Source organism: Photobacterium kagoshimensis (assembly GCF_050337045.1).
GTDB lineage: Bacteria > Pseudomonadota > Gammaproteobacteria > Enterobacterales > Vibrionaceae > Photobacterium > Photobacterium kagoshimensis.
The window spans coordinates 57,672-159,903 of sequence record NZ_JAKJSO010000017.1 but is presented as its reverse complement, the minus strand read 5'-3'; the positions used below and the strand labels follow the sequence as shown (position 1 = coordinate 159,903).

Genomic DNA, 102,232 nt, shown 5'->3' with positions numbered 1-102,232 from the left:
GCGCTCCGTTGCCTCGATAGCTCAGTCGGTAGAGCAGAGGATTGAAAATCCTCGTGTCGGTGGTTCGATTCCGCCTCGAGGCACCATTACTTCTCTTTAGTAGTTAAAAATGGTGCAAGCAACGATAGCAATTCCCCTTTAGTTCAGTTGGTAGAACGGCGGACTGTTAATCCGTATGTCGCAAGTTCAAGTCTTGCAAGGGGAGCCAAATTTAGTTGTTAAGCAATAGCTTGATGACAAACAAGAATTCGTGTGCCGACTTAGCTCAGTAGGTAGAGCAACTGACTTGTAATCAGTAGGTCACCAGTTCGACTCCGGTAGTCGGCACCATTCTTTAGCAAGACTGCTTTTAGCAGATTTGCAAGAGTTAACGCTTCGGCGTGACTTTTGCCTCGATAGCTCAGTCGGTAGAGCAGAGGATTGAAAATCCTCGTGTCGGTGGTTCGATTCCGCCTCGAGGCACCATACAATTCCCCCTTAGTTCAGTTGGTAGAACGGCGGACTGTTAATCCGTATGTCGCAAGTTCAAGTCTTGCAGGGGGAGCCAATTTCGTTACCAAGCATTAGCTTGATAACAAACTAGAATTCGTGTGCCGACTTAGCTCAGTAGGTAGAGCAACTGACTTGTAATCAGTAGGTCACCAGTTCGACTCCGGTAGTCGGCACCATTCTTTAGCAAGTTCTGCTTCGGCAGGGTTGCAAAAGTTAACGCTTCGGCGTGACTTTTGCCTCGATAGCTCAGTCGGTAGAGCAGAGGATTGAAAATCCTCGTGTCGGTGGTTCGATTCCGCCTCGAGGCACCATACAATTCCCCCTTAGTTCAGTTGGTAGAACGGCGGACTGTTAATCCGTATGTCGCAAGTTCAAGTCTTGCAGGGGGAGCCAAACAACTTTGAGTTGAAATTCGACTTAAAGCCAAAAATTTAGTGTGCCGACTTAGCTCAGTAGGTAGAGCAACTGACTTGTAATCAGTAGGTCACCAGTTCGACTCCGGTAGTCGGCACCATTTTTTGAAAACCTCATCTTCGGATGAGGTTTTTTTTTACCAGTCAAAAATGACTCCCCTTCCGCACTTCATACAAAGCTTTATCATCAAATATTTGTTCGGCTGGCTATTATTGATATGATGAGCAATTACGCCATAACGCATTGACCAATTGTGTGATATCGCTAAACCATTACAGTGATATTAGCGACAGATAAACCCCATAGCTCGATTGGTCAGCGCCAGTAACGCACAGCAGTGTGAAACAAGACGCTAGCAACATGGTGATGAGTAATACCAATAATAATTATGATGACTTAAAAAGCGAAACCAGCACGGTTAGCGCTAACATTAACTGGTTGTTCTATTTAACTCATGGCAAACATTAAACTTGCAGTAGATCGTTTGACTACTGGCTTATACGTCAAGCTCCCTTTGCAGTGGACCGATCACCCATTTCTGCTTAACCATTTCAAGATCAAAGATCAGCAGCAGTTACGTCTGATAAAAAACTTGAACCTCAAGTATGTCTATCTGATCCCAGAAAAAAGTGATAACCCACCACTCGAGCCAGACGCTAAGCCTGAAGCCATTTCAGAGCAAGAGAGCCAGTTTTTAGATAAGCAGGCAGAAAAGCTATGGAAAGAGAAGCAGCGTCGTATTGAGCACCTAAAGAACTACAAGCTTCGCGTACAACGCTGTGAAAAGAACTTTTCACGCTCACTCGCGCAATTACGTTCTATTGTCAGCAAAATTAAAAGCCGTCCTGTGACTGCCATCGATGAGGCTAATGACTTAGTCTGTACCATGGTGGATGCTTTGATGGAGTCCGAGAACGTCGCTCTACATTTAATGAATGACAAAAAAGAGCATGAAGATATTTATTTTCATTCGCTCAATGTCGCCATTATTTCCATGATGCTGGCCAAAGCCAATGGCATGTCCGCAGAAGCGATCAAACATATCGCACTGGGTGCTTTATTCCATGATATGGGCAAGTTAAAAGTACCGACCGCGATTTTACGCAAAACAACACCATTAACGCCCCCAGAAGAGAACTACCTGCGTTTGCACACCAAATACAGCCTTGAGCTAGCAAACCTTGCAGATACCTTCCCAGAGGCTGCTAAGCCTATCTTAGAGCAGCATCACGAGCTTATTGATGGCTCGGGTTACCCTAAGGGGCTGAAAGGCGATCAAATTACGGCCAATGCCCAGCTCATTGCTTTGGTTAATGCGTATGACTCACTGTGTCACCCACAAGATGCTTCCAAAGCACGGATCCCTTACAGTGCATTGTCGTATTTATTTAAAAATAAAAAAGCCCAGTACAACAATGAATACATGGCGCTATTGGTAAAACTAATGGGGGTGTATCCACCGGGCAGTGTGGTGCAGCTATCTAACCAGCAACTTGGCTTGGTGATTTCAGTCAATACCAATAGCTTACTCTTTCCCAACGTGTTGCTTTATGACCCATCGGTGCCCTCGAATGAAGCGCCCATCATTGATTTGGAAGAGAGTGATTTAAAAATTGAACGTGCGATTGCGCCCGATAAATTGCCCGAACAAGTCTATGATTACTTAAACCCGAGGGTACGGATCTCGTTCTATTTTGACCCGAACGATTAATACCAATCGCTACTCGTTAAACAAAAAAACGGCTCGTTGATTTTCACAACGAGCCGTTTCATTTCTATGCTAATGCCTAGCAGTTCATAATCGCTTTATGACGATAAACAACTTACCAAGCAAACAGGTCTTTGACCCAGCCCCCCGCGCCAGCTTCACAACGTGCTTTTAACTGACCTTTGTCGTCCCAAACCGGTAGCGACTGCTCACCTTGGCAATCAAAGCCGAGCGTACCGTTAGGCTGACGATGGTATTTCGCAGTCGACACTTTACTCGGCCACGCCAAGCGCAATGGCTCAGGTTGGCGTGATTTCAAGTAATGGCTGTACATACGCAGCGCACCCGATGAGCCCGTTAGGTTCACCGGTTTATTATCATCACGTCCCACCCAAATCGTCACGACTTCGCGACCATCTGCGCCGACAAACCAGCTATCGCGGTTTTTATCCGTTGTGCCTGTTTTCCCTGCTAGTGCAGCCCAGCCAAACTGCGGCTGAAGAAAACGCGCCGTACCTTGGCTGACCACATTCTTCATCCCGTAGGTGGTTAACCATGCAGCTTGCTGTGGGACAGCCTGCCTTGCCTTCGGGTAATTTTGATACAACAGGATACCTTGCTGATCCACCACCGAGCGTAGCGCGGTTAATTCAGCTCTGCGCCCACCATTGGTGATACTCTGAAACATCTGAGTCACTTCAAACGGGGTGAGCGTAAACGACCCTAATAGAATCGATGGTAATTTCGGAATTTCATTACGATCAACCCCCAGCTGCTCCATGGTCTTGATCACATCATTCAAGCCAACAGCCATACCTAGGTTCACTGTCGGTACGTTTAACGATTTAGCTAGCGCGTAATACAGCGGGACTTGCCCGCGGAATTTGCGATCATAGTTACGCGGCTTCCAATTATTACCTTTGCTGCCCTTTAGCATGATGGGCTTATCATCTATGGTACTGGCCAAAGTGAAACGTTCTGGCTGGCGCAGTGCCGCTAAATATACGGCGGGTTTCACTAAAGAGCCAATCTGACGACTGGCATCCAATGCACGATTAAAACCCGCATAACCAGGGCGACTGCCACCAATCATGGCACGCACTTCACCGCTGACACGATCAACCGCCACCATCGCCGTTTCAACCTTAACGCCCGCTTTTTTATTCAGCTGTGGCACCATCACGCCCACCATTTTTTCCGCTTCTTGCTGTGATAGCGGATCCAAGGTGCTAAAGACGCGTAAGCCAACACCTGGGGTAAATTTATCGCCCACTTTGTCTTTTAACTCACGTTGGAGTTGCTGAAAATACGCGGGCTGACGTGTTGAGATCCTCGGCTTCGCTTGCACATCCAGCGAACGTGATGCTGCTAGCTCATATTGCTTGCCGTCTAAAATGCCATTGTCCATCATCAAACGCAGTACCAGGTCGCGTCGCTGACGAGCACGCTCTGGGTTACGCCACGGATTGTAATACGACGGCCCTTTCACCAAGCCAACCAGTAAGGCTTGCTGATCGATCCTCAGTTCTTGCAGTGGACGACCAAAGTACAAACGGGCACCTAAGGCAAAACCATGGACTTCTTTGCCGCCATTTTGACCCAAGTAAATTTCATTTAAATAGGCTTCTAAGATCCGATCTTTGTTGTAACGATAATCCAAGATCAACGCGATATAGGCCTCGCGCAACTTACGCCACAAGGTTTTCTCTTGGGATAGAAACAAGTTTTTGGCTAACTGCTGAGTCAAGGTGCTTCCACCCTGTACCGTGCGCCCTGCTTTCAAGTTAGCGAACAAGGCCCGCACAATCGCCAGTGGGGAAACGCCATCATGCTGATAGAAATCACGATCTTCCGTTACCAATAAAGCATCAACCAAGACCTCAGGAAATTGCTCTCGTGGTAGGAACATCCGTTGCTCACGCCCAGTTGCCCCTATCATGCCCAGCATTTTTGGCTCAATACGCAAGTAACCTAATTGACGTTTAGACCCCACTTCATGGATGCTTTGCAGTTGATTACCATCGAAAGTCAGCATCACATGACGCTTACCTTCCATGCCATTATCAAACTCAAACGGGCGACGGATCATTTCAATCCGGGTCGACGATGAAGAATACTCACCCACTCGCTGAGGCGAGCGCACTTTATGGTATTGCAGTAAATCAAGCTCACGGCGCACTTCATCAATCGTGATGGTTTGGCCAGGCTCAAGGTTTAGCACTCTGCCATATACCACTGCAGGTAAATTCCACAGCTGGCCATCAAATTTATTTTGCACCACGGTATCGAGATAGATCCCGACCATCAGCACCACAGCAAACACCACGATCGCTAACTTAACCCCAAAACCCAGCAACTTACGCCACCAGCTTGATTGAGCCTTACGCTTCTTACGCGTCGTTTTCTTTCGCGGAGTACGCTTGCTAGTCGCCGCCTTTTTCGCGGGGGCTTTTTTCGCATCAGATTTCGCAGGCGCTTTGCGTTTGGGGCCACTTCGAGGGGCTTGTGCAGCCTCACGAATCGGTAACTTCATCATGTTATTTCAACTTTGGTTGGTGCATTACAACTCGGTAGGCATCTTAGCCTAATCCTTACCGTTACTTCACAAGTGTCGTTTCGTTTTTTTGGTCGGCTCATGGTTTGCAGGATCATCCGGCCAAGGGTGCTTAGGGTATCGCCCCCTCATTTCTTTTTTCACCTCGCTGTATGAGCCTTGCCAAAAAGCGGCTAAGTCTTGAGTAATTTGTAATGGTCGTTGCGCAGGCGATAACAGCTCTAACACCACAGACACTTTGCCATTGGCTATTTGTGGTGAGCATTTTTCACCAAACATCTCTTGCAACTTAACCGCTAAGACAGGCTGCTGGCCGAGCTGATAGCGAATAGGGTAACGCGATCCCGTTGGTACTTGGTAATGGGTGGGTAAAGCAGTATCAAGCGCTTGGGCTTTATCCCAGCCTAATCGTGCAACTAAGGCCTGAGCGACATCTAACTTTGCCAAGGCTTTCAGTGTTTTCATGCCATTCATATAAGGTAAAAGCCAAGATTGCGCATCTGCTAACAAACTTTGCTCATCCATCGTAGGCAGATCGAGTTCAGGTAGCCATAGTGCTGCACAGCGAGCACGTACTAACACACTCTCAGCTTTATCGCTCCAATGTAAAACACTCAGCCCTTTGCGCATGACGGCATTCAATAGCGCCTCACTGGCTTTGGCGGCATCAGGTTCACCTTGGGATTGGCGTTTCAATATCAACTTCCCACAACACCAATGGGTTTCTGCGGTTAAACGCCCTTTCTTATCATCCCAATCTAGCCATTCACGCTCACAGAATAAATGAGGCAATAACGAATGTAAGTGATCACTGTCAGCAGACACAGCAGAAAATATACGGCTATCCCCCTGACGGGTTTTCACGACATCAACCACCACCAGCAAATCGCTATCGGCCAGTGGTTCATCCGGCGATAGCATCGCACCTTGTCCATTCGATAATTGATAGCGACCATCTCCGCTGCGTGATAAAGCAATACGGTCCGGAAAACCCGCCGCTAACAAGGGCGCAAGCCAATCACGGCTCAGCTGCCAACGGGCCACTTTTTTGTTATCGAGCTTGGCGTAATGTTGCTGAGCGCGTTGTATATATTGTGAGGAACGCGCCAACTTGCCACTTTCTAGCAAGCTTAATTGGAAATGCAGATCGGGGTTTTGATTGCCACGCGGTGGCTCTTCCAATAACGCGACCAGCATGGCGGCGGTGATCATCGCTGCGTGATCATGCTGTTTGGCAAACGCTAATATTGCAGCATGGCGAGGGTCAGCCCCGAGTTGCTGGATCTGTATACCACGTTCGGTAAGTTGCAGCCGCTCATCAAACGCCCCCAGTTGTTGTAATAAAAGCTGCGATTGACGCAAATTAATCGCCGGCGGAATATCAAGCCAATGAAGATCCGTGGCATCTTGGCAACCCCATTGAGCGAGTTCCATCGCTAATGCGGTTAAGTCTGCCCGTAAGATCTCAGGCTGAGGCGTGGCAGGTTGACGATAGAGTGCTTCTTCACTGTACAAGCGTAAACAGACCCCAGGCTCCAAGCGCCCCGCCCGCCCCGCGCGTTGTTCAGCAGACGACTGCGCGATCCTGACCTTTTCTAAGCGGCTGATGCCTGTTTTGGGATCCCAATGGGCAATGCGCTCTAAACCAGCATCCACGACCAAGCGAACACCTTCGATGGTTAAACTGGTTTCAGCGATATTGGTCGCAAGCACAACTTTACGTTGGCCTTTTAAGGCTGGCTGAATGGCTTGCTGCTGCTGTTTCGGATTGAGTTGACCGAAGAGTGGGCAAATAATAGTATCTGCCGTCACAGAGCTTGTGAGTCGCTCTGCTAAGCGTTTAATTTCACCCGCACCAGGCAAAAAGACCAACATCGAGCCCGTTTCCTGCTGTAATAAGCGGGAGACCTCTCGCTCGACTCCCCCCAACCAATCTCGATCATCGGCAATGGCCTGATAACGGTATTCCACAGGAAAGCAGCGACCCAACGATTCGGTGTAGCTCGCTTGCGGCAATAATGTAGTCAGCGCCTGCTCATCAAGCGTGGCCGACATCACCAATAGCTGTAAGTCATCACGCAAAGCTTCTTGAACTTCAAGCGCTAACGCCAACGCGGTATCTGCATGAATGCTGCGCTCATGGAATTCATCAAAAATCAGTAAGCTGATGCCATTCAGCTCAGGATCGTGCTGCAACATGCGCGTCATGACCCCTTCGGTCACGATTTCTAACCGTGTTGCTGCACTGACATTGGTTTCACCACGCACCCGTAAGCCGATGGTTTGCCCCACTTTTTCGCCGAGCTGTCCAGCTAAAAAACTCGCAATATTACGTGCTGCTAATCGACGTGGTTCTAACATCACAATTTTGCCATCAACAGCGGCTTCTTTAAGCAGCATCAATGGCAAGCGGGTTGATTTACCGGCCCCTGGTGGCGCTTTTAAGATCAATTGTGAATGCGTGGTCAACTGACGAAGAAGATCGGGAATAACGGCGTCGATAGGCAGCTGTGACAATGTAAAAACCTTGTGTCATGATTGAATTACGGGGCATGAACCATCATTGTATGGCACCGACTACAGAGGTCAAATGCACAAACCAACAGAACGGCTCTTTTTTGCACTTGGTATTGATCATGCTCTCGCCGATCCTACCTGCGCGCAAGACAGCGATAAGCAAACGCCTTTTCATCGACTCTGTCACTTCAATCAGACACTCAACCAACAATATCCCTCCACGGAAAGTAGCAACGGCTTGACGCTAGAGTTAGGCCACTGTGTCCCCGAGGCTAACCTCCATGTCACCCTGGCCTTTTTAGGCGCTATCACACCACAACAAAAAACCGTTTTGATCGCGCAAGCAAGTCGCATCACCATGCCAGCGTTTTCGCTTAATTTTGATCATCTCGGCTACTGGCCATCGAGCCGTGTGTTGTGGCTAGGTACTCACCAACCGCCACAACAATTGCTGACGTTAGCGCAGCAACTACAACAAATGGCGAAATCCGTAGGCGTTTATCAGCTTGAGCGAACTTATATTCCTCACATAACCTTACGCAAGCAAGTGCCACCGTCATCAACCGTCACACAGGCTCGTCCATTAGATCAACGTGGATTCTCCTTTCACTTTCAACACTTCGGTCTGTATATTTCAGAGCAGCTTCAAGCTAAGCAGCCTCGACCTGATCAGCAAGGATCAAACCATCCACCTCAGGTGCAATACCGCTGCTTACATCAATGGCCATTACAAATAAAAAAGACAAAGCAGGACGCCTAATGAAATTTGCTCAACCACTGCAATCAGCACAACTCATCAAGCGCTATAAACGTTTTTTAGCCGATATAAAGTTGCCTGATGGTGAAATCCGTACTATCCATTGTGCCAACACAGGTGCAATGACAGGCTGTGCCGAACCGGGCAGTACCGTATGGTTTTCGACCTCGGATAACCCTAAGCGGAAATACCCCAATAGCTGGGAACTGACCCACACACTGGCGGGCGACTGGATATGCGTGAATACCGCGCAAGCCAATAAGTTAGTCACCGAAGCTATAAACAAGGGCACTATCACAGAATTACGCGGTTATTCATCACTTAAAACTGAAGTTAAGTATGGTAGTGAAAACAGCAGGATAGATATTCTGTTAGAGGATGATTCTAAACCAGCCTGCTATATTGAAGTAAAGAGCGTGACGCTACTGGAAAATGGCCAAGGTTATTTCCCTGATGCTGTCACCACGCGTGGCCAGAAACACCTAAGAGAATTGATGGAAGTCGCGCAGAACGGGCAACGTGCCGTACTTTTTTTCGCTATTTTGCACTCAGGGATTGAAAATGTGGCAGCAGCACACCATATAGACCCGAACTATCATCAATTGATAAAAGAAGCAGAAAAGGCAGGCGTCGAAATCATCAGCTATAAAGCTCATTTAAGCCAGCATGATATCGAATTGCATACTTGTATAGAATTTAGTCATCCGTCGTGAAAAATGATGCTTTCTTCACAATGGTATAAAATTGAATATATGCAGCAATTGCCACCAATACCCCTTTCTGCTATAGATACCGCCCAAAATTAACCAGTGACGGTTATTAGGTATATTAGGAGACGCTATATGCCAGAGAGCAACGTTAAAAAATCGCTAGGCATCCTGGCTATTGCTGGGGTTGAGCCATACCAGGAAAAAGCTGGTGAAGAATACATGGGTGAAGCGCAACTAAAGCACTTCACAGTCATTCTTGAGTCGTGGCGTAACCAGCTTCGTGAAGAAGTTGATCGTACTGTGAACCACATGCAGGATGAAGCAGCAAACTTCCCGGATCCTGTTGACCGCGCAGCTCAAGAAGAAGAGTTCAGTCTTGAGCTTCGTAACCGTGACCGCGAACGTAAACTGATCAAAAAGATCGAGAAAACGCTTCAACGCATCGAAGATGATGATTTTGGTTTCTGTGATTCTTGCGGCATCGAGATCGGCATCCGTCGTCTTGAAGCTCGCCCAACAGCCGATCTTTGTATCGACTGTAAGACACTGGCAGAGATCAAAGAAAAACAGATGGCTGGCTAATACGTAACGTATTTCAACCACTGTGAAGAGGGAGCATTAGCTCCCTCTTTCATTTATAACCATTCGAACATTCAATACCGTTTATACCAATCTGAATAAGTATGTGATTGATTTTCTTTGCTTCTTATTACAATCCGTACAAAGCTGCAGGGAAAATGATCAGATAGTTGTTCATTTAGGTATAACTACTTTGGTAATACCAAGCAACGCATGATAAGTACAACACAAGGCTATGTAGGACGCTTTGCGCCCTCTCCATCCGGACCTTTGCATTTTGGCTCGCTCGTCGCTGCCCTTGGTAGCTATTTACAAGCAAAATCTCAGCAAGGAAAATGGTTAGTACGCATGGAGGATCTTGATCCACCACGTGAAATGCCCGGTGCTGCTGATGATATTCTCCGAACCTTAGAAGCTTACGGCTTACACTGGGACGGCGGCATTATGTATCAAAGCAAGCGCCATGATGCTTATCAAGCCCAGATAGATCAGTGGTTAAGCGAACAACACGCTTATTACTGCCAATGTACGCGCAAGCAAATCAAGGCCGCGGGTGGTTTTTACCCCGGCACCTGCCGCGATTTACAATTATCAGCCCAAGGGTGCGCTGTCCGCTTAAAAGTCGATCAGCCCATTACCGAATTTGATGATTTATTACATGGCCGTATCGAGATCCCACTGTCGCTGGCGCAAGAAGATTTCATTATCCACCGTCGCGATGGGCTATTTGCTTATAATCTCGCCGTGGTACTTGATGATATTGAGCAAGGTGTCACCGAAATTGTTCGCGGTGCCGATTTAATTGAACCGACTGGCCGCCAAATCGGCTTATACCGTCAATTGAATCAGCCAGAAGTGCGCTACTTACACTTACCACTGGCCGTCACCGAGAATGGCAACAAGCTGTCGAAACAAAATCATGCGCCCGCCATTGATAAACAACAGCCCACGCCAACGTTATTGGCTGCGATGCGGTTTTTAGCCATGACGCCACCAGCCGAACTCAGCCAAGCGAGCTTAGCTGAAATTCTCCAATGGGGTGTCCAGAACTGGCAACATAATAGGTTGCCAAAATCGACCGCTATCACTCTAGCATTCAAAAATGATGAGCTGTGATATATGATATGCGGCTGTTTGTTGAATCCGATGCACGAAAATGGGGTGTATTATCTTTAATCGAGTCGCCAGCTTTTGCCGTAAGGTATTGAATATTGAGAACAGTACTCGCACTACCGAGGACCTAACCTTGCAAATTATTCCACGCCAAGAGCACGGCATTTCACGTCGAGACATCAGCGAAAATGCGCTGAAAGTACTTTATCGCTTAAATAAGGCAGGCTTTGACGCTTATCTTGTTGGCGGTGGTGTACGTGATATTCTACTTGGCAAGCAACCCAAAGATTTCGATATCGCGACCAACGCGACCCCGGAAGAGATCAAGCATCTGTTCCGTAACTGCCGCCTAATTGGCCGCCGTTTCCGCTTGGCGCATATTTTATTTGGTCGTGATGTTATCGAAGTGGCGACTTTCCGTGGTCACCACTCAGATGCAAAACCCGCCCCACAAACAGGCAATAAAAAGCAACAACCCGTTTCTGCACAAAATCAGGAAGGGATGTTACTGCGCGATAATGTGTACGGTTCAATTGATGAAGATGCCGAGCGCCGTGATTTCACGGTCAACGCGCTTTACTACAACATTGATGATTACTCGATCAGTGATTACACCAATGGTGTACAAGATCTTGAAGACCGTATTATCCGCTTAATTGGCGACCCAGAAACACGCTACCGTGAAGATCCTGTACGTATGCTACGTGCAGCACGCTTCGCCGCGAAACTGGATATGACCATTGAAGAGCGTACAGCAGCACCCATTAAAGAGCTGTCGACATTATTACGTGATATTCCTGCGGCACGCCTGTTTGAAGAGAGCTTAAAGCTACTGCAATCAGGCCAAGGTTACGCCACTTACGAAATACTGCGTGAATACAATCTATTCCAGCAGCTGTTCCCTATCCAGAGTGAGCATTTCACCGAAGATAAGAGCAGCGACACAGAGAAAATGATTGCATTCATTTTAAAGGCTACCGACAAGCGTATCGCGAAAGATATGCGTGTTAACCCAGCCTTTATGTATGCGGCTATGCTGTGGTATCCAATGACAACACGCGCAGAAGAGATTGCCATTACCAGTGGCCTATCGTATTACGATGCCTTCATGGTAGCGGCAAACGACATCTTGGATGAGCAAGTAAAAACCATTGCGATTCCACGTCGTCACACAACGACAGTGCGTGATATTTGGCAGCAACAACTGCGCTTTACCCGTCGTACGGGCAAACGTGCCTTTAAAGCCATGGAACATCCAAAATTCCGTGCGGCTTACGATTTCCTTGAAATGCGTAGCAACTTTGAAGGCGATGACGTACGTGAATTGGCACAGTGGTGGAATGATTTCCAACACGCTGACAACACCAACCGTAATAAGATGGTGCAGCAAATTAACGATGGTAGCGGTAGCCGCCGTCCACGCCGCCGTAAACCACAGCAGCGTCGTCGTAAACCACAAGCTAAATCATCATGATTCGAGCTTACATTGCGATCGGCAGCAACCTCAGTGAGCCTGTTGCCCAAGCAAAAAGTGCGATTGAAATCTTAAAGCAACAACCTGACATTCAGGTTGTTGCCGCTTCATCGCTATACAGCAGCACCCCGATGGGGCCACAGAACCAGCCTGATTACATCAATGCGGTTGTTGCTGTCGATACCACTTTATCACCATTAGCACTACTCGATCGCACCCAAGCCATCGAGCTAGAGCATGGCCGTGTGCGCAAAGAAGAACGTTGGGGACCCAGAACCTTGGACCTCGACATCATCTTGTACGGTGATCTTATCCATCACTGTGAACGATTAACCGTTCCACACTATGGAATGAAAGTGCGTGAATTCGTGCTTTATCCACTAGCTGAAATAGCCCCTGATTTGGTACTACCCGATCACACAGCATTACACACCTTGCTGAGTGACGTAGACCGCAATGGTTTGGCCATCTGGGCAGACTAACCCTCAGGGGAAAGAGGGAGATACAATGAAGAAAGTAACAATTAACGACCTGATGAAATGGAAGCAAGAAGGTCGTAAGTTTGCATCTGTTACTGCGTACGATGCGAGTTTTGCTCAATTATTTGAGCAACAAGAAATGCCAGTCATGCTTGTTGGTGACTCTTTAGGCATGGTGTTACAAGGCAAACCCGATACGCTACCTGTCAGCGTTGCTGATATTGCTTACCACACACGCTGTGTGCGCGCTGGTAGTCCCAACGCTCTATTAATGGCTGATATGCCATTTATGAGTTATAGCACCCCAGAACAAGCTTGTGAGAGCGCAGCAGAGTTAATGCGTGCTGGCGCTAACATGGTCAAGCTTGAGGGTGGTGCTTGGCTTGCTGAAACCGTCACGAAATTAACGGAACGCGCTGTTCCCGTTTGTGCCCACCTTGGTCTGACACCACAGTCAGTCAATATTTTTGGTGGTTATAAAGTGCAAGGACGTGACTCCGACCACGCTGAGCAGATGGTAAAAGATGCTATTCTGCTGAAAAATGCCGGTGCTCAAATCATCTTACTTGAGTGCGTACCTGCAAGCCTTGCCGAGCGCATTACCAAAGCGGTAGAAGTACCTGTGATTGGTATTGGTGCTGGTAACGTAACGGATGGTCAAATCTTGGTAATGCACGACATGTTCGGCATTTCCGCTAATTACATTCCGCGTTTCTCAAAGAATTATCTAACAGAAACCGGTGAAATGCGTGCAGCTGTAACCCGCTATATTGAAGAGGTTGCAGCAGGGACCTTCCCTGGTCCTGAGCATACTTTTGAGTAAGGAATAACAATGCAGACATTCGATGAGATTAGTCCAATTAGAGAACAAGTACGTACATGGCGTCGTGAAGGTCGTCGTATTGCGTTTGTTCCCACTATGGGCAATCTGCATGAAGGCCACCTGACTCTAGTTCGCAAAGCACGTGAACATGCTGATGTGGTTGTGGTAAGCATTTTTGTTAACCCAATGCAATTTGATAAAGCAGACGACCTTAACAACTACCCACGCACTTTAGATGAGGATCTCACTAAACTGAATGGTGAAGGGGTTGATCTGGTTTTCACACCAACACCGGATGTTATGTACCCACAAGGCTTGGATCGCCAAACGTCTGTGGATGTACCTGGATTATCACAAATACTTGAAGGCGCACTACGCCCAGGACACTTCCGCGGTGTATCGACGGTAGTGACTAAGCTCTTTAACATCGTACAGCCTGACGTTGCTTGCTTTGGTGAAAAAGATTACCAACAGCTAGCTCTGATCCGTCAAATGGTTGAAGACATGGCGATGGATATCGAAGTCATTGGTGTGGCGACTGTCCGTGAAATGGATGGTTTAGCCATGAGTTCTCGCAATGGTTACTTAACCGTTGACGAGCGTCAGCGCGCACCAGTACTAGCTCGTACTATGCGCTGGATCAGCAGCCAAATGCGTGGTGGTCGTACCGATTACTCTGAGCTAGTGGTTGATGCGAACGACCAACTTCGCGCAGCAGGTCTACAGCCAGATGAGAGCTACATCCGTGATGCAGCAACATTACTGCCGGTTGGTGAAGAAACCAAACAAGCGGTGATCTTGATGTCTGCACACCTAGGTAAAGCCCGCCTGATCGATAACCAAGTGGTTGAGTTAACACCAACGCCTGCTGCAACAGCACCAGAAGCGACGGAATAACACCCACTCAAGCCAATAAAAAGCCCGCTTATCCTTGCCTTTACGAAGGTGGATAAGCGGGCTTTTTTTATGGTGATATCTCGGCATACAAGCTAATGAACACAAACGATCTCGTTAAGATCGTAGGCCAATACCACGAGAGATCAGATAGTAAGCAAAACCGTATAAACCAAGAATGAACCCCGCTAATACCGCAAATGATGTACCGATGCCCACATCCGACACCCCGAGAAACCCGTAGCGGAAGGCATTAACCATGTAAACAATAGGGTTTAGTTTCGACACACCTTGCCAGAACTCAGGTAACAAACTGATCGAGTAAAACACACCGCCTAAATAGGTTAATGGCGTCAGGATAAAAGTTGGAATAATGCTGATATCATCAAAAGTACGGGCGTACACCGCATTAATCAAACCACCTAATGAAAACACAATTGAGGTCAGTAGTACCGTTGCGATAATCACCCCTAAGTGAGCAATTTGCAGGTCCACAAAAAACAGAGAAACCACGGTAACAATGAAGCCAACCCCTAACCCACGCAAGACACCGCCACCAACATACCCAGCAATAATGATGTAGTTAGGCACAGGCGCAACAAGCAACTCTTCAATGTTATGCTGGAATTTAGCGCTAAAAAACGATGAGGCAACGTTCGAATAGGAGTTGGTGATCACCGACATCATGATCAAGCCAGGCACTATGTATTCCATGTAACTAAAGCCATTCATTTCACCGATACGGCTGCCTATCAGGCTCCCAAAGATGATGAAATACAACGTCATGGTGATCGCAGGTGGCACTAAGGTTTGTACCCAAATACGCGCAAAACGATTGACCTCTTTGCTGATCAAGCTTTTAAAAGCGATCCAATATTGGTATCTCATGATTGCGCTCCTTGGGTTTCACTTTGTGCCACCAGCGTGACAAAGAGCTCTTCTAAACGGTTGGCTTTATTACGCATCGAAAGCACGTCAATGCCTTGGGTCGTTAATTGAGTAAAGATGCGGTTCAAACCCATTCCTTTTTGAATATCGATCTCTAAGGTGTGGTTATCTGGCATCCGCCACTTCGCCTCACCCAATTCGGGCTTATTGCCATTTAAGTTAACATCTAAAATGAAGGTCTCAACTTCCAGCTTACTTAGCAGATCTTTCATGCTGGTATGTTCGACCAACTCACCATGATTAATGATGCCGATATTACGACACAGCATTTCCGCTTCTTCTAAATAGTGCGTCGTTAGGATAATAGTGACCCCTTCTTCGTTTATTTTACGAAGAAATGCCCACATAGAACGGCGTAATTCAATATCAACCCCTGCGGTTGGCTCATCAAGGATCAATAACTTAGGTTCATGCACTAACGCGCGTGCGATCATCAAACGGCGCTTCATGCCACCTGAAAGGTTACGCGCCCGCTCATGGCGCTTTTCCCATAAATCCAGTTGAGTGAGATACTTTTTGGTGCGCTCTTTTGCTAATGCACGCTCGACACCGTAGAAACCCGCCTGATTAATGATGATCTGCTCAACCGTCTCAAACTGGTTAAAATTGAACTCTTGCGGCACTAAACCGAGGTGATTTTTCGCTTCCACCACCTCACGATCTAAGTCATAACCAAAGACCTTCACGTCACCTGAAGTCTTATTCACCAATGAACTAATAATGCCTATCGTTGTCGATTTACCAGCACCATTGGGACCAAGCAAAGCGAAAAAATCGCCTGCTTCGACATTAAGGCTCATATTTTTCAATGCCTTAACGCCACCCTTGTAAGTTTTATTTACATTTTTTATTTCTAAAGCGTTCATCTAATGCGCTCTTTGTGTTAAAAAATTACAACATTTGCTCGTCGCAGCAGCTGATAGAATTATAAATAAAAAACTAACGGCTTTAGCTAACTACTCCGATTTGCTAACAGTCAAGTACGTGTATAGTAGGGAATGTATCAAAGAAGGCACAGTCATGGCAGATATTAAGCAATTATTCGCAAACAACCTCTCTTGGTCTGAAAATATCAAGGATGAAACCCCCGAGTTTTTTACTCACTTAGCAAAAGCACAACATCCAGAATACCTTTGGATTGGCTGTTCTGATAGCCGTGTTCCTGCTGAGCGTCTTACTGGTCTCGATTCTGGTGAATTATTCGTTCACCGTAATGTGGCCAACCAAGTTATCCATACCGACTTAAATTGTCTTTCTGTGGTGCAATACGCAGTCGACGTTCTTAAAGTCCGTCATATCATTATATGTGGTCACTACGGTTGTGGTGGTGTCACTGCTGCGATTGAAAACCCACAATTAGGTCTTATCAATAACTGGCTCCTACACATTCGTGATCTTTACTTGAAGCACCGCTCTGATATCGGCGCCTTGCCACGAGAAGAGCGTGACAATAAATTATGTGAGATCAACGTGGCGTCACAGGTGTACAACCTTGGCAACTCCACCATCATGCAACAAGCCTGGGAACGTGGCCAAAAAGTGAAGATTCACGGTTGGATCTACGGTATTAATAATGGTGTTCTACGCGATTTAGGCATGACATCCACCAGCCGCGAATCACTCGAAGTCAATTACCAAGCCGCGATGTCTTCTATCCTGCCTGGTGGTGATGATTAAGTCGACAACCTGACATTAGAATAAGATATTCGAGCACACATCCCTCTGTAATGAGCAAAAAAAAGCGACCTAAGGTCGCTTTTTTATCACTAGTTGACGGTATTAACCTTCTAGCGGGATCACTTTACCGATGAACGGCAAGTGGCGATATTTTTGTGCGTAATCGATACCCACACCTACTACAAACTCATCTGGAATAGTAAAGCCAAACCAATCTACGTTCACATGCACTTCACGGCGCTCTGGCTTATCAAGCAGAGTACAAATACGGATTGAGTTAGGTTCGCGGATAGATAGGATTTCGCAAACTTTGCTTAAGGTGTTACCGGTATCGATAATATCTTCAACCAGTAAAACATCCTTACCTTTAATATCATCGTCTAAATCTTTCAGGATACGAACATCACGGGTGCTTTCCATCGCATTGCCGTAACTAGAAGCAGTCATGAAGTCAACTTCGTGTGGTAGCTCGATAGCACGCGCTAAGTCAGCCATAAAAACAAATGAGCCACGTAGTAAACCTACCATAACCAAATTGTCGGAATCTTTGTAATGCTCGGTAATTTGCTTTCCTAGCTCTTTAACACGCGCCTGAACATCCTGCTCAGAAATCATCACTTCAACTGTATGCTTCATCTTTCTCTCCATCAGTACGACTGCAAGCAAAGCCGCCTGTAGGTAACCATAACAAAGGAACGCATTGTACCACTCCTTCGACGCAAACGTTATTTTATCAATAGTGTCAATTATACGACACACTTAGACAAAAACTCGTTTGAACCCCATAAGTTGCTCCTGTACAGTAATTGAACAATACAAATAAATATATTTTATAAATACTTAGGCTAGGGATTTAAGCTAATATGGATACAATTACTAAAAAAACGCGTACACGCCTGTCACCAGAAAAGCGTAAACAACAGCTGCTCGACTACGCACTCGATGTTTTCGCACGACGCGGTATTGGTCGTGCTGGCCATGCCGATATCGCAGAAATGGCCAATGTTTCTGTCGCAACCGTTTTTAATTACTTCCCCACTCGAGAAGCGCTTGTTGAAGAAGTGCTTTCGCAAGTCGAAAACCAATTTAATCAACTTCTTAATCACTGCTTGGGCGAGTCCGATAAAACCTTATCAGCACGACTAACCTGCATTTCTCATAATCTGATCGATGCCGTTATTGATCAAAAAGATTGGATTAAAGTCTGGTTCGAATGGAGCACCTCGGTTCGTGACGATATTTGGCCGCACTTCATTACTGGTAATAAGCAAAGTTTGAAGCAAATCACTGAAATGTTTGCAGAAGCGATTGAGAGTGGTGAAATCACTGCAGAGCGCGATCCAAAACAACTGGGGGGTCTGCTACACGGTATCTGCTATGTGCTTTACCTTCATACCAACCTGCATCCCGATCAAGCACAAATGCGTGAACAAGCTGAGCAATACCTCGCTAACATTTACCACAAAGCATAGGCTGCTAAGTGACTTCGCTAAAATGCAAAAAGCCGATACATAGTCGTATCGGCTTTTTTCTATCGTTACACAGTGAACATCATCTTGTTTTATGCCGTCGCAGCAAACAAAACAGGCTCGTGAGGCTCAACCATCACCGAAACCCTTTCCCCGACTTGCAACAATAAGTTTGAGTTCACCACCAGACGGTGACCTTGTAGATCCACCGTATAACGACAGCTGTCCCCCATAAATTGCTGCTCAACGATCACGCTTTCGCCACTGCCATCAGGCTTGACCTTCAAGTTTTGTGGCCGCAGTAACCACTCAACTTGGCTGTCGTTGCCATAAGGGTGGCTAGCCGCTAACGCTACCTCTCCCAATGGAGTGGCTAAACTATCTTGCTGTACTTTGGCGGGTAAATACGAACTACTCCCTAAGAACTCAGCCACAAAGCGGCTACTCGGACGGTAATACAACTCAGTAGACGTACCAAACTGCTCAATCACACCGTTATTCATCACCGCCATACGATCCGCAAATGCAAAGGCTTCTTCACGACTGTGGGTAACAAATATCGCTGTCACCCCCTGTTTTTTAAAGATACGGCGAATGTCTTTTATCAAGCCATGACGCACTTGGGTATCAATGTTTGAGAACGGTTCATCCAACAAAATTAAATCCGGCTCACACGCCAATGCACGGGCTATCGCCACGCGCTGCTGCTGACCGCCTGATAGCTGGTGCGGATAACGGGCATCGAGCCCCATTAAGTGCACTAACTCCAACATCTCATTGATCTTATTTTCCGTACGGGTGTTATCCCAATCACGAAGACCAAAGGCAATGTTCTCGGCCACCGTTAGGTGCGGAAACAGTGCATAATCTTGAAAAATCATCCCGATATTACGCTTTTCTGGCGGCAGCCAAGTGGTGCTATCAGCAACAGTGCGCCCTTGGATGTGCATAATGCCACTATCTAAAGGTAATAAACCCGCAATGGCCTTTAACAGAGTGGTTTTACCACAGCCACTCGCCCCCAAGAGACAGACAATTTCGTTCTGCTCGACAGGCAAAGAAAGATTCTTCAAAACAGCCTGGCCGTTATAACGACAGGTCAGGCCTTCAACAGATAATGCATAGCTCATCAGTGCTTTTGCTCCAAAGAACGGTTAACCATCACCAAGGGGATCAAGCCAACAACAACCAATAAAATTGCCGGTAATGCCGCTAGTTCAAGCTGCTCATCTGAGGCAAAATTAAAGACATAGGTTGCTAAGGTTTCAAAATTAAACGGACGTAATAACAAGGCGGCGTTAAGCTCTTTCATCGATTCAATGAACACCAGCAACCCCGCAATCAAACAACCACGACGGATCAAAGGTAAATGCACTCGGCGTAGCATGGCTGTCGAGGCATAGCCCATGGTTTTTGATGCCATATCTAACGACGGTGGGATCTTCGCTAAACTACTTTCAATACTGCCAATGGCCACCGCTGCAAAACGGACCACAAACGCAAAAATAATCGCGACCATGGTGCCAGAGAAAATTAACCCCGGACGACCTAGCCCCCAATCACGGGCAAAGTCATTCACCAAATGATCCGCTGATGTCAGTGGGATCATCACGCCAATCGCCAATACCGTACCAGGCACAGCATAACCAAGGGAAGATAAGCGCAATGGAATCGCGGTCTTTGAGCGTCCATCTAAACGACTGTAAAAGTTCACTACTAACGCGACACAGACCGCGATCACCGCAGCCACAATCGACACAAATAGGCTATTGATGCTGTATTGTTGAAACTCTGTGGTCCAGCTTTCTGCAAAATAATGGAACGCGTAGTAGCCCAGCTGAAGAATTGGGAAAATAAAGGCTAAGCTGACTAACCCCCAACACCATACCATTGCCAACCACTTTTTTGCGCCAGTTAAGGTATAGCGAACATCATCACCATGCTCGAACTGCTGCTGAAACAACTTCTGCTTTCGGCGACTAAAACGCTCAGCGCTGATCAATAAAAAGATCACCACCAGCATAATGGCTGAAATTTTGGCTGCGGCATTTAAGTTGGAATACCCCAACCAAGTGTCATACACCGCCGTGGTTAGGGTGTTAACTGCAAAGTAACTCACGGTTCCAAAGTCACCCAAAGTTTCCATCGCGACCAGCGACATACCCACCGCTATCGAAGGGCGCGCTAACGGCAGTGAGATACGGCGAAAACTTTCCCATGGTGAACAGCGTAACAGACGAGCTGACTGCAATAAGCTGACGCTTTGCTCCATGAATGCAGCACGGGCTAACAGGTATATATACGGATAAAGCACAAGGGCAAGCACAAAGCAGGCGCCGCCTAAACTGCGAATATCAGGAAACCAATAGTCGTGAACAGACTGCCAACCAAAAGTATCACGCAGGAAAATTTGAATAGGGCCTGCATAGTCAAACCAATCGGTATAAATATAACCAACAATATAACCGGGCATGGCCAATGGCAGTACTAACGACCATTGCAGTACTTTCTCCCCAGGAATACGGCACATCGCCATGATCCAAGCAGAAGGAAGTCCAAATAATAAGGCAAGCAATAGCGTGCCTATCACCAACCAAAAAGTATTGGCGGTATAGGTACCCATTACCGTATTCAACAGGTGAGCGAACACATCATCGCTTTCACCCATAGCGGTCACAAAGATCGCCAAAATAGGCAAAACCAGCAGCAGGGAAAGCCCCCAACTACTGGTTCGCCATAATATAAATTTATCTTTCATTGCCAACTACTTAGCACATCTCTATCAGACAGTTTAATGAACTCACTTGGTTTAACGTATGATTCCTCATTCGTCTATGTAGCACGCTACCATAGCTGATTAGAAATAAACTTGGCGTAAAACAAAAATGGGGCCTTACGCCCCATTTCGTGAATAACAATTACAGGTCAAATTTTACTTCATCAAGCAATTTGATTGCTGCATTGTGGTATTCAGCCACTTTCTCTAATGAAAGTTTATCCGCATCGAAATCCCCCCACGATGCCACCAACTCAGAACGCTTAACGCCCTCTTTTACTGGGTATTCATAGTTAACTTCTGCGTACATTTGCTGGGCTTTATCATCCGTTAGGAATTCCATCAGCTTCTGGGCGCTTTCTTTGTTTGGTGCATACTTCGCCATTGCCATGCCACTCACATTAACGTGAGTACCACTCGCTTTTTGACCTGGGAAGTTAATGTATACCGCTTCAGCCCACGCTTTTTGTTTTTCGTCGTTAACCATTTTGCCTAGGTAGTAGCTGTTACCGATGGCGATATCACATAAACCTTCTTTAACCGCTTTCACTTGTGCGCGGTCATTACCTTGTGGCTTACGTGCAAGGTTCGCTTTTACGCCTTCGAGCCATGTTTTTGCTTCTGCTTCACCATGGTGAGCGATCATCGAAGACACTAAAGAAACGTTGTATGGGTGCTTACCTGAACGGGTACAAATTTTGCCTTTCCACTCTGGATCTGCAAGGTTGGCGTAATCAAAATCAGCAGGCAGACGACCAACACGGTCGCGAGATGAATACACGTTACGAGCACGCAGCGTTAACGCAAACCATTCGTCATCATTATCGCGGTACTGTGCAGGTACATTGCTTTCAATTACTTTGCTATCAACAGGTTGAACCAAATCTTTGTTTACCAGCTCGACAAGACGACTGATATCCGTTGTTAGAATAACGTCTGCAGGGCTGTATTCACCTTCTTGTTGCAGCTTTTCTGATAAGCCTTTCTTTGCAAACTTAACGTTTACTTTAATGCCCGTTTCTTTCGTAAATTCATTGAACATAGGCTCAACAAGGAAAGGTTGACGGTAAGAATATACATTCACTTCTTCAGCAGCAGTTGCCACTTGTGGTGCTGCCAAAGCACAGAAAATTGCCGAAGCTAACAGCTTTTTCATTCATTCATCCCTTTAACGCAAAGTAAAATGATAACAGTTATCAATGCGATTAATTATACGACAACACTTCAGCAACACAACTCAGTAGAAACAATTAAACACAAAAAAAACGCTACCAAATGGGCAGCGTTTTAAAAGATGTGAACTGAATATATGTTATTGGTTTCCTAGTTAGCCCACATTTTAGTCGTATATTATTTAACGCTAACAAATTCTGGGTAAGCATCAACGCCACAATCATGGGTATCCATACCTTCCAACTCTTCCTCTTCGGTAACTCGAATTCCCATCGTGGCTTTTAGTACTGCCCATACCGCTAAACTCGCACCAAACACCCAACCAAAGATAACCACCGCACCTAACAGCTGTGCACCAAACGACGCGTCGGCATTACTAAATGGCACCACCATCAAGCCAAAGAAGCCACACACACCGTGAACTGAAATTGCCCCAACAGGATCATCAATCTTGATTTTATCTAAGCCAATAATACTAAAGACAACCAAGGCGCCAGCCGCAACACCAATGGCTACCGCTGCCAACGGCGATGGTGACAATGGATCTGCGGTAATCGCAACAAGCCCTGCTAATGCACCATTTAACACCATGGTTAAGTCTGCTTTACCCCAGGTAGTTTTACACACAGCCAGTGCAGCAATAGCACCTGCGGCCGCCGCAGCATTGGTATTTAAGAAGATTTGCCCTACCGCGGTCGCATTTTCAAAATCCGATACCATCAGTTGCGAACCGCCATTAAAGCCAAACCAACCAAACCATAAGATGAAAGTCCCCAGTGTAGCCAATGGCATGTTTGAACCCGGAATTGGGTAAACTTCACCGTTTTTACCGTACTTGCCTTTACGCGCTCCCAGTAAGATAACCCCTGCAAGTGCTGCTGCCGCACCAGCCATGTGCACGATGCCAGAGCCTGCGAAATCACTGAAACCCGCTTCCGATAAGAAGCCGCCACCCCACGTCCAATAACCTTCCATTGGGTAAATAAAGGCCGTCAAAATGATTGAGAAAATGAGGAACGACCATAATTTCATACGCTCAGCCACAGCACCCGATACCACTGACATCGCAGTTGCCACGAATACCACTTGGAAGAAGAAATCGGATTCTAATGAGTGATCCGCGCCTTCTGCTTGGCTGCCAATCAGCATCCCAATAGACGGTAACCAACCCCCTTCACCATTGTCGACATACATGATGTTATAACCAACAATCAGATACATGGTGCACGCAATAGCGTATAGACAGATATTTTTGGTTAAAATTTCGGTGGTATTTTTAGAGCGAACTAAGCCCGCTTCTAACATGGCAAATCCCGCTGCCATCCACATCACTAATGCCCCTGACATTAGAAAGAAAAAAGTATCGAGCGCATAACGCAACTCAGTTACTGTGGTTGATAATTCCATGGTTCTATCCCCTAATCACCGCTAACTTAAATGCTTAAAGCGCTTCAATATCTGTTTCACCGGTACGAATACGCACGGCATGATTTAAGTCGTAAACAAAGATTTTGCCGTCACCGATTTTGCCGGTTTGCGCCGCATTGGCTATCGCCTCAACAATCGCATCCAAGTTCTCAGCTTGCGTCGCTATCTCTAGCTTCACTTTTGGCAAGAAATCCACCTGATACTCTGCGCCACGATACAGCTCGGTGTGCCCTTTCTGGCGACCAAACCCTTTGACTTCCGATACGGTCATTCCTTCGACCCCCACATCGGCGAGCGCTTCTCGGACATCGTCGAGCTTAAACGGCTTAATAATCGCATTAATTAGTTTCATTGCTTGCTCCTTAAACATTGAATGCTGCTAGGTACACCCAGATACAAACAATCAACGTGCCAACTTTTTTACATTTAACATTCAATAACTTAATTAAACTTAACGAAAAGGCATAAAAAAACCGCACCAAAAAGGTGCGGCTTATTCACTAAAACCATGCAATTATGCTGCGGACATTTTTCTGCTCAAAAACGGATCACAAACGCTCGCCAAGCATCCAGTACTAAAGTGAAATCTTCAAAGCCACATAGCGACATGCTCTCTTCATCGTACAGGTGTAGATCTTCTTCGTATTCATCATCATCATCTGAAAACAAGAAGTTAGCTTGAATCAGCGCTTCGTTATCTTGCAGGCTCAACGTTAGCTCATCGCCAATCAAGCGCCATTCTTGAGTGCTATTTTTCAGTGCACTAATTTGCGCCAAGATAGTATCCATTTTGGTAAAGTCTTTACCAATCTCTTCCACTAACCAACGTCCAAGGGCTTCATGGCCCATGGAAAATACCGCATGATAGCTACCATCTAAGGTATTTTTTTTAAATTCGTAATCCATAGCTATCCTCATTTTGAACCATGCGTACAATATGGCTTATTGCGACCCATCAAGAGTACTGCTCAATGGGCGCTGCCGAAGGCACATTTTCAGGAAATCAGACAAGAATGCAACTCAATGCCACTATTGCTCGACAAATTGTTGAGCGTACCATGAAGATCATTCGCTATTCCGTGAATGTGATGGATGAACAAGGCCGCATTATTGGCTCTGGCGATCCAGCCCGTATCAACCAACGCCATGAAGGTGCGATCTTGGCGATCACCGACAATCGTATTGTTGAAATTGATCAAGCGACCGCCAATCAGCTCAAAGGGGTTAAACCGGGGATCAACCTGCCGATCTTATTTCATCATAACGTGATTGGCGTTATTGGTATTTCAGGCATCCCAGATGAGGTAAAAAATTACGGTGAGCTGGTAAAAATGACGGCAGAACTTATCGTTGAGCAAGCCGCGTTAATGGCACAAATTCAGTGGGATAAGCGCCATAGAGAAGAGCTAGTATTACAACTTATCAAAGGTAGCGAGCTGAATGAAAACCAACTCACCGCCATGGCTGAGCGTTTGAATGTCGATTTAACTCAGCCGCGAATTGCAGCCATCGTCAAAGTCTTTCCGGCCAAAGGCCAGCAACTGTCGTTGGAACATTTACAGCAAGTCGTCCACCTATTAGAACACCCTGAGCGCGATAATCTAGTTGGGATCGTGTCGGTTTCACTCAATGAAGTCGTAGTACTTAAACCGATTACACTTGAAGGCGATGATTGGTCAAAAAAAGTAGAATTACAACGCGCCAAAAAGTTGATGAAGCGGGTCGCCCAGACGAATGGGTTTTCGATTAAAATTGCGTTGGGCGGTTATTTCCCCACCCTACAGGGATTAGCGAAATCGTACCTCACCGCCCAAGCAACGCTAGATGCAGATATCGCCGATAACAATATTTTGTTTTATCACGATTACATGTTGCCCGTATTACTCAGTGGATTAAAAAATGATCCTTGGCGACACGAGCAATTATGCGCCCCATTGCAAAAGCTGCAAGCCAGTGATCCACGTGGCGTGCTACTAAAAACGCTGAAGACATTTTTTATCCAAAATTGTGATTTGGCTCAAACCTGCCAACAACTCCATATTCACCGCAATACACTTCGATATCGACTGGAAAAAATAGAACAAGAAACATCATTAAATATCAACAACATACAAGACAAAACCCACCTTTACCTTGCAGTGTTAAATCATCGCTAAAAAATCGCATTTTGTGCAAATGCACAAAATGCGAGGTTTTTCCTGCTAGATAATTTGGTCGCCTGCCCAAAGCTAATTAACTGCAGACTGATTAGAGTAGCCTCCAACAAAACCTCCCCCTATTTATTAAAATTTGCGATAGGCATGTACCTCATCGCCTCTGTATGGACACATCATTATGGTAGAAGTCTCCACCCTTGGCGCACTCGCTGCGCTCATTGTCGCCATCACCCTTATTTTACGTAAAGTCCCGCCTGCATACGGCATGATCATTGGTGCACTTGTCGGTGGTATCGTCGGTGGTGTCTCTCTAACCGATACGGTTGGCTTAATGATTGGCGGTGCCCAAGGTATTGTCACTGCGGTACTGCGTATTTTGGCCGCAGGTGTCTTGGCGGGCGTACTGATTGAATCAGGTGCAGCAACCTCGATTGCAGAAACGATTGTCAAAAAAGTCGGTGAAACCCGTGCATTACTGGCATTAGCCGTAGCGACAATGATCTTAACGGCGGTCGGTGTGTTCGTCGATGTCGCAGTGATCACCGTTGCGCCTATCGCACTGGCCATTGCTCGTCGTGCAGATCTCTCAAAAATGGCTATTTTGCTCGCGATGGTCGGTGGTGGTAAAGCCGGTAACGTGATGTCTCCTAATCCAAATGCGATTGCCGCTTCCGATGCGTTCAACGTACCACTGACCTCAGTGATGGCAGCAGGTGTCATTCCTGGCCTATGCGGTATGATCTTCGCTTACTTCATCGCGAAAAAGTTAGTGAATAAAGGCAGCAAGGTTCAAGAGCACGAAGTGGTCGCAGTTGATCACAGTCGCTTGCCTAAATTCAGTGCGGCCATTGTGGCACCGCTGGTTGCCATTGCACTGCTAGCGCTACGCCCAATCGCGGGCATTAACGTCGATCCACTGATTGCACTACCGCTTGGCGGCCTGATTGGCGCTGTAGTGATGGGACGCTTGCGTGATACCAATCACTTTGCTGTTTCTGGCCTAAATCGCATGGCACCTGTTGCTGTGATGCTATTAGGTACAGGTACGCTAGCTGGCATTATCGCCAACTCTGGCTTGAAAGCGGGTTTAATCGATGTACTCACCGCTTCTGGTCTACCGTCTTACTTACTGGCTCCAATTTCGGGTGCCATGATGTCACTGGCGACAGCATCAACCACCGCGGGTACTGCTGTGGCGGCGAGTGTCTTTAGTCACACTATATTAGAACTGGGTGTACCAGCATTAGCAGGTGCAGCCATGATTCATGCCGGCGCAACCGTAATGGACCACATGCCACATGGTAGCTTCTTCCATGCCACAGGCGGTGCCGTTCACATGGATATTAAAGAACGTTTAAAACTGATTCCTTATGAGTCAGCAGTAGGTTTGATGATTGCTGTTGTTTCAACGCTCATCTTCGGTGTATTTGGCTTCTTCGTTTAAAGGCTTATAGATTATGAAAATTGTTATCGCTCCCGACTCATACAAAGAAAGCCTATCGGCAATGGAAGTAGCAATCGCGGTTGAAGCAGGCTTCCGCCAAGTGTTACCAGACGCTGAGTACCACAAACTACCAATGGCAGACGGCGGTGAAGGCACAGTGCAATCACTGGTTGATGCCACCCAAGGCTCGATTGTTGAGTGTCGCGTCACAGGGCCTTTAGGCGAACAAGTTGATGCGTTTTACGGCCTGATGGGCGATGGCAAAACCGCAATTATCGAGATGGCGGCGGCATCTGGCTTGCACTTAGTTCCTACAGAGCAGCGAAACCCTCTGCAAACAACGACCTACGGCACGGGTGAATTGATCACTGCGGCGTTAGATAAAGGGGTTGAGCATATCATCGTGGGGATTGGCGGCAGTGCAACCAATGATGGTGGTATCGGCATGGCGCAAGCCCTTGGTATCCAACTGCTTGATGCTTCTGGCAAAGAGATTGGCTATGGCGGTGGTGCACTCGCCCGCCTTGCAACCATCAAGATGGATAACGTCGACCCGCGTTTAGCCCATATCAATCTAGAAGTGGCTTGTGATGTGGATAACCCACTGTGTGGTCCTAAAGGTGCTTCACATATTTTTGGCCCTCAAAAAGGGGCAACCCCAGCCATGGTTGAGCAACTCGATGCCAACCTTGCCCACTATGCGGAGATCATCAAAACCCAACTCGGTAATGATGTGAAAGATAGCGCAGGTGCGGGTGCAGCAGGTGGACTTGGCGCAGCATTAATTGGTCTGTTATCGGCAAGCCTACGCCCAGGTATCGAAATTGTGATGGACGCAGTTGATCTAAAAGCACAGTTAGCAGATGCGGATCTGGTGATCACTGGAGAAGGCCGAATTGATAGCCAAACCATTCACGGCAAGACACCGATTGGTGTGGCTCGCAGCGCAAAAGCATTTGATATTCCAGTAATTGGGATTGCGGGTTGTTTATCTAATGACTGCCATGTGGTGCACGATCACGGTATCGACGCAGTCTTTAGCGTGGTACCTCGCTCAGTATCCCTTGAAGAAGCACTGCGCGATGCGGCGGTCAATGTTGAGCTGACATCAGCCAATGTGGCACGCGTTTTAAAATTAGGGTTACTCAATAAATAATCCAAAGTGCCTGTACGACCAGTACTGACACCTTATAACAACACCAACACTGACGTGTAAAAGAGAGATAGAGAAGACAAAGATCTTCCAATGTAAAAAAGCCCTCATTTATGAGGGCTTTGCTTTATCTCTGACCTAGACTGGCGAACTGCCTAGTACTCGATACTCACTCACGTACTACACCGCGGTTTGGACAATCACATCGTCCGCTTTTTTGGTGTAAGCATCCATACGGTGGAAATTAAGATAACGGTAAGTATCGGCTGCAGTTGCATCGATTTGCTTCGCGTACTCTAGGTACTCTTCTTTGGTCGGAATACGACCGAGAATAGCACCGACAGCTGCCAATTCCGCAGATGATAAGTACACGTTCGCACCAGTCCCTAAACGGTTCGGGAAGTTACGCGTCGAGGTCGACATCACGGTCGCTTTATCTGCAACACGGGCTTGGTTACCCATACATAATGAACACCCAGGGGTTTCAATACGCACCCCAGCACGACCAAAGATACCGTAGTAGCCCTCTTCGGTTAGCTGATCTTTATCCATCTTAGTTGGCGGAGCAATCCACAAACGCGTATCGAGTTGACCACCGAATTTTTCAAGTAACTTACCTGCGGCACGGAAGTGACCGATATTCGTCATACAAGAACCAATGAAGACTTCATCGATTTGTGTACCTTGAACATCCGATAGTAAACGCGCGTCATCAGGATCGTTTGGTGCACAGAGGATCGGTTGCGTGATCTCCGCTAAATCAATTTCAATGACATGCGCATACTCTGCATCTTTGTCCGCTTCCATCAATTCAGGATTCGCCACCCAAGCTTCCATGGCCGAAATTCGGCGTTCAATCGTGCGACGATCGCCATAGCCTTCGGCGATCATCCACTTGAGCATCACGATGTTAGAGTTCAAGTATTCAGTGATCGATTCTGGCGATAGCTTAACCGTACAGCCGGCAGCACTACGCTCTGCCGATGCATCTGACAGTTCAAATGCCTGCTCAACCGTTAAGTGCTCAACACCTTCAATTTCTAACACTCGACCAGAGAATTCATTGATCTTGCCTGCTTTCTCAACCGTCAGTAGACCTTGCTGGATCGCGTAATAAGGAATGGCATGAACCAGATCTCGTAGCGTGATCCCTTCTTGCATCTCACCTTTGAAGCGCACCAAAATAGATTCAGGCATATCCAATGGCATAACACCCGTTGCTGCGGCAAATGCCACCAAGCCAGAACCCGCAGGGAAAGAAATACCCAACGGGAAACGTGTATGAGAGTCACCGCCCGTACCAACAGTATCAGGCAGTAGCATTCGGTTTAACCATGAGTGAATCACACCATCACCCGGACGGAGTGATACCCCACCACGATTCATAATAAAATCAGGTAAGGTATGATGCGTATTTACATCGATCGGTTTTGGATAAGCCGATGTATGACAGAACGACTGCATGGTCAGCTCAGCAGAGAAACCAAGACAGGCTAAATCTTTCAGTTCATCTCGGGTCATAGGGCCCGTGGTATCTTGCGAACCAACGGTTGTCATCTTAGGCTCACAGTAAGTACCAGGGCGAATACCTTCAACGCCACACGCTTTACCCACCATTTTTTGCGCTAAGCTGTAGCCTTTATCTGACTCAGCAACGGCAACAGGACGACGGAAAATATCCGATGATGGAAGACCAAGTGACTGACGCGCACGATCGGTAAGACCACGACCGATGATCAGTGGAATACGGCCTCCCGCTCGCACTTCATCAATCAAGACATCTGTTTTCAACGAAAAGGTCGATACGACATCGTCACTACCATGCAGGCGCACTTCACCTTTGAATGGGTAAACATCAATAACATCGCCCATATTGAGCGCAGTCACATCGACTTCAATTGGCAATGCACCCGCATCTTCCATGGTATTAAAGAAGATAGGCGCAATCTTACCACCCAGCACATAGCCACCAGCGCGCTTGTTAGGCACATTCGGGATATCGTCGCCCATGAACCACAACACAGAGTTGGTTGCCGACTTACGTGACGAGCCCGTCCCGACTACATCGCCTACATAAACCAGTTGATGACCTTTTTGCTGCAGCGCTTCAATTTGCTTGATCGGGCCAATAGCGCCATGTTGATCAGGCTCAATCCCTTCGCGTTCATTTTTCAGCATCGCAAGGGCATGAAGTGGGATGTCAGGTCGTGACCAAGCATCGGGAGCAGGTGATAGGTCATCGGTATTAGTCTCACCGGTGACTTTAAAAACAGTTAACGTGATTTTTTCTGCTAATTCAGGTTTAGATAAGAACCACTCAGCATCGGCCCAGGATTGAAGTACTTGCTGTGCAAAGGCATTACCCGCTTGCGCTTTTTCTTCAACATCATAAAACGCATCAAACATCAGTAGGGTATGCGAAAGCGCCTTAACGGCAATCGGAGCCAATTGCTCATTATCGAGTAATGCAATAAGCGGCTCAATGTTATAGCCCCCTTGCATTGTACCCAGCAGCTCAGCCGCTTTTCCTGCAGAAACGATTGGCGAAGACACATCACCTTTGGTCAACGCAGCTAAGAAACCCGCTTTGACATACGCGGCTTCATCGACACCAGGGGGAATACGGTTTTCGAGTAAATCTAACAGAAAGGCTTCTTCGCTCGCGGGTGGATTTTTGAGTAATTCAACCAGAGCGGCAACTTGCTCAGCATCGAGAGGCTTAGGAACAACTCCTTCTGCAGCACGTTCTTCGACGTGTTTACGGTAGGCTTCAAGCACGACATATTCCTCTTATTTCGGTTTAACCTTTGCGGTTAAACATCCTTGGAAGTGATTGGTCTCCCTGCCAGAACCTTGCATTTTCATGAATACTATCAGATTCAAATGCACCCAGAAGAGACCAAAACCGTTATTCCAGCATATCACCTTTAACGTAAATTTAAAATCTACCAACCTTTTACAACATTCACACTTCTGTATATTAATACCGACACATAACGCTAGAATGAACCACCAAATTGAACGTAAAATGAAGAGTAATTATGCTCGGTTTTACCATATGCAAAAATTAACGGCCCCGCAGGAGTGCCAATCCCAGTGAAAATACTACCAGCAAAATAGGTCGGGATATCTGAGAGCGATAGTTTGGTACTGTTATATACCCCTCCCCACTCCGCCGAACCGCCGATATAAACAGGCGACTGGAATAAGCCGAAGTCATTATCCATAATGCGATAACGATAGATCGCCGCTGTAAATATTTTGTTCTTAGCTGCAATAATACCTTTCGGTGCACCAGATAGATTCAAGAAGCCCCCCAGCTCTTTAGGGTCAAGCGGATAAGGCGAATCGGAATCAATTCTTCCATATTCACCTTTGCCCACAAAAGTATGGCGGTCTATGGTGTAGGCGCCTCGCCAGACAAAATCGATACTTGTCGACACATCTTTAGACGAGCTATTGTCATCAAATTCCAAGTCATCGCTCGATAAAGCCAACTCTAACTTCAACAAATTGCCTTGTGTGGGCATGGCTATATCATCAAGGGTGTCATAATTAAATCGGGTATACCCTTGTAAGCTTCGACGTTTTAATCGACCAGACTCAGGGAAATTAACAAATTCTGTTGTCCCTAAAATATAGCGATAACCTAAATTCAACTCTTGCCATAGCTGGGGTTGCCAGCCAACTGATGCATCCAAAATTAACCTGTTATAGTTAACAGGATCAATAAAACGCTCATCGGGAAGTTCAGGTGAAGCAAAAGAAGATGGGATGTTACGGCGCTCTACACTGTAATCAGCCCCCAGCAAACCAAACCACTCTTGCTCATCGACAAAAGGCAGGTAAAGCTCGGTACTCACCCGCTTATCCGAGCCAAATTCAAGCTCTGTTCGCCATTCTGCACCAGACTCGCTCAGCCCTGTGACATTAAAGCCAACCCCTAATGAATACTTGGTGACGTTATTAAAATCATCTTCGAGCGCAAAACGTAAATCGATATAATTCGGCCCCCAGCTTTTCTCTCTGACATCGACCCGAACGATATTTTGGTCACCTTCTTGGAGTAGGTGATAATCAATACGCTCAAATCGGTCCAACGCATAAAGGCTACTAATACCGGCTTCTAGCTGCTCAGTATTCAGTTCTTGACCTTCTTGCAGGTTAAGACGATTTAATAACACTTGATCCGAATAGTGACTTTCATTGACCAATTCAATTTTATGAACATAGACATCATCAACACGTTCAAGCTGGCGACGTAGACGCTGTTTTTTTTCAATATAGTTTTGAAACGCAATACTATTGCCCAGTTTGGCGAGTTGCGGTGCCAATGCTTTTGCGGCTTTATACCCACGCTCACTGGCTTCAGGCATCTTCGCCATATCTGTTGTTGATATCCCTTTAACATCGGGCTTGAGTAGTACGTCACTATCAGTAAGCAAACTCAGTTGGTGCTCGGTGTTTTTTCGGATCATAAAATCCGTCAGCTGATCCATCACCGCAAAATAACTTTTTAATTCATCACGCCCTTTAAAGTCATTACTGATATCAACGGCGATAACAATATCCGCCCCCATCGCTTTCACGACAGACACAGGCAAGTTATTGGTGATCCCCCCATCAACCAGCAGCTGATTATCTAACGCTAGCGGCGGCAAAATAGCTGGGATCGACATACTCGCTTGCATCGCCAGCACTAAATCGCCATCTTTCAGCTCAACCGAGGTGAGATTTTCGATATCCGTTGCCATTGCTCGGAAAGGAATAGGCAATAAATCAAAACTGTCTTTTGCTGCAATATTTCCTGAGGTTTCACGCAGAATTTTCGCCATGTTTTGTCCCTGAACAAAACCTTTGGGTACCTTAAACTGCCAGAAGCCAAACCCAATATCTGTCCCGATTTGAAAGCGATCTTCTTTTTGCTTATCCCGTACTCGTCGGTCACTGCGTTCAACTCGGTCTTTGTAACCATTTTGCCAATCAACCGTCTCTAAAAAAGCTTCGATTTCATCCGCGCTCATCCCCGTTGCGTACAGGCCACCAACATAGGCCCCCATACTGGTCCCCGCGATATAATCAATAGGAATATTCATTTCTTCAAGCGCCCGTAAAACACCGATATGAGCCGCGCCTTTAGCCCCGCCGCCACCGAGTACGACGCCAATTTTTGGACGCTCTTGCGCCAATACATTGGAGGAATAAATAAAACTGCAAAATAGTGCAAATAAAGCTAAAGAAATACGCTTTAGCGGCAGATAATAACTGGGCTGTAGAGCCTGAATAGCTGCTGGGAAAAGTCTCGTCATCATCTTCGTGTTCTACTCTTCTACTAATTCCTATAAAAGACACAGCCAAGCCTTATGAAATTCAATCATTTAACCATAAAACAAAAGCTAATCTTTGCGATGGTACTTGCCGTACTGGCTTCTACAGCTTTAGTTGGGTTCATTAGTCAAAATCAAGCGCGTAACGTTGTTGAAAGCAGATTGCTCAACTCAGAACTGCCAGCAACCTTGATGCAAATCCGTAACGCCATTGATAAAGAAGTTTCGCTGCTTCAATCAGCGGCTGAGCAAGTTGCTACCAACCGCTTTATTCTTGAGTTCTACAACTCAGACCAAAGTGATGCTCAAGAACAAAATTTAATTCAAGTACTGAATGATACCAAAAATCAGTATCAACTCTTTGATGCATCTGTCGCTGATCGTTCGACAGGTGATTACTGGAACCAAGACGGCTTCCTTCGCCGTCTGAACCAACAACAAGATGCTTGGTTCTATGGTTTCACTTCTGGCAACCAAGCACGCATGCTCAATGTCTTCCGTGAAGACAATGGCGACGTCAAGCTATTCATTAATTACCAGCAACTCAATGGTAAAGGGATGGCTGGCTTATCTAAGTCACTTGATGACATGGTTCGCTTGATCAATCAGTTCAAACTAGAACAAACAGGTTTTGTGTACCTTGTTGATGCAAAAGGTCAAATTCGGTTACACAAAGATACCACTAAAATGGGTAAAACCAGTTTAGACCAGCTTTATGGGGCTAATGTCTCTCGTAAAATCCTTAATAAACACGATATAAATATCACTGAAGCGGATATCAATGGCACCACAACTTTAGTGGCCACCAGCTACATCCCGTCAATGGACTGGTACGTTGTTGCCGAACTACCCAAACATGAAGCTTTTTCTGAATTAGATAAAGCGACCAGCCAAATCATGCTTTGGACATTCGGGATCGCGGCCTTGTTCATTTTTGTTGCGATTATTTTAGCAAGCTCAGTCACTCGCCCTATCGCTAACCTTGCGGCAGTATTTAAAGACCTTGGCGAAGGTGAAGGTGATTTACGTCACCGTATCGAGGTTGAAGGCAAAGATGAAATCGCGCAACTCTCTCAAGGCTTTAATAGCTTCATCAGCAAGATCCATAGTTCGGTACGTGAAGTCGCTGAAACAGGTAACGCATTACGTAGCGCAGCAGAAGCGGTGGCTTCACAAGCTCAGCTAACACTCGACAATAGTCATAGCCAACGCGATCGTACCATTCAAGTCGTAACTGCGATTAACGAAATGGGCGCAACGGTTAATGAGATTGCGGGGAATGCCGCCCAAGCTGCAGATGCCGCTCACAATGCTGAAAGTGAAACACAGAACGGCCAAGATGTTGTTGGTCAAGCACGTAACAGCATTAACCAACTGTCTAACGACGTTGCTCAAGTGAGTGATGTGATAGGCTCACTGGCCAACAATACCCAAGCGATTGGCAGCATCCTAGATACCATTCGTGGCATTTCAGAGCAGACCAACTTGCTAGCACTTAATGCTGCGATTGAAGCGGCGCGCGCTGGTGAACAAGGTCGTGGCTTTGCCGTGGTTGCCGATGAAGTGCGTAGTCTAGCAAGTCGTACGTCTGATTCGACTAACGAAATTCAAACGATGATTAATCGTCTGCAAGAAGAAGCAAGCAACGCGGTCAATGCAATGCAGCAAAGTCGTCAGCTAACCTCAGATGGCGTATCTGCGGCAGATGAAGCATCTGGTGCACTGGTTTCAATCGCTGATCGCATCACCTTGATTTCCGATATGAATACTCAGGTGGCAACCGCAACCGAAGAGCAATCGACGGTAGTGAACGACATCAACTGCAATATCGAAGAAATTAATGAAACAACCCAACGTACCGCTGAGACAGCCGCAGAGTTGGCAGATTCCAGCCAAGAGCTACGCGCATTATCTCAGCGCCTAGATTCGATGGTCGGTACGTTTAAGCTGTAAATAATAACAATAAAGTAATACACAAAGGGAAGGCTTCGGCTTTCCCTTTTTAGCCTCTGGCAAACCAAAAAGCAATAAACTGCAAGTAACCAAAACTCAGTCAAAGCAGGAAGCACCTCATTCAACAAGGGTAAAGGTCGATACATGATGTATGACAATTGCTCACTATCCTAATAACATACCTAATGAATATTAAGCAGTTAACCATCAAGCAAAAGTTAGCCTTTAGCTTTATTTTTGCCATCTTAATCTCGACCTCTTTAGTGGGTTTTGTCAGCCAACGCCAAGCACATCATGTGATTGAACAGCGATTGCTTAAATCCGAGCTTCCAGCCACCTTGATGCAGTTTAATCGCAGCATAGATAAAGAAATTTCAATCTTACTCGCGGCAGCAGAACAGCTCGGCAACAGTCGTCTATTAACGGAACAAATCCAGCCTCCTCCTATCACAAGCCAAGAGCATACCGCAGCTCAAGACAAGGCTATTCTTGATGAGCTTAAAGCCGTTAAGCAGCAATACCAGCTGATTGACGCCTCAATTGCGAACCGCCAAACCGGCACTTACTGGATGGACAGTTTTACCGCCTCTCGCCAACACCGCCAAAATGGCTGGTTCACTAAGTTGGTGACGAGTGGTCAGGAAAAATCATTGAGTGTGTACCGAGAAGACAGCGGTGAAGTGAAACTGTTCCTCAACTACCAACGCCCTCACGGAAGTAGCCTCGCGGGGTTATCAAAATCCATGAATGGGATGGTGAGCTTCATCAACCAATTCACCCTTGAGCAAACGGGTTTTATCTACCTTGTTGATAATCAAGGTAAGCTTCGTCTACATAAAAACACTCAGAAGTTAGGTAAAGCGACGCTTCAGTCTGAGTACTCAGCAGCAGCGAGCCAACAGCTTCTTAATAAAGCAGACTTTAACTTTACAACTGTGGAGCGTAATGGCGACCAGATCCTTGTGGCAACCAGCTACATCCCATCCATGGATTGGTATGTGGTTGCCGAAGTGCCACAAGATGAAATATTCGCTGAGCTCAATAAAGCATCCCATCAAATCATGGTGTGGACCTTAGTGATCGCGGCGCTGTTTGCCCTTGCCGCGCTTTGGCTAGCGAATTCGATTACTCGCCCTATTGCTAACCTTGCTGCGGTATTTAAAGACTTGGGCGAAGGTGAAGGTGATTTACGCCACCGCATCGAGATCAAAGGTAAAGATGAAATCGCGCAGCTGTCACAAGGCTTTAATAGTTTTATCAGCAAGATCCACAGTTCGGTGCAAGATGTCGCTGAAACAGGCAACGCATTACGCAGTGCCGCAGAAGCTGTTGCCTCTCAAGCACAACTCACCCTAGATAATAGCCATAGCCAACGCGACCGCACCATTCAGGTGGTGACAGCCATTAATCAAATGGGCGCGACGGTCAATGAAATCGCCGGCAATGCCGCCCAAGCCGCTGATGCCGCTCAAAATGCCGAAGGGGAAACTCAAAATGGCCAAAATGTTGTGGGTCAGGCGCGCAATACCATCAATCAGCTATCTAACGATGTGGCACAAGTGAGTGATGTGATTGGTTCATTGGCTAACAATACCCAAGCCATCGGTAGCATCCTCGATACGATCCGTGGCATCTCTGAGCAAACCAACCTACTGGCGCTTAATGCGGCCATAGAAGCGGCACGGGCGGGCGAGCAAGGTCGTGGTTTTGCTGTAGTTGCCGATGAAGTGCGAAACTTAGCCAGCCGCACCTCAGATTCAACCAATGAAATTCAGTCGATGATTAACCGCCTGCAAGAAGAGGCAAGTGATGCCGTTAGCGCGATGCAACAAAGTCGCCAGCTGACCTCTGACGGTGTGTCTGCGGCCGATGAGGCATCGGCGGCATTGGTGTCCATCGCTGACCGTATCACCTTAATTTCAGATATGAACACCCAAGTGGCAACCGCAACGGAAGAACAATCAACTGTGGTTAACGACATTAACTGCAATATTGAAGAAATTAATGAAACGACCCAACGTACGGCTGATACTGCCGCGCAATTGGCCGACTCAAGCCAAGAGCTGCGTGCCCTATCCCAGCGCCTAGACAGCATGGTAGGCACCTTTAAGCTATAACATTTGCTTGAACACTTCAGCATCACAGCCAACAACAAATTGGAGAGCTTCGGCTCTCCTTTTTTATGGTTAGAAATTGATAAATACGACCTTCACTACGTAATAAAGGCTGTCAATGACTGAAAATCGTAAAATAACATTATGCTACGTGGTTGGTATTTTGTGACTCTCGCTAGATTTAAATGTGTCACAGAGGGGTACTTTTACACCTCAATTTGATCAATAACTAAAAAACAAAACAATGAAACTCACTACAATTGCCGTCTCTTCCCTATTAGCTTGTGCTTTCGCATCAGGTTCAGCCTTTGCCGACCCTAAACTTCCTGGAACAGAAACAGGCTTTAGCTCTGTGGAAATCATGCAGCAGGGTGAACCCGCACAACTACACTGGGTATCCGTTGATGATATCGCTAAGAGCCTCGAAGGTAAGCCACCAATGGCGGTCGGTTTTGATATTGATGATACGGTTCTTTTTAGCTCACCGGGCTTTTACCGTGGTCAGCAACAGTTCTCGCCAAATGGTTATAGCTACCTAAAATCTCAGCAATTTTGGGATAAAATGAACTGTGAATGGGAAAAGTTCAGCCTACCTAAACAAGTGGGCCAGAAGCTGATCACCATGCACCAAAAACGCGGTGATAGCATTTTCTTCATCACTGGCCGTACGGGCTCTAAGTGTGAAATTTCAACGCAATACCTCAAAGATACCTTTGGCATTGAGAAAATGAACAAGGTAATTTTTGCGGGCTCAAGCAAAACTGAATACACCAAGACCAAGTACATTAAAGCCAACAACATCAAGCTGTACTACGGCGATTCAGACGGTGACGTGATTTCAGCACGTAATGCGGGCGCGGAAGGGATCCGCATCATGCGTAACTCGGCTTCTAGCTACAAACCAGTACCGCAAAACGGCATCTATGGTGAGAAGATCGTTAAAGACTCACAGTACTAATATCTATCTAAGTAACTGAATATTTTTGCTGGTTAAAGCATATTTAGGACGAAGCATCAGATACAAAAAAAGCGCCCTCTTCATTAAAGGGGCGCTTTTTTCTTATTCAATAAACAGCCAGGTAATTACTTACGCTTTACTGCTTTTGCATTTGGCAGGTCAGTGATTGAGCCTTCAAATACTTCAGCCGCTAGACCGATTGATTCGTGTAGCGTTGGGTGCGCGTGGATTGTTAGTGCGATATCTTCTGCATCACAACCCATCTCGATCGCTAGACCGATTTCACCTAGTAGCTCACCACCGTTAGTACCAACGATAGCACCACCGATAACACGGTGCGTGTCTTTGTCGAAGATCATCTTCGTCATACCGTCAGCACAATCAGATGCGATTGCACGACCAGAAGCAGCCCAAGGGAAAGTCGCCACTTCGTAGTTTAGACCTTCAGCTTTCGCTTCTTTCTCAGTCTTACCAACCCACGCAACTTCTGGCTCAGTGTAGGCAATTGAAGGAATAACTTTAGGATCGAAGTAGTGCTTCTTACCAGAAATAACTTCAGCCGCTACGTGACCTTCATGCACACCTTTGTGAGCAAGCATTGGTTGACCAACGATATCACCGATAGCATGAATGTGCGGTACGTTAGTACGCATTTGCTTATCAACGTTGATGAAGCCACGCTCGTCAACTTCAAGGCCTGCTTTTTCAGCGTCTAGAAGTTTACCGTTTGGCACACGACCGATAGCAACAAGAACGGCATCGTAACGTACAGGCTCAGCAGGTGCTTTTTTGCCTTCCATTGAAACGTAGATACCATCTTCTTTCGCTTCAACAGCGGTTACTTTCGTCTCTAGCATCAGGTTGAATTTCTTCTTGATGCGCTTAGTGAAGACTTTGATGATGTCTTTATCTGCAGCAGGGATCACTTGATCAAACATTTCAACAACGTCGATCTGAGAACCCAGCGAGTGGTAAACCGTACCCATTTCTAGGCCGATGATACCGCCACCCATAACAAGTAGCTTCTCTGGTACTTCTTTCAGTTCAAGCGCGTCAGTTGAATCCCAGATGCGTGGATCTTCGTGCGGAATGAACGGAAGTTCGATAGGACGAGAACCAGCAGCGATGATTGCGTTGTCGAAGTTTACAGTCGTTTGACCTTCTGCGCCTTCCACAACAATCGTATTAGGACCCGTAAATTTACCGTAACCGTTAACGATGTTAACTTTACGCATCTTAGCCATACCGCCAAGACCGCCAGTTAGTTGGGTAATTACTTTGTCTTTCCAAAGGCGGATTTTGTTGATATCAGTCTGAGGCTCACCGAAAACAACACCGTGTTCAGCCATTGCTTTAGCTTCTTCGATAACTTTCGCTACGTGAAGTAGAGCTTTAGATGGGATACAACCCACGTTCAGACATACACCACCTAGGGTGTTGAATTTTTCGATTAGAACAGTATCCAGACCTAAGTCTGCGCAACGGAACGCTGCAGAATAACCAGCAGGGCCTGAACCCAATACCACTACCTGAGCTTTAATTTCTTTACTCATCATGACCTCGTTGTAAGTCTTATATCCCTAACAGGCGATGTTCTTTTATGTTCTACTTTTTCTTTCAGTTAGCTAACAAGTTTACAGAGGTGTTAACAAACTGAAAAGTAAATTGCCATAGCCTGTGAGCTGCACAACAATTCCATGCCTGTTATTACAGGCATGGACGTTGCGATTGAAACCTTAAAGCACTAAACGGCGAATGTCTGATAGACAACCATTTAGGTAAGTGATGAAACGTGCACCTTCAGCACCATCGATCACACGGTGATCGTAAGATAGTGATAGAGGAAGCATTAGGCGAGGTTCGAAGTCCTTGCCGTTCCATACTGGTTTCATTTCAGACTTAGATACACCTAGGATACCTACTTCTGGTGCATTCACGATTGGTGTGAACGCAGTACCACCTAAGCCACCAAGGCTAGAGATAGTGAAACAGCCACCTTGCATGTCAGATGCAGTTAGCTTACCAGCACGTGCTTTCTTAGAAATAGCCATTAGCTCTTCAGAAAGCTCGTAAATGCCTTTTTTGTTCACGTCTTTAAATACAGGAACAACTAGGCCATTTGGCGTATCAACTGCGATACCTACGTTAACGTACTTCTTAAGAATTAGGTTTTCACCGTCTTCAGAAAGCGAAGAGTTAAACGCTGGGAATGCTTCTAGTGCTTTCGCAACTGCTTTCATGATGAACACAAGTGGTGTGATCTTCATGCCTGTATCTTTCTTCGCTTCGATTGCATTCTGTTCTTTACGGAATGCTTCTAGCGCTGTGATATCTGCATTATCCCACTGTGTAACGTGCGGGATCATTACCCAGTTACGGTGCAGGTTAGCGCCAGAGATCTTCTTGATACGAGACAGTTTCTGAAGCTCAGTTTCACCAAACTTGCTGAAATCAACTTTTGGCCATGGTAGTAGACCAAGCGCAGAACCGTCGCCATTGCCTGCTGCTGCCGCACCAGACTCAAGACGCTTAAGTGCATCTTTAACGAAGTTTTGAACATCTTCTTTTTGGATGCGGTTCTTACGGCCAGTACCTTTCACTTTCGCAAGGTTTACACCGAACTCACGTGCAAGACGACGAACAACTGGAGAGGCGTGAGCGTACTCGTTGTTTGCTTCGAACTCGCCTGTTACTGCTGGTGCCGCTGCTTTAGCAGGTGCCGCCGCAGGAGCTGGTGCTGCTGCCGGAGCAGGTGCCGCTGCAACTGGTGCAGGTGCTGCGCCCGCAACTTCAAAGACCATGATTAGTGAGCCAGTTGACACTTTGTCGCCAGCTGCAATCTTGATTTCTTTAATTGTACCTGCGAACGGTGCTGGAACTTCCATAGAAGCTTTGTCACCTTCAACAGTGATAAGAGATTGCTCTTCTTCCACTGTATCGCCAACAGCAACCATGATTTCAGTAACTTCTACTTCATCACCGCCGATGTCTGGTACGTTAACTTCTTTTGCTGCAGACGCTGCTGCCGCTACTGGCGCTACTGGCGCTTCAACTGCTGCTGGAGCAACTGGTGCACCAGAACCCGCAACTTCAAAGATCATGACTAGAGAACCAGTAGATACTTTGTCGCCCGCTGCAATTTTAATTTCTTTTAGAACACCAGCAAAAGGTGCTGGTACTTCCATTGATGCTTTATCGCCTTCAACCGTAAGAAGAGATTGCTCTTCTTCGATACTGTCGCCGATAGCTACCATGATTTCAGTCACTTCTACTTCGTCGCCACCGATATCCGGTACGTGAACTTCTTTCAGTTCAGCTGCTGCCGCCGCTACTGGAGCTGCAACAGGTGCCGCCGCTTCAGCTACAGGAGCTGGAGTCGCTGCGCCTTCAGCTTCAAAGATCATGATAAGAGAGCCAGTAGAAACCGAGTCGCCTTCTGCGATTTTGATTTCTTTAACGATACCCGCCTGAGAAGCTGGTACTTCCATAGAAGCCTTGTCGCCTTCTACAGTGATCAGAGATTGCTCTTCTTCAACCTTGTCGCCAACGCTAACAAGAATCTCAGTTACTTCAACCTCGTCCGCACCAATGTCAGGTACATTAATTTCGATTGCCATGTTTTATTGCCTCTTACGCGTATAGCGGGTTGATCTTGTCAGCGTCGATGTTGAATTTAGCAATTGCTTCTGCAACTACAGATTTCGCAACATCACCACGGTTAGCCAGTTCAGTTAGAGCAGCAACTACCACGTAGCCTGCGTTAACTTCGAAGTGACGACGTAGGTTCTCACGGCTGTCAGAACGACCGAAACCATCAGTACCAAGAACTTTGAAAGATTCAGACGGCATGAATGCACGTACTTGCTCTGCGTAGTTCTTCATGTAATCCGTCGCAGCGATTGCTGGCTCAGTACCCATCGCAGTTGTGATGTAAGGTACTTTTTGCTCTGCTTCTGGGTGTAGCATGTTGTAACGCTCAGCATCTTGACCGTCACGAGTAAGTTCATTGAATGAAGTTACTGAGTAAACGTCAGATGCAACACCGTAGTCGTCGCTTAGGATTTGAGCTGCTTTACGTACTTCATTCATGATAGTACCAGAGCTCATTAGCTGAACTTTCTTATCGCCTGCGTAAGATTCTAGCTTGTAGATACCCTTACGGATGCCTTCTTCAGCGCCTTCTGGCATTGCTGGCATTGCGTAGTTTTCGTTCATTACTGTTAGGTAGTAGTAAACGTTCTCTTGGTTCTCACCGTACATGCGACGGATACCGTCTTGCATGATAACCGCTAGCTCGTAAGCAAACGTTGGGTCGTAAGAGATACAGTTAGGCACTGTGTTCGCCATGATGTGTGAGTGGCCATCTTCGTGCTGAAGACCTTCACCATTTAGCGTTGTACGACCAGCAGTAGCACCTAATAGGAAGCCACGTGCTTGTTGGTCACCTGCTAGCCATGCCATGTCACCAATACGTTGGAAACCGAACATTGAGTAGTAGATGTAGAATGGGATCATTGGTAGATCGTTGGTGCTGTAAGATGTTGCAGCAGCAACCCAAGATGCCATTGAACCTAGTTCGTTGATACCTTCTTGCAGTACCTGACCTGAAGTCGCTTCTTTGTAGTAAGACACTACACCGCGGTCTTCTGGCGTGTATTCTTGACCGTGTGGGTTGTAAATACCAACCTGACGGAATAGACCTTCCATACCAAAGGTACGCGCTTCATCACAGATAATAGGAACAATGTTCTTACCGATGTTCTTATCTTTAAGCAGGATGTTAAGCGTACGTACGTAAGCCATAGTGGTAGAGATATCACGCTTTTGCTCGCCCAGTAGCGGAGCAAAGTCTTCTAGCTCAGGTACTTTGAACTCTTGCGTGAAGTTAGGTAGACGCTTAGGCGTGTAACCGTGTAGTGCGTTACGACGAGCGTGCAGGTAGTTGTACTCTGCAGAACCTTCTTCCAGTTTCAGGTAAGGTAGTTCGCTTACTTTTTCATCTGAAAGGATATCTTCAAGGCCTAGACGATCACGTAGGTGAAGAACATGAGTCATGTCCATTTTCTTCACGCCGTGCGCGATGTTTTTACCTTCAGCTGCATCACCCATGCCGTAACCTTTAACGGTTTTAGCTAGGATTACAGTTGGTTTACCGTCTGTTTCTTTTGCGTTGTTGAACGCAGCGAACAGCTTAGATGACTCGTGACCACCACGCTTAAGCGCGAAGATTTCGTCATCAGTCATGTCAGCAACTAGTGCCGCTGTTTCTGGGTACTTACCAAAGAAGTGCTCACGTACATAAGCGCCATCTTTAGATTTGAATGTCTGGTAGTCACCATCGATAGTTTCGTTCATTAGTTGAAGAAGCTTACCGGTAGTGTCTTTCGCTAGTAGCGCGTCCCAGTTGTTACCCCAAACCACTTTAACCACATTCCAGCCAGCACCTTTGAATAGGCCTTCTAGCTCTTGAATGATCTTGCCGTTACCCATTACAGGGCCGTCAAGACGTTGTAGGTTACAGTTGATTAGGAAACATAGGTTGTCTAGTTTCTCACGCGCAGCGAAAGAAATAGCACCACGTGATTCTGGCTCATCCATCTCACCATCGCCCAAGAACGCGTAAACACGTTGAGCAGAAGTATCTTTCAAGCCACGACCGTTAAGGTACTTAAGGAAACGTGCTTGGTAGATAGCAGAGATAGGACCTAGACCCATAGAAACAGTTGGGAACTGCCAGAATTCAGGCATTAGTTTAGGGTGCGGGTATGAAGGGATACCTTTACCATCAACTTCTTGACGGAAGTTATCTAGCTGCTCTTCAGTTAGGCGGCCTTCAACAAATGCGCGAGAATAGATACCTGGAGAGATGTGGCCCTGGTAGTAAACTAAATCGCCACCATCTACTTCGTTTGGCGCACGGAAGAAGTGGTTGAAACATACTTCGTAGAATGCAGAAGCAGACTGGTAAGAAGCCATGTGGCCACCTAGGTCTAAATCTTTCTTAGAAGCACGTAGTACGATCATGATTGCGTTCCAACGGATAATGGAACGAATACGACGCTCAAGTGTTGTGTCACCTGGGTAAGCAGGTTCTTGTGCTGCTGGAATCGTATTGATGTAATTGGTAGTAATGCCCGTAGCCATATCTACACCGTCTAAACGCGCTTTATCTAGTACTTGCTCTAGCAGGTACTGGGCACGTTCTACACCTTCTTCACGAACGACTGATTCAAGAGCTTCTAGCCACTCTTGAGTTTCAAGTGCGTCAACGTCATTCTTCATGACTTCAGACATGCGATCTATCCTTTCGTTGATAATCTACAAAACTTAATACCAATCATCATAACTATCGACTCTTGTGAGATCAGATAGTTATGACGACTGATATATTGTCGCGACTGGTCAATACCCTTCGTTATAGTTATGAAGGCACTAATCCAGCCCATCCTTGCGTTGTTGAATCCGACGAAGAGAGCGTTCACGTCTGCTATCTTCACGCGATAAATCCAACAATGTTTCCTCGATGTAAGCCAAATGTGCGTGCGATGCTTCACGAGCCTTAATCGGCTCACCAGAAACAATCGCCTGCACAATATCGGCTCGATGTTTGCTCACCTTCATGACCACCTCTGGGCGGCGATTTAGGAGTTCAAAGTTTTGTAATACGTTTTGCTCTAGCATAGGGGCAAGGCTGCGGATGATATGAAGCAATACCACGTTATGTGCCGATTCAGTAACGGCAATCAGGTATTGCATAACCGCGGCAGCTTCTGCTGGTAAATCACCTTGCTGCTGAGCGTCTTGTATCCGTGCATGGCAGTCACGAATACGAGTAAAATCTTGTTCATTACCCCGCAGTGCTGCGTAGTAAGCTGCTAGTCCTTCCAGCGCATGACGCGCTTCCAGTAAATCTAGCTGAGTTTCAGGGTGCGCCGCTAACAAATCTAACAGGGGTTCAGAAAAGCTCTGCCATAGCTTTTCTGTAACAAATGTGCCGCCACCTTGACGGCGAGTCAGTAGATTTTTCGCTTCTAAGCGCTGAATTGCTTCGCGAACAGACGGGCGTGATACATCAAACTGCTTAGCTAATTCACGTTCAGGTGGCAATTGCTGCCCTGGGGATAAGGTACCCTCCAGGATCAATCGCTCTATTTCCTGCTCGATAGCATCAGAGAGCTTAGGTTGACGAATGCGTTTATAAGTCATTTTATCTTTATCGTTCTTATACTTAACCGCGTTTCAGGCCAGTCCGCTATGCGGGTAATTGGTATTACCAATTTACGAATTAGTTGAAAGTTTACAGAATTTTTTTTAGATGTCCACCAGCGACTTGACTGAAATCATAGAACAAAGGGGGATTTAACAAAAATTTCAACTTGTGAAAACTTATTAAAACAAATTAATTCACAGCTCGAAACAATTGAGAAAGCTTTTTGTTACTATCGTTTAGTAAATGGTCAGACCAATTAAGCTTGGCCCTTTTCATCAACTAATTAACGTCACTTCCAATCAATGCAGTTTTAAACGCATACCAATCAAACGCCAATCCCGGATCAGTTTTACGCCCAGGGGCAATAAATTCATGACCGGTGATCCGTGAGGTATCAATATGTGGGTAGTAGTCCATCAGCACCCGGGATAACTCAGTGAGTGATGCATACTGAGCTTGGGTATAAGGGAGGGTATCCGTGCCTTCCAGTTCGATGCCTATCGAAAAATCGTTGCATCGCTCACGCTTCGCGAATTGGGAAATACCCGCATGCCAAGCACGACAATCTAGTGGTACAAACTGAATGATATCGCCATTTCGTCTAATTAAACAGTGAGCAGACACGCGAAATGCTGAAATTAACTCAAAATAGGGATGTTCGTCAGGGTTAAGCGTGCCCGTAAACAATTGCTCTATATAAGGACCACCAAACTGCCCTGGCGGCAAACTGATATTGTGCACCACCAGCAGCGAAACCATTTCGCCTTGTGGCCGTGCATCATAAAAAGGAGATGGTACATGCTTTACACCGCTCAGCCAGTGATCGGCTTGAATAGCTAACGTCTTCATTACAGGGATTCTCGCTCAGTTATAACAAGGCTATTTTAGTCACAACCGCAACAAATCACACCTTGCACTGAAATTGCTGCAACAAAGAACCAGTCGCGGTATGATCCATCATTGTAAAAGAGCAGTGACTCTTTCACCCGCTCAGCCTACAGACTCAACCCATAGTGACGGATACAGCATGACCAAGATGGAACAAAATCACGATAGCCAAGCGCGTTTAGCCTACCTAAAACAACAACTCCCGCAAGAAATTACTCGTGCAGTCACAGAAACGTTGCGTGAAGATTTGGGCGGCGAAGTTGGTGAGCCAATCAATCCCGAACATGATATTACTGCAAGCTTGATCCCAGCAGATAGCCAAGGCGTGGCTACGATTATTACTCGTGAACATGGTGTGTTTTGCGGTCAGTTATGGGCAGAAGAAGTGTTTAGGCAACTTGGTAGCCAAGTGACCATTGAATGGCATGTCCAAGATGGCGATACCGTCGAACCAAACCAAACCTTGTGTACTCTATCTGGCCCATCACGCATTCTGTTAACGGGTGAGCGTAATGCGATGAACTTCATCCAAACCCTGTCAGGCTGTGCAACAACGGTGGCAACCTACGCCAAACAGCTTGAAGGCACCCATACTCGCCTACTCGATACCCGTAAAACCATTCCGGGTCTGCGCAGCGCCCTTAAATATGCGGTGACCTGTGGTGGCGGTTACAACCACCGCATCGGGGTGTTCGATGCCTACTTAATCAAAGAAAACCACATTATTGCCTGTGGCGGTATTAATGAAGCGATCAGCACTGCCAAGCAGTTAAACCCTGGCAAGCCAGTCGAAGTAGAAACCGAAAGCTTAGCTGAGCTGCAACAAGCCATTGACGCGGGCGCTGATATTATCATGCTCGATAATTTCACCACCGCGATGATGCGTGAAGCCGTTAAAATTAACGCAGGTCGCGCAGCCTTAGAAAACTCAGGCAACGTAACGCTTGAGACCATTCGTGAATTTGCTGAAACGGGGGTGGACTACATTTCGGTTGGTGCACTCACTAAGCACTTAAAAGCCATGGATTTGTCGATGCGTTTTCAATAAGCCCTTAGGCGATTTAGCGAGATAATCTAAATACTGATTTTTTATCGCTATGACATATATTCATAAGCATCAAAATATCTAAAGGAGAGCCTCTGCTCTCCTTTTCTCTATTTATCAATAAGTTCTACTCTCATCAGGTATAACCAATCGCTCCAACACACCTCAAAGCACATTATGCAATAAATGTAATATCCCAACTATTTATTCAAACTGCACCGCGCAAAGTATTCCTTTCGATTCCGTCACTTGTAGCCAACTTTTAATCTGACTAAACACATTACGAGGCCCTCGGGCATACAAGGATAGAAACATGAAAAAGATGCAAAAAGGTTTTACGCTGATTGAATTGATGATTGTAGTGGCGATCATTGGTGTGTTATCGGCGATTGCCGTTCCAGCTTACAAAAGTTATGTCAAAAAATCTGAAGCTGCTGCTGGTGTAAGTACCGTCCGCTCATTACTCACAAATATTGATATGTTCGAACAAGAAAAAGGGGCATTCCCTTCTGATACAGAAATTGGCGATATTGGCGGAGCTAAAGACATGAGCGCTTTAGGAACTATTACTCTCACACCTAAAGGTACAGCTCAAGCTCCAGCTCCTGGTGGTACAGCTGTATTTAAATTTAGTGCTGATGCTACATTGAAAAATACACTTGTAACATTTACCAAGACCGCTGCTGGATGGAAATGTACCCATACAACTGGTGAGACACTCAAAAGCTGCGCAGCACCAAAAGCATAGTATAAATGCAAACTACCCTCACTTCAGTACTGCATCAGGCGGGTTTACTTAACCTGATGCAGCAACAGGAAGTCAGTAGTTACGCCCACGCCGAGGGGGTTTCTATCCCCTCGGCGTTGGTCGATCTTAATATACTGACCAGTGACGATTTAGCCCGCCAGCTTGAATCTATTTTCAGCATCGCTTTAACCGATATCCACCAATACGATTACCAAAGCTGTTGCGACAATTTACGCCAGCGCGAAACAATCCTTCGCCATCGCGTTATCCCGCTAAAGCTAACTGAAACCACCCTGTTTTTAGGCACCAGCGATCCAACCAATGTTGCCGCCCAAGATGAATTTCGTTTCGCTACGGGCAAACAAATCGAGCCGCTGCTACTTGATAATAAACAATTAGAAAGTGCTATTCGCCGAATTTATGGCAGTGATGTCGGTGAGACCTCTCATCAACGTGGGATCAGCGAAGATGACTTGGATCAGTTGGTCGATCTGAGCGAGGGTGAAATTGAACAAGAGAATGACCTAAGCCAAGACACCGCGCCTGTTACCCGCTATATCAACCAAGTGCTACTTGATGCGGTGCGTAAGAAAGCCTCTGATATTCACTTTGAACCGTACGAAAAATTCTTTCGTATCCGCTTTCGTTGTGATGGTTTGCTACACCAATACTCCAGTCCACCAGCCCACCTGTCACGGCGGTTATCAACCCGCTTGAAAGTGATGTCTAAGCTCAACATTGCCGAGCGCCGCCAACCGCAAGACGGGCGGATCAAACTCAAATTAAGTCCGAGTGTGACGGTTGATTTACGGGTCTCCACCCTGCCGACGCTGTGGGGCGAAAAGGTAGTACTGCGAATATTAGACAGCACCAGTGCCAGCTTGAACATAGATATTCTTGGCTATAACCAACAACAAAAAGCCGCTTACCTTGCAGCATTACAACAACCGCAAGGCATGATTTTAATGACAGGGCCAACCGGCAGCGGCAAAACCGTCTCGCTTTATACTGGCCTTAAGATCCTCAATACCGATGAGCGTAATATTTCCACTGCCGAAGATCCGGTCGAAATAAACTTACCCGGTATTAATCAGGTTCATATCAACAACCAAGCAGGGCTAGGCTTTGCCGATGCACTGCGATCGTTTTTACGCCAAGATCCTGATGTGGTGATGGTCGGTGAGATCCGTGATATCGAAACCGCCGCCATTGCGGTCAAAGCCGCCCAAACAGGCCACCTTGTTTTATCGACACTACACACAAACTCTGCCGCCGAAACCCTGACCCGTTTGACTAATATGGGGGTAGAAGATTTTAACTTGGCCTCATCGCTTAGCTTGATCATCGCCCAACGACTGGCGCGGCGCTTATGTAACGCTTGTAAACAGCCCCACCCTTTATCACATATGCATAGGGAGCGACTCGCCATCCCTACCGATGCAGAGCTTTATCAAGCCAATGAACAAGGCTGTGATGATTGCAACAAAGGCTATCTAGGCCGAGTCGGTATTTATGAAGTGATGACCTTTAGCCGTGAACTGGCGGAAGCCTTAATGGCCAAAGCAACGACGTTGCAACTAGAGGAAATTGCCTGTCAGCAAGGGATGCAAACCCTCAATCAAGCAGGAATAGAAAAGCTGTGCCAAGGCACCACCAGCTTAACGGAATTGCAGCGCGTCCTGCATTTTTAGCCTAACTATAACCTTGACCATCACCCAGACCATAATAAATACGATTACTTAGGACACAGCATGAAGCAAGTGAGCAAATTACGGTATTACCATTGGCGAGGGATCAACAGCGCGGGGCGAAAAGTCTCTGGCGTGATTGTCGGCTTTCAAGAACAAGAAGCCCGTGAAAAACTGCTGGAACAACGCATCCAAATAAAAAAAATCAAACACCGTAATCCATCGACGTTTGTCCGCATGAAAAACAAGATGGAAGCCACCGATGTCACGGCTGTTACCCGCCAATTAGCCACCATGATTCAATCGGGTGTTCCTGTGGTTCAATCTCTACAATTAATCGCCGATAGCCATCAAAAAAGTGAAGTTCGCGCGACCTTAAGCCAAATAAATAAGCAAGTAGAAGCGGGGGCGTCCTTGTCTAAAGCACTGCGCACTAGCTCGCCCCTGTTCGACAACTTTTATTGTGATTTAGTGGCAACCGGTGAAGAGACCGGCCACTTAGGCCAAATCTTTGAACGCCTTGCTACATACCGAGAAAAACACGAGGCGATGCGCAAGAAAGTCATCAAAGCCATGATTTACCCAGGTATGGTGACGCTTACCGCCATTATCGTCACCGTGATGATGCTGGTGTTTGTGATCCCACAATTTGCCGATATTTTCCAAAGCTTTGGCGCACAATTACCTTGGTTTACTCGTCAGGTCATTAAAGCATCCGACCTACTGACCGCTAATGGGCCGCTCATTTCACTGTCATTACTCACCGCCATCGCGCTTTTTATCATGAGTTATAGAAAATCCCCTCGCCTTCAGCTTGCCGTTAGCCGTTGGAGTTTACGCTTTCCTATACTTGGCACCGTGTTTATGAAAGCCACCATTGCACGATTTTCTCGTACCCTCGCCACCACCTTTACCGCGGGGATTCCGTTACTATCAGGGCTGCAATCAGCAGGCAAAACGGCGGGCAATCTCCATATTCAGCTCGCTGTCGAGCAAGCCCACACAGCCGCAGCGGCGGGGATGCCCTTGTACCTGTCTTTGCGTCAGTGCAATGAGTTTCCCGAGCTCATGCTACAGATGGTGATGATAGGTGAAGAGTCAGGGTCACTTGATGACATGCTCAATAAAATTGCCAATTTGTATGAGAACGATGTCGATAATACAGTCGATAACTTAGGGAAAATCATCGAACCTTTGATCATTATTATTCTCGGCGGCCTTATCGGTGGACTCTTGGTTGCTATGTATATGCCAATATTCACCCTGATGAGTGTGATAGGCTAACGCTAAGGCAAAGATTCACCACGCATAGTGCGAGTATCATGGCGCTAACACCTTGAATACTCGCGCTCCTCCCACGGTTCACGTTACAATAACCGCACAGATTGATTAGAGACTTCATCATGGAACTGCTGACTTATTACCCTTGGCTTTACCCTGCTTTCGCCGCCCTGTTCGGCTTATTAATTGGCAGCTTCTTAAACGTGGTGATTTACCGTTTACCTATCATGATGGAGCGTGAGTGGAAGCGCGATTGCATCGACTGCTTTCCCGAGTTTCAGCAAGGTAAAACAACAGAAGAACAACCGCCTTTCAACCTCAGCGTACCGCGCTCTCGTTGCCCTAATTGTAATGAACTCATTACCGCCAAAGATAATATTCCAGTATTGAGCTGGCTGTGGCTAAAAGGTCGCTGCCGTCACTGCCAACACCCTATCAGTGCGCGCTACCCTTTGGTTGAACTACTGACGGCTGCGATGACAGCCACTGTCGCATTACTGCTCCCCTTCTCTGAGTGGTCGGTGGCGGTGATCTTTTTTAGCTTCACCTTGATCGCGTTAACCTTTATCGATATCGATAAAATGCTATTACCCGATCAACTCACTTTGCCATTAATGTGGGCAGGCTTAATGCTCGCCGTGTTAGGGATCAGTCCTGTCTCGATTGAAGATGCGCTCATTGGTGCCATGTTTGGCTATCTATCGCTATGGAGCCTGTATTGGTGCTTTAAGTTACTGACAGGCAAAGAAGGTATGGGATACGGTGATTTCAAGCTGTTAGCTGCGCTTGGGGCATGGCTAGGCTGGCAATCATTGCCGTTTGTGATCCTACTATCTTCGTTAATTGGTGCAATCTGTGGCATTATCTTAATGAGAATTCAAAAATCAGATACCCAAGCACCTTTCTCCTTTGGCCCTTACCTTGCGCTGGCTGGCTGGGTAAGCATGCTATGGGGAACGCAAATTATTGATTGGTATCTGACTAGCTACTTAGGACTGTAATTATGACAATGGTGGTTGGCCTGACAGGCGGCATTGGCAGTGGAAAAACCACAGTAGCAAACTTATTTGCTAGCTATGGTATTGATATTATTGATGCTGACATTATTGCTCGTGACGTTGTTGCACCTGGCAGTGAAGGGCTAAAAGCTATTGAACTAAAGCTTGGTGCTGACATCTTACTGACAGACGGCCAATTAAATCGTAGTAAATTAAGAGAGTTAATCTTCTCTCAACCGCAATTAAAAAGCTGGTTAGATGACTTGCTACACCCATTAATTCGTCAGCGAATGCTGGTACAAATCGGTGATAGCCAATCGGCGTACTGCTTACTCGTGATCCCATTGATGGTTGAGAATGGCTTGCAGTCTTTAACCCACCGCTTATTGGTGGTGGATGTCGAAGAGTCAGTACAAATTGCGCGCACATTACAGCGCGACAATGTTAGCGAACAGCAAGTAAAAAACATCCTCGCTGCGCAAGCCTCACGGACAGAGCGCAATGCAGCAGCCGATGACATTATTAGTAATAATGGCGATAGCAGTGCTTTGCCTGAAAAAGTAGCGCACCTGCATCACCACTATCTCGAATTGAGCCAACGCTACCTATAACGCTTTCACGGTTATGGGTAACTCAGCAGATGACAGACCTTATGCAGACAACTAACTTTGAACATCCGCTCAACGAAAAAGTGCGAATTTACCTGCGACTGGAATACCTTATTCGCCAGATGCAGTCTTCTTGCCAAAAAACGGATCACTGGCAGCACCAAATTTTCTTTCGTGCTCTGTTTGATTTACTAGAAATATTGGAACAGATCCAACTCAAAGCCGAGTTAGCCAAAGATCTGACCCACCAAGCTGGTCAGCTTAAACGCTGGCTGGATGTACCTGGGGTTGATCAGCAAGCCTTATTGGATTTATTAGATAAACTCGAGCTGATGCAGCGCCAGTTAATGACAGCATCACGCCTTGGCCAAGCGCTACGTAACGATCGCTTTCTGTGTGGGATCAAACAACGCTTTTCGATCCCAGGAGGAAGTTGTTGCTTTGATTTACCCGCGCTACACCACTGGCTACATTTACCCTTGATGCACAAGCAAAGTGACATGACCAACTGGCTCGAAGCGATCTCGGAGATCACGAATGCCTTACAACTTTGGTTACGCTTAATACGTGAACAAGGCCAGTTTCAGCCGCAAGTCGCGCGTGGTGGATTTTTCCAACACGATGCCGATGATGCGTGCTTATTACGCATTCAAATTTGCCCGAGCTATGGGGTATACCCTATGATATCAGGGCATCGTAATCGTTTTTCGATCCGCTTTATTCCTTTTGAAGACGGCGCACCGATTGCCGATACCATTGAATTTAAACTAGCTATTTGCTGAGGTCAGCCCGTGTCACAACCAAGCGCACCGACAATTGTAAAATGTCCAACTTGCAAAACAGATGTCGAGTGGAACGAAAAAAGCACTTACCGTCCATTTTGCTCAAAGCGCTGCCAATTAATTGATTTGGGCGAATGGGCAGAAGAAGAAAAAGCCATTCCTGGCGCACCCGATTTATCTGACTCCGATGGTTGGTCAGAAGATATGAACTACTAGGCTTACCCTGAGTTCATAATGTAAATAACAAGAAGGCGCATCATGCGCCTTTTCTTTTTACTAAAATTCACGCTAAGCGGTATTAGCCAATAACGCGTTGCTGAAGCTTATCGAGTACCGCAATATTCGCCTCGGGGAAATCAGCAGGGTTCAAGGCACCAATATCAACCCACTTACCCGGCTGTCCTTCTTTGCCGTACGCTTCACCTTCAAATAAGGTCACCAAGAAAAAATCAAACTTCAGTGATTTTTCAGGGTAATCATGGGCCAGAGACAGAAAGTGTTCTAGCTCAGTGACATCAATCCCGACCTCCTCATGAAGCTCGCGGATCACCGCCTGCTCAGCCGTTTCATTTTGCTCAACTTTACCGCCAGCAAATTCCCAAAAGCCGCCTTTGTGCGCTTTAGCCGCGCGCTGAGTTATAAAAACTTGGTCTTGCTGCACATTAAGGATGATCCCCGCCGAGATCCACAATTGTTTCTTATCCATTCTGACTTCTCTTTCACGGTTTTCTTGCCCAAACCAAGATCACCACTTTTTATTTATAAAAAAGGCCGCATCAGCGACCTTTTCTTTTTGTTATCACAGGGGATCAATTAATTGATTTTACCGTGACACTGTTTGTATTTCTTACCAGAACCACATGGGCAAGGTTCGTTACGGCCAACTTTACGCTCTTCGCGTTGGAAAGTGCCCGCTCCTTCTTCATCGCTTGTATCTTCATCGGCAATTTGGTTTTCCGCATTTTGATGCTGGAACTGCTGACGACGAGCAAGCTCTTCAGCCTGTTTACGGCGTTCTTCTTCGATACGGTCAACATCTTCTTGTTGTTGAACTCGAACACGGCTAAGAATCGCAATCACGTCTGATTTAAGGCTCTCAAGCATCTCTTCGAATAGCTCAAAAGACTCACGCTTGTATTCTTGTTTCGGGTTCTTCTGTGCGTAACCACGTAAGTGGATACCTTGACGTAAGTGGTCCATCGCCGCTAAGTGCTCTTTCCACAACATATCAAGGTTTTGCAGCATCACTGTTTTTTCAAAGTTACGTAGCACAGGTGCGCCAACAACTTCTTCTTTTTGCTGATAAATCGCAACAGCTTGCTCGATGATACGCTCACGTAGCGCTTCTTCGTACAGCTTCTCTTCGCTATCTAGCCATTCCTGAATCGGAAGTGCCAGATCGAAGTCTGCTTTTAGACGCTCTTCAAGACCTTGAATATCCCACATTTCTTCCAGCGACTGAGCAGGTACATATTGCTCAAATACTGCAGTCAGTACATCGTGGTGGTTTTGTGAAATCATGTCGCTGATATCTTCAGCGTTCATTAGTTCGTCACGTAGTTCATAAACCACTTTACGTTGGTCATTGGCTACGTCATCAAATTCAAGCAATTGCTTACGAATATCGAAGTTACGGCCTTCAACTTTACGTTGTGCGTTCTCAATCGCCTTAGTTACCCAAGGGTGCTCAATCGCTTCGCCTTCTTCCATACCCAGTTTTTTCATCATGCCTGAAACACGGTCTGAAGCGAAAATGCGCATCAAGCCATCTTCCATCGACAAGTAGAAACGCGATGAACCCGCATCACCTTGACGACCTGAACGACCACGAAGCTGATTATCGATACGGCGAGATTCATGGCGCTCTGTACCAATGATGTGTAGACCACCAGCGGCAAGAACAGCATCGTGACGTACTTTCCACTTCGCTTTAATATCAGCGATTTGCGCGTCAGTAGGTTCTGCTATTTGTGCCAGTTCACTCTGCCAGTGACCACCAAGTACGATATCGGTACCACGGCCTGCCATGTTAGTTGCGATAGTTACCGCACCTGACTGACCAGCGTTAGCAACAATGTCGGCTTCTTTTTCGTGGAATTTAGCATTAAGTACTTCGTGCTTAATACCTTGTTGTTTCAGTGCATTAGATAACAGTTCTGATTTTTCAATCGACACAGTACCCACAAGCACAGGCTGACCTTTCTCGACACGTTCTTTGATGTCTTCAGCAATCGCACCAAATTTTTCTAGCTCAGTCATGTAAACCAAGTCACCCATATCCTCACGGATCATTGGCTTGTTGGTTGGCATGACTACCGTTTCAAGGTTGTAGATTGACTGGAATTCGAACGCTTCAGTATCGGCAGTACCTGTCATGCCTGACAGTTTTTCGTATAGTCGGAAGAAGTTCTGGAACGTGATAGAAGCCAGGGTTTGGTTCTCGTTCTGAATTTTTGCACCTTCTTTCGCTTCTACAGCTTGGTGTAAACCTTCAGACCAACGACGACCAGGCATAGTACGGCCAGTGTGCTCATCGACAATAATCACTTCATCATCTTTGACGATGTAATCCACATCACGCTCAAACAACACGTGAGCACGCAGTGCTGCGTTTACGTGGTGTAGCAAGCTAATGTTGGCAGGTGAGTAAAGCGTATCGCCTTCTTCCATCAAGCCATTTTTTTGTAGTAATTCTTCTACAAACTCTTGACCCGTTTCTGTTAAGTGCGCTTGTTTCGCTTTTTCATCAACCGTGTAGTGACCGTCACCGCGGTACTCTTCACTGTCTTCTTTATCTTGCTTCACTAACTGCGGGATCAAAGTATTGATCTTAGTGTAAAGCTCAGAGCTATCTTCAGCAGGGCCAGAGATAATCAATGGGGTACGCGCTTCATCGATTAAGATGGAATCCACTTCATCGACTACGGCAAAGAAACGCTCACGTTGCACACGATCTTCCGGACGGAAAGCCATGTTGTCACGTAGGTAATCGAAACCAAACTCATTGTTCGTACCGTAAAGTACATCCGCTTGGTATGCTTCTTTCTTCGCTTGAGGCGGCATGTTTGGTACGTTAACGCCAACGGTCATACCTAGGAATTCAAATAGAGCACGGTTTGTTTCGGCATCACGCGCAGCTAGGTAGTCATTCACTGTAACAATGTGAACGCCCTTACCCGTTAGTGCGTTAAGGTAAGCAGGCAGTGTTGCTGTTAGCGTTTTACCTTCACCTGTACGCATTTCTGCGATTTGGCAGTTGTTTAGTACCATGCCACCAATCAGCTGAACATCAAAGTGACGCATACCGAATACACGTTTTGATGCTTCGCGAACAGTTGCGAAAGCTTCTGGTAGTAATTGGTCTAGGTTTTCACCTTGTTCGATACGCTCACGGAACTCGACCGTCTTGGCCTTAAGCTCTTCATCTAACAGGCTTTCAAATTGAGGTTCTAATTTATTGATTTGATCGACGATTTTGCGCAAACGACGCAGAGTGCGGTCGTTACGGCTACCGATAATTTTTGTCAGTAGTTTTGATAACATGGTGATGCCGTTTCTCTAAGTTATGTAGATTCAGCGCAATAGGCTTCTGAATCAATGAATCAGGTTGTCACAGGAGTATCCTACCCCTACTCAACAGAGCCGTGCACAGTGTGCAGAAAATAAGGCCAAGTTAATGCTTACTATTGGATATTGTGGCACTTTATTTCAGTTTCAAGGGGCACAGTTAAACAAAGTCATTCTATAGGTTAAACACCAAAGTAGATATCCCTATAAAACGAAAACCTCAACTGAGTAAAGCCTTAAACAAGGCATCCCCGCCAACCCACTTGGATGGTATAATAAGCCATAATACTTAAGTCGACTACGGTTAAAGGTGGAGTCTAGTTTTTCATATGCGAAAATTAGGTGTCAGCCCACAATAGTGGCATTTATTTTATGATTAATGACGGATGCGAAAGCGAGAGTTATGAGAGATCATCGCCCACAAACCCCAGCTCACCTGTTGGATGACTCCACACTTGGTAATATCCAGCAGCGTGCGGTCGCACTGGCCAAATTAAATGAAGCCGTTAAACAGCACTTAAACTGTGCTGAACATTGTCGAGTCAGTAATTACCGTCAACAGACGCTGATCATTGAGGTCTCATCGGCTAACTGGTCAATGCGCTTGAATTTCGAAAGAAATACGCTGATGAATAAATTACGTGAGCAGTTACTGCCACAACTCAAGCAGATAGATATCAAAGTTAATCCCAGCCTTGCTGCCGATTTTGAGCGTAAGCAACATAAAGCCCCAGATATCATTCGCAAACCCATCACGGAAAAGGCAGCAGGATATTTACTCTATACGGCGCAGCATGCCCCCGACAAAGTAAAAGCGCGTTTAGAGCGTATTGCAGCATTAGCCAAACGACGCCAGTCGGAATAATCGCAATCGGCCTCAGCCAACAATCGCACAAATAGCAGATACAAAAACGCCAGACAGTGTCTGGCGCTTTTAAATTCGGTGGATGAAAAGAATTAACGGATTACGCTAATACCATGCCTGGCTGAGCCAAAGTCACTGGCGAATCTTGTTCATCTTGGTACGTTGTCCATTCGTAAGCTTCTTGATCAGCTAACACGGCACGCAATAGTTTATTGTTAAGTGCATGGCCTGACTTGTATGCCGCCATTTCACCCACAATATTATGACCGCACATATAAAGGTCACCAATGGCATCCAATACTTTGTGTGTCACTAATTCGTTATCAAAACGCAGACCATCTTCATTAAGAATACGGTACTGGTCGAGTACGATTGCGTTATCGAAACTACCACCTAAACATAAGTTTTGTGATTGTAGGTATTCGATATCGTGCATGAAACCAAAAGTACGTGCACGACTAATGTCTTTTACGAATGATTGGCTAGAAAAGTCTAGCAATAAACGCTGCTGTTCTGAATCAATCGCAGGGTGATTAAATTCAATAGCGAAGTCTAAACGGAAACCGTTATATGGACGAAGTTCTGCCCATTTATCGCCATCTTCAACGCGAACAGTTTTCTTGATGCGTAAAAAGCGTTTTGGCGCATTTAACGTATCGATACCTGCAGACTGTAGCAAGTAAATAAATGGGCTCGCACTGCCATCCATAATCGGGATTTCAGGCGCATCAACTTCGATAATCACGTTATCGATACCCATACCTGCAAGCGCAGCGTTTAAGTGCTCTACCGTTGAGATGCGTACGCCTTCATCATTAACAAGGGCGGTACACAACATAGTATCGCGCACTGAATCTGCATTCGCAGGAAAATCCACAGGTGGATTAAGGTCAGTACGACGATAGATCACACCCGTATTCGCCGCAGCTGGGCGTAGAATAAGCGTGACTTTACGACCAGAGTGGAGACCCACACCAGTAGTTTGGACAATGCTCTTCAAGGTACGTTGTCTGATCATCTAATTTCTCTCAACATTTGAAAGCCAAAAACACCCATTACCCTGTCACATAATAGATAATGGGGGCTAATCTTACCACTCATCTGGTCATATCCCAAACAATTTACGCTGCTTAATCAGCCTGCTGACGTAAAAATGCTGGAATATCAAGGTAGTCATGTTCACTTTGCGGTGACGCTTTTGGCGCTGTAGCCGCAGAAGATGACGACGATGCTGGTGACTCAACTGAGTTGCTCTGCGTTAGAGGCGCAGCTTTTGGCTGTTCTTCAATCGCAGAAACCGCTGGCTTCTCTTGTACAGAGGCAACCGCAGGCGTTGGCTTAGAGCTTGTCACCAAAGTGATATCTGGCTTACTTTCTTTACCAATGCCTGTTGCAACAACAGTCACACGTAGCTCATCAGTCATTTCAGGGTCAAGTGACGTACCGATAACAACCGTTGCATTGTCTGATGCAAATGCTTTCACTGTGTTACCCACAGTTTCAAACTCATCAAGACGCATGTCCATACCCGCAGTGATGTTAACAAGTACACCACGTGCGCCAGCAAGATCGATATCTTCAAGTAGCGGGCTAGAAATAGCCATTTCAGCCGCTTCTTCAGCACGGTCATCACCAACAGCCATACCGCTACCCATCATTGCATGACCCATTTCAGACATCACTGTACGTACGTCAGCGAAATCGACATTGATCATACCAGGGCGTGTAATTAGCTCGGCAATACCTTGAACCGCGTTCTTAAGCACGTCGTTTGCTTTCGCAAATGCGTCCAATAGCGTGATACCACGACCAAGAACTTTCAGTAGTTTTTCGTTTGGAATCGTGATCAGGGAGTCAACGTGCTTAGATAGCTCTTCGATACCCTGTTCAGCAAATGCCATACGCTTCTTACCTTCAAAGCTAAATGGTTTTGTTACCACCGCTACTGTAAGAATACCTAATTCTTTTGCCACTTCAGCAATGATTGGAGCAGCACCTGTACCAGTACCACCACCCATACCAGCCGCAATGAAGATCATGTCTGAACCTTGCAGTTCATTCTTGATAGCTTCACGGTCTTCTAGCGCCGAATCACGACCTACTTGTGGGTTTGCACCCGCACCTAGACCTTTAGTGATATCGCCACCGATTTGAATCACAGTGCTTACACTCGATTTACGCAGTGCTTGTGCATCGGTATTAACGGTGATGAACTCAACACCTTCAATTGATTCACGAACCATGTGATCGACAGCATTACCGCCGCCGCCGCCAACGCCAATGACCTTGATTACCGCTTCGTCAGAGATTTCCATCATCGGTTCAAACATTTGTTCTCTCCGTTATTCCTGTTCGCATCAGGTTTTAAAATTCTTTTTTAAACCAACCGCTAACTTTAGAAAACAGCCCCGAAACTGAACGTTTTGGCTCTACTTCGCTATCGTCAAACGACTGATTATCCTTACCGTAGTGCAGCAAACCCACTGCTGTCGCATAATGCGGTGCTTGCACATAATCTGTTAATCCACTTAGCTCTAATGGCTGGCCAATCCGGACTTGGTTTTGGAACACACGTTCCGCACACTCATTTAGCCCTTCAATTTGTGCCGCGCCACCAGTTAAAACAATGCCTGCTGCTAAGTGGTGTTTTACGCCCGCATTACGCAATTGTTCTTGGATCTCAACTAGCCTCTTGTTAACCAAACCTAATAATTCGCTATAGCGAGGTTCAATCACTTCCGCTAGGGTCTGGCTCTGCAAACTACGCGATGGTCGGCCACCAACACTAGGTACATCGACCTTGGCGTCTTTGCTAACTAACTCGCTTAGTGCACAGCCATATTTAACTTTAATTTCTTCGGCATCCCCAGGAGGTGTACCGAAAGCATAAGCAATGTCGCTGGTCACAACATTACCTGCATAAGGGATCACTTCTGCATGGCGTAAAGCACCGCCAGTCCAGAAGGCGATATCCATGGTGCCGCCGCCAATATCGACTACGCACACACCCAACTCACGCTCATCTGCGGTTAATACTGCATGACTTGCCGCTAAGCCAGAGAAGATCAACTGATCCACTTTCAAACCACAACGCTCTACCGCTTTAACGATGTTTCGCGCCATATCGTTGTGACATGTAATCAAATGAACACTCGCTTCCATTCGAACGCCAGATAAACCAACAGGATTTTTAATTCCCTCTTGATAATCAATAGCAAATTCTTGAGGAATTACATGTAAAGTTCGGTGTTCATCGCTAATTTTTACTGATTTCGCCGTATGAATAACACTATCGACGTCATCTTGCGTTACCTCTTTGTCAGAAATGGGCACCATGCCTTTTTCTGTTTGGCAACGAATATGTTTGCCTGATAGCGACAGGTAGACTGAATCAATTTCACAATCTGCCATCAATGCCGCTTTATCGACAGCGCGCTGGACAGACTTAACAACGGACTCAAGATCATTGACTCCGCCTTTGTCCATACCGCGAGACGGGCTACTACCAACACCAATAACGTTAACATTACTGTCTGGCAGTACTTCCCCAACCAAAGCACATACTTTGGAAGTACCGATATCAAGGCCAACTATGAGTTTTTTATCTGTTGCCTTCGTCATTCGCGCACGCTCTTATTCTTTAGGTATCGTTTTCCAGCCTACAGCCGCACCAATATCGTAACGTAAATCTACGTACTCTATTGCTTTACCCTGCATTTCTAATTCAGGGTATAAGCTGATGAAGCGCTCTAAACGCTCCATTCGAGTTTTTCGCCCTAGCTCTAGCCGAATACCATTGGTTAACTCAACACGCCAAGCTCGACGTTCATTTAAGGTAAGCGTATCAATTTCAAAGCCCGCAAGCTGTAATCTTGGTTGCATTTCATCCAATGCTGCCAATACTTGCTGGCTACTGCCATCGGGGCCTGCTAAGTGTACCAAGGCTAAATCAGCCACTTGCTTGGCGTCTGCATAAAAGACCTCGCCGTCCATATTCACCAGGTGTTCCTGATTCCAAATGGCTGCGGGTTGATGCTCAAGCAAATAGACCTTTACCGTTTCTGGCCACTGCTTTCGCACTGACGCATGGGCAACCCAAGGTAAAGACTCTAACGCGCTTTGCAGGCTCTCAATATCTTGGGTCATAAAAGTCCCCAAGTGATCGAGTTGCAAAATGGCTTGCCGAACATCGTTGGTGGTCAAATGCTTTAACTCACCTTGGATGACAAGTTGCGACAGCGGAAGACGATTTGCATCTGTCATCCAGCTCAGTGCCGCACTCAGTAGCCATGCAATAAAAATAATAACGGCAATAAAAAAAGCGACGCCCCCTAAATGCTTAGTGGGTAGCGGCGAAGCTAAAAATACGCTTTTTTTGACTACGTCCGTCATTTCGCCAAAAACCTTACCTATCTAATGTATAGAGCAACGCTCGACACGCTAATTTAACTCGAATAAATGATTTTTGAGCAAAGTTGACCGATTATACCGACCAAGCCCTAACTCTCCAACATTTGTTGGCTAATTTAATGCTGACTCTGAGTTCATATCTATTTCAATGATGAAAACCCTGCAATAAAAAAGCCCATATACTCAGCCACATGCGCAGAAATACTAAGCTTCACGCATTGTTGCAATATTTAGCTTCATTTCTGCTAATTGACGGGCTACTTTACCTACATCGCCTGCACCTTGCGTCAACACCAAGTCATCTTCACCAATAATATTGGCCAAAGCCGCAGGTAATGCTTCGATATTTGGAACAAAAATTGGGTCTATTTTACCACGGCCACGGATTGTTCTACAAAGCGCCCGACCATCCGCCCCAGCGATAGGCATTTCTCCTGCAGAGTAAACGTCTAGCATCACCAAAACATCAACCTGCTCAAGCACATTAGCGAAATCTTCGTAAAGGTCACGCGTTCGGCTATAGCGGTGCGGTTGGAAGATCATGACTAAACGCTTATCTTCCCAGCCAGCACGTGCCGCTTGGATAGTCACATCCACCTCACTTGGGTGATGGCCGTAATCATCCACTAACATCACTTTACCGTTACCACTATCGAACTCACCTAAGTGATCAAAACGACGACCAGTACCTTGGAATTCAGCGAGTGCGCGAATAATTGCACTATCATCCACACCTTCCTCGGTTGCAACAGCCACTGCCGCCGTTGCATTTAAGGCATTGTGTTTACCCGGTACATTGAGGGTAATCTCCAGGCTTGGCTTGTCTTGACGAGCAATGGTGAAATGCCCTTGCTGACCTGTTTGACGGTAATTAAGCAAACGGACATCGGCATCTTCTGCAAAACCGTAAGTGATCACTTGGCGACCAATGCGCGGTAATAACTCACGAACCACAGGATCATCAATGCACACCACAGCCAAACCATAAAACGGCAAGTTATGAAGGAAATCGATAAAGGTTTGTTTTAATACTTCAAAGTCGCCGCCATAGGTTTCCATATGATCAGCTTCAATATTGGTGACAACACTCACCATTGGCTGCAGGTGCAAGAAAGAGGCATCGCTCTCATCCGCTTCTGCAATCAAGTAACGGCTGCAACCTAGACGGGCATTAGTGCCAGCACTCTTCACTAAGCCACCGTTAACAAACGTTGGATCTAAGCCCGCTTCTGAATATATTTGGGTAACAAGTGCTGTAGTGGTGGTTTTACCGTGTGTTCCCGCAATGGCAATACCATGGCGGTAACGCATTAACTCAGCGAGCATTTCAGCACGACGTACAACAGGAATACGTGATTCACGCGCCGCAACCATTTCTGGGTTTTCAGGTGAGATTGCCGTTGAAACAACAACAACACTCGCACCCTGAACGTTCTCTTGGCTATGACCAAAGAAAATTTCCGCACCTTTACTTGCTAAGCTGTTTGTCACAGCGTTAGGCGCAATATCAGAGCCACTAATACGATAGCCTTCATTAACCAATACTTCCGCAATCCCGCTCATACCCGCTCCGCCGATTCCGACGAAGTGAATACGCTCAACACGGCGCATCTCTGGCACCATGGTTCTAATTTTGGCTAATTGCTGGTTATCCAATTTGTTGTTCATCACTTTTCTCGTTCTAATTTTTGGCTAGCGATTTAATGACATCAGCCACTCGAACATCGGCGTCGAGGATCGCTGCATCTCGTGCTGCTTGTGCCATAGATAGCAAAGCAGGACGATCAAGTTTTTGAAGCTGTTGTGCTAATTTCACGGCCGTGAGTTCAGGCTGTTCTATCATGAACGCGGCACCAGCTTGTACCAAGTGATCGGCGTTAAGTGCTTGCTGACGATCTTTGTGCATAAAAGGAACAAAAATCGCCGCTACACCAGCTGCGGATAGTTCAGATACGGTTAACGCACCTGAACGGCACACAACGATATCAGCCCAATCATACGCTGCGGCGACATCATCAATAAATTCAGTGACTTTCACCTCTGTCGCTGCATCAATTTGCGCTTGATATGCTTGCTGGGTTTCAACTTGTGCACCTTTGCCAGCTTGATGCCACACCGTAATTGCATCACCTAGCAAGCCCGCAACTTCAGGCATGGTCTGATTCAAAATACGTGCGCCTTGACTGCCACCCATTACAAGGACACGCATTGGACCACTGCGCTGGGCGAAACGTTCACTCGGCATCGCAAGTTGGATCACATCTTGACGCACAGGGTTGCCCACGACTTCCTGCTTGGCAAACGCCCCCGGAAAGGCTTGTAGTACACGGCGCGCAATTTTAGATAACCATTGGTTGGTTAAACCTGCCACCGCATTTTGTTCGTGCAACACCACAGGAATACCGCTCAGCCATGCAGCTACGCCACCAGGACCACTGACATAGCCCCCCATGCCAAGGACAACATCAGGTTGCCACGCTTTAATATGCACACGCGCTTGTTTGATTGCGCCTAAAATTTTAAATGGTGCTGCCAAAAGGCGCATAATACCTTGACCACGTAGCCCTTTGACTTTAATAAAGTCAATCTCGATACCATGCTTTGGCACTAAGTCCGCTTCCATTCGGTCTGCGGTACCCAGCCAGCGGATTTCCCACCCCTGCTGCTGTAATTGTTTCGCTACCGCAAGCCCAGGGAACACATGCCCCCCCGTACCGCCCGCCATAACGAGTAAGCGTTTATTTTTTGTCATCAATCTTTTTCAACACTAGTTTCTTCAGGTTCTTGTTCGACTGGATGATATTTAGCATGAAGCCGCTGCTCATGATCAATGCGAATCAAGATTGCGACTGCTGTCGCCATAATAAATAAACTGGAACCACCGTAACTGATCAGGGGCAAAGTCAACCCCTTGGTTGGCACTATTCCCGCCGCCGCACCGACATTCACGAGGGTTTGGAAAGCAAACCAAATGCCAATACCAAAGGCGAGGAAACCACCGAACAATTGTTCGCTTTGCAATGACTTGCGACCAATCAACAGGGCTTTAAATACCAAAGCAAAAATTAAGGCTAAGACAGCGACGACGCCAACCAAACCCAGCTCTTCTGCGAGTACCGCAAATACAAAGTCGGTATGTGCCTCGGGCAAATATTCGAGTTTTTGAATTGAATTACCTAGCCCTTGACCTAACCAGTCACCGCGACCAAATGCCATTAATGACTGAGTTAACTGGTAACCACTACCAAAAGGGTCATCCCACGGATCCAAAAATGAGGTTACCCGACGCATTCGATAAGGCTCGAACACAATCAATATCACGATGCCAAATATCGCGACCGCTATCATAGCGAGGAATTGCCACAATTGGGCACCGGCAATAAATAACATGCCTACTGTGGTCACAAACATCACAACAAATGACCCTAAATCGGGCTGTTGTAGCAATAAAAAAGCCAAAACGCATAGCACCGCTAACGGTTTTGCAAACCCCAAGAAGCTCGCACGTACTTGGGTGTACTGACGAACCAGGTAGCCAGAAAGGAAAATAAAGAGAGAAAGCTTGGCGACTTCCGCCGGTTGCAAGTTAAAGATCCCGAGTGGGATCCAGCGCGCGGCGCCATTTACCGAGCGACCAATACCGAGTACCACAACCAGTAAAAACATCGATACCAGTAACATGGGCACACTTAATTGCTGCCAGCGTGACAAGGGGACTTGCACCATAATGCCAATAATAAGAAGCGAGCAGCCGAGGAAAAAAGCATGACGCAGTGCAAAGTAAAACGGGATCCCCGTTAGGCGTGTTGCAATTGGCACCGAGGCAGATGTCACGATCACCAAGCCGATCACCATCAAAGCGAGTGCAATCCACACTAACTGGCGATCGTATAACGACGGGCTGGATGGTTTAGTAAACCAATCGCCCATCGACGTCATACCTTCCTTGGTCTGTCTTAGCATTCATTCGCTCCTGCGACTTGATGCTGCAACTCTTGCGCCAACGCGACAAACGTGTCGCCGCGTGTCATAAAATTAGGAAACTGATCAAAGCTGGCACAGGCAGGGGATAGCATGATCATATCACCACTATGTGCTGTATTAGCCGCTTGGGTCATCGCTTGTGCCATGGTTTCGACGCAAATTGGACTCTCAACCAGTGGCGCAAACTGATCGCCATCGCGGCCATAACAGTACAGCTGAACATTTAATGCGGCCAATACTGGCTGCAATTCAGCAAAGTCCGCCCCTTTGCCATCACCACCCACCAGCAGGTGAAGTCGACCTTCAAGGTTCAGCCCTTTTAATGCGGCAAGAGTACTAGCGACATTGGTTGCTTTTGAATCATTAACCCATTTAACACCGTGTTGTTGCACGACAAGCTGGCAACGGTGTACCAACCCTGTATAACGGCGCAAAGCGCGACACGCTGAGGCATGATCAATACCGACAGCATCCGCCAATGCCAATGCCGCAAGGCTGTTCGCCACATTATGGCGCCCAACCAATGCGATGTCGTTAGCAACCATTAGTGGTTGTTGATTGACAGCAAGGAACTCTTGGCCATCTAGCTCAATCAAGCCATAGTCTTGATCGTCAAAACCAAAGCTGGTTTCAGCCACATCCGCTGAATTCTTCGGGCGCGTCGCCAAATCATCACGGTTATAAACCACTAATTCAGCATGATCGAAAATACGCATTTTCGCTGCGCTGTAGTCCGCGAGCCCATCATAGCGATCCATATGATCTTCAGACAGGTTTAAGTAAGTCGCCGCCTTCAGCTTCAATGATGAGGTCGTTTCTAACTGAAAACTCGATAATTCAAGTACGTACAGGTCATGATCATTGGCGAGCATGTCTAATGCTGCAAACCCAATGTTTCCGCCAACACCAACATTGATATTGGCCTCTTTCGCCATCTCACCGACAAGGCTGGTCACGGTACTTTTACCATTCGAGCCTGTAATAGCGACAACGGGCTTTGTCACAGCACGGGCAAACAGTTCAATATCGCCCACAATCTCAATGCCCGCTTCGGCGGCTTGCTGAAGTTCAGGGGTTGCCAGGGCAATGCCAGGGCTGGCAACGATCATATCAGCGGCTAGTAACCACGCCATGTTCCATTCGCCGCAGCACAGTTCAACACTGCTCGGAAGCGACTCTTGGCCAGGTGGCGTAGCGCGCGTATCTATGACTTTAATCTCTAAATCCAGAGCATAAGCCATCGACTGTCGCACGAGGTGGTGAACAACAGACAAGCCTGTCATTCCTAGACCAATCACTACAACGCGTTTTACTCCACCTAAGCCATTCATTTAGCGTACCTTTAATGTCGCCAGTGCAATTAGCACTAGCATCATAGTGATGATCCAAAAACGCACAATCACTCGTGGTTCAGGCCAGCCTTTTAATTCGTAGTGGTGATGAATCGGTGCCATACGGAAAATACGTTGGCCACGCAGTTTGTACGACCCCACTTGCAAGATCACCGATACGGTTTCCATCACAAACACACCGCCCATGATCACTAGTAGTAGTTCTTGACGAACCAATACCGCGATAGTGCCAAGTGCGCCGCCTAATGCTAATGAGCCCACATCACCCATAAACACTTGTGCTGGGTAGGTATTAAACCAAAGGAAGCCAAGGCCAGCCCCGACAATGGCGCTACAGACAATGACCAGCTCACTGGCATTACTTAAATAAGGAATATGCAGATAATTAGCAAAATTCACATTGCCTGTTGCCCACGCAATAAATGCCATACCCGATGCCACCATCACTGTAGGCATGATAGCTAAGCCATCAAGGCCATCGGTCAAGTTCACCGCGTTACTGGTACCCACAATCACGAAGTAAGTGAAGACAATATAGAATAGGCCAAGCTGTGGCATCACATCTTTGAAGAAAGGCACCACCAGCTGAGTGGCTGCGGTATCTTTACCATGCATGTACAGTGCAAACGCAACACCCAGCGCGATCACTGATTGCCAGAAGTACTTCCAGCGCGCAATCAAGCCATCGGTATTTTTGTGTACGACCTTGCGGTAATCGTCAACAAAACCGACCACACCATAGCCCAGCATGACAACCAATACCGCCCACACATAAGGGTTAGATAAGTCAGACCACAGTAAAACAGTGATCGTAATCGCTGCCAAAATCATGATGCCGCCCATTGTTGGCGTACCACGTTTACTAAAGTGAGATTCGGGGCCTTCGTTACGTACAACCTGGCCAATTTGCAGCATTTGCAAACGCGCGATCAGGCGAGGACCCATCCATAGTGAGAGAACTAAAGCAGTAAGAACACTAACAATAGCGCGGAACGTCAAATATTCGAATAGACGAAAAAATGGGAACGTAGACTGAAGTACGTCAGCTAACCAGTAAATCATTATTTATTTTCCTGCAGTGCGACAATCACATCTTCCATGCGGGAGCTACGCGCTCCTTTTGCCAACACTGTTACCTCTTGGTGTTGTTTAAATTCTTGGTCTAACTGCGCCGTTAATGTCGCAATCAGCGCCTGCTTATTATCAAAGTGCTGACCTTGGTTCAGCTCACTCACAATCGCGCTCGCACGACCAAAGGTGAAAACTGCATCGAGGGATTTTTCTTTTGCGTATTCGCCCACTTCACGGTGGAGCTGGTCGCTCTCTTCGCCAAGTTCGGCCATATCACCCAATACAAACCAACGCTGATCCTTGAACGACGCGAGCAAATCAATCGCCGCCTTCACGGATGCCACACTGGCGTTATAGGTATCATCAATCAGACGAAGCCCTGCTTGAGGTTGAGTAATATCAACGCGCCCTTTGACATTCACCACTTGGCCTAGGCCTCGGGTTATATCCTCTAAAGATGCACCCAAGGTATAACTTAATGCCGCTGCCGCTAAGGCGTTCGATACATTATGCACACCCGCTAGCGTCAAAATGACTGATGCCATCCCATCGGGGGTACGCATTGTAAAGCAAGCGCGACCGTCAGAGTTAACAATTATGTCATTTGCAAAGAAATCAGCCTCAGAATTTGACGTAGAAAAGGTCAAAAGCCGTTGTTCAGTCAAATTCTCACGCCAATTCGGCAAATCATGTGAATCAAGGTTAACAATCGCCATACCGCCAGCCGGCAGTCCTTCAAAGATCTCACCTTTGGCCTTGGCTACACCGGCCAGTGAACCAAATCCTTCCAGATGCGCTGCTGCTAAATTATTGACTAGCGCAGCCTGCGGTTTAACAAGGTTGGTGGTATAAGCAATTTCGTTTTGATGATTAGCACCAAGCTCAATCACCGCATAGTCATGTTCTGCCGTTAATCGCAATAACGTAAGTGGTACACCAATATCATTATTAAAATTGCCCGCTGTTGCGAGCACCTTGCCTTTTAAGCCAAGGATCTCAGCAACCATCTCTTTCACTGTGGTCTTGCCACAACTACCTGTTAAGGCAACAGTTTTAAGGCCTTGTGTTTGCGTCAGTGTTTTGGCAACCCAAGCACCAATATGACCCAGCGCTAACCGAGTATCGGCGACCACAAGTTGTGGGATATCGAGAGGTAAGTGACGACTAACCAATAAAGCTTTTGTGCCGTTATCAATCGCGCTCTGACAAAAGTCATGCGCATCAAATCGTTCGCCTTTGAGCGCAATGAATAATGCATCTTGCTCGATCTGACGCGTATCGGTTGATACCGAGGCGATCTGAATATCATCGCCCATTAATGTGGCACCCAGCTCATTGGCCAGATGAGACAATTGCACGTTAATCATGCATGCGTCTCCAATAAAGTTTGAACCGTTTCACGGTCGGAATAGTGGATCGTGCGATCTGCTAAAATTTGGTAATCTTCATGCCCTTTTCCAGCCACCAAGACGATATCTTGTGGAGCAGCATGAGTCAGTGCATATTGGCAAGCACTGAATCTATCGTGGATCACTCGCGCTTGGTCAGCACTCACTAACCCCGCCTTCATATCATTCATGATGGACTCAGGGTTTTCACTGCGCGGATTATCATCGGTTAAGATAATTTGATCGGCATGCTGTTCTGCAATTGCCGCCATCATCGGGCGTTTACCCGTATCACGATCGCCACCACAGCCGAAAATACACCAAAGCTTACCGTCACAGTGTACTTGCAAGGCTTGCAAGGCCTTTTCTAGCGCATCTGGTGTATGAGCATAATCCACCACCATCAAAGGTTTGTCAGCCTTTTGAAAAACTTCCATGCGGCCAATTACTGCTTTTAGCTGTGGCGCAGTCGCAATGAGTTGCTCAATATCATGTCCTGTTGCCAGCAAAGTGGCTAATGCCAACATAATATTCATCACATTAAACGAGCCAACTAAGGGCGCTGTAAATGAGCCTGCGCCCCATGATGAATCAAAACTTAGCGTAACCCCTTGAGTACTGTACGCCACATCCGTCAGCCATAGTCTCGGCCCCTGATGTTTCGCAGCAACGCCAGCTTGTGTTGTTACCGCTACGGCATCGGGTAATGTTTTAAGCCACTGGCAGCCGACTTCGTCATCCATATTAATGACAGCAACACCAGCGTGATGCTCGGTAAACAGGGTTTGTTTGGCCGCTGCATAGCTGGCCATATCGCCATGGTAATCAAGGTGATCACGGCTCAAATTAGTAAAAATACTGGCTGCGAAATGCAGGGCTTTGACACGCCCTTGCACCAAGCCATGCGACGACACTTCCATCGCTGCAAAAGACGCACCTTGCTGGTATAAATCAGCCAGTACGTGTTGAATTTCAATCGCACTGCCAGTGGTATTCGCCGCGGGAACCAAGTTACTCAGTAACCCGTTACCTGTGGTGCCCATGACACCCGAGCGGTAGCCCACCAATTCGGCCCACTGTGCCAAGATCTGGCTGATGGTTGTTTTGCCATTGGTACCGGTGACAGCAACCAATTTTAGCTGCTCGTCAGGCTGTTGATAGAACACCTTCGCGATGGCGGACAAGTGCAAATTCAACTGCGAAAAATAGATAACAGGCACATCTTGCTGTACCCGCACTTCGCCGTGCTCTGCTTCCCCTTCCGCCTCAGCGAGTACCGCAAGGGCACCTTGTGCTATCGCTTTATCAATAAAACGACGGCCATCAACTTGGTGACCTTTGACAGCGGCAAATAAACTGCCATTCACCACTGCGCGGCTGTCTAAGGTAAATGACGAAGGCACTAATGCGCTGATGTCATCCCCCAATGTTGCTGTTGTTGGCAACCATGATGCCAGCAAGCATCCGATAGTATTGTTTTGGTTAGGTATCGGCATTTGAGGCGCCTCTGTTATGTACAACTTTTAACTTATCGCCAGAACCTGCGTCTGGCGGCACATTCAAAATTTGCAGCGCATTACCCATGACATCTGCAAATATCGGCGCCGCAATTGCACCACCATAATATTGATCGCCTTGTGGTTCATTCACCACCACCACCATTGCAATACGTGGATTGCTGATCGGGGCAAGACCTGCTGTCATCGCTATATATTCATCGCTGTAGCCACCCGCAGCGGCAACTTTTGCCGTACCTGTCTTGGCACCCACGCGGTAGCCAGGTACCGCAGCACGTTTGGCACTGCCTTCTTTACCTGTCACCATTTCAAGCATATTGAGTAGCTTACGCGTATTCTCAACCGACACGACTTGGCGGCCAGGCATAACTTCATCGGTTTTTAAAATCGAGAGTGGACGGCTGACCCCAAGTGCGCCTAAAGTAGCGTAAGCGCGTACTAACTGGATCGGTGTCACCGAAATACCGTACCCAAATGACAAGGTAGCACGTTCAAAATCAGACCAACGGCGACGATCAGGGAAGAAACCCTGTGATTCGCCAATCAAGTTAATACCTGATGGGTCGCCCATACCAACACTGCTGTACATGCCAAGCAGCGCTTCAACTGGCATCGCCAACGACAGCTTACTGACACCGATGTTACTGGATTTTTGTAAGATACGCGCTAAGTTCGCTTTGCCGACTTTAGAAACATCACGCACTCGGCTACCGCCGACCTGCATGATGCCATTGCCGGTATCTATAATGGTATTTTCATCAGCCACGCCATTTTCTAGCGCCGTTAGCACCACAAAAGGTTTGATGGTAGAACCTGGCTCCATCGCATCGGTAATCACGCGGTTACGCATGCGAAAACTTTGTAAGCTATCGCGGTTATTCGGGTTATAAGACGGGGCATTGACCATTGCCAGCACTTCACCCGTTCTTACATCGACCATCACCACACTGGCAGAGGTCGCACGGTAATCCACCACCGCTTGCTTCACAGCTCGGTACGCCATGGCTTGCAAACGCTGATCGATACTTAATTCCAACGGTTTACCTGGCTCACGCTGTTTGAGCGAGATATTTTCAACCACGCGACCATAGCGATCTTTACGCACGGTTTTACGGCCAGGTTCACCGGTTAACCAACCATCGTAGGTGCGTTCCACCCCTTCTAAACCATGGCTATCAATCCCCGTCATCCCGATTAAGTGCGCACTGACTTCACCAGCAGGGTAAAAGCGGCGAGATTCATCTTTCAGGCCAACACCGGGCAATTTTAGCTTGCCGACATAGGCCGCCATCGCAGGGCTCACTTGGCGCGCTAAATAAATAAAACGTCGCTTTTGGTTCTTTTCGATTCGCTTAACGAGCTTCTGACGGTCAAGACCCAGTACATCCGCCAGCGCATGCCAGCGAGCCTGCTCGATCATGCCGCCATGTTTATAGATTTGAACGGGATCAGCCCATACGGCTTGTACCGGTACACTCACAGCAAGTTGCTCACCGTTACGGTCAGAAATAATGCCGCGGGCAGAAGGTAAGGCTTTGACGCGTAATGAGCGCAAATCACCTTCTTGGATAAGTTTGCCCGGCTCTAAGACTTGAATATAAGCCGCACGCCCGATCAGTAGCCCGAGCGCTAAAATAACGAAGCCACAAATAATATTAAAACGCCACGGAATAAAAACCGGTGGCGCTTTAACGCGGCGTTGGTTGGTTGTTTTGGTTCGTTTGAAGATTTTTATCATCACTGGACAACTATTTCATTCGCCGCGGTTGGACGCTTCATCTCAAGTTGTGTTTCCGCTAGGCGTTCCACACGACTGTGCTCGGCCAGAGAATTCTCTTCCAATATTTGATTTCGCCACTCAATATCGAGCTGATCGCGCTCGATAAGGAGTTGCTCTTGCTGAACGATCAGTTGACGTGACTGGTGGGTGATATACACCACGGCTAACGCCGATCCTAAGATCAAAACCAATAACAATAGCGGTAACCGCCCAATCGAAAAAAGATCCTTAACGATCAGGCGTGTTAAGTTTACTGACGGTTCAGCGGTTGGCTTCATAATTTCTCGGCTAAACGCAACACTGAACTACGCGCACGGGTATTGTGGCCTAGTTCATTATTTGAAGGCTTAATCGCTTTACTTGCCAATTTCAGATCCGCACTGCCTAGCGCTTTAATCTGCTCTTCGGTTAATGGTAAACCCGCAGGCACTTCAGGCCCTTTACTGTGCTTACGCATAAAACGTTTGACCATACGATCTTCCAACGAGTGGAAACTGATGATAGAGAGGCGACCTTGCGGCGCTAGCACTTTAAGCGCACCGTTAAGCGCGGTATCAATTTCTTCCAGCTCACTGTTGATGTAAATGCGGATCGCTTGGAAACTGCGAGTCGCCGGGTGCTTATGCTTATCACGGAAAGGTGATACGGCAGCAATCAAGCTCGCTAACTGGGTTGTGCGCGTTAGTGGCTCTTTTTCTGGGTTTTCGCGGTGCTCAACAATGCCACGGGCAATACGCTTCGCAAAACGTTCTTCACCAAACTCTTTCAATACCCATGCAATATCATCAGCATCGGCTTCAGCTAGCCATTCAGCCGCAGACAGACCTGTGGTTGGGTCCATACGCATATCCAGCGGGCCGTCACGCATAAAGCTAAAACCGCGCTCTGCATCATCAAGTTGTGGTGATGACACGCCGAGATCAAGCAGTACACCATCAACCTGGCCTAGTAGCTCACGTGTTTCCATGTAGCTAGCCATGCCAGAAAATGGACCATGGATAATCGAAAAACGCGGGTCATCAATCGTCTGAGCTTCCGCAATCGCTTGAGGATCACGGTCGATACCGTACAGACGACCGTTTTCGCCTAGCTTAGAGAGAATCAGGCGACTATGGCCACCACGACCAAACGTGCCATCGATATAAATACCATCGGGTTTAATATCGAGACCGTCTACTGATTCATGAAGTAAGACGGAGATGTGCTCAAATTGTTCTGACATAAAATTATATAGTTTCAACTAAAGTGAAAGCTCACTAAGGCGTACTGACAAAGCAGTAGGATCCTCAGCCTGAAATTGTGTATCTGTGACGATCTGCTGCTGCCAGTGCGGCTCATGCCAGATCTCAAATTTATTGTATTGCCCGACTAACATCACCTTGCTCTCTAGCACTGCGTATTGACGTAGCGAAGGGGCAATCAACAGGCGACCTTGGTTATCCATTTCACATTCACTTGCATGCCCTAATAATAAGCGCTGTAAACGACGCTCAGCAGGCTGAAAGCTGGATAAGCGGGAAAGCTTTTGCTCAATGCGTTCCCATTCCTGAAGGGGGTATAGTAGCAGACAGGGGTATTGATGATCGATGGTGCACACAAATAAGCCATCACACGCTGCGTGTAATAGCTCTCGGTAACGTTTGGGGATAGCCAAACGCCCTTTTCCGTCCATTGAAACGGCCGTGACACCTCGAAGCATAAAATGTGCTCTGTAATATCCCTATTATCAATCAAACACTTATATAAAGTGTTTATTGTTAATAGTCGCATTGCAGCTAGCATTCCCACTTTTTACCACAATAAACCACTTTGAAGTGTACGTATGAGTCAAAAAAGAAGTCAAGAAAGCCGAGAATAATTAGCAGAAAAATCACACTTCTTTTCACTAATGCGTGATCATAAGGCGCTAAAACGAAAAAAGGTGATGCTGCAGTTCATATGAACACAGCACCACCTTTATTCTTTGTAGGGTGAGTTGGCCGATGAGCCGGGTTCTGTCCCGCTTACGCGGTGGTAACCATTCATCTAGGCCTGCAATCGCTCACAGGCTCAAGCAACCTACCCGTCCCCAACGCGAGCCGCGCCAATAGGGACCTATTTGGTCTTGCTCCGGGTGGAGTTTACCGTGCCACGGACTATTACTAGCCGCGCGGTGCGCTCTTACCGCACCCTTTCACCCTTACCTGTTCTCGCAAGCGAGTCATCGGCGGTTTACTCTCTGCTGCACTGGTCGTGGGCTCACGCCCCCCAGACGTTATCTGGCACCCTGCTCTGTGGAGCCCGGACTTTCCTCCCCTCCGTCAGTATCCCTAGGGACATCAACGAAGCAGCGGTTACCTTGGCCAACTCAGGCGGCGGATTGTATAAGACTCCCGCCGCCGTTACCAGTGAAATCAGCCCTGATGCTGTAGCTTGGTCAAAAAAAGCGCACAATGTTGTGCAACCAAGACCGCACAACCTTCGCCCTCCACTGACTCACACCGCTAACGCTCACCTTTGCCGTTTACTCTAGGTTTTCTAAACCCCACTTATAGAGTGCATTCTTTTTCGAACTATGAATTTCCGCCGCTAACGCCGCGGCTTTTTTCAGCGGTAGCTCTTTGGCTAGCAAAGCCACAGTGCGGCACGCTTCAGGGGATAATTCGGTTTTATCTGCGCGATGACCAGCAACCAGTACCACCATCTCACCACGTAAGCGGTTCGTGTCTTCATTCAACCATGGGATCAACTCACCCAAGGGTGCACCGTGAATGGTTTCATAAGTTTTAGTAAGCTCACGCGCCAGCACAACCTGACGTTCAGGGCCAAGTACTGCCAACATATCAGCTAAAGAGTCTAAAATACGATGAGGTGATTCATAAAAGATTAAAGTACGCTCATCATTTTCAAGGGCAGTGAAGGTATCACGACGCCCTTTGCTTTTGGGCGGTAAAAAGCCTTCAAAGCTAAAACGGTCAGAAGGTAAACCCGCGCCACTTAACGCCGTAATGACTGCGCAAGGCCCTGGTAATGGAACAACTTTAACACCCGCCTGACGACAACGGTTGACTAAGTGGTATCCTGGATCACTGATAAGTGGCGTACCTGCATCAGACACTAATGCGATACTGGTACCCGCTTGAAGTTTTTCGATCAAAAAGTCCGCTTTCTGCTGTTCATTATGATCGTGAAGCGCAAAGGTGCGGGTTGAGATAGAAAAATGGGACAGCAAACGGGATGTATGGCGGGTATCTTCGGCCGCAATTAGGTCGACATTTGCCAATACATCCAATGCGCGCTGTGTAATGTCTGCTAAATTACCGATTGGTGTCGGGACGATGTACAAAGTTGCGACATCTACCGCGCATGAATTGGTCTCACTCATTTGTCTAAGATCTCATCTGCAATTAATATAGAGAGTAATTTGTCACAGTTGAAAGAATTCAATGCTTAATTTTACCCAGAAGCGTAAAAGTGTATCACGACTACTCGCGCCTGTAGCCCTTGCTGTGATTTTGGCAGGCTGTAGCTCATCGCCACAACAGCAAGCAAATGTCGCTGATATTACCGCTGTCGCGCAACAAAGCTCAGCATCCTATCTTATCAAAGCCGAGTCGTCCGAAGGTGCGGAAAGCATCAACTGGCACATTTTGGCATTAAAAGCCCTCATCAAAGAAGGCAGTTGGCCACAAGCTGATAAACAAGCAATGCGTTTGTCTCGTATGTCTCTCACGCCAGTACAACTGGCAGAGTGGCAATTAGCACGCGCAACCCTGCGTTATCAGCAAGGACAGCCACTACAAGCGCTAGAGACGCTAAATTTTCAGCCTTGGTGGCAACTATCACCTAGCCAATACAGTCGCTATCACCAGTTTAGGGCGGAACTGTTTGCCCAAACAAGCCAACCGTTTAAGGCAGCTCAAGCGCGAACAGCCCTTGACCAATACCTTGATAACAGCCAAAAAGCTGACAACTGGCAAGCACTGTGGGCAGATTTATCACACTACAGTAATAACCAGCTGCAAAATGTAACGCTGGCTGATAACGAGACCGTATTACGCGGCTGGGTTCAGCTAACCATTTTAAAAAACACCTACTTACAGCGTCCAACACAGTTAAAAGGTGCTATCGAAGAGTGGCTCGCAAAAAATCCGTATCACCCTGCAAATCAGTATTTACCTGCTGATTTACAAGCCATCATGGATTTAGAGATCGCACAACTGGACAAAGTCGCCCTCTTACTGCCGATGAGTGGCCGTTACGAAACCCAAGGTAAAGCCGTCCGTGATGGCTTTATCAATGCCATGCTGGATGACAGTGGCCGTGATATCAACACCGAACTCAATGTGTTTGATACCGAAGGCGAGCCAATGCCTGCGATTTTGGACAAACTCGCTCAAGACGGTGTTCAGTTTGTGATTGGTCCTTTGCGTAAAAATAAAGTGACTGAGTTCCAGCAACTTAACACCACTCAAATTACCCAGCTGGCACTCAATGAACCCGCGCAACTCGATCTGCGCCAAGCCAATGCGTGTTATTTCTCGCTTTCGCCGGAACAAGAAGCCGAGCAGGCCGCACAACACTTGTTTGCAAAAGGGCATCAGTTCCCACTCGTACTGGCACCCAACAGTAAATTTGGTCAACGCGTGAGTGCCGCCTTTACCGAGCAATGGCAACAACTCACAGGCAAGTCACCTGATGTTGAATCATTTGGCTCTCGTAAACAAATTCAACAGCAAATTGCGACTATCTTTGGCCTAACCGAAAGCCAAACCCGCATTAACCAAATGCAGAAAGTGGTTGGACGTTCGTTAGAATCCCAACAACGTAGTCGTCGCGATACTGATGCAGTGTATTTAATTGCCAACAAAGCAGAACTCACCCTGCTAAAACCTTTTATTGATGTGGCAATCAACCCGGATCAAAAGCCACCTAAACTGTATGCAAGTTCACGTGGTAATCCTGATAAAAACAGCGATACCAGCGAGCTACGTGGTATTGAGTTCAGCGACATCCCACTACTGGTCGAACCAAACCAGAACTTTATGACGCGTTTTGATACACTGTGGCCAAACAAAAATAACAGTGCGATTCGCTTACATGCCTTTGGCATGGATGCGTACAAGATGATCACTGAGTTACCACAAATGCGCGTAGTAGAAAGCTACAGCACACCGGGTAAGACAGGCATCTTAAGCATTGATGAACAGTGTGTTGTTCAACGCCAGATCAGCTGGGCTGAATTCACCAATACGGGTATTGAATCTGTTCAATAGACGCCAAGTAGGCCAACAATTTGAAGCCCTTGCTGAGCGCTATCTCAGCAAGCAAGGGCTCATACCAGTGACGCGCAATTTCCACTGTCGGAGTGGTGAGATTGATTTAGTCATGCGTGAGAACAATTGCTGGGTATTTGTTGAAGTAAAATACCGCAAACAAGTTCGCTATGGCTCCGCCATCGAAGCGGTAACTTGGCAAAAACAACAAAAAATCAAACGAGCCGCGCTGTTCTGGCTCAAAAAACAAGGTTTATCGGCCGAGCATACTGCATTTCGGTTTGATATCGTCGCAATCCAAGGTTCTGACCACCATATTGAATGGTTGACGAATACCTTAGTGGAAGGTTAATTCATGCTAGAAAGCATTAGAGAAAGTTTTACCGAGAGCATCCAAACGCAAATAGCAGCCGCAGAAGCCCTGCCTGATGCCATCTCACAAGCAGCACAAGTCATGGTGCAAAGCCTACTAAACGGCAATAAAATTCTATGTTGTGGTAATGGCGGTTCTGCAGCCAACGCCCAACACTTTGCATCATGCATGATCAACCGCTTTGAAACTGAGCGCCCTAGCCTTCCAGCACTCGCATTAACCGCAGATACCACCACATTAACGGCCGTAGCCAACGACTATCACCATGATGAGGTATTTTCGAAGCAAGTGCGTGCCCTTGGTCAGAAAGGCGATATTCTTTTTGTCTTGTCCACCAGCGGCAACAGTAAAAATATCATCAAATCGATGGAGGCTGCGCTTACTCGCGATATGACGATTATCGCCCTAACCGGCAAAGATGGTGGCGAAATGGCAGGCTTACTCGGCATTCAAGATGTTGAGATCCGCATTCCTTCTATGCGCACTTGTCGTATTCAGGAAGGTCACCTTTTGACGGTTCACTGCTTATGTGACCTGATTGACCAAGTTTTATTTCCCCACCACGAGGGCTAAGCAATGACAGCATGGCGTATATGTTTACTGGCAGTGAGCCTCTGGTTTATTCAAGGCTGTGCTGGCATTACCGATGCCGACCCACGTGGCGCTAAGCAACAGTGGTTTGATAAAGAGATTGAGATGGAAGTGGCTGGCACGGTAAATAAGCCACCATTTCGTCAGCAAGCGCGGATCAATGCAGTCTCTTACGATGGCAATGTATTGCTTATTGGCCAAGCAACCAGTCAAGACATTGCCAACCAGCTAGCATACAAAATAAAACAGCTCAGTAACGTTAATGCGGTATACAACCAAGTCAGAGTACGTGCGTTACCTGATTTAGGTGAAGTCAGTAAAGACAGCTGGCTAACCACCAAGGTGAAATCCATGATGGTCGGTAGCAAAAAACTTCAAGATACGTCGATCAAAGTGATCACCGAAAACCAAGAAGTCTTCTTACTGGGTTATGTTACCCAAGAGCAAGCCGATATCGCGACGGATATTGCCCGTAATGTCGATGGCGTAAAACAAGTGATCAAAGTGTTTGAGTACCCAGATCAATAAGACGGTCGCACTCATGACAGACGCATATAAAAAAACGCAGCCAGAGGCTGCGTTTTTTATTATGCATTGATGAAATGTGTTATTTCACAACACGCAAACTTGGACGACCACGAGGACGTGGTGGTTCATCGTCTGGTGTTTCATCGCTCGTTTCAGCCACTGTTACCAATGGAGAGACTTTTTCTTCTGGTGCTTCAACAATCGCTTCAAATTCAGCATCGTTGTCTTGCGCCATCGCTTGCTCATCAATTTCATAAGCAGCTTCTGGTTCAAACATAGTACCAGCACCGTTTTCACGCGCATAAATAGCAACAGCGGCGTAAAGCGGCACAATCACCGTATGAGGACGGCCACTAAAGCGCGCACTGAAGCTAACCGCTTCATTACCCAGCTCTAGGTTACCGACCGCACGCGGAGCGATATTCAACACAATCTGACCGTCAGTCACAAATTCCATTGGCACCTTCACACCAGGTAGGGTTGCATCAACCACTAGGTGAGGTGTCAAATCGTTATCGACTAACCAATCATAAAACGCACGCACCAAATAAGGACGGCGCGGCGTCATATTTTCCATATCCATTACTGACCAGCCAAGCGCATTTCACGCTCTGCTTCTGTCAGTGATGCTAGGAATGAATCACGTTCAAATACGCGAGTCATGTAAGCTTTAACTTCTTTTGAACCCGCGCCGCTTAGCTCAATACCCATTTCAGGTAAGCGCCATAGCAGTGGTGCTAGGTAACAATCAACCAAGCTGAACTCATCGCTCATGAAGTATGAGAACTCAGCAAACACTGGCGCAAGAGCAAGTAACTCTTCACGTAGTTGTTTACGAGCTTTATCAGCTTCATCTGCTGTGCCTTTTGTTACTTTTTCAGCTAGTGTGTACCAGTTACGCTCAATGCGGTACATCATTAGACGGCTATTACCACGAGCAACAGGGTAAACAGGCATTAGAGGTGGGTGAGGGAAACGCTCATCCAAGTACTCCATAATGATGCCCGCTTGGTACAATGCCAACTCACGATCAACCAAAGTTGGTACAGAGTTGTACGGGTTCAAATCTAGCAAATCTTCTGGCAGGTTAGTTGGATCAACCAGCTCGATCTCAACACTCACACCCTTTTCTGCTAGTACGATACGCACCTGATGGCTGTAGATATCCGAAGCATCAGAATACAGAGTCATCACAGAGCGTTTATTGGCAGCTACAGCCATCAACCCCTCCAGTATAATCAAGACACAAAAAACAATGGAGGCGAAGTGCCCCCATTGCGAGATTCTTAACCCATTAGATTACCTGATCAGTGGACATCACGCCAATACTCTTTCTTCAATAGCAGCGTAAGCACAAAGAATATTACGATAAAGCCCATTACCCAAAGGCCAAGGTTCTGGCGTTCAAGCTTCATTGGCTCACCGGCATACTCCAAGAAGTTCACTAAATCACGTACCACTTCGTCATATTCTTCGGTGTTAAGCTCACCGGTACCGTCTGACTGAATGCCTACGTATTCTTGGACTTCTTCACCGTCAACAAGGCGTGTTTCATACACCTTGCTTGGCACACCTTGCAGCTCTTCCAATACATGGGGCATACCCACACTAGGGAAAACCACATTATTCACCCCAAACGGACGACTAGGGTCTGCGTAGAATGAACGTAAGTAAGTGTAGATCCAATCTGTGCCACGTACACGCGACACTAAGGTTAAATCTGGCGCGGGTGCGCCAAATGAATTAGCTGCGTATTCGGTAGGAATCGCATTCACCATCAGATCACCGATCTTAGCGTCACGATCAAAGATCATGTTTTCACGCATAATATCGAGTGGAATAGATAAATCCGTTGCAACACGTTCATAGCGTTGGTACTGCGTGGCATGACAACCAAAGCAGTAGTTCATAAAGGTTTTCGCGCCACGTTGGAGCGATGCTTTATCCGATAAATCATTATTCGCTGCATCAAGGTGGACATTACCACCTGCCGCCATAACCATGGTAGGTAACAGAGTCAGCAGCATCACAATCAATTTTTTCATTTGAATGTCACCCTCTCTGGTAGCGGTTTCGTTACTTCATTCTTACTGTAAACAAACAGCAAAATGAAGAACATGAAGTAACCAAAACTAAAGATCTGTGCCATTAGGGTATACAGCGCTGTTGCTGGCAATGCACCTAAAATACCCAAGGCCACAAAACTGATAGTGAACTGAATAATATTGATTAAATGAATTTTGCTACGGTAACGGTATGAACGCACTTTACAGCGGTCAAACCAAGGCAGTAGGAACAACATCACAATCGATGCGCCCATGGCGATAACACCCAGCAGCTTATCAGGTACCGCCCGCAAAATAGCGTAGAACGGGGTGAAGTACCAAACAGGGGCAATATGTTCTGGTGTTTTCAGTGGATTCGCCGCTTCAAAGTTAGGTGGCTCAAGGAAGTACCCGCCCATCTCTGGATTAAAGAACAACACATAACTGAAGAAGAACGCAAACACAGCCACCCCAACCAAATCCTTCACCGTACCGTATGGGTGGAACGGGATAGAATCGATAATGTCGTATTTACCGCTGTATTGCTTATGGAACGGGAACTGTGTTTTGTACCCTTCACCTTTGCTGCCTTTTGGCAGTTTCGTGTCGATGCCGTCTGGGTTATTTGACCCCACTTCATGCAACGCAAGAACGTGCAAGACGATCAGCAACAGCAACACAATCGGTAGCGCAATCACGTGTAAAGCGAAGAAACGGTTGAGCGTCGCCCCCGAAATCACGTAATCACCACGGATCCACAGTGTTAAGTCATCCCCAATGACAGGGATCGCCCCAAACAGTGAAATAATAACCTGTGCGCCCCAGTAAGACATTTGTCCCCATGGTAATAGGTAGCCCATGAAGGCTTCAGCCATTAACACCAAGAAGATCAACATACCAAATAGCCACAAGAGCTCACGTGGCTTCTGGTAAGAACCATAAATTAGGCCACGGAACATGTGCAGGTAAATCACAATGAAAAATGCAGACGCCCCCGTCGAGTGCATATAACGTAACAACCAACCGTAGTCGACATCACGCATAATGTATTCAACAGACGCAAACGCACCATCGCCTGATGGTACGTAGTTCATGGTTAGCCAGATCCCGGTGACAAGTTGGTTAACCAACACCAGCATGGCTAATGACCCAAAGATGTACCAAAAGTTAAAGTTTTTTGGCATTGGGTATTCAGATAAATGCTTTTTGTAAGCATCCATCACAGGTAATCGTTTTTCGATCCAGTCGAGCAAACCACTCATTAGGCAACCTCCCCATCGACACCGACAATAATAGTGTTATCGTCCAAGAACTGATGCGGTGGTACCACAAGGTTAAGCGGTGCTGGTACCCCAGCAAATACGCGCCCAGCCATATCGAACTTCGAGCCATGACACGGACAGAAAAACCCTGCCGACACACCGCTCACTTGTTCGCTAAAACTATCGGGTAAATAAGTAGGGGAACAGCCAAGGTGGGTACAGATACCTACGGCTAAAAAGATTTCAGGTTTAACTGAACGATATTGATTTTGAGCGTATTCAGGCTGTTGCGGTTCCTCTGAGGAAGGATCACGTAACTGGCCATCATGACCACTCAATTCTTCTAAAACAGCCTCGCTACGACGCACAACCCAGACAGGTTTGCCTCGCCACTCGACACGAACCATTTGGCCATCTTCTAACTTACTGATATCAACTTCGACTGGTGCACCAGCAGCTTTTGCTCGTGCACTCGGATTCCAAGATTTGATAAAAGGCACGGCGACAGCGACTGCACCCAAGCCTCCAACAACCGAAGTCGTCGCAGTTAGGAAGCGGCGGCGGCCGTTACTTACTGGCGCATTGCTCATCCAACATTCTCCCATGTACTCCCGCTCTGGATTTATTATTATTTCCTTATGCGTCCCTGGAGCTTCCGGCTAACTTTTAACAAAATGACACAACAGAAAAACCAAATTGTTAATTTTTTACTGTTGTTATTCAGAAGAAATGATAAATAAAACCCTACTTTTTGACAAGATAAAGCTACTTTTTTGCAACAAATGTGAGAGGTATGTTCTTTTTGTATTAAATCGAAATGAACAAGGCGCTAAATGAGTGTTTTGTAGGTAAGAAATGCGGAATTTTAGACAAAAAAAAGCCCAACCCGAAGGTTGAGCTTTTTCGTGTACACAGTAACCAGAAATAAATTCTGGCGCGTAATATTAACGCTTAGAGAACTGTGGACGACGACGTGCTTTACGTAGACCAACTTTCTTACGTTCAACACAACGTGCATCACGAGTAACGTAACCCGCAGCGCGTAGAGTTGGACGTAGAGTCTCATCGTACTCCATAAGAGCGCGAGTGATACCGTGACGGATAGCACCAGATTGACCAGTAATACCACCACCTTTAACAGTGATGTATAGGTCAAGCTTGTCTAGCATTTCAACTAGCTCTAGTGGTTGACGAACAACCATACGAGCAGTTTCACGACCGAAGTAAACTTCGATGCTACGCTTGTTGATTACGATGTTGCCAGTACCCGGTTTGATGAAAACGCGAGCAGCTGAGCTTTTGCGACGGCCAGTGCCGTAGTATTGATTCTCTGCCATTGTCATAATCCCCAATTAGATGTCTAGTACTTTAGGCTGCTGTGCAGCGTGGTTGTGCTCAGTACCTGCGTAAACTTTAAGTTTACGGTACATTGCACGGCCTAGAGGACCCTTAGGAAGCATGCCTTTAACAGCAGTTTCGATAACCATTTCTGGTTTTTTATCGATAAGCTTTTCAAAGCTGATTGACTTAAGACCACCAATGAAGCCAGTGTGGCGGTGGTACATTTTGTCAGTCTTCTTAGCGCCAGTTACAGCAACTTTTTCAGCGTTGATAACTACGATGTAGTCACCAGTGTCAACGTGCGGAGTGTATTCCGGCTTGTGCTTACCACGTAGACGAGATGCGATTTCAGTTGCTAGACGACCAAGAGTTTTACCTTCAGCGTCAACAACATACCAGTCACGTTTTACAGTTTCTGGTTTAGCAACGAAAGTTTTCATGCTAATTATTACCCGATATTAAAATTGATTCACTATAGGAGCAGTGATGCTCCCAACTGTACAGAGCCCCAGTCATCACCCCTTCGAGTGGTTGGCACTCCCGGCTTAAAGCCGTACAGGTACGGTGGGTCGCAAGATTATAGGGAAGGGTGGAGAAAAAATCACCTTTTTTTCAAAAAAAATTGAGATTTTTTGTTTCTAAGGAAAAAAAGACCAATAAAGGTGATATTCAAGGACTTTACTGTCAGATTTCATACTGCTTTTTCTTATTCATCTCACAGAGAGGATAGCCAGCAGATAAGGCAACATGCGGCTTTTAGTCAATAAAGAGCCTAAATGACTGCCGTCTTATCACTAAAGTACGATAAAGCCGCTGATTTATTAATAAATCACAATTAACCAAGCCAAACACATCCACCCACGTCTCTTGCCGAAAAATCCTTTGAACTCAAAAGACTTTCTATTTGGTCAAAGTAGATGTGGCTTGGCTAAATAATCGTGGCTTTGCATTTCAATCAAGCGTGAACAGCAGCGTTTAAATTCAAATTTAAGCCGCACTCCCACATACAAACGTTCCATTTCAGCTTGGCCTGACATAATTAACTTCACATTTCGTTCGTAAAACTCATCAACCATAGCGATAAAGCGCCGTGCCGAATCACTATCGTCTTCCGCCATGACCATCACATCAGACACCAATACAGTATGATAGACCTGAGCCAGTTCCATATAATCATTTTGGCTGCGTGCCGATTGGCACAAGGTAGCAAACGTAAAATGCACGATACCGTCCGCTTCCTGCTCGGTGGGTAATGGGCGATTATTAACGGTAATAACACGATTTTGATGGCGAGGTTCGACAGAAAGCTGCTCAAAGTACTGACAAAGATTGCGCTCCGCGGCAATATCTAGTGGGTAATGATAGATCTCTGCTTGCTCTAGGGTCCGTAAGCGATAATCAACCCCCGAATCAACATTCACGATCTGACAATGCTGCTGAATTAATGCGATAGCTGGTAAAAATCGTGCGCGTTGCAAGCCATTACGATACAGCTCATCAGGTGGAATATTCGAGGTCGCGACTAAGGTGATCCCTCGTGCAAATAAGGCTTCAAACAGGGTACCTAGCAACATAGCATCGGTAATGTCAGACACGAAAAACTCGTCAAAACAGATAATATCCGTTTCGCTTTTGAAGGTATCAGCGACCTTTTCAAGCGGATCACTCTGCCCAGCCAGCAGCTGTAATTCATGATGAACACGGTGCATAAATCGGTGAAAGTGCACCCGCATTTTCCGCTCGGTCGGTAAGCACTCAAAAAAAGTATCCACCAAATAGGTTTTACCGCGCCCTACTCCGCCCCAGAAATACAGCCCCTGTTCAGGTTGGACTAATGGGGTGTGATCACGCTTAAATAATCGCCCTAAGAAAGAACTTTTCACTTCGGGTTTAGGGGCCAACATGCGATGGTACAAGCCGTCAAGGTGGGCAACCGCATTGGCCTGAGCCTCGTCGGCAAAGAAGTCTTCCCGTTGTAAGTCTCGCTGGTATTGTTCGAGGGGTGTCATCCGTATTGATACCTAAAAGCATTCCATCTTTAACAACGAATAGTATCATGCCCGATTGAGTGCATGTATAGTTAATACACAGGCATTGACCTAGTTTTTAATTCAGTCACAAGGAGTTTTTTCATGGCTTGGATTTATGCGCTGCTTATTTTTGCTGCTGGTGCGATCGTTGGGGTTTTCGCAGCCCGTTTAGGTAACAAAAGCCTAAAACAGCAAAAAGAGCTTCAAAAAGATCTCGACAAATCAAAGTACGAATTGGAACAGTACCGCCAAGAGCTAGTTGATCACTTCGCTCGCAGTGCTGACTTGCTAGATAACATAGCGAAAGATTACAGTAAGCTTTACGAACATATGGCAAAAACCTCTACCGAGCTTATGCCGAACTTACCTGCACAAGACAATCCATTTGCACACCGCATCAGTACATTAGAATCAGTGAAAAACAACGCTGCTGACAATGTCACCGATCAGCCACGTGACTATGCAAATGGCGCAACAGGCCTGCTAAAAGATAAGCCTGAAGAAATCGTCGAAGCACCTAAAGCAAGCTAAAAAAACACAATAAATAAGTAGCACCTAGATAATAAATCACATCAGTAATTTATCACTAGGTGCTATTTTTTTGAACTTTCACTCCGAACAACGAGTCATACAAACACTTGTAAAACCGGAGTATTCATAATGAAAAAACCTTTGCTTGTTTTCAGTGCGCTGGCATTAGGTATCAGTTCTATTATTGCCCCTGTTACAGCAACGGCGGCATTACCTCTCTCTGTCAATAATCAACAGGTTCCGAGCCTTGCGCCCATGCTTGAGCAAGTCACCCCTGCCGTTGTCAGTATTGCTATTGAAGGCAAGCATGTCTCGCGACAGCGGGTACCTGAATCATTCCGCTTTTTCTTTGGCCCTGACTTTCCTGCCGAGCAAGTACAAGAACAACCCTTCCGTGGTTTAGGCTCAGGCGTCGTGGTTGATGCCAAGAAAGGCTATATCGTCACCAACCACCATGTTATTGATGGTGCAGACAAAATCATGGTGCAACTGGCTGATGGCCGTGAAGTGAGCGCTGAACTGATCGGTAGCGATAAGATGTCGGACATTGCGCTACTGAAACTGGAAGATGCTGATAACCTAACAGAAATTAAAATTGCCGATTCAGACAGTTTACGTGTAGGCGATTTTGCCGTGGCTATTGGTAACCCATTTGGCCTAGGTCAAACGGTCACATCAGGCATTATTTCAGCCCTCGGCCGCAGCGGCCTGAATATCGAAAACTTTGAAAACTTCATCCAAACCGATGCTGCCATCAACAGCGGCAACTCAGGGGGGGCCTTGGTCAACCTTAAGGGTGAACTGATTGGTATCAATACCGCGATTCTAGGCCCTAACGGCGGTAACGTGGGCATCGGTTTTGCCATTCCTGCCAACATGGTGAAAAACCTCAGCGAACAAATTCTAGAGTTCGGTGAAGTAAAACGTGGTGTACTGGGTGTGCAAGGTGGCGAACTCAATAATGAACTCGCCGAAGCCTTTGGCTACGAAACCAATCACGGGGCTTTCGTTAGCCAGGTGATGCCAGACTCTGCGGCCCAGAAAGCAGGGCTAAAAGCAGGTGACATCATTACGTCGATTAACGGTAAAGCCATTCGTACCTTTGGCGAGCTTCGCGCAAAAATAGCAACACTAGGCGCAGGAAAAACCGTCAAACTGGGCGTTGTACGTGACGGTAAGAAAAAAGCATTCAATGTCACGTTGCAAGAATCAGCCCAAACCAAAGTAAAAGCCGATAACCTCCATAAAGGGTTAGCCGGGGCGGAGTTTGCTAACACCACCAGTAGCGATGGCGTGAAAGGCGTCAAAGTCACCAGCCTTGAAGAACGCTCAATGGCAGCGCGCTATGGGCTAGAGAAAGATGACATCATTATTGGCCTTAATCGCTCACCTATCCGCAACCTAGGTGAACTGCGTAAAGCACTCGACAAACAACCCAGTGTTTTAGCATTAGAGATCAAGCGTGATGATGCTGTGCTATACCTTGTCATACGTTAATCGTAAAAAATAAAATGCGATGAACAGCAATAAAACCGCGGCGTTTCAAAAAGTTAGTCCGTAATGGATTATGTCTTTTTCAACACGCGGTTTTATTTATCATTTAGCACTCTAGCTCAGGTACATCAATACTTGTTGCTAAAGGCTGGAGAGTGCTATCCTCACTGCCATTACTATCAATATGTTAAGTACTGGGAGCCTTGATGCTGGCATTTCTTATTCGCTCGATAGCCCTTGGGGTTGTTACAGCCATCGCCTTGCTTGTGGCCATTCCTAGCTTACGTACACAGATGTTTGCTCCTTCTGTCAGCCTTTCTGACAATCCGCCGATCAATGCCGCCCAGCTTTCTTTTAATTTTGCGGTACGCCGCGCTTCACCAGCTGTCGTTAACATTTATAACCGTCGTTATAATGCTGAAGCACAACTAAAACTCAGTACTCAAGGGCTTGGCTCTGGGGTTATCATGAGCGATAAAGGCTATATCGTTACCAATTACCACGTGGTCGCAGAAGCTGACCAAGTCATTGTCGCGCTGCAAGATGGTCGCCTTTTTACTGCGCAATTAATCGGTAAAGATCGTCGTACTGACTTAGCGGTATTAAAGGTGCAAGCTGAAAACTTACCTGTCATTCCGACCAACTCCAAATATAACCCTGCCGTTGGTGATGTGGTACTGGCAATAGGTAATCCCTATAACTTAGGTCAAACGACAACCTACGGCATTATTTCGGCCACAGGACGTTCAGGCATGAGTTTTTATGGCCGCCAAGACTTCCTACAAACCGATGCCGCCATTAATAACGGTAACTCAGGGGGAGCGCTGGTTAATACCCGCGGGGAGTTAGTCGGTATCAATACGGCTTCCTTTCAGCAAGCCACTGACATTGAGACTTATGGTATCTCTTTTGCCATTCCTTATGAGTTGACCCATAAGATCATGGATAAACTGATTGCTGATGGTCGTGTTATTCGCGGCTATATCGGTATTGATGGTCGAGAGATTAACCCTGTGATGGCACGTCTCTACGATGCAGAGCAGATTAATGGCGTAATCGTCATGGGAATGGATCCAAATGGTCCTGCGCAACGAGCGGGCTTTAAGGTGCAAGACATTATCTTAGAGATCAATGATAAGCCGGTGACAGGCAAGCGAAACGTACAAGATATTGTCACGGATTTACGCCCAGGGACCAGCGCAAAGGTCAAAGTGCTGCGTAACGGAGAGCCCGTCTTTATTGATGTATTGATCGGTGACGACCCAACGGAGTAACTGAGGTTACTGATAGCACCCAAACAAAAAAGCCTCGCAATTTAAAGTGCGAGGCTTTTTAGTCAGAAACTCAGGATAAATTAGCCATCGATACGTTCGATGTTCATGCCAAGACCGCTGAATTTCTCTTCAATGTGTTCGTAACCACGATCGATGTGGTAAATACGATCAACAATTGTCTCACCTTCCGCGATACTACCCGCAATCACTAGGCTTGCTGATGCTCGTAGATCCGTGGCCATCACTTGTGCGCCGCTTAAACCGTCGGTATCACCGCAAATTACGGTGTTACCTTCAATCTCTGCATGTGCGCCCATACGAATTAGCTCTGGGATATGCATGAAACGGTTTTCAAAAATCGTTTCAGTGATAATACCTGTGCCTTTCGCAACAAGGTTTAGCAACGAGAACTGTGCTTGCATATCGGTTGGGAAGCCTGGGTGTGGCGCTGTGCGAATGTTAACGGCTTTCAGCTCACGATCTGTCATGTCCAGACTGATCCAGTCTTCACCCGTTTCAATTGCCGCACCCGCTTCTTCTAACTTCGCTAACGCCGCTTCCATCAAAGACGGACGCGTGTTACGACATAGGATCTTACCACCCGATACCGCTGCCGCCACTAAGAAGGTACCCGTTTCAATGCGATCAGGCACTACACGGTGGTAACCACCACCTAGACGCTCAACACCTTCAATCGTGATGGTATCGGTGCCTGCACCCGTCACTTTCGCGCCCAGTGCATTCAAGAAATCAGCGGTATCAACAATTTCAGGTTCACGCGCTGCGTTCTCGATGATCGTTGTGCCTTCAGCAAGGGTGGCCGCAGACATAATCGTTACGGTAGCGCCAACACTGACTTTATCCATCACGATGTGAGCACCTTTCAGGCGACCATCAACGCTGGCTTTTACATAGCCCTCTTCTAGCGTAATGCTAGCGCCAAGCTGCTCAAGGCCGCTGATATGCAAGTCAACTGGACGCGCACCGATGGCACAGCCACCAGGCAGTGATACTTGACCTTGACCAAAACGTGCCACCAATGGACCTAATGCCCAGATAGAAGCGCGCATGGTTTTCACTAAATCATACGGCGCACAAAACTCGTTAACGCCGCTAGCATCAACATGGACCGAACCATTACGTGATACTTTCGCGCCTAAACGGCTCAGCAATTCCATTGTGGTGTCGATATCGCGCAATTTAGGCACGTTCGCCACTTCAACAGGGCCTTCTGCTAATAGCGCAGAAAACAAAATCGGCAATGCTGCATTCTTAGCACCAGAAATGGAGACTTCGCCACTTAATGGGCCACCGCCCTGGATTCGAAACTTCTGCATCATAACCTCTTACAGTGACATCAGTTTTTTGTCACGCGCCCACTCTTCAGGCGTGAACGTTTTAATGCTCAACGCATGAATTTCATTCGCCGAAATTTGAGCCATAAGCGGCGCATAAATTGACTGCTGTTTTTTCACACGGTTCATACCTTCGAACATTGCGCCAACAGCAATCACTTCGTAGTGACTACCGTCGCCTTTGACGATGACTTCATCAAGTTCTAAGGCATTTTCAAGAAGTTGTTTAATTTCAGAGATTTCCACAAGCTATCCTCTTTGCTGCTCAGGCGATATTGGCAGCGAATAATGAATCCACATGGCTTAGGCGAAGCAAGGTGCTAAGTTGTTCCGGCATCTTACATAGCGTCAATTGACCGCCAGATTGTTCGATGTGCTGGCATAGATGCAACAGCATCACCATGCCGGCAGAATCAACCCGCTCAAGTGCTGACAAATCAAGTGTTACTGCTTTTTGCTGAGGCAGCCACTCTTCTCTTTGTCGCCAAAATGTCGAGACTGTGTCACGTTCTAAGCGACCTGACAAGCAATAATGACCATCTGTGATCATTTGCCATTTTACTTCAGTATGGGCACTCGACATGGCCATTACTTATCGGTTTCGCGGCGAATAGGCTTCGCTGCTAATGTTTTCAGCGTGTTAGTAACCGCTTCCACACCTTCGGTGCGTAATTGGCCACTCCACTCACTTTGTTTGGTCGAGATCATGCTGACACCTTCTGCCACCATATCGTAACCTTGCCATTCGTTGGTTTTCTTATTTTTACGCAATTTGAAGTCCAATCGAATCGGTGGACGCTGCTTATCAATAATATCCACCCGCACCGAGACAATCGTACGATCTGCAGGTACAGCCTTAGCAGGTTCAATTCGAATTTGTTGATCCGTGTATTGCGTCAGCACTTGCGCATAAGACGCCACTAAGTACTCCGTAAAAGCATCAACAAACGCATTACGTTGCACTTTGGTGGTTTTTTTTAATTGTGGGCCTAATACTTTATAAGCGGCATAACGACTATTCACATACGGTAAGAGTTCTTGCTGCACCACTACGCGTAAATGTTCAGGATTTTGATTGATCCTTGCTTGCTCGGCTTTCAAACGATCGAACATGGTGGTTGAAACCACCGCCATCATTTTGTACGGATCGGTTTTATCCACCACGGGGGCAGCGATTGCGCTGGTGAGCGTTAGTAATACACCTAACGCACTGATCACTAAAGATCGTATCATTGTTCTTTACTCCTTAGTCTAGCTCGTTTCGGTATAGGTTACTTTTTATCACCGCCGATGCTATACAGCACCTGCCCGATCATATCTTCTAATACTAGGGCCGATTTTGTATCTTCAATCAAATCGCCATTACCTAGCATTTCAATGTCATCATCCACAAAGCCAGGGCTCAAACCGATATACTGCTCACCCAGCAAACCCGATGTCAAAATAGCCGCGGAGCTGGTTTCAGGAAAGTAGCCAAATTGCTTATCTATCGATAAAACAACGGTAGGGATATAACTTTCACTGTCTAATGTAATACTGCTCACCTGACCGACAGTTACCCCACCGACTTTAATTGGAGAACGGACCTTTAAGCCGCCAATATTGTCGAAATGCGCGCTCAATGTATACGTATCTCGGCTGCCAATGCTTTTCACATCTGCGACCTGAAAAACAAGAATTAACAACGCAATAATGCCTGCTAATACAAAAGAGCCTACCCATAGTTCTGTTTTTTTTGTCTGCTGCATCTGTTAATTCCCAAACATAAGCGCGGTCAGTACAAAGTCTAGCCCCAATACCGCCAGTGATGAGTTCACTACGGTGCGAGTCGTGGCTTGACTAATGCCTTCTGAAGTAGGTACGGCATCGTACCCGTTAAATACGGCAATCCAAGTCACGGTAATCGCGAAAAAGACTGACTTAATAATGCTATTGCCGATGTCGTAACCCAGCTCAACAGATGACTGCATCACAGACCAAAAACTGCCGTAGTCAATGCCTTTCCAATCAACACCAACCAGCTGCCCGCCCCAAATACCAATAGCTGCAAACATCATGGCAAGTAACGGCATAGAAATAACACCGGCCCAAAAGCGTGGCGCAATCACACGACGAAGCGGATCGACCGCCATCATCTCCATGCTAGAAAGTTGCTCTGTGGTCTTCATCAAGCCAATCTCGGCCGTTAATGCCGAGCCAGCACGACCTGCAAACAAAAGGGCTGTTACCACAGGCCCAAGTTCACGTAACAACGACAAGGCCACCATTTGGCCAAGACTGGTTTCTGCGCCAAAATCCACCAGCACGATATAGCCTTGTAAGCTCAATACCATGCCGATAAATAAGCCCGAGACTAAGATGATAGCAATAGAGCGCACACCCACTGAGTACAACTGAGCCAATAACAATGGCCACATTTTTCGTGGCTGAGGTTTACAGCATATCGCGCCGAACAGCATCAAGCTTGCTCGCCCAACGGCAGCACATTTATCTAAGGTGAATCGTCCGAGACGGCGAATCCATTCCATGTTTAATACGGCCTAGGATTGTGAAGAAAAAAGATCGTCAGCCAGTGGCTGAGCAGGATACTGGAACGGCACAGGGCCATCGGCATCCCCATCAAGAAACTGACGAATTTGAGGATCTGGGTTCGCCCGTAATTCACTCGGGCTACCACTGCCAATGATTTTACCGCCAGAGAGTAAATAGACTTTATCGGCAATACTCATTACTTCAGGCACATCGTGCGATACGATAACCGCAGTCACACCCAGCGCCTGATTCATATCTCGAATCAGTTTAACCAGTACGCCCATGGTGATCGGATCTTGGCCGACAAAGGGCTCGTCGTACATGATGAGTTCTGGGTCTAAGGCAATCGCACGCGCTAACGCAGCCCGTCGCGCCATACCACCTGATAACTCATTCGGCATCAATTGCGCGGCACCACGTAAACCCACAGCTTCCAATTTCAGCAGTACCAAAGTCCGTAACAAATCATCGGGTAAATCCGTATGTTCACGCAATGGAAAAGCAATATTGTCAAACACCGTCATATCGGTAAACAAGGCACCAGATTGAAACAGCATGCTCATACGCTTACGGACTTGGTACAGTTGTGTACGATTAAGCTCAGGAATATTATGGCCATCAAACAATATCTCGCCACTGTCGGGGGCTAACTGTCCGCCGATCAAACGCAGTAAGGTCGTTTTACCAATTCCTGACGGCCCCATGATGGCGGTTATTTTCCCTTTCGGCACATCAATACTGACATTATCGAAAATTCGGCGCTCACCACGCATGAAGATCATGTTGTTAATTGTCACAAGCGAGTTGGTCGGCTCCATAACATTCCTGTTGATCATTGCTATTCGCGCTAGCGGCTCACTGATACCGTTTCATTACTTTAACAATAAGTAACAAAATAAGATAAGCGACAGATAATAATAAAGATAATACATGCAACTCAAGGAAATAACTGTCAGTTTCCCGTTATTTCCTCGTAAAGCGAGGGTCAGAACAGTCGAGATTCACTAAGATGAGGAGCACGAACGTTCATAAAGGCCGATTCCACCAGGGCCTTTATCTCATAAATTTAGCGCTCATTCACACCCTGCTTTATACAATCACATTAAATTCGACGTGTTTATCCTTCCCTTTTGAGTTGCTAAACGTCAAAATTGCCCTCTTAACTAATGCTCACAATCAATTTGAATTAGAAAGGGATAACAATGCTTGAAGCCATTGTCTTACTTTGTATCGGTTTAACTCTTCTGGTGTGGAGTGCTGACCGCCTTGTTTTTGGTGCTGCGGCACTGGCTAAAAACTTTGGTGTAGCACCTCTTATCATCGGTATGACCATTCTTGCGATGGGATCGTCAGCCCCTGAAATGATGGTGTCAGCCACAGCGGCACTCGCAGGAAAAACAGATACTGCAGTAGGCAACGTACTGGGTTCAAATATTGCCAATATCGCCCTTATCATCGGCCTGACCGCAATTATCAAACCATTAGGTATCAGCTCAGGTATCATTCGTCGAGAGCTACCCTTAATGCTGGGTGTGACGCTTGTTGCTGGCGCACTGTTATGGGATAGCCATTTGGGCTTCCACGAAGGCGTATTATTGGTGGTTTTGTTTGTCCTGTTCTTATTTGCCATGTTTAAGATCAGCCAAAAAGCCAAAGCAGAAGGTGATGTTCTGGCAGATGAGCAAGAATCTGAAATTCCTGATGGTGTTAGCAATACCGCGGCAGGCATTTGGATTGTTATCGGTCTAGTACTGCTACTTTATTCTTCCGATATGGTGGTTGAATCTGCTGTTATCATCGCCAAATATTTTGGCATGAGCGATCTGGTGATTGGTTTAACCATCATTGCAATTGGTACCAGCCTACCTGAGCTGGCCGCATCTATCGCCAGTATCTTCAAAGGTGAAGATGACATGGCGGTGGGTAACATTATCGGTTCTAACGTTTTCAATATTCTTGCTGTTATGGGTATCCCTGGTTTACTGAACCCATCGGTACTGAGTCCACTGGCGATGGGCCGAGATTTCTACGTCATGCTGGCAGTTTCCGTCTTACTTATGCTAATGGCACTAGGAAAGCGTCGTCGAATCAATCGTGTAGAGGGTGGTATACTTCTTTGCTGCTTTATCGCCTATCAGGCATATCTGTTTTATAATGTTGCAGGTTAATGGAGAGTAAATGATGTCGCACCTGTTTGATTTTTGCACCCATGGTCGCAAAGTGATGGAAACTGAAATCGATGCCCTGCAAAACATTCAGCAATATATTAATAGCGAATTTGCTGCTGCCTGTGAGTTAATTTATCAATGCCAAGGCAAGGTTATTGTCATGGGGATGGGTAAATCAGGTCATATTGGCAACAAGATTGCGGCCACATTTGCAAGTACAGGTACGCCTGCTTTCTTTGTTCACCCAGGCGAAGCCAGCCACGGCGATCTGGGCATGATCAAAAAAGATGATGTGGTATTAGCCATCTCGAACTCAGGCGAAGCCTCTGAGATCATGGCGCTGCTACCTGTTATCAAGCGTCTTGGTATTCCCTTGATCAGCATGACGGGTAAACCTGAATCAAGCATGGCAAAATTTGCTCAGATCCACCTGCAAATTACCGTCGAAAAAGAAGCTTGTCCGCTGAACTTAGCACCAACGTCCAGCACAACCGCCACCTTAGTGATGGGTGATGCGTTGGCGATTGCGGTGATGGAAGCGCGAGGTTTTACTGCTGACGACTTCGCCCTGTCTCACCCAGGTGGTGCGCTGGGTCGCAAACTGTTAATGCGCATTAGCGATGTGATGCACCAAGGCGACTTGCTGCCTATCGTTAATGAAGAAGCCACAATTAAAGATGCTCTGCTTGAAGTCTCTCGCAAAGGCTTGGGCATGACCGCCATTATTGACAATACTGAACGGCTGACCGGGATTTTCACTGACGGTGATCTCCGTCGCCTGCTCGACAACCGTGCTGATATTCATAACACCAGCATAGGTGATGTGATGACACGCAACCCATCAACCATTTCGCCAAATCTGCTGGCGGCAGAAGGCTTAAAAATAATGGAAGATAGGAAAATTAACGGCTTGCTTGTCACTGAAGATAACCGTTTAGTGGGGGCATTGAACATGCATGACCTACTGAAAGCTGGAGTCATGTAATGGCACAAATCGAAACTATTTACGGTCCTGTCTGTCAAAACGTATATCAGCAAGCGAAACACATTCGCCTGCTGATTTGCGATGTGGATGGGGTGTTTTCCGATGGCCGTATCTATATGGGTAACGATGGTGAAGAATTAAAAACCTTCCACACCCGCGATGGTTATGGCATTAAGTCGTTAATGAACGCGGGCATTGAGATCGCCATTATCACTGGGCGTAAATCCGCCATTGTTGAAAACCGTATGTCAGCGTTAGGCATTAAGCACATCTACCAAGGCCAAGATAATAAACTGGCCGCTTATGCTGATATCTACAAAAATTTACATATTGCGCCAGAGCATACGGCCTACATAGGCGATGATCTGATCGATTGGCCAGTAATGGAAAAAATTGGACTTTCTGTGTGTGTCGCAGATGGCCATCCACTACTCGCTCGACGCGCTGATTTCGTCACACGAATCCAAGGTGGCTACGGCGCTGTACGTGAAGTCTGTGACCTTATCCTTGAAGCGAAAGGCGAACTCGATAAACATAAAGGCTTAAGTATATGACCTTACATAAGCTACTCTATACACTCGCCTTTGCAGTGTGTGTATCGGCTGGCTTTTACTTGATCAATGGGTATTGGCAAGCTGATGTTCAAGTCAAACCTGACGATGAAAAGCCAATATTCACCGGCAGTATTGTGACGAGCACCGCGCATAATGAAAGCGGTATTCGCAGCTATCAAGTCGATTCTGAGTACCTTGAACACTTTAAGAAAAGCGGCGACACGGATTTCGTAAAACCTGTGTTATGGCTGTTTAAAGAAGGAACAGAAACCGAGTGGCGCATTAGTTCTAACGATGCAACACTCGATCAAGACCAGATCTTATACATGAAAGGCAACGTTCGGATTTTTAATTTACTGCCAGATTCAACCCTGAAAGTGATTCAAACCGATAACCTACGCATTGATCTGGTTAGTAAAGATTTTGATACCCCTGACCACGTCGTTATGACGGGTGATGCTTTCATTAACGAAGGCGATGGTATGACAGGGAATATGGATCGCAGTGTTGCGACCCTACTCAACAACGTGAAAGGTAGATATGAATCTATTCAAAATTAGTACCCTACTTTGCCTTTGTATCAGTACATCGAGCTGGGCACTGAGTGACGATACCGAGCAACCAATTTACATTGATTCGGATACGCAAAATCTCGATATTCAAAACAATATCGTGACCTTCACGGGTAATGTAATTTTACGCCAAGGTAGTATCGACATTCGTGCTGATAAAGTTGTGGTAACACGACCTAAAGGGCAAGAAGGTCAAGAGGTGATTGATGCCTATGGTAAGCCTGCGACCTTCCATCAAATCATGGATGACGGCAAGCCTATCGACGGTGAGTCGCTCGAAATGCGCTACCTCACTGCCACTGAATTTTTGAAGATGACACATGAAGCGCTATTGATCCAAGATGGCAGTGAAATCCGCGGTAAAGTGATCACTTACAAAATCGATGAACAAAAGCTGGCAGCGCAAAGTGGTGACAAAAAACGTGTAACCACCATCTTGCAGCCGAACCAGTTAAACTCGAATAAGAAATAAGCACGTCTATGGCAACCTTAAAAGCAGCACATCTCGCAAAAAGCTACAATGGCCGCAAAGTCGTGTCGGATGTAAGCCTTGAAGTAAAGTCTGGTGAAATTGTGGGTCTACTGGGCCCCAATGGCGCAGGTAAAACAACATCGTTTTACATGATCGTCGGCCTCGTTGCGCGTGATGAAGGCACCATCAGTATTGATGATACCGATATCAGCTTGCAGCCAATGCACAACCGATCTCGCATGGGGATCGGCTATCTGCCACAAGAAGCTTCTATCTTTCGTCGCTTAAGTGTGCACGATAACCTGATGGCGGTTTTGCAAACCCGTAAGGAATTAAGCCGCGAAGAACGCCAAGACAAATTGGAAGAATTATTGGATGAATTCAACATACAGCACATACGCAACAGCTTAGGTATGGCATTATCAGGGGGCGAACGCCGCCGTGTTGAAATTGCTCGAGCACTTGCTGCTAACCCAAAATTCATTTTACTCGATGAGCCTTTTGCCGGTGTTGACCCTATATCTGTGATCGACATCAAAAAAATCATTGAGCATTTACGTGATCGTGGCCTAGGCGTACTGATCACCGACCATAATGTTCGTGAAACTCTCGACGTTTGTGAACATGCCTACATTGTTAGTCAGGGACAATTGATTGCGCACGGCTCGCCAACCGACGTTCTAAACGATGAACATGTAAAACGTGTTTATCTGGGCGACCAGTTCCGTCTATAGTTAGTAGTAGATCGGCACGCACAACAATAACGACAAGGTGCATTGATACCCATGAAAACCTCGCTCCAGCTTAAGCTAGGCCAACAACTTGCAATGACGCCGCAACTGCAGCAAGCCATTCGCTTACTGCAGCTTTCGACTTTGGATCTACAACAAGAGATCCAAGAAGCCTTAGATGCGAACCCATTGTTAGAGCTGGAAGAAAGCGAACATAATGCCGATGACAAATCGTCTGATAACAACGACATTGAGGTATCAGCGCAAGACAACAGTAGCCAAGACTCAGAACCAGAGCCCTTTGATACCTCCGAAGTGATCGAACAACGTGAAATGCCTGAAGACTTACCTGTCGATACCACTTGGGAAGATGTGTACAGCGCCGGCACAGGAAGCACAGGGATCAGCATGGATGACGACATGCCCGTCTACCAAGGTGAGACTACCGAATCCCTGCAAGACTACCTGATGTGGCAAGTTCAGCTCACTCCGTTCAGCGAAACGGACTTGGCCATTGCCACGGCGATTATCGATGCCATTGACGATAAAGGGTACCTAACCTGCTCAGCTGACGATATCTTAGAGAGCTTAGGGGTCGATGAAATCGAGCTCGATGAAGTGGAAGCGGTACTCAAACGCGTACAGCAATTTGACCCACTCGGGGTTGCCTCGCGTAATCTGCAAGAGTGCCTCCTGCTTCAATTAGCGACCTACCCTGAAGACACGCCTTGGCTGGCTGAAGCCAAACATATACTGGAGCATCACATCGGCTTACTCGGTAACCGAGATTACCGTCAGCTGATGCGTGATACCAAGTTAAAAGAGCCAGAATTAAAAGCCGTGATGCAATTGATCCACGGCTTAGACCCACGTCCTGGTAACCTCGTGATTTCATCTGAGACCGAGTATGTCGTACCGGATGTCTCTGTATTTAAAGATCACGGCAAATGGGTGGTTACGATCAACCCAGATAGCGTACCTCGCATTAAAGTCAACGAGCAGTACGCGGCATTAAGCAAAAACACCCGTAACAGTGCCGATAGCCAATTTATTCGTACCCATCTTCAAGATGCGAAGTGGCTCATAAAAAGCTTAGAAAGCCGTAACGAAACCTTGTTAAAAGTGGCACGATGCATTGTAGAGCATCAACAAGATTTCTTTGAGTATGGCGAAGAAGCCATGAAGCCTATGGTGCTCAACGATATCGCGTTAGACGTTGATATGCATGAGTCCACCATCTCTCGGGTTACCACCCAGAAATACATGCACACCCCACGTGGCATTTTTGAATTGAAATATTTCTTCTCAAGCCATGTGAGCACGGATAACGGCGGCGAGTGTTCGTCAACGGCCATCCGCGCATTAGTCAAGAAACTGGTTGCCGCTGAAAACCAAGCGAAACCATTAAGTGATAGTAAGATTGCTACATTATTGGCGGAACAAGGCATCATGGTTGCGCGACGTACCATCGCGAAATACCGTGAATCCCTTGGGATCCCACCATCGAACCAACGTAAACGTTTGATATAGCCTTAATGGTTCAAACGCCCAACAGAAGGAAGATGTCTATGCAAATCAATCTCACAGGACACCATGTGGAAGTTACGGATTCTATGCGTGACTATGTAAACACTAAGTTTGAAAAGCTTGAACGTTTCTTTGACAAAATTAATAATGTCCATGTGATTTTAAATGTAGAAAAATTGCAGCAAGTGGCAGAAGCGACTTTGCACATAAATAATGGCGAAATTCACGCCAAAGCGGATTCAGAAGATATGTATGCCGCGATCGATGCGTTGACCGATAAACTCGTACGTCAATTAAATAAACATAAAGATAAACTCAATAGCCATTAATCATGCAACTG

The 102,232-nt window shown here is 46.6% G+C and carries 93 protein-coding genes, 9 tRNA genes and 1 other RNA gene (1 of these 103 running past the window's edge); 51 read left to right on the top strand and 52 right to left on the bottom strand.

What is annotated here, in order from left to right:
• The first annotated feature begins 10 nt into the window (after positions 1–10).
• The 10 genes from L4C35_RS16860 to L4C35_RS16815 all read left to right on the top strand — a co-directional run bounded on the left by L4C35_RS16860 (position 11) and on the right by L4C35_RS16815 (position 2,617).
• Positions 11–86: transfer RNA gene (locus L4C35_RS16860), tRNA-Phe, on the top strand.
• 46 nt (positions 87–132) lie between these two features.
• Positions 133–208 (top strand) — tRNA-Asn (locus L4C35_RS16855).
• 46 nt (positions 209–254) lie between these two features.
• A tRNA-Thr gene (locus L4C35_RS16850) sits at positions 255–330 on the top strand.
• A gap of 59 nt (positions 331–389) precedes the next feature.
• Positions 390–465 (top strand) — tRNA-Phe (locus L4C35_RS16845).
• 6 nt (positions 466–471) lie between these two features.
• Positions 472–547: transfer RNA gene (locus L4C35_RS16840), tRNA-Asn, on the top strand.
• Positions 548–592: 45 nt separating this feature from the next.
• A tRNA-Thr gene (locus tag L4C35_RS16835) sits at positions 593–668 on the top strand.
• 59 nt (positions 669–727) lie between these two features.
• A tRNA-Phe gene (locus L4C35_RS16830) sits at positions 728–803 on the top strand.
• A gap of 6 nt (positions 804–809) precedes the next feature.
• Positions 810–885 (top strand) — tRNA-Asn (locus L4C35_RS16825).
• Positions 886–930: 45 nt separating this feature from the next.
• Positions 931–1,006: transfer RNA gene (locus tag L4C35_RS16820), tRNA-Thr, on the top strand.
• A 354-nt stretch (positions 1,007–1,360) separates the two neighbouring features.
• Positions 1,361–2,617: an HD-GYP domain-containing protein gene (locus tag L4C35_RS16815; protein ID WP_428463975.1), complete on the top strand. Its 1,257-nt coding sequence runs from the start codon at positions 1,361–1,363 to the stop codon at positions 2,615–2,617.
• 112 nt (positions 2,618–2,729) lie between these two features.
• On the opposite strand, the gene mrcB is transcribed toward L4C35_RS16815, so the two are convergent.
• A complete protein-coding gene (gene mrcB, locus L4C35_RS16810; protein ID WP_428463974.1) occupies positions 2,730–5,150 on the bottom strand; it encodes a penicillin-binding protein 1B in 2,421 nt (806 codons plus the stop codon).
• A 66-nt stretch (positions 5,151–5,216) separates the two neighbouring features.
• Entirely contained in the window at positions 5,217–7,685 is a 2,469-nt protein-coding gene (gene hrpB / locus L4C35_RS16805; RefSeq protein WP_428463973.1) for an ATP-dependent helicase HrpB, read from the bottom strand.
• 73 nt (positions 7,686–7,758) lie between these two features.
• On the opposite strand from hrpB, the gene thpR reads away from it, so the two are divergent.
• The 8 genes from thpR to panC all read left to right on the top strand — a co-directional run bounded on the left by thpR (position 7,759) and on the right by panC (position 14,517).
• Positions 7,759–8,445: an RNA 2',3'-cyclic phosphodiesterase gene (gene thpR, locus L4C35_RS16800; protein WP_428463972.1), complete on the top strand. Its 687-nt coding sequence runs from the start codon at positions 7,759–7,761 to the stop codon at positions 8,443–8,445.
• On the top strand, positions 8,445–9,155 hold the full coding sequence (sfsA, locus tag L4C35_RS16795; protein WP_428463971.1) for a DNA/RNA nuclease SfsA: 711 nt from the start codon (positions 8,445–8,447) through the stop codon (positions 9,153–9,155). The genes thpR and sfsA overlap by 1 nt, the downstream gene beginning before the upstream one ends.
• Before the next feature lie 129 nt (positions 9,156–9,284).
• Complete coding sequence (gene dksA, locus L4C35_RS16790) at positions 9,285–9,734, top strand: RNA polymerase-binding protein DksA (protein ID WP_094956347.1); 450 nt, start codon at positions 9,285–9,287, stop codon at positions 9,732–9,734.
• A gap of 210 nt (positions 9,735–9,944) precedes the next feature.
• Entirely contained in the window at positions 9,945–10,847 is a 903-nt protein-coding gene (gene gluQRS, locus L4C35_RS16785; RefSeq protein ID WP_428463970.1) for a tRNA glutamyl-Q(34) synthetase GluQRS, read from the top strand.
• 40 nt (positions 10,848–10,887) lie between these two features.
• The gene (pcnB, locus tag L4C35_RS16780) at positions 10,888–12,318 is read left to right on the top strand and encodes a polynucleotide adenylyltransferase PcnB (protein ID WP_428463969.1); all 1,431 of its coding nucleotides are present in this window, start codon (positions 10,888–10,890) and stop codon (positions 12,316–12,318) included.
• On the top strand, positions 12,315–12,800 hold the full coding sequence (folK, locus tag L4C35_RS16775) for a 2-amino-4-hydroxy-6-hydroxymethyldihydropteridine diphosphokinase (RefSeq protein WP_428463968.1): 486 nt from the start codon (positions 12,315–12,317) through the stop codon (positions 12,798–12,800). The genes pcnB and folK overlap by 4 nt, the downstream gene beginning before the upstream one ends.
• A gap of 25 nt (positions 12,801–12,825) precedes the next feature.
• On the top strand, positions 12,826–13,620 hold the full coding sequence (gene panB / locus L4C35_RS16770; protein ID WP_428463967.1) for a 3-methyl-2-oxobutanoate hydroxymethyltransferase: 795 nt from the start codon (positions 12,826–12,828) through the stop codon (positions 13,618–13,620).
• A gap of 9 nt (positions 13,621–13,629) precedes the next feature.
• Entirely contained in the window at positions 13,630–14,517 is an 888-nt protein-coding gene (panC, locus tag L4C35_RS16765) for a pantoate--beta-alanine ligase (RefSeq protein WP_428463966.1), read from the top strand.
• A gap of 114 nt (positions 14,518–14,631) precedes the next feature.
• Here panC and L4C35_RS16760 read toward each other — a convergent pair whose 3' ends face one another.
• Positions 14,632–15,402, bottom strand: a complete 771-nt coding sequence (locus L4C35_RS16760; protein WP_428463965.1) for an ABC transporter permease — start codon at positions 15,400–15,402, stop codon at positions 14,632–14,634.
• Positions 15,399–16,328 (bottom strand): ABC transporter ATP-binding protein, encoded by a 930-nt coding sequence (locus L4C35_RS16755; protein ID WP_428463964.1) that lies wholly within the window; start codon positions 16,326–16,328, stop codon positions 15,399–15,401. The genes L4C35_RS16760 and L4C35_RS16755 overlap by 4 nt, the downstream gene beginning before the upstream one ends.
• Positions 16,329–16,482: 154 nt before the next feature.
• Between L4C35_RS16755 and can the strand changes: the two genes are divergently transcribed.
• Entirely contained in the window at positions 16,483–17,139 is a 657-nt protein-coding gene (can, locus tag L4C35_RS16750) for a carbonate dehydratase (RefSeq protein ID WP_428463963.1), read from the top strand.
• A gap of 102 nt (positions 17,140–17,241) precedes the next feature.
• Here the strand turns inward: can and hpt are convergent, their stop codons facing one another.
• Positions 17,242–17,775: a hypoxanthine phosphoribosyltransferase gene (hpt, locus tag L4C35_RS16745; RefSeq protein ID WP_428463962.1), complete on the bottom strand. Its 534-nt coding sequence runs from the start codon at positions 17,773–17,775 to the stop codon at positions 17,242–17,244.
• Positions 17,776–18,002: 227 nt separating this feature from the next.
• Between hpt and L4C35_RS16740 the strand changes: the two genes are divergently transcribed.
• Entirely contained in the window at positions 18,003–18,611 is a 609-nt protein-coding gene (locus L4C35_RS16740; RefSeq protein ID WP_428463961.1) for a TetR/AcrR family transcriptional regulator, read from the top strand.
• A gap of 89 nt (positions 18,612–18,700) precedes the next feature.
• Here L4C35_RS16740 and L4C35_RS16735 read toward each other — a convergent pair whose 3' ends face one another.
• From L4C35_RS16735 to L4C35_RS16710, 6 genes are all read right to left on the bottom strand, one after another.
• The gene (locus tag L4C35_RS16735; protein ID WP_428463960.1) at positions 18,701–19,738 is read right to left on the bottom strand and encodes an ABC transporter ATP-binding protein; all 1,038 of its coding nucleotides are present in this window, start codon (positions 19,736–19,738) and stop codon (positions 18,701–18,703) included.
• Complete coding sequence (locus L4C35_RS16730) at positions 19,738–21,366, bottom strand: ABC transporter permease (RefSeq protein ID WP_428463959.1); 1,629 nt, start codon at positions 21,364–21,366, stop codon at positions 19,738–19,740. The genes L4C35_RS16735 and L4C35_RS16730 overlap by 1 nt, the downstream gene beginning before the upstream one ends.
• A gap of 160 nt (positions 21,367–21,526) precedes the next feature.
• Entirely contained in the window at positions 21,527–22,540 is a 1,014-nt protein-coding gene (locus L4C35_RS16725; protein WP_428463958.1) for a Fe(3+) ABC transporter substrate-binding protein, read from the bottom strand.
• Positions 22,541–22,734: 194 nt separating this feature from the next.
• A complete protein-coding gene (locus tag L4C35_RS16720; RefSeq protein ID WP_428463957.1) occupies positions 22,735–23,964 on the bottom strand; it encodes an ammonium transporter in 1,230 nt (409 codons plus the stop codon).
• Positions 23,965–23,998: 34 nt separating this feature from the next.
• Positions 23,999–24,337 (bottom strand): P-II family nitrogen regulator, encoded by a 339-nt coding sequence (locus tag L4C35_RS16715; protein WP_048899256.1) that lies wholly within the window; start codon positions 24,335–24,337, stop codon positions 23,999–24,001.
• A 185-nt stretch (positions 24,338–24,522) separates the two neighbouring features.
• Positions 24,523–24,891 carry a YacL family protein gene (locus L4C35_RS16710; protein ID WP_428463956.1) on the bottom strand — a complete coding sequence of 123 codons (369 nt, stop codon included), beginning with the start codon at positions 24,889–24,891 and terminating at the stop codon, positions 24,523–24,525.
• A 107-nt stretch (positions 24,892–24,998) separates the two neighbouring features.
• On the opposite strand from L4C35_RS16710, the gene L4C35_RS16705 reads away from it, so the two are divergent.
• The 3 genes from L4C35_RS16705 (at position 24,999) to L4C35_RS16695 (ending at position 28,741) form a co-directional block, all read left to right on the top strand.
• Positions 24,999–26,141 (top strand): sugar diacid recognition domain-containing protein, encoded by a 1,143-nt coding sequence (locus L4C35_RS16705; protein WP_428463982.1) that lies wholly within the window; start codon positions 24,999–25,001, stop codon positions 26,139–26,141.
• A gap of 178 nt (positions 26,142–26,319) precedes the next feature.
• Entirely contained in the window at positions 26,320–27,585 is a 1,266-nt protein-coding gene (locus tag L4C35_RS16700) for a GntP family permease (RefSeq protein ID WP_428463955.1), read from the top strand.
• Positions 27,586–27,598: 13 nt separating this feature from the next.
• Complete coding sequence (locus L4C35_RS16695; RefSeq protein ID WP_428463954.1) at positions 27,599–28,741, top strand: glycerate kinase; 1,143 nt, start codon at positions 27,599–27,601, stop codon at positions 28,739–28,741.
• A gap of 177 nt (positions 28,742–28,918) precedes the next feature.
• Here L4C35_RS16695 and acnB read toward each other — a convergent pair whose 3' ends face one another.
• Together acnB and L4C35_RS16685 are read right to left on the bottom strand one after the other, a co-directional pair.
• Positions 28,919–31,516 carry a bifunctional aconitate hydratase 2/2-methylisocitrate dehydratase gene (acnB, locus tag L4C35_RS16690; protein WP_428463953.1) on the bottom strand — a complete coding sequence of 866 codons (2,598 nt, stop codon included), beginning with the start codon at positions 31,514–31,516 and terminating at the stop codon, positions 28,919–28,921.
• Positions 31,517–31,737: 221 nt separating this feature from the next.
• Complete coding sequence (locus L4C35_RS16685; protein ID WP_428463952.1) at positions 31,738–34,050, bottom strand: patatin-like phospholipase family protein; 2,313 nt, start codon at positions 34,048–34,050, stop codon at positions 31,738–31,740.
• A 51-nt stretch (positions 34,051–34,101) separates the two neighbouring features.
• On the opposite strand from L4C35_RS16685, the gene L4C35_RS16680 reads away from it, so the two are divergent.
• The 3 genes from L4C35_RS16680 (at position 34,102) to aphA (ending at position 39,090) form a co-directional block, all read left to right on the top strand.
• Complete coding sequence (locus L4C35_RS16680) at positions 34,102–36,018, top strand: methyl-accepting chemotaxis protein (RefSeq protein ID WP_428463951.1); 1,917 nt, start codon at positions 34,102–34,104, stop codon at positions 36,016–36,018.
• 185 nt (positions 36,019–36,203) lie between these two features.
• The gene (locus tag L4C35_RS16675) at positions 36,204–38,135 is read left to right on the top strand and encodes a methyl-accepting chemotaxis protein (RefSeq protein ID WP_428463950.1); all 1,932 of its coding nucleotides are present in this window, start codon (positions 36,204–36,206) and stop codon (positions 38,133–38,135) included.
• Between the two features lie 241 nt (positions 38,136–38,376).
• Positions 38,377–39,090, top strand: a complete 714-nt coding sequence (gene aphA / locus L4C35_RS16670) for an acid phosphatase AphA (RefSeq protein ID WP_428463949.1) — start codon at positions 38,377–38,379, stop codon at positions 39,088–39,090.
• Positions 39,091–39,215: 125 nt separating this feature from the next.
• Here the strand turns inward: aphA and lpdA are convergent, their stop codons facing one another.
• The 5 genes from lpdA to ampD all read right to left on the bottom strand — a co-directional run bounded on the left by lpdA (position 39,216) and on the right by ampD (position 47,149).
• On the bottom strand, positions 39,216–40,643 hold the full coding sequence (gene lpdA, locus L4C35_RS16665; RefSeq protein ID WP_094956336.1) for a dihydrolipoyl dehydrogenase: 1,428 nt from the start codon (positions 40,641–40,643) through the stop codon (positions 39,216–39,218).
• A 183-nt stretch (positions 40,644–40,826) separates the two neighbouring features.
• Positions 40,827–42,707, bottom strand: a complete 1,881-nt coding sequence (gene aceF, locus L4C35_RS16660; RefSeq protein ID WP_428463948.1) for a pyruvate dehydrogenase complex dihydrolipoyllysine-residue acetyltransferase — start codon at positions 42,705–42,707, stop codon at positions 40,827–40,829.
• Between the two features lie 13 nt (positions 42,708–42,720).
• Positions 42,721–45,384, bottom strand: a complete 2,664-nt coding sequence (gene aceE / locus L4C35_RS16655; RefSeq protein ID WP_428463947.1) for a pyruvate dehydrogenase (acetyl-transferring), homodimeric type — start codon at positions 45,382–45,384, stop codon at positions 42,721–42,723.
• A gap of 138 nt (positions 45,385–45,522) precedes the next feature.
• Complete coding sequence (gene pdhR / locus L4C35_RS16650) at positions 45,523–46,296, bottom strand: pyruvate dehydrogenase complex transcriptional repressor PdhR (protein ID WP_428463946.1); 774 nt, start codon at positions 46,294–46,296, stop codon at positions 45,523–45,525.
• Between the two features lie 283 nt (positions 46,297–46,579).
• The gene (ampD, locus tag L4C35_RS16645) at positions 46,580–47,149 is read right to left on the bottom strand and encodes a 1,6-anhydro-N-acetylmuramyl-L-alanine amidase AmpD (protein ID WP_428463945.1); all 570 of its coding nucleotides are present in this window, start codon (positions 47,147–47,149) and stop codon (positions 46,580–46,582) included.
• Positions 47,150–47,336: 187 nt separating this feature from the next.
• Here ampD and nadC point away from each other — a divergent pair, with 187 nt between their 5' ends.
• The 8 genes from nadC to yacG all read left to right on the top strand — a co-directional run bounded on the left by nadC (position 47,337) and on the right by yacG (position 54,554).
• Positions 47,337–48,236, top strand: a complete 900-nt coding sequence (nadC, locus tag L4C35_RS16640; protein ID WP_428463981.1) for a carboxylating nicotinate-nucleotide diphosphorylase — start codon at positions 47,337–47,339, stop codon at positions 48,234–48,236.
• Between the two features lie 310 nt (positions 48,237–48,546).
• The gene (locus tag L4C35_RS16635; protein ID WP_428463944.1) at positions 48,547–48,981 is read left to right on the top strand and encodes a pilin; all 435 of its coding nucleotides are present in this window, start codon (positions 48,547–48,549) and stop codon (positions 48,979–48,981) included.
• 5 nt (positions 48,982–48,986) lie between these two features.
• On the top strand, positions 48,987–50,672 hold the full coding sequence (gene pilB, locus L4C35_RS16630) for a type IV-A pilus assembly ATPase PilB (protein ID WP_428463943.1): 1,686 nt from the start codon (positions 48,987–48,989) through the stop codon (positions 50,670–50,672).
• A 60-nt stretch (positions 50,673–50,732) separates the two neighbouring features.
• Positions 50,733–51,953 (top strand): type II secretion system F family protein, encoded by a 1,221-nt coding sequence (locus tag L4C35_RS16625; protein ID WP_428463942.1) that lies wholly within the window; start codon positions 50,733–50,735, stop codon positions 51,951–51,953.
• Positions 51,954–52,072: 119 nt separating this feature from the next.
• A complete protein-coding gene (locus L4C35_RS16620; protein WP_428463941.1) occupies positions 52,073–52,951 on the top strand; it encodes a prepilin peptidase in 879 nt (292 codons plus the stop codon).
• 2 nt (positions 52,952–52,953) lie between these two features.
• Positions 52,954–53,559, top strand: a complete 606-nt coding sequence (gene coaE / locus L4C35_RS16615; protein WP_428463940.1) for a dephospho-CoA kinase — start codon at positions 52,954–52,956, stop codon at positions 53,557–53,559.
• Between the two features lie 41 nt (positions 53,560–53,600).
• Positions 53,601–54,338 (top strand): cell division protein ZapD, encoded by a 738-nt coding sequence (gene zapD, locus L4C35_RS16610; RefSeq protein WP_428463980.1) that lies wholly within the window; start codon positions 53,601–53,603, stop codon positions 54,336–54,338.
• A 9-nt stretch (positions 54,339–54,347) separates the two neighbouring features.
• Positions 54,348–54,554: a DNA gyrase inhibitor YacG gene (gene yacG / locus L4C35_RS16605; RefSeq protein WP_084711799.1), complete on the top strand. Its 207-nt coding sequence runs from the start codon at positions 54,348–54,350 to the stop codon at positions 54,552–54,554.
• Between the two features lie 82 nt (positions 54,555–54,636).
• Here yacG and mutT read toward each other — a convergent pair whose 3' ends face one another.
• Entirely contained in the window at positions 54,637–55,044 is a 408-nt protein-coding gene (mutT, locus tag L4C35_RS16600; RefSeq protein ID WP_428463939.1) for an 8-oxo-dGTP diphosphatase MutT, read from the bottom strand.
• A 107-nt stretch (positions 55,045–55,151) separates the two neighbouring features.
• Complete coding sequence (secA, locus tag L4C35_RS16595) at positions 55,152–57,881, bottom strand: preprotein translocase subunit SecA (RefSeq protein WP_428463938.1); 2,730 nt, start codon at positions 57,879–57,881, stop codon at positions 55,152–55,154.
• A 427-nt stretch (positions 57,882–58,308) separates the two neighbouring features.
• On the opposite strand from secA, the gene L4C35_RS16590 reads away from it, so the two are divergent.
• Positions 58,309–58,770, top strand: a complete 462-nt coding sequence (locus tag L4C35_RS16590) for a DUF721 domain-containing protein (protein WP_428463937.1) — start codon at positions 58,309–58,311, stop codon at positions 58,768–58,770.
• 100 nt (positions 58,771–58,870) lie between these two features.
• On the opposite strand, the gene lpxC is transcribed toward L4C35_RS16590, so the two are convergent.
• The 17 genes from lpxC to rsmI all read right to left on the bottom strand — a co-directional run bounded on the left by lpxC (position 58,871) and on the right by rsmI (position 77,636).
• The gene (gene lpxC, locus L4C35_RS16585) at positions 58,871–59,788 is read right to left on the bottom strand and encodes a UDP-3-O-acyl-N-acetylglucosamine deacetylase (RefSeq protein ID WP_428463936.1); all 918 of its coding nucleotides are present in this window, start codon (positions 59,786–59,788) and stop codon (positions 58,871–58,873) included.
• 112 nt (positions 59,789–59,900) lie between these two features.
• On the bottom strand, positions 59,901–61,100 hold the full coding sequence (gene ftsZ / locus L4C35_RS16580) for a cell division protein FtsZ (protein ID WP_428463935.1): 1,200 nt from the start codon (positions 61,098–61,100) through the stop codon (positions 59,901–59,903).
• 34 nt (positions 61,101–61,134) lie between these two features.
• Positions 61,135–62,391, bottom strand: a complete 1,257-nt coding sequence (gene ftsA / locus L4C35_RS16575; RefSeq protein ID WP_428463934.1) for a cell division protein FtsA — start codon at positions 62,389–62,391, stop codon at positions 61,135–61,137.
• A gap of 12 nt (positions 62,392–62,403) precedes the next feature.
• Complete coding sequence (locus L4C35_RS16570) at positions 62,404–63,162, bottom strand: cell division protein FtsQ/DivIB (protein WP_428463933.1); 759 nt, start codon at positions 63,160–63,162, stop codon at positions 62,404–62,406.
• A 222-nt stretch (positions 63,163–63,384) separates the two neighbouring features.
• Entirely contained in the window at positions 63,385–64,848 is a 1,464-nt protein-coding gene (gene murC / locus L4C35_RS16565) for a UDP-N-acetylmuramate--L-alanine ligase (RefSeq protein ID WP_428463932.1), read from the bottom strand.
• 13 nt (positions 64,849–64,861) lie between these two features.
• Entirely contained in the window at positions 64,862–65,932 is a 1,071-nt protein-coding gene (gene murG / locus L4C35_RS16560; protein WP_428463931.1) for an undecaprenyldiphospho-muramoylpentapeptide beta-N-acetylglucosaminyltransferase, read from the bottom strand.
• Positions 65,932–67,143 (bottom strand): cell division protein FtsW, encoded by a 1,212-nt coding sequence (ftsW, locus tag L4C35_RS16555; protein ID WP_428463930.1) that lies wholly within the window; start codon positions 67,141–67,143, stop codon positions 65,932–65,934. The genes murG and ftsW overlap by 1 nt, the downstream gene beginning before the upstream one ends.
• A complete protein-coding gene (murD, locus tag L4C35_RS16550; RefSeq protein WP_428463929.1) occupies positions 67,137–68,495 on the bottom strand; it encodes a UDP-N-acetylmuramoyl-L-alanine--D-glutamate ligase in 1,359 nt (452 codons plus the stop codon). Before murD ends, ftsW begins: the two co-directional genes overlap by 7 nt.
• A complete protein-coding gene (gene mraY / locus L4C35_RS16545; RefSeq protein WP_428463928.1) occupies positions 68,496–69,578 on the bottom strand; it encodes a phospho-N-acetylmuramoyl-pentapeptide-transferase in 1,083 nt (360 codons plus the stop codon).
• The gene (gene murF / locus L4C35_RS16540; RefSeq protein WP_428463927.1) at positions 69,578–70,954 is read right to left on the bottom strand and encodes a UDP-N-acetylmuramoyl-tripeptide--D-alanyl-D-alanine ligase; all 1,377 of its coding nucleotides are present in this window, start codon (positions 70,952–70,954) and stop codon (positions 69,578–69,580) included. The genes mraY and murF overlap by 1 nt, the downstream gene beginning before the upstream one ends.
• The gene (gene murE / locus L4C35_RS16535) at positions 70,951–72,471 is read right to left on the bottom strand and encodes a UDP-N-acetylmuramoyl-L-alanyl-D-glutamate--2,6-diaminopimelate ligase (protein WP_428463926.1); all 1,521 of its coding nucleotides are present in this window, start codon (positions 72,469–72,471) and stop codon (positions 70,951–70,953) included. The genes murF and murE overlap by 4 nt, the downstream gene beginning before the upstream one ends.
• Positions 72,458–74,230: a penicillin-binding transpeptidase domain-containing protein gene (locus L4C35_RS16530; RefSeq protein ID WP_428463925.1), complete on the bottom strand. Its 1,773-nt coding sequence runs from the start codon at positions 74,228–74,230 to the stop codon at positions 72,458–72,460. Before L4C35_RS16530 ends, murE begins: the two co-directional genes overlap by 14 nt.
• Positions 74,230–74,550, bottom strand: coding sequence for a cell division protein FtsL (gene ftsL, locus L4C35_RS16525; RefSeq protein ID WP_428463924.1), 321 nt, complete (start codon positions 74,548–74,550; stop codon positions 74,230–74,232). The genes L4C35_RS16530 and ftsL overlap by 1 nt, the downstream gene beginning before the upstream one ends.
• Positions 74,547–75,494 (bottom strand): 16S rRNA (cytosine(1402)-N(4))-methyltransferase RsmH, encoded by a 948-nt coding sequence (rsmH, locus tag L4C35_RS16520; protein ID WP_428463923.1) that lies wholly within the window; start codon positions 75,492–75,494, stop codon positions 74,547–74,549. Before rsmH ends, ftsL begins: the two co-directional genes overlap by 4 nt.
• A gap of 18 nt (positions 75,495–75,512) precedes the next feature.
• On the bottom strand, positions 75,513–75,971 hold the full coding sequence (gene mraZ, locus L4C35_RS16515) for a division/cell wall cluster transcriptional repressor MraZ (protein ID WP_428463922.1): 459 nt from the start codon (positions 75,969–75,971) through the stop codon (positions 75,513–75,515).
• Between the two features lie 268 nt (positions 75,972–76,239).
• Positions 76,240–76,622: RNase P RNA component class A (gene rnpB, locus L4C35_RS16510), an RNA gene on the bottom strand.
• Between the two features lie 153 nt (positions 76,623–76,775).
• Complete coding sequence (gene rsmI / locus L4C35_RS16505) at positions 76,776–77,636, bottom strand: 16S rRNA (cytidine(1402)-2'-O)-methyltransferase (RefSeq protein WP_428463921.1); 861 nt, start codon at positions 77,634–77,636, stop codon at positions 76,776–76,778.
• A gap of 61 nt (positions 77,637–77,697) precedes the next feature.
• On the opposite strand from rsmI, the gene L4C35_RS16500 reads away from it, so the two are divergent.
• From L4C35_RS16500 to L4C35_RS16485, 4 genes are read left to right on the top strand one after another with little or no spacing between them, the layout of a single operon-like run.
• Positions 77,698–79,527: a penicillin-binding protein activator gene (locus tag L4C35_RS16500; RefSeq protein WP_428463920.1), complete on the top strand. Its 1,830-nt coding sequence runs from the start codon at positions 77,698–77,700 to the stop codon at positions 79,525–79,527.
• The gene (locus tag L4C35_RS16495; protein WP_428463919.1) at positions 79,511–79,879 is read left to right on the top strand and encodes a YraN family protein; all 369 of its coding nucleotides are present in this window, start codon (positions 79,511–79,513) and stop codon (positions 79,877–79,879) included. The genes L4C35_RS16500 and L4C35_RS16495 overlap by 17 nt, the downstream gene beginning before the upstream one ends.
• Positions 79,880–79,882: 3 nt before the next feature.
• Positions 79,883–80,473: a phosphoheptose isomerase gene (locus tag L4C35_RS16490; RefSeq protein ID WP_428463918.1), complete on the top strand. Its 591-nt coding sequence runs from the start codon at positions 79,883–79,885 to the stop codon at positions 80,471–80,473.
• Positions 80,474–80,476: 3 nt separating this feature from the next.
• Entirely contained in the window at positions 80,477–81,019 is a 543-nt protein-coding gene (locus tag L4C35_RS16485) for a BON domain-containing protein (RefSeq protein ID WP_428463917.1), read from the top strand.
• A gap of 79 nt (positions 81,020–81,098) precedes the next feature.
• Here L4C35_RS16485 and sspB read toward each other — a convergent pair whose 3' ends face one another.
• The 8 genes from sspB to zapE form a co-directional block, all read right to left on the bottom strand.
• Positions 81,099–81,602, bottom strand: a complete 504-nt coding sequence (gene sspB, locus L4C35_RS16480) for a ClpXP protease specificity-enhancing factor (protein ID WP_428463916.1) — start codon at positions 81,600–81,602, stop codon at positions 81,099–81,101.
• The gene (gene sspA / locus L4C35_RS16475; protein WP_048899227.1) at positions 81,602–82,240 is read right to left on the bottom strand and encodes a stringent starvation protein SspA; all 639 of its coding nucleotides are present in this window, start codon (positions 82,238–82,240) and stop codon (positions 81,602–81,604) included. Before sspA ends, sspB begins: the two co-directional genes overlap by 1 nt.
• Before the next feature lie 86 nt (positions 82,241–82,326).
• On the bottom strand, positions 82,327–83,064 hold the full coding sequence (locus L4C35_RS16470; RefSeq protein WP_428463915.1) for a cytochrome c1: 738 nt from the start codon (positions 83,062–83,064) through the stop codon (positions 82,327–82,329).
• Positions 83,061–84,326: a cytochrome b gene (locus L4C35_RS16465; protein ID WP_428463914.1), complete on the bottom strand. Its 1,266-nt coding sequence runs from the start codon at positions 84,324–84,326 to the stop codon at positions 83,061–83,063. Before L4C35_RS16465 ends, L4C35_RS16470 begins: the two co-directional genes overlap by 4 nt.
• Positions 84,326–84,916, bottom strand: coding sequence for a ubiquinol-cytochrome c reductase iron-sulfur subunit (gene petA / locus L4C35_RS16460; RefSeq protein ID WP_428463979.1), 591 nt, complete (start codon positions 84,914–84,916; stop codon positions 84,326–84,328). The genes L4C35_RS16465 and petA overlap by 1 nt, the downstream gene beginning before the upstream one ends.
• Positions 84,917–85,270: 354 nt before the next feature.
• A complete protein-coding gene (gene rpsI / locus L4C35_RS16455; protein WP_048899224.1) occupies positions 85,271–85,663 on the bottom strand; it encodes a 30S ribosomal protein S9 in 393 nt (130 codons plus the stop codon).
• 15 nt (positions 85,664–85,678) lie between these two features.
• On the bottom strand, positions 85,679–86,107 hold the full coding sequence (gene rplM, locus L4C35_RS16450) for a 50S ribosomal protein L13 (RefSeq protein WP_048899223.1): 429 nt from the start codon (positions 86,105–86,107) through the stop codon (positions 85,679–85,681).
• A gap of 468 nt (positions 86,108–86,575) precedes the next feature.
• Positions 86,576–87,676, bottom strand: coding sequence for a cell division protein ZapE (gene zapE / locus L4C35_RS16445; RefSeq protein WP_428463913.1), 1,101 nt, complete (start codon positions 87,674–87,676; stop codon positions 86,576–86,578).
• A 123-nt stretch (positions 87,677–87,799) separates the two neighbouring features.
• Between zapE and zapG the strand changes: the two genes are divergently transcribed.
• The 3 genes from zapG to degS all read left to right on the top strand — a co-directional run bounded on the left by zapG (position 87,800) and on the right by degS (position 90,996).
• A complete protein-coding gene (gene zapG, locus L4C35_RS16440; RefSeq protein ID WP_428463912.1) occupies positions 87,800–88,228 on the top strand; it encodes a Z-ring associated protein ZapG in 429 nt (142 codons plus the stop codon).
• Between the two features lie 129 nt (positions 88,229–88,357).
• Complete coding sequence (locus L4C35_RS16435; RefSeq protein WP_428463911.1) at positions 88,358–89,725, top strand: Do family serine endopeptidase; 1,368 nt, start codon at positions 88,358–88,360, stop codon at positions 89,723–89,725.
• Positions 89,726–89,928: 203 nt separating this feature from the next.
• The gene (gene degS, locus L4C35_RS16430) at positions 89,929–90,996 is read left to right on the top strand and encodes an outer membrane-stress sensor serine endopeptidase DegS (RefSeq protein ID WP_428463910.1); all 1,068 of its coding nucleotides are present in this window, start codon (positions 89,929–89,931) and stop codon (positions 90,994–90,996) included.
• Positions 90,997–91,076: 80 nt separating this feature from the next.
• On the opposite strand, the gene murA is transcribed toward degS, so the two are convergent.
• Genes murA through mlaF form a run of 7 tightly spaced genes read right to left on the bottom strand, consistent with a single transcriptional unit; the run spans position 91,077 to position 95,701 of the window.
• Positions 91,077–92,333 (bottom strand): UDP-N-acetylglucosamine 1-carboxyvinyltransferase, encoded by a 1,257-nt coding sequence (murA, locus tag L4C35_RS16425; RefSeq protein WP_428463909.1) that lies wholly within the window; start codon positions 92,331–92,333, stop codon positions 91,077–91,079.
• Between the two features lie 9 nt (positions 92,334–92,342).
• A complete protein-coding gene (locus L4C35_RS16420; protein ID WP_048899217.1) occupies positions 92,343–92,597 on the bottom strand; it encodes a BolA family protein in 255 nt (84 codons plus the stop codon).
• Positions 92,598–92,616: 19 nt separating this feature from the next.
• The gene (locus L4C35_RS16415) at positions 92,617–92,934 is read right to left on the bottom strand and encodes an STAS domain-containing protein (protein ID WP_428463908.1); all 318 of its coding nucleotides are present in this window, start codon (positions 92,932–92,934) and stop codon (positions 92,617–92,619) included.
• A gap of 5 nt (positions 92,935–92,939) precedes the next feature.
• The gene (gene mlaC, locus L4C35_RS16410) at positions 92,940–93,584 is read right to left on the bottom strand and encodes a phospholipid-binding protein MlaC (RefSeq protein WP_428463907.1); all 645 of its coding nucleotides are present in this window, start codon (positions 93,582–93,584) and stop codon (positions 92,940–92,942) included.
• A gap of 38 nt (positions 93,585–93,622) precedes the next feature.
• Positions 93,623–94,099 carry an outer membrane lipid asymmetry maintenance protein MlaD gene (mlaD, locus tag L4C35_RS16405; RefSeq protein WP_428463906.1) on the bottom strand — a complete coding sequence of 159 codons (477 nt, stop codon included), beginning with the start codon at positions 94,097–94,099 and terminating at the stop codon, positions 93,623–93,625.
• Between the two features lie 3 nt (positions 94,100–94,102).
• Positions 94,103–94,879, bottom strand: a complete 777-nt coding sequence (gene mlaE / locus L4C35_RS16400) for a lipid asymmetry maintenance ABC transporter permease subunit MlaE (RefSeq protein WP_428463905.1) — start codon at positions 94,877–94,879, stop codon at positions 94,103–94,105.
• A gap of 12 nt (positions 94,880–94,891) precedes the next feature.
• Positions 94,892–95,701 (bottom strand): phospholipid ABC transporter ATP-binding protein MlaF, encoded by an 810-nt coding sequence (gene mlaF, locus L4C35_RS16395; RefSeq protein ID WP_428463904.1) that lies wholly within the window; start codon positions 95,699–95,701, stop codon positions 94,892–94,894.
• A 384-nt stretch (positions 95,702–96,085) separates the two neighbouring features.
• Between mlaF and L4C35_RS16390 the strand changes: the two genes are divergently transcribed.
• The 9 genes in view from L4C35_RS16390 to ptsN are tightly spaced (at most 51 nt apart) and all read left to right on the top strand, a layout consistent with a single transcriptional unit that may run on beyond the window.
• Positions 96,086–97,051, top strand: a complete 966-nt coding sequence (locus L4C35_RS16390; protein WP_428463903.1) for a calcium/sodium antiporter — start codon at positions 96,086–96,088, stop codon at positions 97,049–97,051.
• A 13-nt stretch (positions 97,052–97,064) separates the two neighbouring features.
• On the top strand, positions 97,065–98,036 hold the full coding sequence (gene kdsD, locus L4C35_RS16385; RefSeq protein WP_428463978.1) for an arabinose-5-phosphate isomerase KdsD: 972 nt from the start codon (positions 97,065–97,067) through the stop codon (positions 98,034–98,036).
• Complete coding sequence (gene kdsC / locus L4C35_RS16380; RefSeq protein WP_428463902.1) at positions 98,036–98,590, top strand: 3-deoxy-manno-octulosonate-8-phosphatase KdsC; 555 nt, start codon at positions 98,036–98,038, stop codon at positions 98,588–98,590. Before kdsD ends, kdsC begins: the two co-directional genes overlap by 1 nt.
• Positions 98,587–99,150: an LPS export ABC transporter periplasmic protein LptC gene (lptC, locus tag L4C35_RS16375; RefSeq protein ID WP_428463901.1), complete on the top strand. Its 564-nt coding sequence runs from the start codon at positions 98,587–98,589 to the stop codon at positions 99,148–99,150. The genes kdsC and lptC overlap by 4 nt, the downstream gene beginning before the upstream one ends.
• On the top strand, positions 99,131–99,634 hold the full coding sequence (gene lptA / locus L4C35_RS16370) for a lipopolysaccharide transport periplasmic protein LptA (protein ID WP_428463900.1): 504 nt from the start codon (positions 99,131–99,133) through the stop codon (positions 99,632–99,634). The genes lptC and lptA overlap by 20 nt, the downstream gene beginning before the upstream one ends.
• A gap of 8 nt (positions 99,635–99,642) precedes the next feature.
• Complete coding sequence (gene lptB, locus L4C35_RS16365) at positions 99,643–100,368, top strand: LPS export ABC transporter ATP-binding protein (protein WP_428463899.1); 726 nt, start codon at positions 99,643–99,645, stop codon at positions 100,366–100,368.
• A gap of 51 nt (positions 100,369–100,419) precedes the next feature.
• Complete coding sequence (locus tag L4C35_RS16360) at positions 100,420–101,895, top strand: RNA polymerase factor sigma-54 (protein WP_428463898.1); 1,476 nt, start codon at positions 100,420–100,422, stop codon at positions 101,893–101,895.
• Positions 101,896–101,933: 38 nt separating this feature from the next.
• Positions 101,934–102,221 carry a ribosome hibernation promoting factor gene (gene hpf / locus L4C35_RS16355; protein WP_048899209.1) on the top strand — a complete coding sequence of 96 codons (288 nt, stop codon included), beginning with the start codon at positions 101,934–101,936 and terminating at the stop codon, positions 102,219–102,221.
• Between the two features lie 2 nt (positions 102,222–102,223).
• A protein-coding gene (gene ptsN, locus L4C35_RS16350) for a PTS IIA-like nitrogen regulatory protein PtsN (RefSeq protein WP_371702768.1) crosses the window boundary here: on the top strand, positions 102,224–102,232 show its 5' end (the start). 441 nt of this gene lie beyond the right edge of the window; only the first 9 of its 450 coding nucleotides appear in the window; it begins with the start codon at positions 102,224–102,226; the stop codon falls past the right edge of the window.

Coding starts and splice junctions, on each gene's coding strand:
- L4C35_RS16815 (WP_428463975.1), top strand. CDS start 1,361: ATGGCAAACATTAAACTTGCAGTAGATCGTTTGACTACTGGCTTATAC.
- mrcB (WP_428463974.1), bottom strand. CDS start 5,150: ATGATGAAGTTACCGATTCGTGAGGCTGCACAAGCCCCTCGAAGTGGC.
- thpR (WP_428463972.1), top strand. CDS start 7,759: ATGCACAAACCAACAGAACGGCTCTTTTTTGCACTTGGTATTGATCAT.
- sfsA (WP_428463971.1), top strand. CDS start 8,445: ATGAAATTTGCTCAACCACTGCAATCAGCACAACTCATCAAGCGCTAT.
- dksA (WP_094956347.1), top strand. CDS start 9,285: ATGCCAGAGAGCAACGTTAAAAAATCGCTAGGCATCCTGGCTATTGCT.
- gluQRS (WP_428463970.1), top strand. CDS start 9,945: ATGATAAGTACAACACAAGGCTATGTAGGACGCTTTGCGCCCTCTCCA.
- pcnB (WP_428463969.1), top strand. CDS start 10,888: ATGGGGTGTATTATCTTTAATCGAGTCGCCAGCTTTTGCCGTAAGGTA.
- folK (WP_428463968.1), top strand. CDS start 12,315: ATGATTCGAGCTTACATTGCGATCGGCAGCAACCTCAGTGAGCCTGTT.
- panB (WP_428463967.1), top strand. CDS start 12,826: ATGAAGAAAGTAACAATTAACGACCTGATGAAATGGAAGCAAGAAGGT.
- panC (WP_428463966.1), top strand. CDS start 13,630: ATGCAGACATTCGATGAGATTAGTCCAATTAGAGAACAAGTACGTACA.
- L4C35_RS16760 (WP_428463965.1), bottom strand. CDS start 15,402: ATGAGATACCAATATTGGATCGCTTTTAAAAGCTTGATCAGCAAAGAG.
- L4C35_RS16755 (WP_428463964.1), bottom strand. CDS start 16,328: ATGAACGCTTTAGAAATAAAAAATGTAAATAAAACTTACAAGGGTGGC.
- can (WP_428463963.1), top strand. CDS start 16,483: ATGGCAGATATTAAGCAATTATTCGCAAACAACCTCTCTTGGTCTGAA.
- hpt (WP_428463962.1), bottom strand. CDS start 17,775: ATGAAGCATACAGTTGAAGTGATGATTTCTGAGCAGGATGTTCAGGCG.
- L4C35_RS16740 (WP_428463961.1), top strand. CDS start 18,003: ATGGATACAATTACTAAAAAAACGCGTACACGCCTGTCACCAGAAAAG.
- L4C35_RS16735 (WP_428463960.1), bottom strand. CDS start 19,738: ATGAGCTATGCATTATCTGTTGAAGGCCTGACCTGTCGTTATAACGGC.
- L4C35_RS16730 (WP_428463959.1), bottom strand. CDS start 21,366: ATGAAAGATAAATTTATATTATGGCGAACCAGTAGTTGGGGGCTTTCC.
- L4C35_RS16725 (WP_428463958.1), bottom strand. CDS start 22,540: ATGAAAAAGCTGTTAGCTTCGGCAATTTTCTGTGCTTTGGCAGCACCA.
- L4C35_RS16720 (WP_428463957.1), bottom strand. CDS start 23,964: ATGGAATTATCAACCACAGTAACTGAGTTGCGTTATGCGCTCGATACT.
- L4C35_RS16715 (WP_048899256.1), bottom strand. CDS start 24,337: ATGAAACTAATTAATGCGATTATTAAGCCGTTTAAGCTCGACGATGTC.
- L4C35_RS16710 (WP_428463956.1), bottom strand. CDS start 24,891: ATGGATTACGAATTTAAAAAAAATACCTTAGATGGTAGCTATCATGCG.
- L4C35_RS16705 (WP_428463982.1), top strand. CDS start 24,999: ATGCAACTCAATGCCACTATTGCTCGACAAATTGTTGAGCGTACCATG.
- L4C35_RS16700 (WP_428463955.1), top strand. CDS start 26,320: ATGGTAGAAGTCTCCACCCTTGGCGCACTCGCTGCGCTCATTGTCGCC.
- L4C35_RS16695 (WP_428463954.1), top strand. CDS start 27,599: ATGAAAATTGTTATCGCTCCCGACTCATACAAAGAAAGCCTATCGGCA.
- L4C35_RS16685 (WP_428463952.1), bottom strand. CDS start 34,050: ATGATGACGAGACTTTTCCCAGCAGCTATTCAGGCTCTACAGCCCAGT.
- L4C35_RS16680 (WP_428463951.1), top strand. CDS start 34,102: ATGAAATTCAATCATTTAACCATAAAACAAAAGCTAATCTTTGCGATG.
- L4C35_RS16675 (WP_428463950.1), top strand. CDS start 36,204: ATGAATATTAAGCAGTTAACCATCAAGCAAAAGTTAGCCTTTAGCTTT.
- aphA (WP_428463949.1), top strand. CDS start 38,377: ATGAAACTCACTACAATTGCCGTCTCTTCCCTATTAGCTTGTGCTTTC.
- lpdA (WP_094956336.1), bottom strand. CDS start 40,643: ATGAGTAAAGAAATTAAAGCTCAGGTAGTGGTATTGGGTTCAGGCCCT.
- aceF (WP_428463948.1), bottom strand. CDS start 42,707: ATGGCAATCGAAATTAATGTACCTGACATTGGTGCGGACGAGGTTGAA.
- aceE (WP_428463947.1), bottom strand. CDS start 45,384: ATGTCTGAAGTCATGAAGAATGACGTTGACGCACTTGAAACTCAAGAG.
- pdhR (WP_428463946.1), bottom strand. CDS start 46,296: ATGACTTATAAACGCATTCGTCAACCTAAGCTCTCTGATGCTATCGAG.
- ampD (WP_428463945.1), bottom strand. CDS start 47,149: ATGAAGACGTTAGCTATTCAAGCCGATCACTGGCTGAGCGGTGTAAAG.
- nadC (WP_428463981.1), top strand. CDS start 47,337: ATGGAACAAAATCACGATAGCCAAGCGCGTTTAGCCTACCTAAAACAA.
- L4C35_RS16635 (WP_428463944.1), top strand. CDS start 48,547: ATGAAAAAGATGCAAAAAGGTTTTACGCTGATTGAATTGATGATTGTA.
- pilB (WP_428463943.1), top strand. CDS start 48,987: ATGCAAACTACCCTCACTTCAGTACTGCATCAGGCGGGTTTACTTAAC.
- L4C35_RS16625 (WP_428463942.1), top strand. CDS start 50,733: ATGAAGCAAGTGAGCAAATTACGGTATTACCATTGGCGAGGGATCAAC.
- L4C35_RS16620 (WP_428463941.1), top strand. CDS start 52,073: ATGGAACTGCTGACTTATTACCCTTGGCTTTACCCTGCTTTCGCCGCC.
- coaE (WP_428463940.1), top strand. CDS start 52,954: ATGACAATGGTGGTTGGCCTGACAGGCGGCATTGGCAGTGGAAAAACC.
- zapD (WP_428463980.1), top strand. CDS start 53,601: ATGCAGACAACTAACTTTGAACATCCGCTCAACGAAAAAGTGCGAATT.
- mutT (WP_428463939.1), bottom strand. CDS start 55,044: ATGGATAAGAAACAATTGTGGATCTCGGCGGGGATCATCCTTAATGTG.
- secA (WP_428463938.1), bottom strand. CDS start 57,881: ATGTTATCAAAACTACTGACAAAAATTATCGGTAGCCGTAACGACCGC.
- L4C35_RS16590 (WP_428463937.1), top strand. CDS start 58,309: ATGAGAGATCATCGCCCACAAACCCCAGCTCACCTGTTGGATGACTCC.
- lpxC (WP_428463936.1), bottom strand. CDS start 59,788: ATGATCAGACAACGTACCTTGAAGAGCATTGTCCAAACTACTGGTGTG.
- ftsZ (WP_428463935.1), bottom strand. CDS start 61,100: ATGTTTGAACCGATGATGGAAATCTCTGACGAAGCGGTAATCAAGGTC.
- ftsA (WP_428463934.1), bottom strand. CDS start 62,391: ATGACGAAGGCAACAGATAAAAAACTCATAGTTGGCCTTGATATCGGT.
- L4C35_RS16570 (WP_428463933.1), bottom strand. CDS start 63,162: ATGACGGACGTAGTCAAAAAAAGCGTATTTTTAGCTTCGCCGCTACCC.
- murC (WP_428463932.1), bottom strand. CDS start 64,848: ATGAACAACAAATTGGATAACCAGCAATTAGCCAAAATTAGAACCATG.
- murG (WP_428463931.1), bottom strand. CDS start 65,932: ATGACAAAAAATAAACGCTTACTCGTTATGGCGGGCGGTACGGGGGGG.
- ftsW (WP_428463930.1), bottom strand. CDS start 67,143: ATGCTAAGACAGACCAAGGAAGGTATGACGTCGATGGGCGATTGGTTT.
- murD (WP_428463929.1), bottom strand. CDS start 68,495: ATGAATGGCTTAGGTGGAGTAAAACGCGTTGTAGTGATTGGTCTAGGA.
- mraY (WP_428463928.1), bottom strand. CDS start 69,578: ATGATTTACTGGTTAGCTGACGTACTTCAGTCTACGTTCCCATTTTTT.
- murF (WP_428463927.1), bottom strand. CDS start 70,954: ATGATTAACGTGCAATTGTCTCATCTGGCCAATGAGCTGGGTGCCACA.
- murE (WP_428463926.1), bottom strand. CDS start 72,471: ATGCCGATACCTAACCAAAACAATACTATCGGATGCTTGCTGGCATCA.
- L4C35_RS16530 (WP_428463925.1), bottom strand. CDS start 74,230: ATGATAAAAATCTTCAAACGAACCAAAACAACCAACCAACGCCGCGTT.
- ftsL (WP_428463924.1), bottom strand. CDS start 74,550: ATGAAGCCAACCGCTGAACCGTCAGTAAACTTAACACGCCTGATCGTT.
- rsmH (WP_428463923.1), bottom strand. CDS start 75,494: ATGTCAGAACAATTTGAGCACATCTCCGTCTTACTTCATGAATCAGTA.
- mraZ (WP_428463922.1), bottom strand. CDS start 75,971: ATGCTTCGAGGTGTCACGGCCGTTTCAATGGACGGAAAAGGGCGTTTG.
- rsmI (WP_428463921.1), bottom strand. CDS start 77,636: ATGAGTGAGACCAATTCATGCGCGGTAGATGTCGCAACTTTGTACATC.
- L4C35_RS16500 (WP_428463920.1), top strand. CDS start 77,698: ATGCTTAATTTTACCCAGAAGCGTAAAAGTGTATCACGACTACTCGCG.
- L4C35_RS16490 (WP_428463918.1), top strand. CDS start 79,883: ATGCTAGAAAGCATTAGAGAAAGTTTTACCGAGAGCATCCAAACGCAA.
- L4C35_RS16485 (WP_428463917.1), top strand. CDS start 80,477: ATGACAGCATGGCGTATATGTTTACTGGCAGTGAGCCTCTGGTTTATT.
- sspB (WP_428463916.1), bottom strand. CDS start 81,602: ATGGATATGGAAAATATGACGCCGCGCCGTCCTTATTTGGTGCGTGCG.
- sspA (WP_048899227.1), bottom strand. CDS start 82,240: ATGGCTGTAGCTGCCAATAAACGCTCTGTGATGACTCTGTATTCTGAT.
- L4C35_RS16470 (WP_428463915.1), bottom strand. CDS start 83,064: ATGAAAAAATTGATTGTGATGCTGCTGACTCTGTTACCTACCATGGTT.
- L4C35_RS16465 (WP_428463914.1), bottom strand. CDS start 84,326: ATGAGTGGTTTGCTCGACTGGATCGAAAAACGATTACCTGTGATGGAT.
- petA (WP_428463979.1), bottom strand. CDS start 84,916: ATGAGCAATGCGCCAGTAAGTAACGGCCGCCGCCGCTTCCTAACTGCG.
- rpsI (WP_048899224.1), bottom strand. CDS start 85,663: ATGGCAGAGAATCAATACTACGGCACTGGCCGTCGCAAAAGCTCAGCT.
- rplM (WP_048899223.1), bottom strand. CDS start 86,107: ATGAAAACTTTCGTTGCTAAACCAGAAACTGTAAAACGTGACTGGTAT.
- zapE (WP_428463913.1), bottom strand. CDS start 87,676: ATGACACCCCTCGAACAATACCAGCGAGACTTACAACGGGAAGACTTC.
- zapG (WP_428463912.1), top strand. CDS start 87,800: ATGGCTTGGATTTATGCGCTGCTTATTTTTGCTGCTGGTGCGATCGTT.
- L4C35_RS16435 (WP_428463911.1), top strand. CDS start 88,358: ATGAAAAAACCTTTGCTTGTTTTCAGTGCGCTGGCATTAGGTATCAGT.
- degS (WP_428463910.1), top strand. CDS start 89,929: ATGCTGGCATTTCTTATTCGCTCGATAGCCCTTGGGGTTGTTACAGCC.
- murA (WP_428463909.1), bottom strand. CDS start 92,333: ATGCAGAAGTTTCGAATCCAGGGCGGTGGCCCATTAAGTGGCGAAGTC.
- L4C35_RS16415 (WP_428463908.1), bottom strand. CDS start 92,934: ATGTCGAGTGCCCATACTGAAGTAAAATGGCAAATGATCACAGATGGT.
- mlaC (WP_428463907.1), bottom strand. CDS start 93,584: ATGATACGATCTTTAGTGATCAGTGCGTTAGGTGTATTACTAACGCTC.
- mlaD (WP_428463906.1), bottom strand. CDS start 94,099: ATGCAGCAGACAAAAAAAACAGAACTATGGGTAGGCTCTTTTGTATTA.
- mlaE (WP_428463905.1), bottom strand. CDS start 94,879: ATGGAATGGATTCGCCGTCTCGGACGATTCACCTTAGATAAATGTGCT.
- mlaF (WP_428463904.1), bottom strand. CDS start 95,701: ATGGAGCCGACCAACTCGCTTGTGACAATTAACAACATGATCTTCATG.
- L4C35_RS16390 (WP_428463903.1), top strand. CDS start 96,086: ATGCTTGAAGCCATTGTCTTACTTTGTATCGGTTTAACTCTTCTGGTG.
- kdsD (WP_428463978.1), top strand. CDS start 97,065: ATGTCGCACCTGTTTGATTTTTGCACCCATGGTCGCAAAGTGATGGAA.
- kdsC (WP_428463902.1), top strand. CDS start 98,036: ATGGCACAAATCGAAACTATTTACGGTCCTGTCTGTCAAAACGTATAT.
- lptC (WP_428463901.1), top strand. CDS start 98,587: ATGACCTTACATAAGCTACTCTATACACTCGCCTTTGCAGTGTGTGTA.
- lptA (WP_428463900.1), top strand. CDS start 99,131: ATGAATCTATTCAAAATTAGTACCCTACTTTGCCTTTGTATCAGTACA.
- lptB (WP_428463899.1), top strand. CDS start 99,643: ATGGCAACCTTAAAAGCAGCACATCTCGCAAAAAGCTACAATGGCCGC.
- L4C35_RS16360 (WP_428463898.1), top strand. CDS start 100,420: ATGAAAACCTCGCTCCAGCTTAAGCTAGGCCAACAACTTGCAATGACG.
- hpf (WP_048899209.1), top strand. CDS start 101,934: ATGCAAATCAATCTCACAGGACACCATGTGGAAGTTACGGATTCTATG.